This is a genomic window from Pantoea sp. S62, assembly GCF_016658625.1.
In the GTDB taxonomy this organism is placed as follows: Bacteria; Pseudomonadota; Gammaproteobacteria; order Enterobacterales; family Enterobacteriaceae; genus Pantoea; species Pantoea vagans.
The window spans coordinates 1-115,343 of the sequence record NZ_JACVVI010000009.1; the positions used below are offsets into that span (position 1 = coordinate 1).

Genomic DNA, 115,343 nt, shown 5'->3' on the forward strand with positions numbered 1-115,343 from the left:
CCGTTTGCGGGCGATAACCTGCTGGATAACAGCGAAAAAACCACGCCACAAACGCTGTCCGGCTCCACCGGCAATGTCGAAGCAGGGCAGATCGTTACCGTGACCCTGGGCGGCCAGAGCTACAGCGGCAGCGTAGCGGGCGACGGCAGCTGGAACATCACCGTGCCTGCCGATGCGCTGAGCGCGCTGGCCTCCGGCACCACCACCGTCACGGCAACGGTCACTAACCAGGCGGGAACCGCTGCCAGCGGCAGTCTGACTCTTACCGTAGAGGCACCGCTGACCCAGCCGGGGACGCCGGTCATCACCATCGACCAGTTTGCCGGGGATGATATCCTCAGCAATGCTGAGAAAAGCAGTGACCAGCTGCTGAGCGGCTCCACCACCAACGTTGAAGCCGGGCAGATTGTCACCATCACGCTGGGCGACCAGACCTATAGCGCGCTGGTGGATGCACAGGGCAACTGGAGCATCACGCTGTCGCCTGCACAGCTGAATGCGCTGGCCGCCGGGACGGTTGCCATTTCGGCGGTCGTCACCAGTCAGGCTGGCATTGAGGCCAGCGAAAACCGCGCCATCAGCGTCGATACGCCGGTGGTTACGGGCCCGCCAGCGGTCACCGTGGATGACTTTACCGGTGACAATCAGCTGAGTAACACGGAGAAAGCCACCGACCAGACGGTGACCGGCAGCACCAGTAACATCGAACCCGGGCAGCCGGTGACGGTGACGCTGGGCGGTCAGACTTACAGCGGCAGCGTGGACGCGCAGGGCAACTGGAGCGTCACATTGCCATCAGCAGCCCTGAGCGCACTGGCGGCAGGTGAAACCACCCTGACGGTTTCGGTCAGCAATGCTGCCGGTAACACCGTGACCGGCAGCCTGCCGATCAGCGTGGAAGCCCCAGTGACGCAGCCGGGCGAACCGACTGTGACCATCGGTCAGTTTGCCGGGGATGACATTCTCAGCAACGATGAAAAAGGGACGGCCCAGACACTCTCCGGCACGACCACCAATATCGAAGCGGGCCAGACGGTAACCGTCACCCTGGGGGGGCAGACTTATCTGGGCACCGTCGATGGCAGTGGAAACTGGAGTGTGATTATTCCGGCAGCCGCGCTGGGCAATCTGCCTGCGGGCTCGAATGCCATTGGCGTCACCGTCAGTAACGCCGTGGGCCTAACCACCAGCGAAACCCGCGATATTTCGGTGGATGCGCCGACAACAGAGCCAGGCGTACCGGCCCTGACCCTGAATGATTTCGCCGGTGATAACGATCTGAGCAACGATGAAAAGGCGGTTGATCAGCTCGTCAGCGGCACCACCAGTAATGTTGAAGCCGGACAGCTGGTGACGGTTACCCTGGGCGGCCAGACCTACAGCGCCAGCGTGCAGGCTGATGGCAGCTGGAGCGTCACCGTTCCGTCAGCTGCGCTCAACGCGCTGGCCGCCGGCACGACCACACTCACCGTTTCGGTCAGTAATGCGGCGGGCGATGTCGCAACTGCCGCGCAGCCAATCACCGTCGAAGCCCCTGCAACGCAGCCGGGTCAGGCCACCGTGACCATCGACGCCTTTGCCGGAGATGACATCCTCAGCAACAGCGAGAAAGCCAGCGACCAGTTGCTGAGCGGTACCACCACCAATATCCCCGAAGGGCAGCAGGTTACTGTTACGCTGAACGGAGAGACCTTCACCGCCACGGTCGGCGCAGATGGCAGCTGGAGCGTCACGATTCCGGCCAGCTCGCTGGCCGCGCTGACCGCCGGAAGTGCGACCCTGAACGCCACCGTTAACGATTCGCTCGGCACGCCAGTCAGCGAAACCCGCGACTTCCTCGTAGAGTCATCAGGCACCGCGCCAGGCACCCCGACATTAACCATCAATGCCTTTGCTGGCGATAACGTCCTGAGCAACGATGAGAAGCTGGACGCTCAGGCGGTCTCGGGCAGCACCACCAATGTCGAAGCCGGACAGATTGTCACGGTGACGCTGGGCGGCCAGAACTACAGCGGCACGGTCGGCGCCGATGGCAGCTGGAATATCGCGATTCCGGCCAACGATCTCCTTGCTCTGGCTTCGGGCGCTGCCTCGCTGGTCGTGACGGTCAGCAATGCGGCTGGCACGCCCGTCAGCGATACGCTGGCGATTACGGTAGAACCTCTGGTTACCGAGCCGGGCCAGCCGGTGATCACAATCAATCAGTTCGCGGGTGATGACGTCCTGAGTAACGACGAGAAAACCAGCGACCAGCTATTGAGCGGTACCACCACCAACGTTGAGGCGGGCCAGATTGTCACGGTCACGCTGGGTGATCAGACCTACAGCGCTACGGTTGGTGTGGATGGCAGCTGGAGCCTGAGCGTCCCTGCCAGCGCGCTGGCGGCACTGGCGGCGGGCAGTGCCACTATCGCGGCCACGGTCACCAGTCAGGCGGGGGGAACGGTAAGTGAAGATCGGGTGATCGCGGTGGAAGCGCCTGCGGAGCCGGGCACGCCGACAGTCACGATCGCCCTGTTTGCCGGTGATGATCTGGTGGATAATAGCGAGAAGGCCGTCGATCAGACGCTGTCCGGCAGCACCAGCAATGTGGAGGCGGGTCAGACGGTCACCATTACCCTGGGCGGTCAGAATTACAGTGCGCTGGTCAACCCGGACGGCAGCTGGAGCACGCAGATCCCATCTGCGGCGCTCAGTGCCCTGGCGGCAGGCACCACGGCCATCACGGTCAGCGTCACGTCGGTAGCCGGTGCCTTAGCCACCGACAGCCGTGACATCAACGTCGCGCCGGCAGCCGGTGAACCGGGTGTGATCACGATCAGTGAGCCTGTCAGCGTTGATGGTTTCCTTAACCTGCAGGAGCTGAACAGCGATCTGATCATCGGCGGCTCGGCGGTGGGCGTCAATCCGGGCCAGGCGGTGCAGCTTAACTTCAACGGCAACAATTACAGTGCGGTGGTGGGCAGCAACGGCTTCTGGAGCGTCACCGTTCCGGCTGGCGATCTCAGTGGCATCACCGACGGCGTGAAACTGATCTCGGTTACCGCAACTGACGCCAGTGGTGCGCTGCTGACCGACTCCGCTCAGCTGAATGTGGTCACCACCACGCTGCCACAGATCACGCTGGATGAGAGCGCGCTTACCGATGGCATTCTTAATCAGACAGAAACGGGCAGCGATCTGCTCATCGGTGGCAGCACCGGTAAAGCGGTGGCGGGCCAGTTGGTCGAAGTACAACTCAACGGCAAAACTTACAGCACCACGGTCAATGACGACGGCAGCTGGAACCTGACGCTGCCTGCCGCCGATCTCGCCTTACTGCCGCAGGGCGCTAACGGCCTGACCATTACCGCGATTGATGAGGCGGGCAACCGCGTGGACGAGACGCTTAACTTCAGCGTCGACACGCTGCCACCGAACCTGATTGTGGCGGAAGTCGCAGGTGGCGATGGCATTCTTAACAGCGCGGAAGTGGCAGCAGGCGTGCCGGTAAGCGGTTCAGGTGCGCTGCCGGGCGAGCTGGTAACGGTCTCGCTGAACAACGTCGTTTACAGCGCAACCGTGGATGGGCAGGGCAACTGGACGGTGGATCTGCCGCCAGCGGCGCTGCAGGCGCTGTCAGATGGCAGCAGCTATACGCTGGTGGTTACCCTGACCGACGCCAGCGGTAACATCGCGACCCAGTCGCAGACGCTGGCCGTCAGCACGCAGCCGCCGGTTGCCACCGTCACCGCACCGGGCGGGGATGGCGTTCTGACCAGCAATGAGCTCACGGAGCCGCTGGTGATCAGCGGAACCGGCACCGCGGGCGACAGTGTAGCGGTCGGGTTAAACGGTAAAACTTACGCTGCTATCGTGGACGAAAACGGTAACTGGAGTGCATCAGTTCCGATTGCCGATCTTGCCACGCTGAGCAACCAGACTTATCCGGTCACCGTGACCGTGACCGATCAGGCCGGTAACAGCAGCACGCAGGATACCAATCTGCGGGTTGCTACCGAAGCGCCTGCTCTGACTCTGAACCCTCTGGACGCTGACGGCGTAATCAACATCAGCGACGCGCAGCAGCCGCTGATTGTCAGCGGAACCGGCGACGAAGGTGACATCATTCGTGTCACGCTCAATAACCTGACCTACAGCGCTGTAGTGGTACAGGGTGGCAACTGGAGTGTAACCGTTCCGGCTGCTGACCTGGCGGGTGTGCCCAACGGTACTCAGCTGGTATCTGTCGTCGCGACGGACGCGGATGGAAATACCACTCCAGCCAGCAGTTCACTGATTTTCGCGACCACGTCGCCACTGCTGGAAGTCTCGACGCCGGGCAGTGATGGTTATATCAACATCGCTGAACACACGCAGGATCTCACCATCGACGGGCGCGGGGGGACGCAGGGCGACACGGTGGCAGTGAGTTTCAATGGCGAAACCTACTCCGCCACGGTTGACACCAATGGCACATGGAGCGTGACGGTGCCCGCCGCCATCATCAGTCAGTTGGGCGATGCACTCTACCCGGTTGACGTAGTAATCAGCGATGCTTACGGCAACAGCACGACCGTCGCCTCCAGTGTCACGGTGCTGGCGGCAACGTCACCGGCGCTGACCATTGATCCTGTGACCGGCGATAATCTGGTCGACAGTGCGGAACAGCTCACTGACATTCTGGTCACCGGTAACGTCACCGGCGTACCGGCAGGCCAGCCGGTATTACTGACCATTAACGGTCAGTCTTACGACGGCGTAGTGCAGGCGAACGGAAGCTGGAGTGTGACCCTGCCCGCCGGATCGCTGGGTGCCGCGGGCGAGAAAACCTTTACCGTGGCGATTACCGACGTGGCCGGAAATCCGGCGCTGCCTGCCCAGGGGCAGTTCACCGTGATCACGACCAACGTACCGTCGCTGTCGATTGCCCCGATCAGTGACGACAACGCACTCAACGTGCTGGATGCGCAGAGCGATCTGATCCTCAGCGGCGGTTCCGCAAACCTGCCAGCGAACAGCCCGATCAGCGTGACGCTGGTGCCCGGCGGCACCCTTTACAGCACTACAACCGATGAAAACGGTAGCTGGACTCTGACCGTGCCAGCCGCCGACCTGGCGAACCTGGCGCAGGGTAACACCACCGTTACCGTCACCTCAGGGGATGTACAGACCAGCCAGACGCTGCTGGTGGCAACGACGCCGCTGGCAGAACCCCAAATCAACACGCCTTTCACTGACGGCATTCTCAACACTGAGGAAGCAAGCACAGCGCAGACGCTGACCGGCTCCGTCCAGCCAGGCCAGGCCGTCAGCGTGACCCTGGGGGGCATCAGCTATCCGGCAACGGTAGCGGCAAATGGTGACTGGAGCGTCACGCTGCCGCCAGATGCGCTACAGGCCCTGGCGCAGGGCAGCAATCCCGTTACCGTGACGGTGAGCGATGTCGCGGGTAACAGCACCAGCATCAGTGAACCGCTGACGGTGGATACCGGGGTACCGGCGCTGACCGTTAATCCGATTGCCACCGATGGCATTATCAATGCGGCTGAAACAGCCAGCGATCTGACCGTCAGCGGCACCGTCGCCCCGGGCAGCAGCGTCAGCCTTGTGCTGAATGGTGAGACCTACAGCGCCACGGTCGCCGCGAATGGTAGCTGGACCGCCACCGTACCCGCTGCCGATCTGCAACAGCTGACTGATGGCCGTTACGATCTCAACGTGAGCGTTACCAGCGTCAGTGGCAACGTTGCCACCACGCCATTGCCGGTCACCGTGGATACCACCGCACCCGACTTCAGCATTAATGCGCCCGCTGGCGATGGCGTGCTGAACATTGCGGAGCAGGCTGCTGGTTTCAGCTTCAGCGGCGCAGGCAGTGAAGGTGACCGCGTCAGCGTGACGCTGAATGGCGTCACCTACACCGGCACGGTTGATGCGGACGGAAACTGGGGGCTGGCCGTACCGCCTGCTGCGCTTGCCGGTCTGACCAACGGCACCAGCTATCCGGTGGTGGTCACCGTCACCGACGCGGCTGGCAACAGCAGCAGCCAGAACAGTGCGCTGACGGTTGCCACCACGCCGCCTCCGCTGGTGGTTGCGCCGGTCAGCGGGGACAACGCGCTGAACACCGCTGAACTGGCGGAGCCGCTGGTCGTCAGCGGCAGCGGTCAGAACGGCGACATTGTCACGGTCCAGCTCAATGACCAACTCTATAGCACCACCGTCGGCGTGAATGGGCAGTGGACGCTGCAAATCGATGCTAATGATCTGGCGGCGCTGCCTCCGGGCACGAATCCGCTGACAGTTACCGAAATCAATGCTAACGGCAACCAGAGCAGCCAGGTGGTTGATCTGAATGTGGCAACCTCGCCGGACGTGCAGCCTGTGCTGACCGTCGATAGCAGCACCTTTGCCGGTGACGGTATCGTCATGGCCGCCGAACAGTTACAGCCGGTTACGGTGCGCGGCAGCAGCAGTAACGTCGAGGCGGGCCAGCAGGTCGTCATCACCCTGAACGGCACGGACTACAGCGGTGTGGTCGGGGCCAGCGGCAACTGGAGCATTACGCTGCCTGCGGGCGCACTGGCGGAACTGGGCGAGGGCAGCCAGACGCTGAACGTCAGCGTGATCAACGCCGTTGGCAATACCGCCACCAGCCCGCTTAACTTCACTGTGGACAACACGCTGCCATCGATCGCGCTGGCACCGATCGGCGACGACAACTACCTCAATGCCCAGGAGCTGGGCGGTGCCGTCGTGGTCAGCGGCAGCACCAGCGGCCTGCCTGAGGGCAGCATTATTACCGTGCTTGCCAACGGCACCACAGCCAGCACCAGCGTGGCGGCCGATGGAAGCTGGAGCCTGACCTTACCGGCTGGCACCTTTAACGGCGCAGCCGATGGCCCGCAGACGATTACCGCTACGGCCACCGACGGCAGCGGACAACAGCTTGCCACCAGCGACGCTACCCTGACGGTGGTGGCCAGTGCACTGCCGGTGGCCACCCCTGGCGTGGCCTTTGATGACGGTATTCTCAACGGCGACGAAGCCGTCAGCGGCGGCGTGATCACCGGTAACACCGGCGTACCTGGCGACGGCCAGACGGTTATCGTCACGCTGGGCGGCACTAACTACAGCGGCACGGTCGACGCAGCGGGTAACTGGCAGGTCGCGGTTCCGCCAGCGGCGCTCTCTGCGCTGCCACAGGGCACCACGCCTTACACCGTGGTGGTCAGTGATGTGGCAGGCAACAGCAGCCAGGCTGACGGCAGCCTGGTGGTGGATACCCTGCCACCGGTGCTGAACTTCATCACCCCCTCCGATGGCATTATCAATGCCGCTGAGAGTCAGCAGCCGCTGACGCTGACCGGCAGCAGTGAAGCCAATGCGCTGATTGTGGCCAGCTTCAACGGCATCAGCCTGAGCACCACCGCAGACGTCAACGGTAACTGGTCGCTGGATCTGCCCGCCACGGTTTATACCGGGCTGGGCAACGGCACCTATCCTCTGACCGTGACCGCCAGCGACGCAGCAGGCAATGCCACCACCACCAGCCGCGATCTGGCGCTGAAAGTGGAGGCGGGCACGCTGCCGACCCTGACGCTGGATGCCTTTGCCGGTAACAATGTGGTCGATGGTGCGGAACGCCTCACCGATCAACGTCTGACCGGCACCACCACCAACGTCGAAGCGGGCCAGCTGGTCACCGTCACCCTTGATGGCACGGTCTACAGCGCCGCCGTGCAGGCGAGCGGAGCATGGAGCCTGATCGTGCCAGCCGGTGCGCTGGCGGCAATTGCGGATGGCAGCGCCAGTTTCACCGTGGCGGTCAGCGACGTGGCGGGCAACACCACCACCACTAATCTCACCTTTGACGTTAATAGCAACGCGTCTGGCCTGGCGATGGATGCCATCAGTCAGGACAACTACCTGAATGCGCAGGAACTGGGTCAGCCGCTGATTGTTACCGGCACCTCAGCGAATGTGCCTGAAGGCAGTCTGGTCACGCTGCTGTTTAACAACATCAGCTACACCGCGCAGGTCTCGGCCAGTGGTCGCTGGAGCGTGATCGTTCCGGCTGAGTCACTGACGGCACTCGCCGACGGGCCTTACACCGTCACGGTCACCGCGACGGACAGCGGCGGGGCGACCCTCAGCAGCGAAGCCGCGCTCAGCGTGCTGGCGACGCTGCCAGCACCGCAGATCGTCTCTGCTTTTGGCGATGGTCTGCTTAACAGCAGCGAAATCACCACGCCACAAACCCTGAGCGGCACCACAGGTGTGACAGGTGACGGCCAGACGGTGAGCGTGGTTCTCAACGGCGTGACCTACAACGGCACGGTCGACAGCAATGGCAACTGGCAGGTCAGCGTGCCTGCCTCTGCGCTGGCCGATCTGCCGGAGGAGACGCTTAACTACACCGTTAACGTGCAGGATGCAGCGGGTAACACCGGCAGCAGCCAGGGCAGCGTCACGGTCGATCTGACGCCACCAACCCTGTCGCTTGATCCGGTTGCGGGCGATAACAGCGTCAATATCGCCGAAAGCACCGCGCCGATTGTGCTCAGCGGCAGCAGTAATGCCGAAGCCGGTCAGCAGGTCACCCTTACCCTTAACAACCAGATCTGGACCACCACCGTGACCCAGGATGGCGACTGGAGCCTGACGCTGCCTGCGGGTGCCCTGGCAGGGATTCCGGCCGGTGCATATACCCTGACCGTGACGGTCAGTGATGCGGCGGGCAATCCGGTTACTGAAACGCGTGAAATCACCGTTGCAACCGGTGCCCTGTCGGTCAGCATTAATACGCCGTTTGGCGATGGCTACCTTAGCCAGGCTGAAACGGCGGTCAGTCAGACGCTGAGCGGCAGCACCGGCGTCGCGGGCGAGGGCCAGACCGTCAGCGTGACGCTGGGCGATAATGACTACACTGCCGCAGTCGATGCGCAGGGCAACTGGACGCTGACCTTAACGCCAGCACAGGTGCAGGCACTGGCTGAGGGCGTGACGACCCTGGTGGTCAATGCCAGTGATGCCGCCGGTAACAGCGGTTCGCTGACCAGCGCCGTCACGGTCGATCTCACCCCGCCTGCGTTGAATATCAACCCCATCAGCGGCGACAACGTTATCAATTCTGTAGAGGTATTACAGGCGGTTGCTATCAGCGGAACAGCCTCAGTTGCGGATGCCGGACAAACGGTCACGGTCAGTTTCCAGAATACCGATTACACCACCCGGGTACTCTCTGATGGCACGTGGCAGGTGACCCTGCCTGCCGCTGTCGTGCAGGGGCTGGCGGATGGCAGCTATCCGGTCGATGTGACGATCAGAGATGCGGCGGGTAACCTGACCACGGCGACCCAGACGCTGACGCGTGATGCGGACAGCCTGAATCTGCCGACCCTGGCCATTGGGACAATCAGTGATGATAACTTCCTTAACCAGGCAGAGTCGCTGCAGGATCTGAGCATCGGAGGCACCAGCACCAATCTGGTGGAAGGCCAGCTGGTAACGGTAACGCTGAACGCCATTCAGTACAGCGGCACGGTGGCCGCAGATGGCAGTTGGACCGTGACCGTGCCGGCCGCCGATCTGGGCAATCTGCCGGATGGCGATCAGCTGCTGGTCGTCGTCTCAGCGGATACCTCTGGCAACCCGGCCAGTGCCAGCGCCAGTCTGGTCGTGCTGGCCAGCGCGCTGGTTCAGCCAACGCTGACCCTGAACGTGGTGGCAGGCGATGATGTGATCAATGCTACTGAGGCCGCTGCGGATGTCGCGGTCAGCGGTGGCAGCACCCTGCTGGCGGCAGGAACGCCGGTAACCGTGTCGTTTAACGGTACTGATTACAGCACCACGATTGATGCTGACGGCAACTGGACGGTGACGGTACCGTCTGCAGCCTTCATCAACGTTGCGCCGGGCAGCACGCAGACCTTTACCGTCACCGCCAGTGATGTCGCCGGTAACCCGGCGGTCGCCACGCAGGAGGTAAGCTTCAGTACCACACCGCCTGTGCTGACGGATATTACGGTCAATGCGGGTGACACGCTAAACCTGGCGGAGTCGCTGCAGGATCTCACTATCAACGGCACCACCACGGGCGCACTGCCGGTGACGGTGACGCTGAATAACGTCAGCTATACCACCACGGCGGATGCGGACGGGAACTGGACCCTCACCATTCCCACAGCCGATGTGCAGCAGCTGGCAGATGGCCCTAACGCCATCACCGTGTCGGTCACTGACGCGGCGGGCAATGTCACTACCGACACCACCACCATACTGGATGTGGCGTTTAATACCCTGCCAGCGCTGACTCTGAACACGCCGTTTGGCGACGCGCTGGTCAGTGCAGCAGATGCCGCCGCGCCATTAACGCTGAGTGGTGACAGCACTAATCTGCCGGAAGGCAGCGTAGTGAATATTACCGTCGGCACACAGACTTTCAGCACCACGACCGATGCCAGCGGCAACTGGACGCTGAACCTGGCAGCGGGCGCACTGACGGGCCTGGACGATGGACTGACACTGGTGGTGGTCACCGCCACGGATGCGGCAGGAAATCCGGCGCAGGTTACCGCAGGCGTTGAAATCCTGCAGGCCCCGCCGGTTTCCGCCAACTTTGCTGCAACACAGTTCGGCGATAACGTGATTAACATCAGTGAAGCGGGTTCCGTTCAGCTGGTCACAGGCACGTCTAATCCTGTTGCGGGCCAGACCCTCAGCGTCACAGTCGGCGATGACAACATCCCGCTGTCGGTGACGGTCGATGCCAGTGGCAACTGGACAGCCAGCCTGACGCCGGAGGTGATCGCCAGCCTGGGTGCCGGTGAACACACGCTGACCCTCACCACCACGGATCGGGCCGGTAACAGCATCACAGAGACGCAGACCTTTGTCTCAGCGATTACCCCGATTGCTGCGCCAACGCTGGATACGCCATTTACGGATGGCCGTCTTAACGCGGCGGAAGCGGCAACGGACGGTATCCTGACCGGTACGGTCAACAGTGCTGATCCGGCCTCGGTGGCGGTGACTATCAATGGCACCGTCTATGCCGCGACGCTCACTGCTGGCGGTGCAGGCTGGTCACTGACTCTGCCGCCTGCCGTATTGCAGTCACTGCCGGATGGCAACCTGCCGGTCAGCGTGACCGTCACCGACGTGAACGGCAACATCGGCACCACCAGTGGTTCGCTGCTGGTCGCTGTCAATACGCTGCCGGATGTCACGCTGATCCTGCCGTTTGGTGACGGTGCGCTGAACGCCACCGAAGCGGGAACAGAGCAAATCCTCAGTGGCACCACCGGCATTACCGGTGCAGGACAGACGGTATCGGTGCTGATCGCCGGCTTTAACGGCGACCAGCCGCTGGCCGCCACGGTGCAGAACGATGGCAGCTGGTCGCTGGCCCTGTCGCCAGCGCAGTTAGCCACCTTCACCAGCGGTACGCATACCATTACCGTGACCGCTACCGACATTGCGGGTAACAGTGACGTGACGGCCCTGAGTGTGGTAACCGAAGTGGCTGTGCCGGTGCCGGCCTTCACGCCTGGCGCGTTTGGCGGCGATAACGTCCTGAACATCAGTGAAGCCGCGGCAGGGGTCACCCTGACCGGCACCACCGGCAGCGTGGGGGATAATCAGGCGGTCAGCATTACTGTTGATCTCAATGGCAGCCTCTATTCCGGCACGGTGGATGGCAACGGTAACTGGACCGTTGACCTTCCTGGTAACGCGCTGAGTTCTCTGGGTAACGGGACGCAAATCCTGACGGTTAACGTCGTGGATGCGGCGGGTAACAGCGCATCGGCGCAGCTGCCGTTCACCACCGATCTCAGCGCGCCGCAGCCTGGGGTCAATCCGCAATTCCTCGGTGATTATGTGAATAGCAGCGATGTTGCCGCAGGGATTACGCTGAGCGGTACCACCGGTGAGGCGGGCGCAAATCAGGCGGTGCAGCTGACACTGGGCGGCAACACTTACAGCGCCACAGTGGATGCGAATGGTAACTGGACGGTGCCGCTGACCCAGGCGCAGCTTTCAGCGCTGCCGGATGCTACCTATCCGGTCACCGTGACGGCCACCGATGCGGCAGGCAACAGCACGACGATTAACAGCTCACTGGTACTCGACACCACGCCACCGGTACTGACCACTAACGCCTTTGCCGGCGACAATGCACTGAACTACGCCGAGAGCATTCAGCCGCAGATCCTTAGCGGCACGGCAACGGGCGCAGAGACGGGTGCCGTGGTCACGGTCTCGCTGAATGCCACGACCCTCGGCACCGCCGTGGTTGACGGTAACGGCAACTGGAGCGTGACGCTGACGCCAGAGCAGATGGCCACCTTTGGCGCATCCACAACCCTGGCGCTGGCAGTGACTGACCTGGCAGGTAACACAGCCAATGATGAGGTTGTGCTTGCGGTTAACCTGACGCCACCGCCAGGCCCGCTGGTGACGCTGGGCACGGTTTCGGGCGACAACATCATCAGCACCCAGGATGTCGCGGGTGGCGTCGTCCTGAGCGGCACCTCGGCTAACCTTGGTGCAGGCGGGGTGGTGACGGTGTTGATCAACGGTCAGACCTACGCCACCACGCTGGATGGGTCAGGCAACTGGTCAACGGCTGCGTTGCCGGTCAGCGCCTTTGGCAATGCGGACGGCAGCGTCGCCATCACGGTGAATGCCACCGACGGCACGACTCCTGTCACCGTCAGCGGTAACGTGCTGATTGATCTGACGCCACCGGCCCTGACGATCAATGCCTTTGCGGGTGACAACCAGGTCAATGGTAATGAAAGCGCTACCAGCCAGACCATCAGCGGCACCGCCGATGTCGGTGAAGCAGGCCGTACGGTGGTTGTGACCTTCAATAACCAGACGTACAGCGCAGTAGTGCAGAGTAACGGCAGCTGGTCCACCACCGTTCCTGCCAGCGCGATGCAGGCCCTGACCGATGGCAGTACGCCGGTGATCACCGCGCAGTTGTCAGATGTCGCCGGTAACGTGACAACTGCGACACAGCAGGTGACGGTGGATACCGCCGCGCCGCTGGTCCAGGTTGACGCGCTGGCGGGCGATAACGTGCTTAACGCCGCTGATCTGGCCGTCAGTCAGGTACTGACCGGCAGCGCGCAGGGCGCAGAAGGCCAGACCATCGGCCTCTACCTGGGCGATGCCGCGCCGATCGCTACCGCAACGGTGGGTGCAGATGGTCGCTGGAGCATTGATCTTGCACCGAATGTCCTGTCGGGTCTCACTGACGGCGCGCTGGTGTTTGGCGTGCGGGTCAATGACAGTGCAGGAAATCAGACCGACGCGACGCTGACGGTCAACAAAGTGGTTAACAGTGCGCTGACGCTGGTGGTTGATTCGGTATTCGGCGACGGCACGCTCAGTGCGCTGGATACCACGGTGGCGCAGACCATCTCCGGAACTGCGACGTCGGCTGGTGTCGGGGCCACGGTATCGGTGGTGCTGGGCGGCGCCACGCTCTCTGCTTCTGTGGGTCAGGATGGCAAATGGGCCATCGTGGTGCCACCTGCGGTGCTGGATCTGGTCACCGACGGCAATCTTGCGGTTAACGTTACCCTGACCGATGCGGCGGGCAACACCCGCACCGTGGGTGAAACCGTGACGGCGATTGTCGATGCGGTGCCGGTGGTGGGCGCCCTCACCGGACTGTTTGGCGGCGATAACCTGCTGAACATTGCGGAAGCGGCAGCCGGACAGCTGGTGGGTGGCGTAATCAGTAACGCGGCGGCAGGTTCCCAGGTGACGGTGACCTTCGGCAGTAAAACTTACAACACCACCGTACAGGCGGGCGGAGCATGGAGCGTTAGCCTGCCGGGCAGCGATCTCACCTCACTGCTGGATGGCAATCTGACGCTGGGCGTCAGCGTCCGGGATGCGGCGGGTAACGTCGCCTCGAATAGCGCGACGATCGGCATCTTTACCCAGACACCATCCATTTCCCTGACCTCTCTGTTTGGCGATGGCGTGCTGAATCTGGCTGATATCGCCACCGGCCAGGTGATCAGCGGGGTGGTGAACAACGTTGCGCAGGGCAGTGTGGTGACGCTTTCGGTGGGCAACAGCCAGCTGACCGCGACCGTGGGTGCGGGCGGTGCCTTCAGCGCTACGGTGACGCCGGATATTCTGGGCACCCTGGCGCAGGGCAACCTGACGGTGGGGGCGTCGGTAACGGATGCAGCGGGCAACACCGCCAGCACCAGCGCCGGTATCCGTGTCGATACGCTGCTGCCAACCATCACGGTAAATCCGCTTTTCGGTGACGGTCTGCTGAACGTGGCAGATGCGCTGGTTACACAGGTGATTGGCGGCGTCGTCGGCGGTGCAGAAGCGGGATCGCGTGTCGTCGTATCGGTGGGTTCTCAGCAGTTTGTAACGGCAACTGATGCCAGCGGCAACTTTAACGTCTCGCTGACGCCTGCGCTGCTGCAGGGCATTGCGGATGGCAATCTCACCGTCGGCGTCAGCGTCACTGACAGCGCCGGTAACACCAGCAGCACCACCGCCGGCGCGCTGGTGGGTATTCACAATCTGCCGAAGGTTACGCTCAATCCGTTGTTTGGTGACGGCGTGCTGAACCTGGCGGAATCGCTGGTGAGCCAGACTATCAGCGGCACGGTCTCCGGCGTGGCAGCGGGCAGCAGCGTCAGGCTGGCCATTGGCAACACAACGGCCACTGCGCTGGTCAACGCCGATGGCACGTTCTCCACCACCGTTTCGCCAGCCGTGCTCTCGACGCTGCTGAACGGTAACTTTACTGTCAGCGCGGCGGTCACTGACCTGGTCGGCAACGTCAGCAGCACCAGCGCAGGCGTGTCACTGGGACTGGTGCAGCCAACCCTGACGGTGAATACGGTATTCGGCGACGGGGTGCTGAGCGCAGCCGATCTGGCCTCGAACCAGACCCTGAGCGGGACCTCCAGCCTGTCAGCCGGCTCTACTGTCAGCGCCACGCTGAACGGCCTGACCTACACCACCAAAGTGGTAAGTGGCGGTAACTGGAGCATCAGCGTTCCGAAAGCGGATCTTGCCGCAATCACTGACGGCAGTAAAACCGTGACGGTGACCGGCACCGATGCCTACGGAAACGTGGCGAACAGCAGTGGAACACTGAGCGTTATCAGTCAGTCGACGCCTGTGGTCGCCATTACCTCACTGTTTGGTGACAATGCCCTCAGTGCAGCCGATGTCAAAACCGCGCAGACTATTTCAGGCACCGCCAGTAACGCCGAAGGATCGGTGGTACGCGTTACGCTGGGTGGCCAGACTTACAGCACCACGGTGAGCAGCAACGGCAACTGGAGTCTCTCTGTGCCAGCGGCTAACTTCGCTGCGATTGCGGATGGTCTGCAGACCGTGACGGCCAGCGTCATCAACGGCGCAGGCACCAACGGCGCCACCTCGGCGTCGCTGGGTGTGGTGAGTCACACTACGCCGACCGTCACTGTGAACAGTTTCTTTGGTGGCGATGGTTATCTCAATATTGCGGAAGCCAATACGGCTGAAACCATCAGAGGAACCAGCACCAACGCGGCGGGCGGCACCGTAACGGTTAACGTGGCAGGTAATGTCCTTACCACGCCCATTGGCGCGAATGGGGCATGGAGCATCAGCGTGCCGTCAGCGACGCTGAAAGGGATCGCAGATGGCAGCCATCCGCTGACCGTCACGGTGACGGATATTGGAGGTAATACCGCGACCAGCACCAGCAGCTTTACTGCGCTGTCCCATAATCAGCCGCTGGTCGGGGTTGATCCGGTGCTCAGCATCGTTGGTTCTCTGCTTACCGGCCTGGTCGTGCAGGGGGGATCGCTGAATGCATCTCAGGGATCGAAAGTCAGCGTGACGCTGCTGCTCTCCAACGGCAGCAACGGACCGACGCTGAATACCACCACCGATGCCCTGGGGCGTTACGCGGTTAACTTCTCACCGTCACTGCTGTCGGTGGGTGGCCTGCTACTGTCGCTGAACACGCTGGCAAAAGTCTCCATCACTGACGTGGCCGGTAACAGCTATACCACTACCAATACCCTGTTGCTGGGTTCGGTGCTGCCGGTAACGCTGGCGGCCACCGAGTCGGTGGCACTTTTCTCGGTGGCGGATGACAGCGCCACCGTCGCCAGTGCCAGCGTGGAAACGCAGCATAACAGCAGCACCAGCAGCGACGATAACAGCGCCCATGTAGCCGTGGCCTCGACGCTGATTACCGATGCGGATACGGTGACGCCGGTCAGCAGCAGTGAAACCGTGGTGGCCAGTGACACCGCTGTGGCGGCGGCACCGGCAGAGGAGGTGGGTTACACCATTGGCGGCGTCGTGATTACGCTGGCCGATGGCAGTACGGCAGAGGGCGCTTCGGTGACCGGCAGCAGCGGGGCGGATACCGTGACGGTCAGCGACCTTAACTTTACCCATATTGATGGCGGCGCAGGCACCGATACACTGGTGCTGAATGGTGAATATCTCAATCTGGATCTCACCGCGCTGGGCCTGAAAGTTGAACACATTGAAGTGCTCGATTTGGGTAAAACCGGCACCAACTCTGTGAAACTCGATCTCAATGAGGCACTTAATATTACGGACAAACAGAGTGATGATTTGCTGATCAAAGGCGCAGATGGCAGTCAGGTCACACTGGCGAACAGCAACGGCGGTATCTGGGAAGTGACCGGCGAGCGCACGGTGGAAGGCAGAGTCTTTGAGATCTACCACAACTCGGCGCTGAGCAGTGAGAACACCCTGGGTGATGTGCTGGTGCAGCAGAACCTGCAGGTCCACGTGGCGTAGTCACAGCAACGTCTGTCAGGTCGTTATGAGAAGCGGGTGCGGAAGCACCCGCTTTTTTTGTTTTAGTCACGTAATAATTTCACTTTCCAGATTATCGCCACTATTCATTAGCAGAATGAAAGATTAGGGTAAGCGCAGCAAACGGCGTGACGCCGTAAATCAGCATTCTGGCTCCATTTGTCGCTTTTATCAGCGTCTTCTTTCATCATCCCTGTTACCTGCGGGTAATCAGTTCCGACCAGCGGAAACGGGCAGCGTCAGCTGGCCCACTACCCATCGTCAGTCTTAACGTCCGGTTTATCCGGGCGTTTTGGTCTGCGTTTCTGTTCTGAACTGAGGTTACCTATGTCAACACGCGATACGCTTCGTTCCGTCCGGTTCGAATCCATTTTCCAGACGGCGGTGAGCGACTTTGCCGTCGCCGACAGCGCGCTGCCCGCCATTGCGCCAGTCGCAACGCAGAGTCTTAATATGCCCGTCACCCCTCTCTCTGCGGAGTCTCCGCATAGCAGTCCGCTCAACTACAGTGCCCTGGCGGTCAGCGCGGTTGAGAGTACGCCACCCGCTGCACTGCGCCCCTATGAACCGATTGCCAGAGATGGCGTCATTGCCGCCTGGGAGGCGCAAAAGCCGGTGCATCTGCGCGGCCGGGCTGAAGGCGAAGCGGGCTCAACGGTCACGCTGACGTTTAACGACCAGAGCTGGTACAGCACCGTTAACAAGTGGGGCTACTGGAACGCCTCCATGCCGGCTGATGCCCTGAAAGGCGTGCCGGATGGCAATCATAGCCTGGCGCTGACCATTACCGATAAAGCGGGCCACAGCACCACGACCGACGTCGATTTTGGTCTCTATGTTGATCGCACCATCAAACCGACCCTGACAGTAGACACGGTCAGTGGCGACAACGCGGTAAATATTGCTGAGAGCATTTACGGCGTTGAAATCAGCGGCAGCGCAACACACCTGCCGGCGGGGTCATTGCTGAAATTAACCCTGGGCACGCAGACCACCACTGCCCACATGGAAAGCGACGGCAAGTGGTATGGCACTTTCCAGGAAAGCGATATGCAGGCGCTGCAGGATGGCGTCTACAGCCTCAAAGTGACGGCGACCGATCCGAATGGAAAAACAGTAACCGACTATCACGACCTGACGCTGATTACCCACCTGAGCAGCCTGCCAAAAATTACCTTTGATAAGGTCACGTCGGACGACGTGATTAATCTGGCGGAAACCCAGCAGGATCTGCTGCTGAGCGGCACGCTCTCTAGCGTGATGCCGGGTCACCGGCTGGTGATCACCGGGGCCAACCAGAAAGATTATGCTGCCACAATAGGCGAGGATGGCCACTGGCAGGTGGTGATCCCGGCGGCGGATGTGCACGACTTTATTAATATTGGCGAGATCCGCGCCTGGTCGATCGACGGGGCCAATAACTACACGGATGCCACGCATGAGCTGAATATCCACACCGGCTTTATTCCGATTTACACCGAAATGGATCTGGGCGATGACATGACGCTTAACTATCAGGAGGCGCAGCACGATCTGAGCTTCTACGTTGAGGGCTGCAACACGCTGGAGATCAACGGCAAAACCTACCAGCCCGATGCGCAGGGCATGGTGACGCTCACCTCCGGCGAGCTGATGGCGCTGCCGGATGGCCCGGTCGCTGCCACCTTCTATCGCCACGATGAGTATGGCAATAGCGATACTCAGAACCGGGACGCCCTCTTTACCGTGGCCGTGCATCAGCGGCCAACTCTGACGCTGGACGCCGCCTTTGATGACAACAAAATTGATGCCGCCGATGTGAACAGCTGGCATCTGATCCAGGGCAGCTCCAGCCATCTGCAACCGGGCAGCCTGGTAGAATTAACGCTGGGCGATCAGCATTACAGCGCCAGCGTAAAAGCGGATGGTGGCTGGGCGCTGACCATTCTGGCCGGACAGCTGGCACCGCTGGATGATGGTGAGTACCAGATGACGGTCAGCGGCAAAGACAGCGCCGGTAATCTGGCTACGGCCAGCCAGACGGTGCAGGTGGCATCGCATACCGAAACGGCCAGCCTGATGGCGGATCAGACGGTGGATAACCTGCTGGAAACCGTCACGCTGACCCAGCAGGCGGAGACCGCGCACGTGGCGCACGCCTCCACGGCTTCTGCCGTACCGCAGGAGAGTCATCTCTTCTCCGATGTTTCTTACACCCTTGCCGATCATCTGTTGCAGCATCCTGCGGCACAGCCGATAGTCTGACGCCAACACATTAGTAAAATCACTGCCTTCCGGACAGGTCTGTTAAGGCTGTCTGGATTGGTATGAATTCCTTTGTTGGTTGTTTTTCGTCCATAAAGGAGAAATATTAAAGAATTCATCTGTTTTTAGCAGGAATAAGCGCGGGATATGATCTAATAATGTTAAAGGTCGTTTAGCGTCCCGCCTGCGAACCATAAATAAAATAACGCAATAAAACGGTCTGGCTCTGAGATACATCCCTTTTTGCTCGCTTTGTTCACCAGGAAAAACACCATGATGATAAGAACCCCTGCTGGTATGGATAATGAACAAAGCGCGATTAACTTTTTTGTTGTGCGCCCTGAGTGGCGTGGCAGTGCCCGCGGCCTTTGCCGCACCGTTACCGAAAGCCGAATTTAACTGGCGCGCCGCGCCAACCGAAGAACAGATTGCCAGCTTAACGCTGCGCGACGCCATTCTCCGGGCCTTTGCCCGCAATCCGAAAATCTCGGAAGCGGCGGCACAGATCCACGTCGGTGAGGGGGATCTGGATGCCGCCCGCAGCGCCTGGTATCCGCAGATCTCACTGCAGGGTGCCGCGGGACGCTCTCACCAGACCGACTCAGCCGGCAGTCTGAACAATAATGGCTCCGGCGGTATCACGCTCAGTCAGCTGCTTTACGACTTTGGCCGCACCGGCAGCGCCATTGATGAACAGCATGCCCTGTCAGAGGCTTATCGTTTCGGCCTGTTCGATTCGATGACGACCGTGGCGGAAGATACGCTGCAGGCCTACCTCGAAGTCAAACGCTACCAGGCACTGTCTGAAACGGCGCACACCAATATCGCCTCGCTGCAGCGGGTACGGGATATCGCAAAACTGCGTGCCGATGCCGGACTCAATTCCCAGTCAGATGTTTTGCAGGCGGAAACCCGCATCGCCGCGATGCAGGCCACGCTGGAGCAATATCGCGCCCAGCTGCGTTCTGCCACCGCGCAGCTGACCGTGCTGACCGGTGTCGTGCCCGCCACGCTGCCCGAACTGCCCCAGGCGTTGCTGAAACAGCAGATCACCCTCGACAAAATTGCCTATGAAAGCAGCGCCGCAGTACGCAGCGCGCAGTCTAAACAGGAAGCCGCCCGTGAGCGGGTGCGCCAGGCTCAGTCCGGGCACTGGCCGACCATCAAAGTGCAGGCAGGCCGGACCCGCTATGAAAACGATCGTTCGTCTTACTGGGATGATGAAGTGCAGCTGCAGGTGGAAGCGCCGCTTTATCAGGGCGGCATGGTGAATGCCAAAACTGAGTCAGCGGAGGGCGATCGCGAAGCGGCACAGGCTGCGGTGCAGCAGGCCAAACTTGCCATCAATCAGAACGCCTCGACTGCCTATGCCGACATGATCGGGGCACAGCAGCGGCAGGCCGCCGGAGAAGTGCAGCTGGCCAGCGCCGACCATACCCGTAATGTCTACGCCGATGAATATCGTCTGAGTAAGCGCAGCCTGAACGACCTGCTGAGCGTGGAACAGGATGTGTTTCAGGCCGACAGCTCACGTATCACCGCGCTTTACGATGGCTGGGACGCCACCGTGCGCTATGCCGCCGCGGTAGACAATCTGCTCGATATCATGGGTATCGATCGCCAGCAAAGCAGCGGCGATCTCCTTCCTTCGCTGCAATAGCGATAAGGCATAAATAATGAGTACTTCAACCCTGAATACCGATAACTGGATTGCCGCCATGCTGCGCGTCGCCGCGCGATTCGGTAAACCTGCCGATGGCAAAACCCTGCGTCAGCAGATGCGCTGGTTTGAACATCTGCCGGTGTCACAGCAGCTGGATCGGCTTTCCGGGCTGCTCGGACTGCATCTGACCATGGTACCGCAGAACAAACTGCGCTGGCGTCAGGAGATCACCCCGGTGGTGCTGGTGCTGGAAAATGCCAGCGTGGCGGTGCTGGAGAATATCGATTCTGACGGCAGCGCACGCTACTGGCTCAGTGAAGGCGGCGATGTGGTGCGCGAAAGCGCCTTATCGGAACTGCTGACGCGCGCTCAGGGCGATGTCGGCGTGATTGGCGTGGCGGCGCGTGGCCGGGATGCGCGTATCGACGAATTTGTTCAGCCCTATGAGCCGCACTGGTTCTGGAAAAACTTTCGTGGCATGGGTCGCCGTATTACCGAGATCTCGCTGGCCTCGGTGATCAGCAATGTGCTGGCGCTGGCCGGTATTCTCTTTTCGATGCAGGTCTACGATAGGGTGATTCCGGCGCAGTCGCAGTCCACGCTGTGGGTACTGTTTGTCGGGGTGCTGATCGCCGCAGCCATTGAGTATGTGATCCGGCTGATGCGAACTCAGGTGTCAGACTTAATGGGCAAACGCATCGACCTCAAAGTCTCCGCCATGCTGTTTGCCCGGGCGATGAGCATCCGTAATGAGGCGCGGCCAAAATCGACCGGCTCCTTTATTTCGCAGTTGCGTGAGATCGACCAGGTGCGTGAGTTGCTGACTTCAACCACGGTGGGTGCAGCAGCCGATCTGCCGTTTGTCATCCTGTTCCTGTTTATCATGTCGTTTGTGGGCGGCTGGCTGGTGCTGATCCCGCTGGCGGCAATCCCGCTGATCGTTATTCCCGGCCTGCTGGTGCAGATCCCGATGGCGCGGCTGGCCAAAGAGGGGCTGCGCGAGGGCGCGCTGCGCAATGCGGTGCTGGTGGAAACCATCGAAGGGATTGAGGATATCAAGGCGCTGCAGGCAGAACCCTATTTCCAGCGTCAGTGGGAACAGACCCACGAAGTCAGCGCTTCAATCAGCAATCAGCAGCGGTTATGGGGCGCACGCCTTACCGGCTGGGCATCGACCGTGCAGCAGCTCACTTATGCCGGAATGCTAGTGTTTGGTGTCTATCTGGTGCTCGATTCGCAAATCACCACCGGTACGCTGGTTGCCTGTAGCCTGCTCTCATCCCGCACCATCGCCCCATTAATGCAGCTGACCATGGTTTTCTCACGCTGGCAGCACGCCAAAATGGCGATGAAAGGGCTAGATGAGCTGCTGAAAAAGCCGCTCGATCAGCCTGAAGCCGCCACGCTGGCGCACTGTCCGACGCTTACCGGCCAGTACGATCTGCGCAATGTCCATTACAGCTATGACGAAGAGAATGAAAAAAATGTGCTCCACGTGCAGCAGCTGCAGATCAAGCCCGGCGAGAAGATTGCCATTCTGGGCAAAGTCGGGGCAGGGAAGTCGACGCTCCTGAAGATCCTGGCCGGTCAGGCGCAGGCCACTCAGGGCAAAGTCATTGTCGATGGCGTCGACATTGAGCGTATCGATCCTGTCGATTTACGCCGTCAGCTCGGCTGGCTGTCGCATGATTCCCGTCTCTTCTTTGGCACGCTGCGGCAGAACCTGATGCTGGGTAATCCCCACGCCAGCGAACAGGAGATGCTGCAGGCGCTGCGCATCAGCGGCGCGCTGTCGCTGGTCCAGCAGGATGCCGCCAGTCTGGATCGTATTATCAATGAAGGCGGACGCGGGCTGTCAGGCGGGCAGCGTCAGATGGTGATGCTGAGCCGGATGATCCTGCGGCAGCCGCAGGTGGTGCTGCTGGATGAGCCGACTGCGGCCATGGATGAACAGCTGGAGGAACATGTGATCCGTCAGCTACAGGGCTGGATCAGTGGCCGGACGCTGGTGCTGGTGACGCATCGCCCGGCGCTGCTGAAGATGGTTGATAGGATTGTGGTGATGGATAATGGCCGGATTGTGGCCGATGGTCCGCGTGACGAGATCCTGCGCCGTGCGACGACGCCAGCGACGCCAGGGAAAGGAGATGCTGCATGAGTCTGGTTATTGTTGATAAAGATCTTGCCCGTCATGAGCGCCGGACATCGGCAATTATCTGGCTCTGCACCGCCGCGCTGGCGATTTTTCTTATATGGGCGCACTTCGCCATTCTGGATGAGGTGACCGTCGGCACAGGTAAGGTAACACCTTCCAGCCGCGCGCAGGTGATTGACAGCCTGGACGGCGGCATCGTCAAACAGCTGAATGTGCATGAGGGCGATATTGTTGAGAAAGGGCAGGTGCTGGCGACGCTCGATCCGACGCGCTTCCAGTCCAACTTCGGCGAAGCGCAGGCCAAAGTGCGCACGCTGCGTGCCTCATCCGAAAGGCTTGAGGCCGAGTTGTCGGGCACGCCGCTGACGTTCAGCGCCGAAACCCTGAAGGAGCCGAACCTGGTCACGCGCGAACGGCAGCTCTACGAATCGCGTCGTCGTAATCTCACCGAAACCATCAGTAACCTGCAGCAGTCGCTGAAACTGGTACAGGATGAACTGAGGCTAACGGAACCGCTGGTGGCTAAGGGCGCGGCAGGACAGGTCGAGGTGATTCGTTTGCGCCGTCAGGTCAGCGATCTGCGCGGTAAAATTGATGAGGCGCGTAACGACTATCTGGTGCGTGCCCATGAAGAGCAGGTGAAAAACAATGCCGAACTGGATGCACAACTGCAGGTTGCTGCGGGCAAAGAGGATCAGCTGACGCGTGCTACGCTCTACTCACCGGTACGCGGCATCGTCAAAGATATTCAGGTCACCACGGTCGGTGGCGTACTGGAGCCAGGCGGTAAGCTGATGGAAATCGTGCCGCTGGAGGATCAGCTGCTGATTGAGACGCGCATCAATCCACGTGATATCGCCTATATCCGCCCCGGTCTGGCCGCCACCGTAAAAGTGACCGCCTATGACTCTTCTATCTATGGCGACCTGCCCGGCGAAGTTGAAACGGTGTCGCCCGATACCCTGCAGGATGAGGTAAAACGCGATCAATATTACTATCGTGTTTACGTTCGTACCCAGAAAGCGGAGCTGACCAACCGTGCCGGACGAAAATTCCCGATTGTGCCGGGTATGGTGGCCAACGTGGAGATTAAAACCGGTCAGAAATCGGTCATGGACTATCTGATTAAGCCGCTGAATAAAGTCAAAGAATCGCTACGCGAGCGCTGACAATCAGCAGCATCCCCACTATCCGCCTGCTTAATTACGGTGATAAATTAACATGGCGGATATTTCATCATTCCGTGTGCAAAGCGTGCGCAATTTAACACTCTGTGTGGAAATAAGACGTAGTTAATTTAACCCGCTTAAGAAAGTTTACGTGGATATAACGGAACGGCAAATTGCAGGCAAAAAAATGCCGGACGATTTGTCCGGCGGGAAATAATAAGTTGTACATCTCATTCGGGGAGAATGAAGGTAATAATGGAATAAATGATGATAGCGGGGTCTATTCTATTACCAGATCCCGCAAAAGTTTTATCATTCAGTGCTTCAGAAAGGTCTGATGCAACCTGTTGATAACAAAGAATACCAATTGAGATTGACGATTCGTGCGCTGATTTTTATCTATCCGTGCTGGTTATTAGTTCCCCGATATTTACATTAAGAAATAACTGTTTCGACTTATGAAACACTTTTGGAAATTTAGTAGCATTTTCCTGGTGGATTATTGCCCGTTATATAACAACAATGGCCTGCCGGCTGAATTTTTAATCATTCAGTTCGCAGTGGCAAATAATAAAGGCACATAACAGAGGGTAACAAAATGAAACGTCGCGTTCTCTCCCTGGTGATCCCTGCATTGCTGGTTGCAGCAGGATCAGCAAACGCAGCTGAAATCTATAACAAAGACGGCAACAAATTAGACCTCTTCGGTAAAGTTGACGGTCTGCACTACTTCTCTGATAACGACAGCTCTGACGGCGACCAATCCTACGTTCGCTTCGGCTTCAAAGGTGAAACCGAAATCAGCAATGAGCTGACCGGTTACGGCCAGTGGGAATATCAGGCCGCGCTGAACAACGCCGAGTCTCAGGGCACTGCTGACAGCTTCACCCGTGTCGGCTTTGCCGGCGTGAAATTTGGGGATGCAGGCTCGTTCGACTACGGTCGTAACTACGGCGTAGCCTACGACATCGGCGCATGGACCGACGTGCTGCCCGAGTTTGGTGGCGATACCTATGGCGCGGATAACTTCATGTATCAGCGCGGTAACGGCATGGCGACCTACCGCAACAATAACTTCTTTGGTCTGGTGGATGGCTGGAACTTTGCAGTCCAGTATCAGGGCAAGAATGGCAACAGCAGCGAATCACCTAATGGCCGCGACGTACTGGGCCAGAACGGCGACGGCTGGGGTCTGAGCACCACCTATGATCTGGGTCAGGGCTTCGGCATTGGCGCAGCAGCTTTCCAGTCTGACCGTACCAATGATCAGAACAGCGCAACGTCAGGTATTCTTGGCCGCGGCGATAAAGCGGAAGTGTACACAGGCGGTCTGAAATATGACGCGAACAATGTCTATCTGGCAGCGATGTACTCACGTGCTTACAATGCGACCCGCTTTGGTGACAGCAGTGACGCCTCTTCAGCTTACGGGTATGCGGATAAAGCGGATAACTGGGAACTGGTTGCACAGTATCAGTTTGACTTCGGCCTGCGTCCATCCCTGGCCTATGTCACCTCACGCGGCACCGATGTTCAGAACTGGGGCAAACAGAATCTGAAAAAATATATCGATGTTGGCGCGACGTACTACTTCAACAAAAACATGTCTACCTATGTTGATTACCAGATCAACCTGCTGGACGACAACGCCTTCACCGACGCAGCCGGTATCAATACCGACGACGTGGTGGCATTGGGTCTGGTTTACCAGTTCTAAATGTTCTGAGTTGTCAGGGAGCGCAGTTACCGCTGCGCTCCTGCATCACCTTCCGGGCTGAGCGCTTCAGCCTTTTGCCACTTTGTGGGTTCTGGTGCTGTTGTTACCGACGACACAACACTACCGAATCGTGCACCTTCAAATGCCACACCTGCCAGCGTAAAGGCTGAAAAGCTCAGCCAGTGATGCCATGCTGTTGGCCACTTCTGTGAATTTTTCATTCTGCACCTCTCAGAGATAAACACTGTTTCAACAGTGCAGAATTCATGCCAGCTTTACCGCTCTCACAGCCACAGAAGGCGCGCCCGTTTTGGTACACTTGCCGCGCGCGTCAGAGAGGCATTGCCCCAATCAGGTGCAGCCAGGCCTGTTAATGGCGCGGCCGGGAAGGCGTCATATGACGATGACGACGCTGTTCGACCACTTTATAACTTCCATAAACAAACAGACCCAGGGCAATAACGAGAATCGCATAAATCATCTGTAGCTCCTTACTTTGAATTAATGTTTATCGCCTGTCGGGAGGCGGGGTCAGGATAGATGACCGGTGAATGTTCTCGTGATTCAGAAAAATATTCAACGCTATTTAAGCTAATTTACCCGAAGTTTATGCTTTGTAGCAGAGCTGAATAAAGTGTTACAAGTGAGGGAAGATGCGTTCTCAGATTAATCTGCTGTTTATAGCGATGTTGGTACTGATGTTAGCAGCCTGTGATAAGCCAGCGGCAACAACCGCACTGGTACTGGAAGGAAAAACGATGGGGACCGTCTGGCGTGTGAGCCTGGCGGGTGTAGAGAGCGAACGTAAAGCGGAGCTGCAGCAGCGCATTCAGCAGCGGCTGGACGCGGATGATGCTGAACTCTCAACCTGGAAAGCCGATTCCGTGCTATCGCGCTTCAACCAGAGCCGGGAGCTGTCACCGCAGCCGGTGAGTGAAAATATGGCGGATATTGTCATCACCTCTTTGCGAATTGGCCGCCAAACCGGCGGGGCGATGGATATCACCGTCGGGCCACTGGTTAACCTGTGGGGTTTTGGGCCGACGAAACAGCCTGGTCATACGCCGGATGCGGCACAGATCGCTGCCGCCCGGGCGCAGACCGGGTTACAGCATCTGCGGGTGGTGCAGGGTGCAGACGGGCAGTGGCTGCAGAAAGATCTGCCTGACCTTTATGTGGATCTCTCAACGGTGGGCGAGGGCTTCGCTACCGATCATCTGGCGCGGCTGATGGAGCAGCTCGGCATCAACAACTATCTGGTGTCGGTCGGGGGTGCGGTGCTGAGTCGTGGTCTGAATGCGCAGCAGCAGCCGTGGCGTGTGGCGATTCAGAAACCGACGGATCGCGAAAATGCGGTTCAGGCGCGCGTTGATCTGCAGGGACACGGTATCAGCACCTCCGGCAGTTATCGCAACTATTATGAACTGGACGGCAAGCGCATTTCTCATGTGATCGATCCCGTTACCGGACGGCCCATTGAGCATAAACTGGTCTCCGCCACGGTGATCGCCACTACGGCACTGGAAGCCGACGGTTGGGATACCGGATTGATGGTACTCGGCACTGAAAAAGCCAAAGCACTGGCGATAAAAGAGCATCTGGCGGTCTATCTGATTAGTAAGCAGGGCGATAAATTTGCCAGCTGGATGTCGCCGCAGTTTGCTGCCTTCCTGATCCCCGACAAATCCGGAGAACCCTGATGTTAGATCTTTTTAGTGAAGAGCAACCCTGGCAGGAGCCGCTGGCTGAAGGAGCTGTGATCCTGCGGCGTCGCGCGCGCGAAGAGGCAGAAGCGCTTTATCAGCAGATAATGACGATTGCGGAACAGAACCCGTTTGCCCATCGCATTACGCCCGGCGGCCATCGCATGTCGGTGGCGATGACCAACTGCGGCGATTTTGGCTGGTCGGTGGATTCACGTGGCTACAATTATCAGCAGCAGGACAACCTCAACGGACGTCAATGGCCACCCATGCCACCGCTGTTTCGTACTCTGGCAAAGCAGGCGGCATCAGAGGCAGGATTTCCTGACTTTAATCCGGATGCCTGCCTGCTTAATCGCTATGAACCGGGCGCGAAGCTGACGCTGCATCAGGATAAAGATGAGAAAGATCTGCGCCAGCCTATCGTTTCGGTGTCGCTGGGCTTGCCGGCGGTTTTCCAGTTTGGCGGCTTCGAGCGCGGCGACACGACTCAGCGTGTGCTGCTGGAACATGGCGATATTGTGGTGTGGGGCGGGCCGTCGCGCCTGCGTTATCACGGCATCCTGCCGCTGAAGCCAGGCGTTCATCCGCTGGCCGGTCCCTGGCGTTATAACCTGACGTTTCGCCGCGCCTTTTGACCCGCCACGCCGGTTATGGCGTGGTGAGAATAACTATTGCTATCATTTGGCATCCCATTACACTGCAGGCTGTTTTTAGCTGATGGATTGCCTGCATGACGTTGTTAAGCGTTGTTTTTCGCCAGTTCCGCTGGCCTTTTCTCGGGGTGATTGCGCTGACGTTGTTAAGCGCCGTGCTGGGTATCGGCATGATCGCCTTCATTAATCGCGAAATGATTGTCGCCATTAACACCTCCTTTGCGGTATTGCCGCAGTTTCTGTTGCAGTTGGTGGTGCTGATGGCGGTGACGCTGGCCTCGCAGCTGGCGCTGACGATGCTTGGCCATCAGTTTGTCTGGCGACTGCGCGGCGAGTTTATTAAGCGTATCCTCGATTCCCGGGTTGAGCGCATCGAGCAACTCGGCAGTGCGCAGCTGCTGGCGGGACTGACCAGCGATGTGCGGGCGATTACGCTGGCCTTTGTACGCCTGCCGGAGCTGTTTCAGGGCGTCATCATTACGCTTGGCTCGGCAATTTATCTCGCCTGGCTGTCGCCCAAAATGCTGCTGGTGACCAGTCTCTGGCTGGGTGTCACGCTGGTGGGCGGCTGGATGCTGGTTTCACGCGTGTATCAGCACATGGCAAAGCTGCGGGAAATCGAAGATAACCTCTATCGCGATTACCAGACGGTGATTGAAGGGCGCAAAGAGCTGCAGCTTAACCGCTCCCGTGCACAGCAGGTCTATGACACCGTGTATCAGGAAGATGCCCGCGCCTGGCGTCATCATATTGTACGCGCGGATACTTACCATCTCAGTGCGGTTAACTGGTCAAATATCATGACGCTAGGCGCTATCGGCATGGTCTTTTTTATGGCTAACAGCCTGGGCTGGGCTAATACCGCCGTCGCCGCCACCTTTTCCCTGACGCTGCTTTTCTTACGCACGCCGCTGCTCTCGGCGGTGGGCGCGTTACCGACGTTGCTCAGTGCCCAGGTCGCTTTCCGTAAGCTCAACGCCTTTGACCTCGCGCCTTATCAGCCCGGGTTTCATGCCCCATCTGCCGTCTCTGACTGGCAGACACTGGAGCTGCGCGACGTCTCTTTTCACTATGGTGATAATGGCTTCCAGGTGGGACCAATTAACCTGACGCTGCGCCGGGGAGAACTGGTGTTCCTGATTGGCGGCAACGGTAGCGGGAAATCGACGCTGGCGATGCTGATGACCGGACTTTATCAGCCGCAGTCCGGCACGCTGCTGCTTGATGGTAAAGCGATCACGGCTGACGAGCTGGATGTGTGGCGCAGCCAGTTCTCGGCGGTCTTTACCGACCTGCATCTGTTTGACCGGTTAATCGGGCGGGAAGGGGTTGCGGCCAATCCGGCGCTGGTTCAGCAGTGGCTGGAGCGGCTGAAGATGCAGGACAAACTGAAGATTGAAGGCAACAAAGTGCTGAACCTGCGGCTATCTAAAGGGCAGAGTAAGCGACTGGCGCTGCTGCTGGCGGTGGCGGAAGAGCGCGATGTGCTGTTACTGGATGAGTGGGCGGCCGATCAGGATCCCCATTTTCGCCGCATCTTTTATCGCGAGCTGCTGCCGTGGTTGCAGCAGGCGGGTAAAACGGTGTTTGCCATCAGCCATGACGATCATTACTTCATTCATGCCGATCGGCTGCTGGAGATGCGCGAAGGCCAGTTAACGGAGCTGACCGGTAATGAGCGCGATCTCGCCACGCTCGACTCGGTAAAGCGCACCGACACCGGGCTTTGACGGCAGCTGGCAAAACTTAGCAGAAAAGCGCACTGGCGTGCTGCGCGTCAGACAGGCTACTTTAGCAATCAGCAGAAACGTCGGTTTCTGCCATCCTGAAACGTCTTCTTTCGTCTGTGTTTACCCCGGCTAAATACCCTTGTTTAGCCGGTTTTTTAAAGCTGATGCGTGATCAGGGTGATGACCTGATTCTCCTGCCACATAAAGTCCGCTTGCAGTAACGTCCCCCTCGCAAAGCGCTCGCCGACGTGCTGAGTCAGGCTCAGCGTGGCACTTTGCTGCGCGAAATCTACGGACACCAGTGCCGCATCCAGAAAGTCCATCGGCTGATGCAGTTGTGGCCATAGCGCTTTATATACGCTTTCTTTGAGCGAGAAGAGCAGGGTGGCGGCCGCACTGAAGGAGACGGGCAGCGTCCGCAACAGCTGCTGTTCCTGCTCGTTCATCAGCAGCGTTGCCGTTTCCTGTGCCGTGGTCTCTGACATCAACTGCTCGACATCAATGCCAACTGCGCAGGGCTGACGGGTAGCCGCCACGACGACGACACCACTACTGTGTGACAGTGACGCCTGAATGCCGGCAGGCCAGAGGGGAGATCGGTCAGGAGCGTTAGTCAGAATGAAATCATCAATGCCCAGTTCTGCCATTACTGACCGGGCAAGTAACCGGCTGGCAAGATATTCCGCACGTCTTTTATTGACCGCCTGCTGCAGTCGGGCGGGCAGTGGAATATCCCATTCGACAGCCAGCGCGTCATGGTATTTTTGTGGGTCAAAGTGACTCACCGCCAGCAAAGGATCGCTGTGGTTAAGATGACAGGAAAGGATAAAGCCGCCTGCAACAGGCGGCAGCGGCAGGTCGGGATAGCGCATGCGAAACCATCATCAGAACCCAAAAAGGCATTTAATCAGGCGCGATGGTTCAGGGCAAGCAGCCCGCCACAATCAGTCGTTGGGAGGAATGGCAAAACTTTTAAGAGAAACAACGAAATGGTGGTGACCCCTGCTGATGCGTGCACCCCGGTCGCACCAGTGGCTCGCCAGACGAAAGAAATCGTCGCTGCCAATGTCATACGCCAGTTCCACTTTGCTAATGCCTGAATGAAGTAACGCTTCTGCATCTTTCAGGCTTTTCGCTTTGATCGCCATAAAAATTATCCGTCAATTTCTGGGGAGTTCAGGGTAGTTATTTTCTGTGACATTTTTGTTTCAGTTTGATGAAAAAGCGCAGCGGGTGGCTACTTTTGTGAGGCGGATCAGGCTTTTTTGCAAGCTTTAACCTGATGATTACATGAGGAATGTTAACCCCGTTCGGGATTAATCTGAATATTCAGCTTGGGAAGCAGCGACAGAGAAAGGCCGCGTCAGACGCGGCCCTGTGGGTTACTTTTCGTCTGGCGGGGAAGGTTGCTTATCGCCGGACTCAGGTGCTTCGGTTGGATCGTCTTTTTCGATGAATGTCATGAACTCTCCTCTTGTTACCCACACGTTTTGAAGTATAGATCGGATTGCTGGACGTGCGAGGGAAGTTAAAGTCTGACGACAGAAACGAAAAAAGCAGCCTTTTGGGCTGCTTTTCAGGGAATTTGGTCGGCACGAGAGGATTTGAACCTCCGACCCCGGACACCCCATGACCTGTTAAGGCATGGAATAGTTAGCATACTCAATAAGATAGGTCATGATGCACATAGGAAATATTGCACATGGCTACAGTAAGACAGCTCCCTTCTGGTAAGTGGAATGCACAGGTTAGGATTAAGGGCTATCCCACTAAGACAGCTACACGTTTAACCAGAGAGGAAGTAGAGCAATGGGCTATTGAACAAGAGCGGGAGATAAAGAAAGAGGCCAACACTATTGAATCTCTCAAGGACATCTACCTTGAAGAAGTGATGACCAGAAATGGAAAGCAAAGGGGAGGCTATGAATCTGCTAAGTTCAAGCTGAACACTGTAGGGAGAATCCTTAATGGTAAGACGCTGGAATCCCTCACCAGTGAAGATGCTGTAGCTTACAGACAAGCACGCATTAAAGAGGTGAGCGGTTCAACTGTACGCCTTGAGATGCAACTCCTTTCCCGCTTCCTCAGATGGGCTAACAGTGAGAAGGGCGTAGCATGTAGCGATGTAGTGAAGCCTGTAAAGCTCCCCAATGCTGGTAAGCCCAGAAGCAAGATAGTAGAAGAGAATGAATACAGGATGATTCTGGAGCGTGCCAGTGAGAAGGCTAAAGCTATCATCATGCTTGCATGGGAAACCGCTATGCGCAGGAATGAGCTATTAGCTATAACTCCTTCAATGGTGGATTTTAAGAAGCGTGTTATCCATCTGTCAGATGAACAAACAAAGAATGGAGAGGGGCGTGATGTTCCTCTCTCTTCTAACGCTGTAACGCTCTTACAGGAATTATGTGAGGGAAGGGAGGCTAATAGCAAGCTGTTTACGCTCACTCCCTACGCTGTTACACAAGCTTTTAGAAGGGCAGCAAGGCTCAGCTATGTACATGGTGTGTGCTTCCATTCACTGAGGCATACAGCTATCACCAGATACGCTGAGAAGGGGCTTAATACAATACAGCTTCAATGTATCTCGGGGCATAAGAGCATTAGCATGTTAGCCAGATACAGCCACATTAAGGCTAGTAGTGTGGCTGATTTGATGGGATGAGTTTGATGGATTGTTATTGATAGATTAATATGGTGCGTCATCTAAACACAGGGGACGCGCCATGTTAACTCTAACTCCAATTCAAGAATCAGTTTTTGTGTTGTCAGCCTTAAAGAATACTTTTGAACCTGCTCTTAAAACTTTTAAGAGATATATCAATGATGATGATGTTAAGTTTTTACTTCAGAGTAAGATGCTAATTGACTTGTATTCTTTTCAGGAAGAATGGGCAAGGTTAAATGCTTTGTGTGCCACTCATCCAGAATTAGTGTTGACTCGACAAATTTGTGAGCCAGCTCTAACAAGGCTACATAAGTGGAGCGGGATAAGAGATTTCCGCAACAAGGTGCTGGCCCATGGTTTTAGAGAAGAGTTGAAGGTTAATGGTGGAGGTAAAATTAACGCTCCTGCTGACTTAAAAAAGTGGTATTTTGATGCGGATGTGCCAAATTCATATGCAGAAGTGTTGTTGCTTGCAGAGATGGCTTACTTCTGTATGGCAATATTTATTACAAGACATGGGGATAGCACTAAGGATATAGATTTTAACTATAAGGAAGAAGCGGAAACAAAAGGAATTCAAACTGCGCAGGAGTTTGACACGGCAATTTCAGATTTTATGAATCATATATCTTCCTTGGATAATTCAATTGCCAGTTCATGGAAGGGCTATACAACGTTAACCGAGATGGTAAATAAAAAGTAAATGGATGGCTGCCTCCCTTGTGATTTTTTATTAACGCTCGTTTCTTTATAAAGGGATGTTTCGTCAGATAGTTAAGTTGTTGGCCTGACAGAAACGCAAAATGGGAGTATGTGACCCAGGCAGTTAGATTATTAGTAAGGCTTGAGGGATGCTGGGCTTTCTTATTCTTAACTCAGTACATGGCTGGTTATGACATTGAAAGCTCGCTCCTTCTTGGATTGCTCAGCCTCTTTATGTGGTTTATGAGACAATATTAAAATATGTGAAGGCGGGGCAAGATTCCTAGCGTCTCTCTCTCATATCGTAGCGTATTCTAAATTATTTAACAGGAGCCATCCTAAGTTACTCTATTAGTCCCTAATACATAGCCATGCCTTTTATATTATCTCTTCTCCTGAAGCGTTACAGAGCGTCTGAGTGGCATGTATAGCTATTGGCTTAGGGCGGGAAGGTAATAGCGTGGAGAGTGAGCTAAATGCTATCATACTTATCCGGAGAGCATTAACGCCTTTGCTCGTTCCTCGCTATAGGCACGCTAATAGTTACGCTAGAGCTCTTTCTAAGATTATCAGTATGTTAGATGATGATAAGAAAAATAATTAAAATAATTTGCAGTATTTTCTTAAAAAAGATACTCAATTATCTTTATAGAGACATTATTTTTATGATGTCTGTGTGTCACAATTTCTGGAAAATTGACACAATATAAGGGAGAAGTAAATATTCTTACTCTTTACTAACTCCCTCAGAAAATGAATAACATCCTAACGCCCTCGCCGGGCAGGCTAAAAGAAACGCCTGAAGCTATCTCGCACTCTCGTGCTCGCTACGCTCCCAGCAACAGTCTTTGACCTTTGAAGCTCATGTGAAGCTAGCTCACTAGCTGAACTGAGTTTCCAGCGTAACGCCGTAGGCATTCTGTTGACCTTCCCCACATGGGCAGGCTACGAAGTAAATGCCCATGACAGCTAGTAGATTGGATGATTACAGATTCCCTTAATAACTACCTCGCTATTAGCCTTTAATAACTACCTCCGAAATAAATTACCCTTTCAAGGATAACAATAATGATGAAAATTGAATGGATTAAAGTAGATGGCATGATGGTTGCCATTGATAAAGCAACAGGTGAGATTCTGGATGAATCACTAACCACTCTTCCTGCTGATTATGATGTAAGCAAGGCTGTGGTTGATGTTCTGGAAGATATGTTTGGAGACTCTGTAATAACTACCTCGCTATTAGATAAATCCAAGACCGGGCCTAAGCCTAAGCAGGTTTCGAATCCTTATGCCTCTTACTTCTCTAACGTCCAGTACAGAGAAGACACGGGGAGTAGCAACATGATTGATGCGCTGGATGATTTGGTATATTCAGCAAGTACAGCCAGCACAGGTAATACCCGTATCCCTGTTAAACAGCTTGTGCATGTAATGCGTGCTGAAGAGCTTTCAACGAAAGGGGTGCAGGGAACGCTAGGTAAGCGGCGAATCATCAAAGGGGAGAAAGCCCCCGGTAAACGCTATTGCCAGCAAATTCTTGAAGCCGCTGAACACCTGATTAAACGCATTGATATGCATCAGGAGCGTGGCACTATTAACCTGAATGATTCCTCAGCCTTTCAGTCTGACGCTGACAGCGTAGCTTATGAGCGCTCTCAGGGAGTTGTTAATGCAATGCTTTGCCCTGTTGAATTTACAGAGGGAGACAGGCGAACTATCCGGGCTTTGGCAAGGGCCGGTAATATTGAGGCTATCAATGATTACCTCCAGCGTGTAACAGAACAATCAGGGCGTATGATGCAGCGCATCTTAGGCAAGCCACTGAGCAAAGATTCCAAACAGGCTTATGACCAACTGGACGCTGAGTTTCCTTATGAGCCATATGAAGATGATAATGGCTATGTGATGCGCAGAAAGAAATTAACTTCCCCTATTACTAAGCAACTCTCTTTAGCTAGATGGTTGTTTGAAGTTGAAAGGCAGACGGAATAAATAAAAGTATTGAAAACTCTCCCGCTATGGATGGCGTTGCTTATCCTCTCATTTGCATTGAAAGCCATTATCTTAATTCTCTATTTATAATAATAACAATATAGGAATGTATATGTACGAAGAAATCCGTAAGAACAAAACAGCCATCTTTGATGAGAAGGTGAAGCCAGTATTTGAAGAGCTAATTCAGTATGGCTATGGCTATACAGCATTAGCTAATGCATTAAACACTCGTGGAGTGTTAAGCCGCTGGGGCACTCTGTGGACTATTGATTCTGTGAAGAAGGCGTTGAAGCGTTTAGAAATGAAAACTCTCTAAGTATTACGCCTATAAAAATAATTATAAAGAGACATTGCATGGCTAAATATTCTAAAGCAGCCCGTGAAGCGTTTAACGCTGAACGTGCAAGACACGCAGCATACTGGACAGAGCATTTAGAAGATTCTTTCCGTAACGCATTTACATGGACAGAGCATATTCTTAATCAGAAATATCGCCGCTCTCCTTCCCCTGCAAACATTAAAAAACCATAACAGGAAATATACAATGACTTATGAATTATTCCCATCCTCTCCCGCTCCTTCTGAACACCCAGCTACAGACGCTCAGGGATACGATATTGAGGGCATTATGCATCAGTTGATGCAAGAGACAGGCTGTAGTGTTGAGGAGGCTGGGGTTGCTGTAATGCGCCAGATTGAGGCTAAGAAAAAGGCTACCACTCTCCCGGATGTTCCTTATTCGAAGCTAAAGACTGAGGCTGAGCGTTCAGCGTATATGAAAACCCTACGTGAAAGCACGATGGCCCAATCAATGGATAAGCGCACTCGTGAGATGTACGAATCAGAGCAAGCTGTAGCTGAAGCGCAGGAAGCATTTAAGCAACGCATGAAGCAACGCTCTGTAGCTCAAGGCCCGATGCGCAGCACTCAGGCTGCTATTGATTTCTTCCGTAACCAGAAATGATTAAAGGGGGCGCATGAATAAGAATTTTAATCTGGCTTCACGCCAAAGGAGATACAACAGCTCTCATTCTGACAGTAAGCAGAAGCGGGCAGACAGCTTACAGCCCCCTCCTTATTTCTCTACGCAGAACGGATTCTGTAAGTTTTCATACAGAGGCGTAGTAGTGGAGAGAGCACAGGGAGCCTACCAGATAGGGCGCAGGATAGTTATCTCTGGCTTTCCTGTTGCCTCAGTTGAAGGGATATGGACTGACCCCGCTATGTTAAAGCTGGCTATTGATTTAGGGCTTGAGCATGCTTGTCCTGAAAGGCACATTGCAGCGATGGAACAATACCGTAACTGGAAATGTCCCTCTTGTGGGTCTGTCTCTCTGGCAGATTCAAAGGATATTTACACTAAATGGAAGTATTCAGTCGATAGCTGGGGGAAGGAGGTGAGGGTTGATACAGGAATCAAACTACTAACATGTAACTATTGCTCTGAGGAAGTCGATTCTTCTGACATCCCCTATGTTTCATCCGATGTGTTCCTCTGAGACAGCTATTTTTCTGAGATAAATTTAAGTGGCTTTACACCCCCCTACGCATTTCCTCCCTAACATCCTCATGCAGCCCCAATACTTCCACGCTTTCTCCTCATCAAGCGGGCAGTCATGCCTTGCCTATTAGATGCCCCCTTGCCGGGGCTTCTGCTTTCCCCTCTGAATCCCCCTGTATTCATCCCCCCAATACATCACAATTTTTGCTAGAAATTTACGAGGTGCAGTTCGTATAGTAGCAACCCCCCAGTAGCCCCCCTTATAACCCCCAAGCCTTTCCTCTCCTGAAAAATAGCCAGCTTCCTTTCTTCCCCTCATACAGAGAATTTCTTTCCTGCCTGTTGTTGATATGTGTCTTAGATAGACAGGGGTAGGGACATAACAATCAATCAGTTATCCCGATGCGTTCACAATGCGTCATGTGTATTGCGTAATAGCGTGCATGGAATGCGTCAAAGAGAGAGGCACGTAGCGCAGCCTGGGAGCAGCGAAGCGAAAGCAACGTCAGTTGCTGGAGCGTAGGAATAGAGCACAGCGATATTCCGTACTGTCATGGGAAGGAAATGGTCTAAGAAGAAGGGGAGAGTGTACACAAAGGGGGATTGCACATGTGCAGAAAAGCCCATAAAGTAAAAGGGCTAACCTTTCGATTAACCCTTTGACCTATTAGAGTAATTTGGTCGGCACGAGAGGATTTGAACCTCCGACCCCGGACACCCCATGACCGTGCGCTACCAGGCTGCGCTACGTGCCGAACACTGGAAGATAAGTCTACTGGTTATCGTCATGAATGCAAGATACCCGCAAACTATTTGCCTGATAATTAATCAGTTAGCGATAAACCGCTTCTCCTCGGTGAGTACCTGCAACAGCAATGCCAGCTCTGGCTTGTGATCTTTAAGCGCGTTGCCCTGCGCATCATAAGCGCGATAGCTGCCATTGTTGTTGAGCACCAGCGTCACCTGCGGCGTGGTAATGACCAGTTTATTCTCTTCGCTGCTGGCGACCCAGTCATGGCGACGACGCGCTGCAAACAGATCTTCACCCTGCGAGTAATTCACCGGATTGGTCCGCACATGCAGCAGGCGCTGCATCAGCGTCGCCATCACATCCTGATGATCCGAAAGGCGATCAACCGTCTGCGCGGGGGTGTCAGGCCAGTGAATCACTAACGGCACCTGCAACGTCTGGCGGTTTCCGGCACTGTCAGGATTGCCATCCAGCGCCAGACCACGCTGCGCGGTGATCACCACGACGGTGTTCTTCAGCAAATCACGTGCCTGCAGGCTGCTGAGCACCGCGTGAATCTGTTCATCAACAGCCGGAGCCTGACGCAGATAGCTGCGCTGACGCGCTTTGGCACTGTCGCCGGTCACATCAGGGCCGTTCAGGGCGATCCATGAGAACCAGGGCGCCTGTGAATCTTTCTGTTTCTCCAGCCAGTTCTGCCATTGCCCCACGGTGCTGGCGTTGGGCTGACTGCTGGTGGCAGGCAGTGAATAATCGGTCAGCAACGCCTGGCGGTAGAGCGGCGGATTAAAGCCTTCTGAGGAGAACAGGCCAAACTGATAACCCTGGGTACTCAATGCACCCAGCAGGGCAGACGGCGTCCGGGAGGCCAGAATGCCGTTCATGTAGCTGGAGGAGATACCGTAGAACAGGCCGAATAAGCCTTTCTCCGGCGTATCACCCGCGCTGTAGTGCTGCGTGAAACGCACGTTCTCGCTGGCAAACTGATTGAGTTGCGGCAGCGCTTTGGCCAGCGTGGCGTTGTTCAGACCATCGACGGTCAGCACCAGCAGGTTATTGCGTGTCCCGGCGTCACGGAAAGTAATGTCGCTCAGCGGATACTCTACCGCCAGCGCTTCCGGATCCCCCTGCTGAACCAGACGGCGCTGATACTCCTGCGCATCCAGCAAGCCGTGACGTTCCAGGAAGCGGCGGGCGGTCATCGGATAGGAGAGCGGCAGATTGGCTCGCTGCATGGTAATCGGGCGATAGAAGTTGGCATCGGCCCAGATATACATCAGGTGGCTGGCAAAGAAGGCGCTGATAAACAGAGCTGCGACAGGTTTACCAAATGAACGGCGATTGAGGCTGCGCAGCTTCTGCCAGCTCCAGGTCGCAAACAGCATCTCGACCAGGAAAATCAGCGGCACGCTGATAAACATCAGCTGCCAGTCACGCGCCATCTCGCTCTGATCGGGGTTAATGACCAGTTCCCACACCACCGGATTCAGGTGCAGGTGGAAACGGCTGAAGACCGCACTGTCGACCATCACCAGCGTCAGCCCGGACGTCGCAATCACCGCAGATAACACCCGCATCAGCCGTTGCGACATCACCACAAAGGTCAGCGGGAAAATAATCAGCAGATAAGCGGCAAACACGACAAAACTGAAGTGGCCAACCCAGCTGGTATAGGCGTAGATACGCCCCGCCAGCGAAGAAGGCCAGTCGGCGACCAACAGGTAGCGACTGCCTAAAATCAGCGCGAATAAGATATTAAACAGAGCAAACCAGTGCCCCCAACTGATCATCTGGGAGACTTTTTCGCGGTAGCGCTGCCGGTTGGTTACCATATTATGAAGTCAAATCAGCCAATTAATGAGCGTTGTCGTCGCGCACAGATGCCTGAAGGGCATCGGCGAAAGAGCGTGCCAGTGAACGACGTTGCGCCGGAGCGACATCGCTGTTAATTAAGTTGGTCACCATATTTCCCAGTACCATCAGGGAGAGGTCGGTGGGGGCTTTATCCTTGTGCAGGATTTGGGCCATTTCCGCGAGGAGTTGTTCCACGCGTTCGTCACTGTAGCGTGATGATTGTGCCATATCGTCGTCTAAGCTCATTTCAAAAGGCAATATATTACCGGAACAGCGCACTTTTTACCGCAATTTTATCGAAAGTACCGCGTTCGCTTTCAGCATGGAGTTGAAAGCCGATGCTGGCGGTGTTTGAATACGCGCCTGTGCTAAAAGGAGAGTCTACCATGAGTCTGGATATCGACCAGATTGCCCTGCATCAGTTAATCAAACGCGATGAAAACCAGCTTGAACTGGCGCTGCGCGATTCGCTGCTGCCTGCCACCAACACGGTCAACGCGATGGTGGAAGAGTTACACCGGGTTTACAGCGCAAAAAGCAAAGCCTATGGCCTGTTCAACGCTGAGAGTGAACTGGCAGAAGCGCTGCGTAATTGTCGTAAGGGCAACGATGATTTTCTCGCTTTTAGCCGTGCCGCGACCGGTCGTCTGCGCGACGAGCTGGCAAAATACCCGTTTGCGGAAGGCGGCGTGGTGCTGTTTATTCACTATCGCTATCTGGCGGTGGAGTACCTGCTGATTGCGGTGCTGAACAGCCAGTCCAGCATGCGCGTCAATGAGCAGCTGGATATCAGCAGCACGCATTATCTCGATATCAATCATGCGGACATCGTAGCGCGTATCGACTTGACCGAATGGGAAACCAACCCGGAATCGACCCGTTACCTGACCTTCCTGCGCGGCCGCGTTGGTCGTAAGGTCGCTGACTTCTTTATGGACTTCCTCGGAGCCGAAGTGGGATTAGACACTAAGGCGCAGAACCGCGGTCTGTTGCAGGCGGTCGATGACTACTGCAACGAATCGGAACTGGACAAGCAGGAGCGGCAGAACTATCGCCAGCAGGTTTACAGCTACTGCAACGAGCAGCTGCAGGCGGGCGAAGAGATTGCGCTGGAAGATCTGTCGAGCGAACTGCCACCGCTGGGCGAAAAAACCTTCCAGGCCTTTACCCAGGAGCAGGGTTACGAGCTGGAAGAGAGCTTCCCTGCGGATCGCAGCACGTTGCGTCAGCTGACAAAGTTTGCCGGAAGCGGCGGGGGACTGACCCTGAACTTTGATGCGATGTTGCTGGGTGAACGCATTTTCTGGGATCCGGCCACGGACACTCTGACGATTAAGGGCACACCGCCTAATCTGCGCGATCAGCTCCAGCGCCGTACCAGCAGCAAATAAAAAAGCCGGGCTTAGCCCGGCTCTGTTGCCTGATACGTCGATTGTCCTGGTGTATCAGCGACAAAATAAAAGGGCCGGTTTCTCAACCGGCCCTTCTGTTTTTCAACGTAATTCGCGATTAAGCGCGAACGAAGTCGATGTGGAACAGTTTTGGCTTGAACGGGTGACGCTGAACAGCCTGAACTTTCACTTTAGTTTCTTTGCCGTCAACTGACAGGGTCAGAACTTCGTCGTAGAAACCTGGCTTAGCCTGCAGGTTCATTACTGAGTCGTGATCCAGATCGATGGCAACAGCCGCTTCAGAACCACCGTAGATGATGGCCGGGAAACGGTTTGCTGTACGCAGGCGGCGGCTCGCACCCTTACCCTGCTCTTTACGTTCTACTGCATTGATAGTGAGCATTAATATATCTCTTTATTTAATCCTGCTACAGGCGACCCAGTAACAGGCAGGTTATTCAATCTCGCTGATGCACATGCAAAAGCGGGCGGCAGTATAGCCGTTATGCCAGGTGGTAGCAAACGATATACCTGCCAGCAGGGATTACCGCAGCTCATTGGCGCGGCGATAACGACCCTGATAATCAAACATTTTCTCGCGGATTTGCCAGAACTGGCCTTTGGCGCGCGCCACGACAAAGTCGGGATGTCGCAGCAGGGGCTGCAACGCCAGCACGTCAGCGGCGGTCTGCCAGCCCAGCGGTACGCCGGGCGCGCGCTGATGCGGGCGCATAAAGAGCTGTTCAAACGCCTTACGCTGGGCGGGTGTCTGCAGGCGAAACCGTTCGCTGACGCTGGTGCCTTCCTCATCATGATAAGTTGCCTTCAGCCATTCACCTTTGGCGTCGCGGCCCTGTTCCAGCGTCATACCGCCACAGCGCAGCACCAGCGCATCCTTCAGTTTCAGGGCAGCTTTAAGCATATCGTCCGGGTCGACCAGAATTTTGTCGCACTGATGGCAGCGCCGGGCGGCAATATCATTCTCTGCGCCACAGTCAGGGCAGCTTTTAAAGCGGAAGCGGAAATCACACTGTTCGCGCTCACCCTCATCATCTTCCAGCACGCCCTGACAGCGTCGGCCAAAATGCTCAATCACCATGCCATCGGCGGTCGCCTTGCCCCAGAAGGTGTTGGCGAAACCGCAGGCGGGACAGAAAACCTGCACCGGCTGGTTGTCGCTGGCCCCTTTAGGCGCGCCGACTTCGGGCGTAAAGAGATCGTGCGGATTACCGGCGTAATCCAGGATCAGACAGTCGGTTTTACCGGGCGAGAGTCGCAGCCCGCGCCCGACAATCTGCTGGTAGAGGCTCACCGACTCGGTCGGGCGCAGGATCGCAATCAGATCCACGTGCGGGGCATCAAACCCGGTGGTCAGCACCGCCACGTTCACCAGGAATTTCAGCTGCTGCGCTTTAAACGCCAGAATCAGGGCATCACGCTCGCGGGCGGGGGTGTCGGCAGAGACCAGCGCGCTGTTTTCAGGCAGCAGCTGCAGAATTTCCCGCGCATGCTCTACCGTTGAGGCGAAAATCATCACCCCCAGCCGATCTTCAGCGAACTCCACAATCTGCCGGATGATATGGGGCGTTACGCGCTGCTGCTGTTTCAGCTCGCGATTCAGATCGGCTTCGCTGAACAGGCCGTTAGACTGTGCCGTCAGGCGGCTGAAATCATACTGCACCACCGGCATATCCAGCCGCTCAGGCGGCACCAGGAACTGGTGCTTGATCATATAGCGTAGCGGCAGCTCATAAATGCAGTCGCGGAACAGCGACTTTTCGTCGCCACGTACCATGCCGTGATAGTGGAACTGATAAATCCAGCCTTTACCCAGCCGGAACGGCGTGGCGGTCAGGCCGAGTAAACGGAGCTGAGGATTGTGCTGACGCAGATGGTTGAAGATCTGCTGATACTGGCTCTCTTTGTCATCGCCGATGCGGTGGCACTCATCGACGATCACCAGCGAGAAGGCGCTGTCGAACAGGTCGAGGTTACGCGCCACCGACTGTACGCTGCCAAACACCACTTTGCGCTGGCTCTCTTTGCGCTGCAGGCCGGCGGCAAAAATATCGGCCTCCAGTCCGTAAGCCTGATATTTGCTGTGGTTCTGTGCCACCAGCTCTTTGACGTGCGCCAGCACCAGCACCCGGCCACGCGCCAGCCGTGCCAGCTCGGCAATCACCAGACTCTTTCCGGCACCGGTTGGCAGCACAATAACGGCGGGCTCCTGATGGCGACGGAAATGCGCCACGGTGGCATTCACCGCATCCTGTTGATAGGGGCGTAAGGTAAAAGACATGTTGCTCACTTTTATAAAACTGGTGGTAATTATGCCATGAAAGGGCGGTAAACGCGCTGTCAGGCTGGCGCGGATCACGTTATACTTCCCGCACATTTTCAACGGTTAACCAGGCCGTTTCAGATTCCCTCCGCAGTAACAGGCAAAACGAATTCATGCGACTCGACAAATTCATCTCTCAGCAACTGGAAATCAGCCGCGCTATCGCTCATCGCGAGATCCGTGGCCAGCGTGTCACCGTCAACGGTGAAGTGGTGCGCGACACCGCGTTTAAACTGCTGCCCGACCACGAGGTCGCCTACGACGGCAACGTGCTGCAGATGCTCACCGGCCCACGCTACTTTATGCTGAACAAACCGCAGGGCTACGTCTGCTCAACCGACGATCCCGATCATCCGACTATCCTCTATTTCATCGAAGAGCCAATGTCATTCAAACTGCACGCGGCAGGGCGTCTTGATATTGACACCACCGGGCTGGTGCTGCTGACAGATGATGGCCAGTGGTCACACCGCATTACCTCGCCACGTCATCACTGCGAGAAAACCTATCGCGTCACCCTGGAATCGCCGATCGGTGACGATACGGCCGCGCAGTTTACCGCGGGCGTGCAGCTCCACAATGAGAAGGACCTGACGAAACCGGCACAGCTGGAGGTGATTACCCCCACAGACGTGCGGCTGACCCTGAGCGAAGGCCGCTATCACCAGGTGAAACGGATGTTTGCCGCCGTCGGTAACCGGGTCATTGAGCTGCATCGCGAACGTATCGGTGACATTGCGCTGGACGACGATCTGGAACCGGGCGAATACCGGGCGCTGACAGAAGACGAGATCGCCAGTATCGGTTTGCCAAAAGAGCTGCAGGCAAAATAACCGGGCGGGCCAGGCGGCCCGTACCTGATTCATTTGTGCAGGAGAGGGTGTGCGTAAGGAAAAGAATTCGCCAACAGGACTGGTTGTCATCCTTGGTCTGTTAGCCATGCTGATGCCATTGTCGATCGACATGTATCTGCCTGCGATGCCGCAGATTGCGCGTGAGTTTGGCGTGTCAGCCGGTAGCGTGCAGATGTCGCTTAACCTTTACATCCTTGGCTTCGCGATTGGCCAGCTTATTTATGGGCCACTGGCAGACAGCTATGGGCGTAAGCCGGTGATTGCACTCGGCACCCTGATCTTCGCCTGTGCCGCCGCGGCCTGTGCGTTGTCGCAAAGCATCGACCAGCTGATTCTGATGCGTTTCCTGCACGGGCTGTCGGCTGCCGCAGCCAGTGTGGTGATCAATGCCCTGATGCGTGACAGTTACTCGAAAGAGGACTTCTCGCGCATGATGTCCTTTGTGATGCTGATTACCACCATTGCGCCGCTGCTGGCCCCGATTATCGGGGGCTGGCTGCTGGTGCTCTGGAGCTGGCATGCCATCTTCTGGGCGCTTGCGGGCGCGGCACTGGTGACGACGGTGCTGGTCACCACGCAGATCCGCGAAACCCTGAAGCCGGAGCAGCGACAGCGGTTTCACCTGCGCACCACGCTGGGCAATTTCGTGACCCTGTTCCGCCACAAGCGGGCGTTCAGCTATATGCTGGCGAGCGGCTTCTCCTTTGCCGGGCTGTTTACCTTTCTCAATGCTGGCCCCTTTGTTTACATCGAGCTGAATCACGTCTCACCGCAAAACTTTGGCTACTACTTTGGCCTTAACGTGGTGTTTCTGTTTCTGCTGACGCTGATTAACAGCCGCGCCGTGCGCCGCTTTGGCCCGGTGGCAATGTTCCGGCTGGGCCTGCTGATTCAGTTCTGCATGGGGATCTGGCTGCTGATTGTCAGCGCTTTCAGCCTCGGTTTCCTGCCGCTGGTGATGGGGATCGCGCTGTTTATCGGCTGCGTGTCGATGGTCTCATCGAATGCGATGGCGGTGATCCTGGATGAGTTCCCGCACATGGCGGGCACGGCCTCGTCCCTGGCGGGCACGCTGCGTTTTGGCGTCGGCGCGTTTGTCGGTGCGTTGCTGTCGCTGGTGAGTTTTAACAGCGCCTGGCCGATGGTCGGCACTATCGCACTCTGCGCAACAATCTCTCTGTTGCTCTTTTTCTACGCTTCACGTTCCCGCACTGCGCCCCGTTAATCGGGCGCAGGGGTTTCCCAGCCGTTGTCCGCAGTGATGCACATCTCGCCGGTTTTGTTTCTTACTTGTGAAAACTTTTAGCTAAAAAAGTAACCACAATGCGTCTAAAATGATTGTTAACGGCGTGTGAACGCGGTACATATAGGCTGAAGTGCGATGTAAGTCGCAAAAAATGCGCTTCTGCAATCCGCATGGACGGGCCAGTCATCCCTGTCCTGACTCTACGGGGATCAACCCGTTTTCAGCCGGGCAGGTCGATGTTGCGACATAAACTCATTGGGGAGAGTAACCTATGCTGCAACTTTCAATTGTGCATCGTCTGCCACAGCGTTTTCGCTGGGCCAGCGATCACCACAGTGCCATTGAATCCGATGACACAATGGTGGATGAGCAGGAGTTCGTGGCGTTGCGTCTGATCAGCCATGACGGCATTCCGGCGTGGGAGATCCTGCAGCAGCTGAAAGAGGTGCTGGCGGATATTCAGGTCGATTGCAAAGTGGCCGAGTGCGAAGGGCAGCCCTGCCTGTTTATTCAGCGTCGCGACGAAAGCGCCACTAACTGCTGCCTGAAAAATCAGGGCGTGGCGATTGCGGAAACTTTTATCGCAGGTTGAGTTGCGCCGACTGCAGCAGCTCGCGGGTATATACAGTCGTCGGTGACGCAAACAACGTTTTACACTCTCCCTGTTCCACTACCTCCCCCTGACGCAGCACAATAAGCTGGTGGCACAGGGCGTGAACCACATCCAGGTCGTGACTGATAAACAGATAGCTGAGCTGACGCTGCTGCTGTAAGCGGCGTAACAGCGTCAGAATCTGCTTCTGCACCGTGCGATCCAGCGATGAGGTGGGTTCATCCAGAATCAGCAACTCCGGCTCCAGAATCAGTGCCCGCGCGATAGCAATACGCTGTCGCTGACCGCCAGAGAATTCGGCCGGATAACGATGCCGGCTTTCCGCTTCCAGTCCCACTTCTTCCATCACCGCAATCACCCGCTGCGCCTGCTGGGCACTGTTCAGTTCGGGCTGATGCACCGCCAGACCTTCAGCAATAATCTGCTGCACCGTCATACGCGGATTGAGCGAGGAATTGGGATCCTGAAATACCACCTGAATGCGCTGACGCATCGGCAGAAGTTGCCGGCGCGACAGCTGATGCAGCGGCTGGCCGTCAAACCAGACGTCGCCACGTGAGGAAATCAGCCGCAACAGCGCCAGGCCGGTGGTGCTTTTACCCGACCCGGACTCGCCCACCAGACCCAGACTTTCGCCCCGCCGCAGGCTGAAACTCAGCCCGGAAAGCACCTGCTTTTCGCCGGTCTGCCGCCGGAACAGTCCGCGCCGCTGCGCAAAACTGACCTTAAGCTGTTCGACCCGAAGAATGACCGGCGCGTCTGCGGGTAGCGGCAGCGCTTTTCCTTCCGGCTCCGCAGCCAGCAGCTGCTGGCTGTAAGGATGTTGCGGCTGGTTCAGCAGAATCTGGCTGCGATTCTGTTCCACGATATGACCCTGACGCATCACGCTGACGTTATCCGCCAGCTGACGCACGATATTCAGGTTATGGGTGATAAACAGCATGCCCATATTCAGCTCCCGCTGCAGTTCACGCAGCAGCGCCAGAATCTGCGCTTGTACCGTCACATCCAGTGCAGTGGTCGGCTCATCGGCAATCAGCAACTGAGGCTCGGTCAGCAGCGCCATGGCGATCATCACCCGCTGGCGTTCGCCGCCGGAAAGCTGGTGGGGGAAATCGTTGAGCCGGGTAGCAGGCTGACGGATACCGACCCGATCAAGCACGCTGAGAATCTCACCACGTGCAGCCGGACGACGCAGCCCGCGATGCAGCGACAGCACTTCATACAGCTGCTTCTCCACGGTGTGCAGCGGATTCAGCGATACCATCGGCTCCTGAAAAATCATTGCGATCTGGTTGCCGCGAATCGCGCGCAGTCGTTGCTCGCGGGCGCGCAGCAGATCTTCACCGTTAAACAGAATCTCTCCACGGGGATAAACCACCGCCGCCTCATGCAGCAGTCGCATTACCGACAGCGCCGTGACGCTTTTGCCGGAACCCGACTCACCCACCAGCGCCAGCGTTTCGCCCGCGTCAATGCACAGTGAAACGTCATTCACGACCTGGCGAAGCTGCTCGCCCTGACGAAAGGCGACCGAGAGATGATTGATGGCAAGCAGTGGCGTTGTCATTCAGGCTCCTTTGCCCGGATCAAAGGCGTCGCGCACCGCTTCGCCGATAAAAATCAGCAGTGACAGCAGGATCGCCAGGGTGAAAAAGCCCGCCAGGCCCAGCCAGGGCGCCTGCAGGTTATTTTTGCCCTGCAGCAGTAGCTCGCCCAGCGAGGGCGAGCCCAGCGGCAGACCGAAACCGAGAAAGTCGAGGGAGGTGAGCGTGGTGATCGATCCGCACAAAATAAAGGGCAGAAAAGTCAGGGTAGCCACCATCGCGTTAGGCAGCATGTGACGCAGCATAATCCGGCCATCGCTGACGCCCAGCGCCTGTGCTGCGCGGATGTAATCAAAGTTTCGGGTTCGCAGAAACTCGGCCCGGACCACGCTCACCAGGCTCATCCAGCCAAACGCGACGGTGACCAGCAGCAGCCACCAGAAACCGGGCTGAATGACGCTGGAGAGGAGGATCAGCAGAAACAGCGCAGGCATGCCGGACCAGACCTCAATCATCCGCTGCCCAATCAGATCAATTCTGCCGCCGAAATAACCCTGCACCGCGCCAATCACAATTCCTATGATGCTGGAGATAAGTGTCAGCAGCACGCCGAACAGCAGGGAGATGCGCGTGCCATAGAGCAGCCGTGCCAGTACGTCGCCACCGTTGGCGTCCGTGCCGAGCCAGTTCTGCGCAGAGGGCGGAGAGGGGAACGGCACCTGAGTAGCAAAATTGATGGTGCTGTCGCTGAAGCGAATCGGAGCCCATAAAGCCCAGCCGTTCTGCGCAATGCGCTGCCGCAGCCAGGGATCCTGATAATCCGCCGCTGTCGCCAGTACGCCGCCATAGTCGGTTTCGCTGTAATCAAACAGCAGCGGCACCGTCCAGCGCTGTTGATAATGCACCAGCAGCGGCTTGTCATTGGCGATCAGTTCGGCACACAGCGACAGCAGGAAAATGACCAGAAAGATCCACAGTGACCAGTAGCCGCGCCGGTTATGGCGAAAGCGCTGCCAGCGCTGTTGATTCAGCGGAGAGAGCGTCATGAGCGGCTCCCGAAATCGATGCGCGGATCGACCAGCGTATAGGTCAGATCGCTAAGGATATTCATCAGCAAACCGATCAGCGTAAAAATATAGAGCGTGCCAAACATCACCGGATAATCACGTTGCAGCGTCGCATCATAGCCGAGCAGGCCGAGTCCGTTGAGCGAGAACATCACTTCGATCAGCACCGAACTGGTAAAAAACATGCTGATAAACGTGGCGGGAAAGCTGGCGATGACCAGCAGCATCGCATTGCGAAATACATGGTGATAGAGAATACGGCGTTCCGGCACGCCTTTGGCGCGCGCGGTCACCACATAGAGCTTACGGATCTCATCCAGAAAGGCGTTTTTCGTCAGCATCGTCAGTGTGGCAAAGCCGCCAATCACCGTTGCCAGTACCGGCAGGGCGATATGCCAGAAGTAATCCAGCACTTTGCCATACCAGGGCAGGGTGTCGTGCTGCGCAGACGTAAGCCCGCGCAGCGGGAACCAGTCGAGATAGCTGCCACCGGCGAACAGTACGATCAGCATGATGCCGAACAGAAAAGCCGGAATGGAGTAGCCAATGATAATAAACGCGCTGCTCCAGACATCAAAGGCGCTGCCGTTGCGCACCGCTTTGCGGATCCCGAGCGGGATCGAAACCAGATAGATGATCAGCGTGCTCCATAATCCCAGACTGATGGAGACCGGCAGGCTCTCCTTAATCAGCCCGATCACCGAGGCGCTGCGAAACAGGCTGTCGCCAAAATCAAAACGCAGGTAGTTCCACAGCATCTCGCCGTAGCGCTGCCACAGCGGTTTATCGAAGCCGTAACGCTTTTTAATTTCCGCAATTACTTCGGGATCCAGCCCGCGCGCCCCACGGTACTGATTATCTGCGGGATTAAGATGACTGACGCTGGCGCGTGAACTGGCGTTCTCCGCGCCGCTGCCGGGCAGGCCAGTGGTCTGACCAAACTCAATATTCGCCAGCGCCTGATCGACCGGTCCGCCGGGCGCGATTTGCACGATAAAGAAGTTAAGCGTGATGATCGCCCATAAGGTCGGGATAATCAGCAGCAATCTGCGCAGAAAGTATGCGGCCAACGGTCATCTCCTTAGCGTTTGCTGGCCGGCAGGCGTCCGGCTTTATTTGTGTCGTACCACCAGTTTTCCAGCCCGGTGCTGTAGGCAGGTTTGCGGGCAGGGTGTGAAAACTTATCCCAGTACGCCAGCCGTTGTTCAGCGTTGTACCACATCGGGATCATATACGCATTCCACAGCAGTACCCGATCCAGCGCCTGTGCCAGCGGCCGCAGCGCGGCAGGGTCGCCCTGATGCGCGATAATCTGTTTCACAAAGTGATCAACGATTGGGTCTTTGACCCGCGCGGTATTCCACGACGAGGTGATGTAGTCGGACTGCCAGAGGATCTGCAGACTGGAGGTCGGAATCGGCATCGCCCCATAAACGGTGGCAATCATGTCATAGTCGCCTTCACGCCAGCGCCGCAGGTACTGCGAGCTGTCGATCTGCCGCAGGTTCAGCGTAATGCCGAGCCGCGCAAGGTTGTGCTGCAACGGTAACGCCCATTCAGTACTGGTGCCACCGCGCAGCAGCAGTTCGACCGTAAATGGCTGACCGGTTTTATCGTTAATCAGTCGGCGATTTTTAATCTGCCAGCCCGCCTGTTTCAGCAGGTCAAACGCGCTTAACAGACTGGCGCGGTCATAGCCGCTGCCATCGGTTTTGTGCGGCAGATAAGGCTGGCTGAACAGCGCAGGTGGCAGCTGCGCGCGCCAGGGTTCAAGCAGCGCCAGCTGCTGTGCATCCGGCACGCCGTGGGCCGCATACTCTGTATTCTGGAAGTAGCTGCTGGCACGCTGCCAGGCACCGTAATAGAGCGCTTTATTCATCCACTCGAAATCGAACATCAGTGACAACGCCTGGCGCACGCGGCGATCGTGGAATAGCGGTTTTTCATTGTTGAATGCCAGCCAGCGGGTATCGATAGCGGCGTCATTGGGCGCGGTTTCTTTAACAATGCTGCCATTGTCGAAATTGCGGCCGCGATACTGGGTCGCCCATTTCTTCGCCGATGTCTCTTCATGCCAGTCGTACGCACCCGCTTTAAAGGCTTCGAACGCCACATTGTCATCCAGATAGTAGTCATAGCGCATGCGATCAAAATTAAAGCGTCCACGATTCACTGGCAGATCGGCGGCCCAGTAATCTTTTACCCGGCTGAACTCAATAAACTGGCCCAGCTTCCAGCGCGTAATGCGATAAGGCCCACTGGAAAGCGGTGGTGCGCTTAACGGCTCGTTAAACTTCTTATCGCGCCAGAACGACTCGGGGATAACCGGTAGCGTCAGTAACCCAAGCAGCAGATCTTTATCCGGTTTCTGTGCCCCGATGCGGACAGTGTGATCGTCCAGCGCTCTGACGGTCACGCCACGGTAGGCGACGCGGAACTGAGGCACGCCCTCGGTCATGAACTTCTGAAAGGTGAACGCTACGTCGCGGGCGGTGACTGGTGTGCCGTCATGGAACCGGGCGCGGGGATTCAGGCGTATTTCAATCCAGGTAAAATCGCTGGCGTAGCGGGCTGATTCAGCAATCAGCGGATAATAGCTGCCCGGTTCATCGTCTGAGCTGGTGTACAGGCCGTCATAAAGCGTGCCGGTATTGATGCCCGGATTGCCGCGTGATGCGTAGCGGTTGAAATTGTCGTAAGTGCCCACTACCGCCAGGGTAATACTGCCGCCTTTTGGCGCGCGGGGGTCAACGTAATCGTAATGGCTGAAGCCGGGCGGATATTTCGCTTCGCCGGCCTGTGTGAAGGCGAACGTTTGCAGGACTGATGCAGCCAGCAGCGGGGCGCTGAAGAGGCCGCACAGCAGCAGAAATCCCAGGCGAAATAGCATGTTCTCTCCCGTTAAATGTCCGGCGCGATTCGGGCCAGAGAGTCTCAGGCGTTATGACGCCGGAAATAGTCTATCAGCGTTTCCGGTCGCAGCGGACGGCTGAAGATGTAACCCTGCAGATGAGTCACGCCACGATGGATCAGCCAGGCGGCCTGTTCGCCGGTTTCTACCCCTTCCGCCACACTTTTCAGATTCAGTTTCTTCGCCAGCTGCAGCACGGTGTCCAGCACCGGCGAGGTCAGGGTTTCTGTGCCGATGCTCTGGACAAAACCACGATCGATTTTCAGGTAATCAAACGCATAACGTTCCAGATAGATCAGCGCACTGTGTCCGGTGCCAAAATCATCAATGGCAATATTGATATGCTGCTGATGCAGCCAGTCAAACAGTTCTCCGACGTTTTCATCGCGCACCATGGCGCGCTCGGTAATCTCAAACACGTAATTAAAGTGAGCTGCAGGCATGGTATCAAGCCAGCGCAGCACATCCTGCCGGAAACAGCTGTCAGCCAGATGCAGCGGAGAGATGTTGAGGCTGAGGCAGGCATGACGGGGAATGGTATGACACAACTGGTGTGCATCACGGGAAACCAGCTGAAACAGATGCCGGGTCAGCGGAATAATCAGATTCTGCGACTCGGCATACTGAATAAACACATCGGGCGGGATCGGGCCTTCGGTCGGATGGGTCCAGCGCAGTAACGCTTCCATGCCATAAGGCTGACCATCATGGGAGGTGACCAGCGGCTGATATTCAACGTGAAACTCGCCGCGCTTCATGCCCCGGATCAGCTCTTTACCCGGACGCTGATAAACAGATAACAGCAGCCAGCAGCCGCCGGAAACCAGCAGTGACAGCAGCAGGCTGCACAGCAGGATATTCTGATAATCACTGAACGCCAGAACCGAACCGAACAACACAAACTTCAGCGGATAGCCTGTCAGCGCCTGCTGATACAGCGGCGGCGGCAGACTTTTATTTTTCATCACGCCAGGCTGCCAGCTGGTTAAGGCACTCTTTTGCGCCATCAGCGCCATACCGGTAATTTCCGGATGCCCGGAGACCTGCAGCTGGTAGGGAGCCAGACTAATATTCAGCGTCGCGAAGACACCTGACTGCGGACTGCCAGGATTTTTAATCCACAATCCCAGCGCCGGTTTATTTGGCTGAAGCGGCGTGCCTGACATCAGCTGCAGATCGATGTCACGTGAGATATCACTATCAGGTGCGATCACATTAAGCGGCAGGCTAAAACTGCCGGTGGCCGAGGAGCAAAAGGCATTGCCGTCGTTAACCAGCAGGATGGCGCGGAGATTACCGGCAAACGCGGCGCGCGAGGTCAGTTCACGATTAATGGTATGACAGGCAGTGTGGGTGAACGGAAGCAGGGGACTGAGGGTGCTGTTGAGCAGGCTGGAAAGCGTTTGCTGTAATGCTGTGAGGCTGTTCTCCAGCAGTTGCTGATGCTGTCGTTCGCGCTTCTGCCAGGTCTGGTGAAATGACAGGGCGGCAAACAGCAGAAAGAATACGCCACCGGCCATCGCACTACTCCATGCGATTCGGCGAGGATAGGTGGCATGGCGCCTTAGCGCCCCCGACAGTGGCATGAGGAACTTCCCCTGATCAAATTATTATTATGTATTGCACACGACTGCTTCGGTTTAAGCGACCGAGAATATAACGAGAGTGTCCGGAATGTCTCGTTATTAATCTGAAATACAATGCTTTTATCTGATAAAACGACTGCCGCTAAGAATAAGGCACGAAAAAAAACGCTGCGTAAGCAGCGTTTCATGTTCTCTGGCTGAGAGAAGATCGAAGGTGATAATCAGGTCGGGTTGCGACTTAATACACGGCGTCCTTCACGGTAACGCTTTTTCCAGTAGTCATCATTGAGACTGGAGATCATGACGCCACTGCTGGTGGAGGCATGAACGAAATTGTCGTTACCCAGATAAATACCCACATGACGACCAGTCGAACCGGCACGGAACATCACCAGATCGCCAGGACGCAGTTTACTGCGGGTAATCTCTTTACCGGTGTCCTGCTGCTCAGAGGTCGAGCGCGGTAATTCTAAGCCAAACTGATCGCGGAAAGTGCGTTGTACAAAGGCGGAACAATCGATCCCGCGTTTGGTATCGCCACCGAGGCGATAGCGCACACCTTTCCAGACGGCGTATTGTTCCATGATGCGCGACTTAACGTCGACGTTACGCACCATTTCTTCAAACTCATCCTGAGACGCCTGAAGTAAAAAACCATTGTGGTTGTTAACTTCATGATTCTCGTTATTCGCGTTTTGACTGCTATGGGTACTGCTACAAGCTGAGAGGAGTGTGGCCAGCGCCAGTGCGGGCACGATCCGCAAGATATATCTCAGTATTGGTTGAGACTTGACCATTATTCGGGTTTTCCTTCGATTTCCTTACGACAAAATTGTCGCCAGCCAGATGACAAAACAGGGAGATTAATAAGCGAAACAGCCTAAGACAAATCCTTAATTACTAAAATGTGTTAATGGACACATTTTAACGGTAAAAAATCCGAATTTTCTGCCGCTGTAGCCTCACTGCGACTGAGGTTAACTGATTACAGACGCCGTGGCGAGTGCTTTTAATCAATTTCATATAGGTTTTTTTGATGTGAAATCAAACCGTAACACACTGACTACTTTAGCAACAATTGTGGTGAAATGATGATGAGAACAGGCAGTGAAAGGGGCGTCAATTCAGGGCATAGCCTCTGTTTTTGGAGTTTTCTTAATTGACAGAGGGTGTTGGTGGCTATTTAACCTGTCAGCAGGGTCATAACCTTTTCTTTTCGTGAATTTAATTAGCAGGCTAATAGTGGTGGGCTGTTTTTTATAAGCGCGGACGGTTAAGACCAGGGCGATTAAATCGTCCGCGCTTAACATTTACGTCACGGGCTTATATTTACCCGGTAATTTGCGATAAAACCAGTTAACCAGCACGTCACTGGCCGGCGTTAATAGCCACCAGCTCAGCCCCACTAATATCACTGACATTGAACCGACGGCAATATCGGTAAACCAGTGTGCACCCGCCATGACGCGCGGCAGTGAAAATATCACCACAATAGCGGTGGCAATTAAAAAACGGCTAAAACCAAAATAACGCCAGATAAAGCAGGCGAAAATAATCAGCATCATACCGTGGTCGCCTGGGAAGCTGTCTTTCGAGGCATCTTTAGCGGGGATACCGGTCAGTTCGCTGACGCGATGCACATTCTCGAAGAACAGCGTCGGACTGGAGTGTTTCACCGGCAACAGGTGGCCCAGCTGGTTAAGCACCACGGCGGTGAGCAGCATAGTGATGCCGATAGCCAGCATCCGCCGCCGCGCCTGTGGCGTTTCACGTCGCCAGATCGACAGATAAAGCAGGCCCATGGCCAGCAATGACACCGCATCAAAACCACGAAAATTGGTGATGGCGACGATCAGTGCGAACAGCGGATGGCTCACCATCTGATTGTTGAAGCCATAGAATATAGTTTTATCAATGCCGAACCAGAAACCATGTTCTGGCGGCAGATACCACGAAAGAAAGAGCACTACGCCCAGTGCATTAAGCAGCAGGATAGTAATAAGGCGGGTTGCGCGCATAATCAGAACTCATTTAAAAAAATAACCGCCGACAATACCTGTCTTAGCGTAAACGGCACTTCAACAACGCCGATTGTAGCCGATTCCAGTCAGCCTGCTGAGAATGGATGATCTCAATGCGGCTATCGGGTGGCGGTGTGGCGAGGGTTTCACTCTGCAACTCTTTTGCCTGGCAGTTAATACGCATTGTGCCTTCTGGCGTGCGCATCACACCTTTAACACGATCGACCGCTGCCTGCCGTACCCACTCCAGCAGTGCGCCGCTGTCGAACAGCGTATCAGCATCAAACAGCCAGCCGCATGCGCTGTAACCCTGGCCGTGATTCAGCGCCCGACGCCAGCGTGCTTCGCCATCCAGACGTAACGCCGTCAGACCGCTAGTGGGATTTGCCGGATGATGATGATGCGGCAGAGGGATATCGCGTGGCTGATACGGCATATCCAGCAGGGAAAGGGGGACCTGACCAAATTCTGTCTGTATTAATGGACGCGGAGGCTGCATCTGCTGCTGCCAGTCAGCCAGGCGCTGACGGTCCGCTTCATCCCAGCAATCACGCTTATTGGCGATGACAATATCGGCAGCCGCGAGCTGATCGCGGAAATTTTCATTCGCAACGATGCGAGGATCGGCCAGCTGACGCGCATCCAGCAGTGTCAGGGTGGCATTCAATTGCAACCACGCCTGATAAACCGGCGCACTTAACATTTCTAACACCTGACGGGGATGGCCCAAGCCGGTGGGCTCAATCAGCAGCCGATCGGGCTTACTCTTTAGCAGCATATTCAGCCCGACCTGCATCGGCAGGCCATTCACGCAACACAGGCAGCCGCCGGGGATTTCTTTCAGCGTGGCGCCGCGATCGGCCAGCAGGGTGCCGTCGATCCCGATCTCACCAAATTCGTTGACCAGCACTGCCCACTTTTCCCCGGCGGGCCTGGCGGCCAGCAGATGGCAGAGCAGCGTGGTTTTGCCGCTACCCAGAAAGCCGGTGATCAGGTTAACGCGTGTCATAAGCCAACTCCTGCCAGAGAATAGCGTGATAATGTAATACTATAACATTATCACGATAGGCAGAAGGCTACCGGTCAGTCTGCTCGACCCATGTAGCGGCGTTCAGCGATATGGATACGGATGCGATCACCATTGCTGAGGTATTCCGGCACCTGGATAGAGAGACCCGTGCTCATGCCGGCTGGTTTGGTGCGGGCACTGGCTGAAGCACCTTTAATGCCGGGAGAGGTATCCACGATTTCCATGTCTACGGTTTGTGGCAGTTCCAGTGCCAGCACCTGACCTTCCATCGTCAGTACGTGAATGCCAGGGATGCCGCCTTCAGGGATAAACAGCAGCTCTTCTTCAATCTGCTCCTGTTTAAAGGAGTAGGGGGTGTAATCCTCATCATCCATAAAAATGTATTCGTCACCATCTATATAAGAGAAGGTCACGCTGCGGCGGCTGAGCGAAATTGCATCAATAATCTCGTCGCCCTTGAAGCGTTCTTCGACTTTTAAACCGGTGCGGACATCGGTAAAGCGCATTTTATACAGGGTGGCGGCACCGCGTGCGCTGGGGCTCTGGACATCAATGTCCTTAACCAGCAGCAGTTTACCGTTGTGCGTGACGGCCATCCCTTTTTTGATTTCATTGGCTTTTGGCATTGCTGTTCTCGCTATCTTGAGAGTGAAGTGCGCGCAACGTTACTCGCGCCGGTGAAAACTGGCAATATCGTGGATGCGAAATTTTATGTCAGGCCGCGGCTTTCATGGTAATTAGCGCGGTGGACTGCTATTGTCGCCGCGACTTTCTCTGCCGGAGCACAGCATGCAATGCCGTAGCCAATGCGGTGCCTGTTGCACGGCACCTTCGATCTCCTCGCCGATTCCTGGCATGCCTGACGGCAAGCCCGCCAACACGCCCTGTATTCAGCTTGATGACACACTTCGCTGCAAACTGTTTGGCTCACCACTGCGTCCAGCTGTCTGCGCAGGTCTGCAACCCACACACAGCATGTGCGGCGATTCCCGTCATCAGGCGATGACATATCTGCTGCAACTCGAAGCGGATACCGCGCCCTGAGGCGCTGACGCTGCTGAAATTTCTGGTCCGGCAATCTCTGGTTTACAGCAACCGCGTCAGCCTGTTCACTTTTTATTCCCCTTAACCGCCCTGAAATGTGCGTAACATCAAAAATCTGTTACGCCATTTGCGCATTTTCTTGCCTCCGGAAAGTTGCTGTACCACAATCCCTGAAACGTTTCAGCGGTGACTGCGCCACCTGTTTTCAACAGCATGGCGTAAAAAAATCCCCACTGGCTGAAACGATTCAATCTCAGCAAGCGAGGAGAATTATGTTCCAGCTCGAATTGCAGGCCATCCATACCGGAGCCAGCGCCCAGAACAAAGAAGAGGCCATTCGTCAGGTCGCTGCCGCGTTAACCGCTGCAGGTAATGTGACGGAAGGCTACGTCAACGGCATGCTGGCGCGCGAACAGCAGACCTCAACCTTCCTCGGCAACGGCATCGCCATCCCTCATGGCACCACCGATACCCGCGATCTGGTGCTAAAAACCGGTGTTCAGGTGTTCCAGTTCCCGCAGGGCATTGCCTGGGGCGACGATCAGACCGCCTATGTCGCTATCGGGATTGCTGCTAAGTCAGATGAACATCTGGCGCTGCTGCGTCAGCTGACGCATGTTCTGAGCGATGACTCTATCGCCGAACAGCTTAAAACCGCCTCTGCTGAAGATCTTCGTGCGTTGCTGATGGGCGAGAAACAAGCCGCCGAGTTCAGCTTCGACACTTCATTAATTACGCTGAACGTCGCTGCCAGCGATCTGATCACCCTGCAGGCAATGAACGCCGGTCGGCTGCAGTCCGCGGGCGTGGTGGATGCCAGCTACGTCGCAGACGTGGTTTCAACGACGCCGCTGAATCTGGGGCAGGGCATCTGGCTCAGCGACAGCAGCCTCGGCAACCTGCGCAGCGGCGTGGCTATCAGTCGCGCTGAACATGCCTTCGACCATAAGGGCGAACAGGCTGCACTGTTAATCAGCGTGTCGGCGACCGATGAGCGTCCGCTGGAAGTGCTGGGTTACCTCAGCGCATTACTGCAGCAGGGCAAAGCCGATCGTCTGCTGAAAGCTGATGCGGCAGGCGTTTACGCGCTACTGACCAGCGAAGTCGATGAGCAGGCTGAGGTGCTGACCGCCGAATACACCATCCGTAACGAACATGGCCTGCATGCCCGTCCGGGCACCGCGCTGGTCAGCGTGATCAAGCAGTTCAACAGCGACATCACCGTGACAAACCTCGACGGCAGCGGTAAACCTGCCAATGGCCGCAGCCTGATGAAAGTGGTTGCGCTGGGCGTGAAGAAAGGCCATCGCCTGCGCTTCACTGCCAGCGGTGACGATGCACAGCAGGCGCTGAACGCGATTGAAGAAGCGATCACCAGCGGTCTGGGCGAGGGGGCATCATGAGCAGACGCGTCGCCACCATTACGCTGAATCCGGCGTATGACCTGGTGGGCTATACCCCTGAAATTGAACGTGGCGAAGTGAACCTGGTGAAAACTACCGGGCTGCATGCTGCGGGCAAGGGCATCAACGTCGCCAAAGTTCTGAAAGACCTGGGTATCGATGTCACCGTAGGTGGCTTCCTGGGTAAAGAGAATCAGGACGGGTTCCAGCAGCTGTTCAGCGAGCTGGGCATTGCTAACCGTTTCCAGGTGGTGCCAGGCCGTACCCGTATCAACGTTAAACTCACTGAACAGACCGGCGACGTTACCGATCTGAATTTCTCCGGTTTTCAGGTGACGGGTCAGGACTGGGATCGTTTTACCTCCGACTCGCTGACCTGGCTGGGCCAGTTCGATATGGTCTGCGTCAGCGGCAGCCTGCCGGAAGGTGTCGATCACGATGCCTTTACCCGCTGGATGACCGAACTGCGCACCCACTGCCCTTGCATCATCTTTGACAGCAGCCGCGAAGCACTGGTGGCAGGCCTGAAAGCGGCACCGTGGCTGGTTAAACCGAACCGCCGTGAGCTGGAAATCTGGGCCGGTCGCAAACTGCCAACCCTGCAGGATGTGATTGGTGCTGCGCACGAACTGCGCGAGCAGGGTATCGCCCATGTGGTGATTTCACTGGGCGCAGAAGGCGCGCTATGGGTCAACGCCTCGGGTGAATGGATTGCTAAACCGCCGGTGTGTGAAGTCGTCAGCACCGTGGGTGCAGGTGATTCCATGGTTGGCGGCCTGATTTATGGCCTGCTGATGCGCGAATCCAGCGAACACACGCTGCGTCTTGCGACTGCCGTGGCGGCAATGGCCGTCAGCCAGAGCAATGTCGGCGTTTCCGATCGTACTCAGTTGGCCGCAATGATGGCGCGCGTCGACTTACAACCCGTTAACTGACAGCAGGAGAGCGATAATGAAAACGCTGCTGATTAAAGACCCTGTACTGGGACTGGCTTCCGCTTATATGGCGCAACAACGTCTGGCTGCGGCCGCACCTGCTGCGGGCCTGACTCTGACTGATAACCCTGCCGACGCTGAACTGGCGATCGTGCTGGGCAAAAACGTGCCGGACGATGCGGCGCTGAACGGTAAAGCGGTCTGGCTGGGCGATATCCAGCTGGCAGTTCGCGAGCCGGAAACTTTCCTGAACCGGGCGAAAGCCGAAGCCAAAACCTGGCAGTCAACCGCTGCGGTGGCCACATCGGCTGGCGCTGCTGCTGCGGCACCGGCTCAGACTGGCGCGCCGAAACGCGTGGTTGCCGTTACCGCCTGTCCGACCGGCGTGGCGCACACCTTTATGGCTGCCGAGGCGATTCAGGCCGAAGCGACCCGCCGCGGCTGGTGGGTGAAAGTTGAAACCCGCGGTTCCGTGGGGGCCGGTAATGCAATTACCCCGGAAGAAGTGGCTGCTGCCGATCTGGTGATCGTCGCTGCTGATATCGAAGTCGATCTGGCGAAATTTGCCGGTAAGCCGATGTACCGCACCTCAACCGGTCTGGCGCTGAAGAAAACTGCGCAGGAACTGGATAAAGCGGTAGCAGAAGCGAAGCCGTATAAAGCGGCGGCTGCCGGACAGAGCAATACCAGCGAAGAAGAGAAGAAAGGCGGCGCGGGGGCTTATCGTCACCTGCTGACCGGTGTTTCTTACATGCTGCCGATGGTGGTCGCGGGTGGTCTGAGCATCGCCCTGTCGTTCGCTTTTGGTATCACAGCCTTTAAAGAGCAGGGCACACTGGCTGCGGCACTGATGCAAATCGGTGGAGGCAGCGCCTTTGCCCTGATGGTACCGGTGCTGGCGGGCTTTATCGCCTTCTCTATTGCTGACCGCCCGGGTCTGACGCCAGGTCTGATTGGCGGTATGATCGCAACCAGCATCAACGCAGGCTTCTTAGGCGGTATCATCGCAGGCTTTATTGCCGGTTATGCAGCGAAGCTGATCAGCGGCAAGGTGAAACTGCCGCAGAGTATGGAAGCGCTGAAACCGATACTGATTATTCCGCTCTTTGCCAGCCTGATCACCGGTCTGCTGATGATCTACGTGGTGGGTAAACCGGTTGCAGGCATCATGAATGGCCTGACGCACTGGCTGGCCAACATGGGTACGGCGAATGCGGTCCTGCTGGGTGCGATTCTGGGCGGCATGATGTGTACCGATATGGGTGGTCCGGTGAACAAAGTGGCTTACGCATTTGGCGTTGGCCTACTGAGTTCGCAGACGTATGCACCGATGGCCGCCATCATGGCCGCCGGTATGGTGCCACCGCTGGCGATGGGTCTGGCTACGCTGGTTGCCCGTCGTAAATTCAACAAAGGTCAGCAGGAAGGCGGTAAAGCGGCACTGGTTCTGGGTCTCTGCTTTATCTCTGAAGGTGCGATTCCGTTCGCTGCCCGTGACCCGATGCGCGTTCTGCCTTGCTGTATCGTCGGCGGCGCGGTTACAGGCGCGATCTCCATGGCGATTGGCGCGAAACTGATGGCACCGCACGGTGGACTGTTTGTCCTGCTGATCCCTGGCGCAATCACCCCGGTTGTCGGCTATCTGATGGCGATTATCATCGGCACCGCGATTGCCGGTCTGAGCTATGCAGTTCTGAAACGTCCGGAAGAGCAGCTGGCGAAAGCCTGATGTGCAGAAGTGCCTAATCTGCTGAAGTAAAAATAACAGGGAGCCGGATGGCTCCCTGTTATTCCAGTTGACAAAGTCGGGCCCGGTGGCGGTGAGACCGAGCTGGCACTGGGAACACGGTCAGATCGGAAAGACGCAAAAGCCGCCATCCATGGCACGCCCGGCCCGCGCGATTACGCACCTCATCCCTGAGGTGCGCCCGTAAACGGGCCAACGCGTTGCGTTGTTCAAAAACGCTCCCGGCGTTTTTATCCGGGCGGCGGGACGCTTTCCTCCTCTGACCCTGTTCCCTGCGCATTGAGCTAATACGTTGCTGCCAGGTTCAACCGGCTTTCGGTTCGTGAGCGGTCTGAGGGAGCCATCTGGCTCCCTTTTTCTATCCCTGCTGCTCGGCTTTCAGCCAGGCAATCTCATCTTTCCAGATATCGGGATTGATGGTCTCCAGAATCAACGGGATACCATCAAACCGGGGATCTTTCATCAGCCAGCTAAACGCCGTTTTGCCGATATTCCCTTCACCCAGACTGTGATGGCGGTCAACGCGACTGTCAAAGGCGCTTTTGGCATCGTTCAGGTGCATGCCGCGCAGATAGTTAAAGCCGACAATGCGCTCAAACTCAGCAAAGGTCGCTTCGCAGTCCGCTTCGGTGCGCAGGTCATAACCGCCAGCAAATGCATGGCAGGTATCAATGCAGACGCCGACGCGCGACTTATCTTCGACATGCTCAATAATGGTGGCGAGATGCTCGAAGCGGAAACCCAGGTTACTGCCCTGACCGGCGGTATTTTCAATTACGGCCGTCACGTTCTGCGTCTGATCGAGCGCGATGTTAATCGACTCTGCAATCCGCTTCAGGCACGCTTCTTCGTCAATCTGATGCAGATGGCTGCCGGGATGGAAATTGAGCAGCGTCAAGCCGAGCTGATCACAACGTTGCAGTTCATCAATAAAAGCCGCGCGGGATTTCTCCAGCGCCTCTTCAACCGGATGACCGAGGTTAATCAGAAAACTGTCGTGCGGCAGGATTTGCTGCGGACTGAATTTGTACGTCTCGCAGGCGGCGCGAAAAGCATCAATCACCTCGGTGGAGAGCGGGGCGGCCTTCCACTGACGCTGATTTTTAGTAAAGAGGGCGAAGGCGGTGGCTTCTATTTCATGGGCGCGGATCACGGCCTGATCTACGCCACCTGCCGCACTCACGTGTGCGCCAATATATTTCATGCCTTACTCCTGGGGGCTATGCACGGGTGAAGCGGCATGATACCCGATGCCGCTAGCCCATGAAATGTTGCACCAGCAGATTGATGGTGCCGCCGCCCGCGATTAACCAGCCAAATACCAGTGCGCCCAGCAGCAACGGTTTAACGCCAGCCTCACGCAGCGCGCCAAAACGGGTGGTTAAGCCCAGCGCGGCCATCGCCATTGCCAGCAGCAGACCCGCCAGTGCATTCAGCGTGGCCACCAACGCCGCAGGCAACAGTTGCAGCGAGTTAAACAGCGCGACCGCGATAAACAGCAGGGCGAACCAGGGAAAGGTCACCGGCTGACGCGCCTGGCTCGCGTTGCGTTTGCCGCGGATTACCGCACTCAGGCAGAGCAGGAACGGCGCCAGCATCATTACCCGCAGCATTTTGGCAATCACGGCGCTGTTCTCAGCCTCCGGGCTGATACTGTGCCCGGCGGCCACGACCTGCGCCACTTCATGAATGGTTGAGCCAGTGAATACCCCAAACTGTGCGGCACTCAGCCCCGGAAACAGGTGATGCGCCAGCGGCCACAGCAGCGGATAGATAAAGATGGCCAGCGTGCCGAACAGCACCACAGTCGCGATAGCCACCGCAACTTTCGATGGCGCGGCTTTCACCACCGGCTCGGTCGCCAGTACGGCCGCCGCACCGCAGATACTGCTGCCTGCACCAATCAGCCAGACGGTATCGCGATCCAGCTTCAGCAGCCGGATGCCCAGCAGGCAGGTCACTAAGAAGGTGCTGCTCAGCGTCAGCGCATCAATCAGGATGCCGCTGAAACCGACGTCAGCGATCTGCTGTAAAGTAATGCGAAAGCCAAACAGGATGATCCCCAGCCGCAGCAGCTTCTGCTTAGCCAGCACCACGCCGCTGTCGCAGCGCGACGCCAGCGGCATATAAATGCGATTACCGACCAGGATGCCCAGCATAATCGCCAGGGTCAGTGAACCCAGCCCTGCTGCTGCAATTGCCGGTTGCTGCGCCAGCCAGCTGGCAGCCCCGGCAATCGCGGCAGTCAGCAGCAGACCAGGGAACCAGAGCGCAACGGGATGATGCGTTTTAGGGATGCTCAGTTCGGTCATGGTGTCACTCCTCGTGGTTGAGTCATGATCATGAGGGCGACTGGCTTAAAAGTGAAATTGATAATATATTTATAATTGACCAGAATAAACGATAAGGCAGCAATCATGATAGTTTCGCGTCTGCGCCGCTGGGCGACGCTGATCAAAAAAGATATGTTCGTGCTGTGGTTCGCCTTTCGCGATCCGCGCACGCCCTGGTGGAACAAGCTGGGCATGCTGGGGCTGGTTGCTTATGGGGTCAGCCCGATCGATCTCATCCCGGATGTGATCCCGTTTGTCGGTCTGCTGGATGACGCGGTGATTATTCCCACAGGCGTCATGATCCTGTTGCGTCTGCTGCCGCGAGAGGTGCGCATCACCAGCAGCGAGCGGGCGCAGTCCCAGCGTTCGCGCGGCAAAAAGATGGCAGGCTGGCTGGTAGTCATCGGGCTGATCTGGCTGGCGTTAATCATTTACCTTGTCAGGCACTCACTGAGTTAAGAGGCGACGATGCACATTACGCTGCGACAAATCGAAGTGTTCACCGAAGTGCTGAAGAGCGGCTCCACCACTCAGGCGTCGCAACTGCTGGCACTGTCGCAGTCGGCGGTCAGCGCGGCGCTGGCCGATCTGGAGAGTCAGCTCGGGGTACAGCTGTTTGACCGGGTCGGCAAACGGCTGGTACTGAATGAGCATGGGCGACTGCTCTATCCGCGTGCGGTCGGGCTGCTGGAGCAGGCGGGCGAAATTGAGCAGCTATTCAAAGAGGATAACGGCGCGATCCGCATCTTTGCCAGCAGCACCATTGGTAACTATCTGCTGCCGGGCATGATGGCGGCCTATCGTCGCGATTTTCCCGGTCTGCCGCTGGAGCTGAGCGTCGGCAACAGTCAGGATGTGATTCAGGCGGTTTCCGATTTTCGCGTGGATGTCGGCCTGATTGAAGGGCCGTGCCATATGACCGAACTGGTCAGCGAACCCTGGCTGGAAGATGAGCTGGTGGTGTTTGCCGCGCCCGATGCCGCCATTCTGCAACAGCCGGTAACGCTGAAAACCCTGGCAGAAGCGCCGTGGATCCTGCGTGAACGCGGATCCGGCACCCGGGAAATCGTCGACTATCTGCTGCTGTCTCACCTGCCAAGTTTTCAACTGGGTATGGAGCTGGGCAACTCCGAAGCGATCAAGCATGCCGTGCGGCACGGCATGGGCATCAGCTGTCTTTCGCGCCGGGTGATTGCCGATTTGCTGGAGGCGGGGACGCTGGCAGAACTGACGATTCCGTTGCCGCGTCTGACCCGGACGCTCTATCGCATCCATCATCGGCAGAAGCATATTTCAAAGGCACTGACGCGCTTTTTGTCCTATTGTCGTGAGTGATTGCTAATAATTCGGGCGCGATCATGAACTTAACTTATAACAGCATGGCATCAGCTATACAGAGGCGGTCTGGCTGCTACAATCGCGCCTCATTTTTACCCAGCGTAGCGTTAACACATGCATAATGACTCAAAAACAACACAACAACCTGCATTACGACGTGCGTTAAAAGCCCGTCATCTGACGATGATCGCCATCGGCGGCTCCATCGGTACCGGCCTGTTTGTCGCCTCCGGCGCTACCATTGCTCAGGCTGGCCCCGGCGGGGCACTGCTCTCCTACATGCTGATCGGCCTGATGGTCTACTTCCTGATGACCAGTCTCGGTGAGCTGGCAGCCTTCATGCCCGTATCCGGTTCTTTCGCCACCTACGGCGCAAAATATGTCGAAGAGGGCTTTGGTTTCGCACTCGGCTGGAACTACTGGTACAACTGGGCGGTGACCATCGCGGTTGACCTGGTGGCGTCCCAGCTGGTGATGACCTACTGGTTCCCCGACACGCCGGGCTGGATCTGGAGCGCGCTGTTCCTGGGACTGATATTCCTGCTTAACTACATCTCAGTAAAAGGTTTTGGCGAGGCGGAGTACTGGTTCTCGCTGATTAAAGTGGCCACCGTCATTATCTTTATCATCGTGGGCGTGCTGATGATCACCGGCATCATGCGCGGTGCGGAGCATGCGGGCTGGCAGAACTGGCAGGTGGGCGATGCGCCATTTGCGGGCGGCTTTGCGGCGATGATTGGCGTGGCGATGATTGTGGGATTCTCCTTCCAGGGCACCGAGCTGATCGGTATCGCGGCGGGCGAATCTGAAGACCCGGCAAAAAATATTCCGCGTGCCGTGCGGCAGATTTTCTGGCGTATCCTGCTGTTCTATGTGTTCGCCATCCTGATTATCAGCCTGATTCTGCCGTATACCGATCCGCAATTACTGCACAACGACATTGACGATATCAGCGTCAGCCCATTCACTCTGGTGTTCCGCAACGCGGGTCTGCTCTCTGCGGCAGCGGTGATGAATGCGGTGATCCTGACGGCGGTGCTGTCTGCCGGCAACTCCGGTATGTATGCCTCAACGCGCATGCTGTACAACCTGGCCTCTGAAGGTAAAGCGCCGCGTATTTTCGCGAAGCTCTCAAAGGGCGGCGTGCCGCGCAATGCCTTATGGGCGACCACCGTCGTGGCCGGGCTGTGCTTCCTGACCTCAAAATTTGGCAATCAGGAAGTTTATCTGTGGCTGCTGAACACCTCAGGCATGACCGGTTTTATCGCCTGGCTGGGTATTGCCATCAGCCACTATCGCTTCCGTCGCGGTTATGTCGCCCAGGGACGTGACCTGAACGATCTGCCATACCGTTCCGGCTTCTTCCCGCTGGGACCGATTTTTGCCTTCGTGCTCTGCCTGATCATCACGCTGGGTCAGAACTATCAGGCCTTCCTCAACGACAGCATCGACTGGTACGGCGTAGCGGCCACCTATATCGGTCTTCCGCTGTTCCTGATTATCTGGTTTGGTTACAAGCTGACGCGCGGGAGCCGTTTCGTGAAGTACAGCGAGATGGATTTCCCGGTTCATAAAGATTAGCTCTGTGCGCTTGCGCTGTTGAGTCAGATGCCTGACACAGCGCGTTGAGGCTGCTCCCGGCCTTAAAGCGATGGGAGCATACGTCTGAAGCAAAGCATAGCGGGCCAGGGATGGCCCGCGCTGAGCATGCCAGGGATGGCGTTTATGCGTCTTTGCGAAAGACGTATGCTCCCTGAGCAAGTGCCCCATCTGCAACCTCAACGCGCTGTGTCTGCCGGTATCCTGCCCATAACAACACCGTTTTTTACCCTTTTTTCACGTCTCGCTTACCTTCACGAATTGATAATTATTATCACCTGCACTATTGTGGCTGCGTTTTCTGACGTGATAGCCACACAGGGTTCAAACATGACTACCGAAACTTCGCTGCTGGCGGGGGAAGAGACGCTTCACCACACCATGCAAAATTACCATCAGGTGCTGCGCCGCCGCCTGATCTGGATTGGCGTATTACTGGTGGCCATTGTCGCCTCGCTGATCCTCGACTTCACGCTGGGTCCGGCCGGACTCTCACTTGATACGCTGTGGAATACGCTGCTTAGCCCTGACAGCGTGGATGCCGGCACCCGCGTTATCGTCTGGGACATTCGTTTACCCTATGCGCTGATGGCGCTGGTGGTAGGGCTGTCACTGGGCCTGGCTGGTGCAGAAATGCAGACCATCCTAAACAACCCGCTGGCCAGCCCGTTTACACTCGGTGTCTCCTCGGCGGCGGCGTTTGGTGCTGCACTGGCGATCATCCTCGGTGTGGGTATCCCCGGCATTCCTGATCAGTGGTTAATCTCTGCCAACGCCTTTGTCTTTGCGCTGTTTGCCGCGCTGATGCTGGATGCCGTGACCCGCTGGACGCAGGTTTCATCGGCGGGCGTAGTCCTGTTCGGTATTGCGCTGGTCTTTACCTTTAATGCGCTGGTCTCAATGATGCAGTTCATCGCCAGCGAAGACACCCTGCAGGGTCTGGTGTTCTGGACCATGGGCAGCCTGGCGCGTGCTTCCTGGGAGAAGCTGGGCGTATTGACCGTCGCGCTGGCCATTCTGGTGCCGTTCTCAATGATGAGCAGCTGGAAGCTGACGGCGCTGCGTCTGGGTGAAGATCGTGCGGTGAGCTTTGGTATCGATGTACGTCGTCTGCGCCTTACCACCCTGCTGCGCATCAGCATTCTCTCGGCGCTGGCGGTGGCGTTTGTTGGCCCGATAGGCTTCATCGGTCTGGTGGCACCGCATATTGCCCGCATGATGTTTGGTGAAGATCACCGCTTCTATCTGCCCGCCAGTGCGCTGGTTGGTGCGCTGGTGCTGTCGCTGGCGTCGGTCGCCTCGAAAAACCTGCTCCCCGGTGTGATCATCCCGGTCGGCATTGTCACCTCACTGATTGGCGTGCCGTTCTTCCTGAGTATTATTCTGCGTCATCGGGGGACAGTGTGATGGAACAGGGTCTGACGTTACGCGGCTTCAGTGCCGGTTATCCCAAACATAAAGTCATTGAAAATCTCAACGTGGCACCGCTGCCGCGCGGGGAAATTACCGTATTGCTCGGACCGAATGGCTGCGGTAAATCGACACTGCTGCGTGCGCTGGCCGGACTGAATAAAGGTCAGGGTGAGATGTGGCTCAACGGTAAAGATCTGATGACCCAGCCGTTTGCCCGCCGCGCGAAGAACGTGGTCTATCTGCCGCAGTCATTGCCTGCGGGCGTGCATCTGCATGTGCTGGAGTCGATCATTGTGGCGCAGCGTGCCTCCGGTGGACTGCACAGCGCCAGCAGCGAAGCGGAAATCATGCATCTGCTGGAACAGCTGGGGATTGCGCATCTCGCGATGCGTTACCTCGATCAGCTCTCCGGCGGTCAGAAGCAACTGGTCGGACTGGCACAGTCACTGATCCGTCGCCCTAAGCTGCTGCTGCTGGATGAACCGCTGAGCGCGCTGGACCTCAATTACCAGTTCCACGTGATGGATCTGGTCCGCCGCGAAACAGCCCAGCGCAACATCGTGACGGTGGTGGTGGTGCATGACATCAACATCGCGCTGCGTCATGCGCAACACGCGCTGATGCTGAAGCAGGGCGCGCTGGTAGCGGAAGGGCAACCGGATAAGGTGATCACGCCTGCTACGCTGGCGAAGGTGTATGGCGTGAATGGCCGTATCGAACATTGCTCGCGCGGCATTCCGCAGGTGATGATCGACGGGCTGACCGGACCGGCACTGGTCTGAGAATCGGGCTGGCCTTGAGCCAGCGTTTGCGGCAGTACAGTATGCAGAAAAATTCAGGGCCGCAATTGCGGCCCTGATTATTCACGCCAGCAGATGCTGTGCATGGAAGCGCAGATGATCTTCCACGAAGCTGGCGATAAAGAAGTAGCTATGGTCATAACCCGGCTGAATACGCAGCGTCAGCGGGAAACCGACTTCTCTGGCGATCTCCTCTAACCGCTCCGGCTGCAGCTGATCGGCCAGGAACTGATCGCTGTCGCCCTGATCGATCAGGACTGGCAGACGATGCGACACCTCCGCCATCAGCTGGCAGCTGTCATATTCCCGCCACGCTGCCTGGTCATCGCCCAGATAGGCCTGAAACGCTTTCTGGCCCCACGGCACCTGCATCGGGTTCACAATCGGCGCAAAGGCAGACGCCGAGGCAAAGCGGTTACCCAGACGCAGCGCCAGCATCAGCGCGCCGTGTCCGCCCATGGAGTGACCCATAATCGACTGACGTTCACTGACCTTGAAGTTGTCGGCAATCAGGGCGGGCAGCTCGCTGCTCAGATAGTCAAACATGCGGAAATGCGTGGCCCAGGGTTGCTGAGTGGCATTGAGATAAAATCCCGCGCCCTGACCCAGATCGTAGCCCTCATCGTTGGCAACGCCTTCGCCGCGCGGGCTGGTATCCGGCATAATCAGCACCAGACCCAGTTCCGCCGCCACGCGCTGCGCGCCCGCTTTGGTGGTGAAGTTCTCATCGTTGCAGGTCAGCCCGGCCAGAAACCAGACCACCGGCGGCGGCGCATCACCGTGCGGCTCAGGCAGATAGATGCTGAAGGTCATCGGGCAGTTCAGCACGGCCGACTGATGACGCCAGCGCTGCTGCCAGCCGCCAAAAATACGGTGTTCTTCCAGTAGCTCCAGAGTGGATGCCATAACGCCTCCTGATTATTTGTTAAAGTGCACGACCGAGCGAATCGATTTTCCTTCGTGCATCAAATCAAAGGCGTCGTTGATCTCTTCGAGCGGCATGGTGTGGGTGATGAAGTCGTTCAGGGCAAACTTACCATCAAGGTAATCCTGCACAATGCCAGGCAGCTGTGAACGGCCTTTCACGCCACCAAAGGCGGAACCGCGCCAGACGCGACCGGTTACCAGCTGGAACGGACGGGTAGAGATCTCTTCACCGGCACCGGCGACGCCGATAATCACAGACTCGCCCCAGCCTTTGTGGCAGCACTCCAGCGCAGAGCGCATTACGTTGACGTTACCGATGCATTCAAACGAGAAGTCCACGCCGCCGTCGGTCAGCTCGACAATCACATCCTGAATCGGCTTATCGTAATCTTTCGGGTTAATCAGATCGGTGGCACCCAGTTTGCGCGCCAGATCGAATTTGCTGGTGTTGAGGTCGATTGCGATGATGCGTCCGGCTTTCGCCATTTTGGCGCCGATGACCGCAGAAAGACCAATGCCGCCGAGACCGAAGATTGCCACGGTGTCGCCTTCTTTCACTTTGGCGGTGTTCATTACCGCGCCCATGCCGGTGGTGACGCCACAGCCCAGCAGGCAAACTTCTTCCAGCGGCGCTTCTTTACTGATTTTCGCCAGTGAGATCTCCGGGATGACGGTGTATTCAGAGAAAGTCGAGGTGCCCATATAGTGGAAAATCGGTTTACCATCTTTGAAGAAGCGGGTGGTGCCGTCCGGCATCAGACCTTTACCCTGGGTGGTTCGGATCGCCTGACAGAGGTTAGTTTTGCCCGACAGACAATATTTACATTTGCCACACTCTGGCGTGTAAAGCGGAATGACATGGTCACCCACTTCTACGCTGGTCACGCCTTCGCCCACGGCTTCCACGATGCCGCCGCCTTCATGGCCGAGAATCGCCGGGAAAACGCCTTCCGGGTCAGTGCCGGAGAGGGTATAGGCGTCAGTATGACAGACACCGGTCGCGACAATGCGTACCAGCACTTCGCCTTTTTGCGGTGGCATCAAATCCACTTCTTCGATTTTCAGCGGTTCGCCAGCGGCCCAGGCAACAGCGGCACGGGTTTTGATCATGTTCATGCAATCCCTCTTCCAGTCAGATTGTGACGCGCGATGGCGTCGTGTGGTTATGGTTTAAACATAGCGTGGAACGCTTATTCCGCCGCCTGTAATGGGTGAATCAGCTCATCGTTAAGCGGACGATCGTCAAACTGTTCAATAATCAGGTATTTCAGCGCTTCGACATTGGGGGTAAAGGCGTCGCGTCGCCACATCAGCCAGGTGGCGGTATCGCGATAAGCGGCGGGTAAGGTATGTGCCTGTACCCGCGATCGGTCTGCCATCTGCTTCAGCACCGAGGCCGGGATCATCGCAACGCCTGCGCCGCCCGCCACACAGGCCAGCATGGCGTGATAGGACTGAATCTCCATCACGTTGTCGGGCGCGGTCTGGCTGTCGCGATACCAGCTCTCCAGCTTCACCCGGTAAGAGCAGCTGTTGCGGAAGGCAAACAGGGTGTCGTCCTGCACATCGCGCGCCGTGGTAATAGGCGCATGATCCAGCCCGGTGATCAGCACCATCTCCTCGCGAAACGCGATGCAGCCATTCAGATCGTCATGGGAAACCGGCCCATCCACCAGCGCGGCAGCCAGCGTACCTTCGCGGACCCGGTCAATAATTTCGCCCGAGGTGCCGGTAATCAGCGACAGCGCCACTTTAGGGAAGCGCTGGTGATAGGCGGCGAGCAGACCAGGCAGGCGGGTCGCTGCGGTACTCTCCATAGAGCCCAGCGCAAAGTTGCCTGCCGGTTCGCCGGTGCGCGTCATACTCATCGCTTCTTCGCTTAATGCCAGAATACGCTGCGCATAATTCAGGAAATTATGGCCCATCGGTGACAGGCGAATGCGCTGCTTCTCACGAATAAAGAGATCCACACCTAATTCTTCTTCCAGCTGGCGCAGCCGCGTGGTGAGATTAGAGGGAACGCGATGCAGCTGTTCGGCTGCGCGCGCCAGGGAACCCGTTTCGGCGACGGAACAGAACATACGCAGCTGAACTAAATCCATATCTTCTCTTCCCGTAAACAAGTTGGTTAATATTATTCACTTTCCGTGAGTTTAATCATCCTGCATGCTGTTAGCAAGTCAGAAGAGATCTCAGGGCAGAACAACAGGAGTTCAGCAATGGCGTTACGCGTCGCGCTCAGCGCGTTTTTAACTTTATTTGTAGCGATGGGCATTGGGCGATTCGCTTTTACGCCGCAGGTGCCGCTGATGATTCAGGCGCACCAGCTGACGCTCACGAGTGCCAGCCTGGTCGCTGCGCTCAACTATCTTGGCTATCTGTGTGGCTCGTTTGATGCCATGCGCGCGCACCGGCGGGTAGAGCTGCGTTTGCAGGCGGGCGTGTGGGGCGCAGTGATCCTGACGCTGCTCTCTGCACTGGCAACCGGTCCATGGCTGCACGGTGCGATACGCTTTCTGATTGGCTGGGCCAGTGGCTGGGCGATGGTGCTGGTGGCGGCCTGGAGTAACGAACAGTTGCATCGGCATGGCCGGGCAGGGCTGTCGGCGGCCGTCTTTGCCGGGCCGGGCTGCGGCATTTTTGTCAGCGGTCTGCTGGGGGTGGCGCTGCACACATGGCAGGTCTCCGCCGGTCTGGCCTGGGCCGCTTACGGTGCGCTGGCACTGCTGCTGATTGCGCTGATTACGCGTAACCTGCCGCGTCGGGGCGAACTGCATCGCCCGGATCAGGCACCGGAGCCGCTGGTGCTGGATCGCAACCTGAAACGTCTGGTGCTGAGTTACAGTCTGGCGGGCTTTGGTTATATCCTGCCCGCCACCTTTTTGTCGCAGATGGCCGCTACGCGTTTTCCTGACGGTATCTTCGCGCAGTTTGTCTGGCCGATATTTGGCGGCGCGGCGATGATCGGCATCGTGCTGGGGATCCTGACGCGGCGCTGGGGGCACAGTCACGTCCGTCTGGCGATAGTACTCTGGGCGCAGGCACTGGGCGTTTTTGCTGCGGCACTGCTGCCAGGCTTTAGTGGTCTGCTGGCCGGTGCGCTGCTGGTAGGCGGCGGCTTCCTCAGCGTGGTGCAGCTCTCGCTGCTCTGCGCCCGTGAACTGGCGCCCAACCATCTGCGATACATGGCTGGCCTGCTGACCACCGGCTACGCGGTGGGTCAGCTGGTCGGTCCGCTGCTCTCTTTTCTCTCTACTGCCCTGTTACACCGGCTGGAGCCTGCCCTGTGGGTGGCCGGGGCCAGCCTTGTCTGGGCGGGCCTGCTGGTCTGGCGAAGAAGTGAGTGAAAAGCTTTCATCACCAATCTGATTGATTGCTGGATTCCCCGCAAAGAAAGTTTCACAATACGCGCCTGATTACAGGGCCCGCAGGCAAAAGCTTGCGGGCGCAACACCAGCCGGAGAAGAGTAAATGAGCACCCTAAGTCAGGAAGCTGCCCTGGTTCACGAAGCGCTGCTGGCGCGTGGATTGGAAACGCCGTTACGTGCACCGACGCGCGACATAGATAAAGAGACGCGTAAAAGCCTGATTGCCGGGCACATGACGGAAATCATGCAGCTGCTGAATCTGGATCTTGAAGATGACAGCCTGATGGAAACGCCGCATCGCATCGCCAAAATGTATGTGGATGAGGTTTTTTCCGGTCTCGATTACGCCAACTTCCCGAAAATCACCGTCATTGAGAATAAAATGAAGGTTGATGAGATGGTGACCGTGCGTGATATCACCCTGACCAGCACCTGTGAACACCACTTTGTGATCATCGATGGCAAAGCTACGGTCGCCTATATTCCCAAGGAAAAGGTGATTGGCCTGTCGAAAATCAACCGCATCGTGCAGTTCTTCGCCCAGCGCCCGCAGGTGCAGGAGCGTCTGACTCAGCAGGTGCTGGTTGCACTGCAGACGCTGCTGGGCACCAACAACGTTGCGGTCTCGATTGATGCAGTGCACTACTGTGTGAAAGCGCGTGGCGTAAAAGATGCCACCAGCGCCACTACCACGACCTCTCTGGGCGGCCTGTTCAAGTCCAGTCAGAATACCCGCCAGGAATTTTTGCGCGCGGTACGCCATAGTTGAGTTAACGGCGGGCACATGATGTTGCCCGCGTCGTCAATGCAGGGTGCCGCATGCAACAACGCTATCACGCGCTGGATTTCATTCGTGGATGTGCCATTCTCGGCATCCTGCTGCTCAATATTGTCGGCTTCGGCCTGCCTTCTGCTGCTTACCTGAATCCGGCCTGGCAGGGCAGCGTCAGCCTCTCCGATGTCTGGGCCTGGGCACTCTCTGACGTCTTTGCTCAGCTCAAATTCCTCACCCTGTTTGCACTGCTGTTTGGCGCAGGTCTGCAAATGCAGCTGCCGCGCGGCAGTCGCTGGCTGACAGCCCGGCTTTCCATTCTGGTACTCATCGGTTTTCTGCATGGTGTCTTTCTCTGGGAGGGCGACATCCTGCTGGACTACGGCATCATCGGGCTGGTGGTCTGGCGGGTGCTGCGTGATGTGCCTTCAACCCGCAGCCTGATGAATACCGGCATTCTGCTCTATCTGGTGGGCTGCGGCGTGCTGCTGGTGTTTGGGTCGATCTCCGATCCCGAACCGACGCGATCCTGGCTGCCGGGCGCAGCCGAGCTGCAATATGAGCAGTACTGGAAACTCGCTGGCGGCTGGGAAGCGATACAGAACCGGCTGGACCATCTCTCGTCAGGGCTGATGGCGCTGGCGGCGCAGTATGGCTGGCAGCTGGCGGGCTTAATGATGATTGGTGGCGCACTGCTGCGCAGCGGCTGGCTGACAGGGGAGTTTCCTCTCCGCCACTATCGTCAGGCGGCGGCCCTGCTGCTGACAATGGGCTTCTCCATTGCGGTGGCCGGTGTGGCAGCGCAATGGCTGTTACATTGGGAATTCCGCTGGACGGCTTTTTACCTGCAGGCTCCGCGCGATCTCGCCAGCCCGCTGATTAGCCTGGGCTATGCCGCGCTCTGCCTGGCGTACTGGCCGCTGATCTCGCGCTGGCGCATCAGCCACGCCATCCAGTGCGTGGGCCGTATGGCGCTGACCAACTATCTGCTGCAAACGCTTATCTGCACCACGCTGTTCTATCGCTTTGGCTTCTATATGCACTTCACCCGGCTGGAACTGGTGATGATTGTGCCTGCGGTGTGGCTCATCAATATCCTGTTTTCACTCATCTGGTTACATTTCTTCGCCCAGGGTCCGCTGGAATGGCTGTGGCGGCGACTTACGCTGCTCTCAGCCGGCAAATCACGCATTACCGACAACGCCAGATAATGACCGCCATCACAAAGGTTACAGAATTGTATGTAACCGTTTTCATTGATGTGACGCAATTCACGCTGTACGCCTCCTGCCCCTGACAGAATAGCGCCGGTGTTCAACCCGGCGTGATGCCCTATTTTTCCTTTCTGGAACTGCTGCATGATAACTATTCGTGATGTTGCCCGTCAGGCTGGCGTGTCAGTGGCGACCGTGTCGCGCGTTCTCAATCAGAGCAACGCCGTGACCTCTGACACCCGCGACGCCGTGTTGCAGGCGGTTGAGGCGCTGGGCTATCGCCCCAACGCCAACGCCCAGGCGCTGGCGACGCAGGTCAGCGATACGATCGGGGTCGTGGTGATGGATGTCTCAGATCCCTTCTTTGGGGCGCTGGTTAAAGCAGTGGATACCGTGGCGCAGCGCGTGCACAAGCATGTGTTAATCAGCAACTCCTGGCATCAGGAAGAGAAAGAGCGTCATGCTATCGAGGTGCTGATCCGGCAGCGCTGCAGCGCCCTGGTGGTTCACGCGAAAACGCTGCCGGACGCGGAGCTGGCGGACTTTATGCAGCACGTGCCTGGCATGGTGGTGATTAACCGCATCGTCCCAGGATTCGAACACCGCAGCGTCAGTCTGGATAACGTCACCGGGGCGCTGATGGCCTCAAGAACCCTGCTGCAACAAGGGCATAGCCGCATTGGCTATCTCTGCTCCAGCCATCCCATCGAGGATGTCGCGCAGCGCCGTGAAGGGTGGATGCAGGCGATGGCAGAGCAGGGCATCCGGCCGCAGGAGAGCTGGATTGCCAGCGCAGAGCCAGACATGCAGGGGGGCGAAGCGGCGATGGTGGAATTGCTGGGGCGTAACCTCAATCTGACTGCGGTGTTTGCCTATAACGACGGCATGGCGGCTGGCGCCCTCACTGCGCTGAAAGACAACGGCATCCAGGTGCCACAGCATTTTTCTGTCATTGGCTTTGATGACATCCCCATCTCCCGTTACACCGATCCGCAGTTAACCACTGTGCGCTATCCCATTGTATCTATGGCAAAAATTGCCACTGAGCTGGCACTGCAGGGCGCAGCCGGACTGCTTGATGACACCGCAACCCACATCTTTATGCCAACCCTGGTGCGGCGTCATTCGGTGGCGCAGCGGCAAAATGTGGAGTCCGTCACTAATTCAGGCGATTCAGGCATGTAACCGTTTTCAATCTGTGATTGTATTCACAGTTAATTAACATTGCCCTCACTATGATGGCAGCGTCTTACCGGACTGAAACATTATGTAACGCCAGTGTAACGGCATCAGTTGTGGTCTCAGTAGCCGGTTAAAGGGTTTATACCCTCTTCATGGAAGCGTTCTGGCACAGGGAAGTCAGGTTTTAGACGGCGTTTAACGGCTTAACATCTTCATTATGTTAGCCAGCGCGCTGATCTGTTTTACCGATTGCGCTCACGCACGTTTAGCGTTAGCGCTAAAAAGACCCTGCATAATAAAACCGGAGATACCATGAATAAGAAGGTTTTCACGCTTACAGCACTGGTTGCCAGCATGATGTTTGGTGCAACCGCTCACGCAGCTGACACCCGTATCGGCGTGACCATTTACAAATATGATGACAACTTCATGTCAATGGTGCGCAAAGACATCGAGAAAGAAGCGAAAGCGATCGGTGGCGTACAGCTGCTGATGAATGACTCGCAGAACGACCAGTCCAAACAGAACGATCAGGTTGACGTGCTGATGGCAAAAGGCGTGAAAGCGCTGGCGATTAACCTGGTTGACCCGGCTGCCGCTGCCGTCATCGTAGACAAAGCGCGTGCCAACGAAGTGCCGGTTGTCTTCTTCAACAAAGAACCCAACGCCAAAGTGCTGGCCGGTTATGACAAAGCTTACTATGTCGGTACCGATTCCAAAGAGTCTGGCATCATTCAGGGTCAGCTGATCGAGAAGCACTGGAAAGCAACCCCAGCCTGGGATCTGAACAAAGATGGTACCATTCAGTTCGTCCTGCTAAAAGGCGAGCCGGGCCATCCGGATGCTGAAGCCCGTACTAAATATGTCATCGACACGCTGAACAAAGATGGTCTGAAGACACAGCAGTTAGCGATGGATACGGCGATGTGGGACACCGCACAGGCCAAAGATAAGATGGATGCGTGGCTGTCAGGCCCGAACGCGAAGAAAATTGAAGTCGTGATTGCCAACAACGATGCGATGGCGATGGGTGCCGTTGAAGCGCTGAAAGCGCACAACATGACCTCCATTCCGGTCTTCGGTGTCGATGCCCTGCCAGAAGCGCTGGCGCTGGTGAAATCCGGTGCGCTGGCCGGTACCGTGCTGAACGATGCGGAAAACCAGGCGAAAGCGACGCTGGATATTGCCAACAACCTGGCGAACGGCAAAGCGGCAACCGACGGAACGAACTTCAAGATGGTCGATAAGATCGTCCGCGTTCCTTACGTGCCGGTTGATAAAGAAAATCTGTCTCAGTTCTCGAAATAAGATTGATTACGGGCGCGACCGCTGTCGCGCCTTTTTTATGTCACCACCGTTTTTTAGCCAGGTAAAATATGGCCAGTGATAACACGACCGCGCAGCGAGAATATTTGCTGGAAATGACGAATGTTTCAAAATCATTTCCCGGCGTTAAAGCGTTAGATAATGTGAATTTAAAAGTGCGGCCTCACTCTGTTCATGCATTAATGGGCGAGAACGGTGCCGGGAAATCCACCTTATTAAAATGCCTGTTTGGTATTTATAAAAAAGATACCGGCAGTATCCTGTTTCAGGGTAAAGAGATCGACTATAAAAGCTCCAAAGAGGCGCTGGAAAATGGCGTGTCGATGGTGCATCAGGAATTAAACCTGGTTCTGCAGCGTACCGTGATGGACAACATGTGGCTGGGGCGTTATCCGCGAAAAGGCTTCTTTGTCGATCAGGATAAAATGTACCAGGACACCAAAGCGATTTTTGACGAGCTGGATATCGATATCGATCCGCGCGACAAAGTGGCTAATCTGTCTGTGTCGCAGATGCAGATGATAGAAATTGCCAAAGCGTTTTCCTACGACGCGAAAATTGTGATTATGGATGAGCCGACTTCTTCGTTAACCGAGAAAGAGGTAAATCACCTGTTCACGATTATTCGTAAGCTGAAAGATCGCGGCTGCGGTATTGTTTATATTTCGCACAAGATGGAAGAGATTTTCCAGCTGTGTGATGAGATCACAATTCTGCGTGATGGTCAGTGGATTACCTCTCAGCCGCTGGAAGGGCTGGATATGGATAAGATCATTGCCATGATGGTCGGCCGTTCACTGAACCAGCGTTTCCCTGACCGTACCAACGTGCCAGGCGAGACGATTCTTGAGGTGCGTAATCTGACGTCACTGCGTCAGCCATCGATTCGCGACATCTCATTTGATTTACGTAAAGGGGAGATACTCGGCATTGCCGGGCTGGTGGGCGCTAAACGTACCGATATCGTCGAAACGCTGTTTGGCATTCGCGAGAAATCGGGCGGCACCATTAAACTGCATGGCAAACCGATTAATAATCACAGCGCCAATGAAGCGATTAACCACGGTTTTGCGCTGGTGACTGAAGAGCGGCGTTCAACTGGTATTTATGCTTACCTGGATATTGGTTTTAACTCGCTTATTTCCAATATTAAAAAATATAAAAACAGTATGGGACTGCTGGATAATAAACGCATGAAGAGTGATACCCAATGGGTTATCGATTCAATGCGCGTAAAAACGCCAGGTCATCATACACAAATTGGTTCGCTTTCGGGCGGTAACCAGCAAAAAGTGATTATTGGCCGCTGGTTATTGACCCAGCCTGAAATCCTGATGCTTGATGAACCAACTCGCGGTATTGATGTTGGTGCGAAGTTCGAAATTTACCAGCTGATTGCTGAACTGGCGAAAAGAGAAAAGGGCATCATTATTATCTCCTCCGAAATGCCGGAGCTGTTAGGCATTACCGATCGTATTCTGGTGATGAGTAATGGTCTGGTAGCAGGCATAGTTGATACCAAAACGACCACGCAGAACGAAATATTGCGTTTAGCGTCATTACACCTTTAATGAAGCAAGGGCTGTTAACATGAAAGCGACTACAAAAAAGAATGCGCTAACCTGGTTAAAAGAGGGCGGCATTTATGTCGTTCTGCTGGTATTGCTGGCTATTATTATTTTCCAGGACCCGACATTTTTAAGTTTAATGAACCTGAGTAATATTCTGACCCAATCTTCGGTGCGCATTATTATTGCACTGGGTGTGGCGGGTCTGATTGTGACCCAGGGTACTGACCTGTCAGCCGGACGTCAGGTCGGCTTAGCGGCGGTCGTTGCCGCAACGCTGTTGCAGGCGATGGATAACGCGAACAAAGTCTTCCCGACGCTGGATACGGTGCCGATTCCACTGGTTATCCTGACCGTGTGCATCATCGGCGGTGTGATTGGTCTGGTCAACGGTGTGATTATTGCTTACCTGAAAGTAACGCCATTTATCACCACGCTGGGCACCATGATTATCGTTTACGGTATCAACTCACTCTATTACGACTTTGTGGGTGCCTCGCCGATTGCCGGTTTTGATGCAGGGTTCTCGAAATTTACTCAGGGCTTCTTACGCTTTGGTGATTTTAAACTCTCATTCATCACGTTCTATGCCGTGATTGCCATTATTTTCGTCTGGATTCTGTGGAACAAAACTCGCTTCGGTAAAAACATTTTTGCTATTGGCGGTAACCCGGAAGCGGCGAAAGTGTCAGGCGTGAACGTGCCTTTGAACCTGATCATGATTTATGCCCTGTCAGGTGTGTTCTACGCCTTTGGCGGGATGCTTGAAGCCGGTCGTATCGGTTCTGCCACCAACAACCTCGGCTTTATGTATGAGCTGGATGCCATTGCGGCCTGTGTGGTCGGCGGCGTCTCCTTCGCCGGTGGTGTGGGTAGCGTGGCAGGCGTAGTGACCGGTGTACTGATCTTCACCGTTATCAACTACGGTCTGACCTATATCGGCGTCAACCCATACTGGCAGTACATCATTAAGGGCGGCATCATCATCTTCGCCGTGGCGCTGGATTCACTGAAATATTCACGTAAGAAGTAAGACTGATTCAACGCTAAAAAAGCGACCTTCGGGTCGCTTTTTTTATGGGGGTGAGTGCTGGGAGCGTTGATTTGAGACGGAGTATGCGAAGGGAACAGGGTCAGATCGGAAAGACGCAAAAGCCGCCATCCATGGCACGCTCGGCCCGCGCCGTCCCTGGCGCGGGACGCTTTCCTCTTCTGACCGTGTTCCCTGCGCTTCAGGCTTTTTTATTGCTGTTAGATTCGCCTAAGCCTCAGGGAATTCAAACAGACGACTCACCCACTTAAAACGATGGGAGCGTACGCCTGCAGCAAAGCATAGCGGGCCATGGACAAAAACGCCGGGAGCGTTTTTGAACAACGCAAAGCGTTGGCACGTTTACGGGCGCATCTCAGGGATGAGGTGCGTAATCGCCCGCGCTGAGCCTGCCAGGGATGGCGTCTTTTGCGTCTTTGCGAAAGGCGTATGCTCCCTGAGTCTTGTACCTTGCTGCCAGACTGCAGCTCAGCGCATATAACAGAGTTTCATTAAACCGCTGAACGTCAGCTATTTCCGCAGCTTCTGTTCCAGCTCCAGCAGCTGCTCCGGCGTCACCGCCGGGTAACTCTGTGCATCCTCAGGAACATCGTGTACGGCGGGAATCGGCACCAGCGGGCCTAAGAAACGGGGTTCACGCTTGAGCAGGAAGAGATCCGCCAGTGCGCCCAGCCGGGCACCCACTTCACGGAAGCGCACGCTCAGCATGTTTTTCGGTGAAGGCACCGCATAACACTGCGCCTGAATACCCAGCTGCAGGGCGATAAACAGCGCGCGCTCACAGTGGAAGCGTTGCGTGATAATAATGAAGTCGTTGGTATCAAACACTTTGCGGGTGCGCACAATCGAATCCAGCGTCCGGAACCCGGCATAATCGAGCACGATATCAGCTGGATCAACACCAGCTTTGATAAGATCGCGGCGCATCGTCATCGGCTCGTTATAGCTTTGCAGCGCGTTATCACCGCTGAGCAGCAGATAATTCACCTTGCCGCTGTTATAGGCATTCAGCGCACCCTGCATACGATAGAGGTAATACTGATTAATGACGCCGGTACGATAATATTTAGCTGTACCCAGTACCACGCCCACCTGACGATGCGGCAATGAGGCAACATTTTCGTAGATAAAAGGCGCAGTTTTCCAGCTGATCCAGCGATCAAGGCCGAGCGCCGTTGCCACCATCAGTAAGATGATGAAAAGCAGACCAATGAGAACGCGTTTCAGCATGCGCCTGGAGACTCGATGTCAGAATGTTGAGATGGGACAAGGCTACTTGAGCAGCCGCAGCGAAGCAAGTTACTGCCGGCTGGCTGTACTCTTTTTGAACACTGCCGGATCAAGGGCGATCCGGCAGCGGGAAGATTAAATCGAGGTACGACGATAGTGACGATACTGCGGCAGCCAGAAGTTGTTGGCGATAGCCTGTGACAACACATCTTCTGAGGTCACCACGGCGACACCGGCCAGCTGAGCAGCTTTACCCACTTCCATCGCAATGATTTTCGACACGCCCTGAATATCTTTAATCTCAGGCAGCACCGGGCCTTCGCCTTCGTTCACCAGCGGAGAGCAGTCGGCGAGCGCGCGGCTGGCGGTCATCAGCATCGTATCGGTAACACGGCTGGCACCTGCGGCAATCACACCCAGACCAATGCCCGGGAAGATGTAGGAGTTATTGCACTGCGCAATCGGGTAAGTTTTACCATTCCAGCTCACCGGCGAGAACGGGCTGCCGGTTGCGACCAGCGCAGCACCGTCAGTCCAGGCGATAATATCGGCTGGCGTCGCTTCCACGCGTGATGTCGGGTTCGACAGTGGCATCACGATAGGGCGCTTACAGTGCTTGTGCATCTCACGGATGATCTCTTCGGTGAACAGGCCCGGCTGGCCGGAAACACCAATCAGAATATCGGGCTGCGCATTACGCACCACATCCAGCAGCGAGATTGCATCATTGGTCACATCCCAGTGCTGCAGGCTTTCGCTCTTCTGCACCAGCTTGCTCTGGAAATCGAGCAGGTTAGGCAGCTTGTCCGTCAGCAGACCAAAGCGATCCACCATCATCACCCGGCCACGGGCTTCCGCGTCGCTCAGGCCTTCTGATTTCATCTGCGCGATGATCTGTTCAGCGATACCACAACCCGCAGAACCGGCACCCAGGAACACCACTTTCTGTTCGCACAGGCGGCTACCGGCTGCGCGGCTGGCGGCAATCAGCGTGCCGACAGTAACGGCGGCGGTGCCCTGAATATCATCGTTAAAGCAGCAGACTTCATCGCGATAGCGGTTCAGCAGCGGCATGGCGTTCTTCTGGGCGAAATCTTCAAACTGCAAAAGCACTTTCGGCCAGCGGCGCTTAACGGCCTGAATAAATTCGTTCACGAACTCGTCGTACTCTTCGCCGGTAATGCGCGGATGACGCCAGCCCATATAGAGCGGATCGTTCAGCAGTTGCTGGTTATTGGTGCCGACATCCAGCACCACCGGCAGGGTGTAAGCCGGGCTGATGCCGCCACAGGCGGTATAGAGTGACAGCTTACCAATCGGGATACCCATCCCACCGATGCCCTGATCGCCCAGGCCCAGGATGCGCTCGCCATCGGTCACCACAATCACCTTCACATTCTGCTTGGTGGCGTTTTGCAGCATATCTTCGATGCGGTCGCGGTTTGGGTAGGAGATGAATACGCCACGCGCACGACGGTAGATTTCAGAGAAGTGTTCGCAGGCTGCGCCGACGGTGGGGGTATAGATGATGGGCATCATCTCTTCGAGATGGTTATCCAGCAGGCGATAGAACAGCGTTTCGTTGGTGTCCTGGATGTTACGCAGGTAGACATGCTTATCGTTATTGTTTTTGAAGTCCTGGAACTGACGCCAGGCACGCTGCGCCTGCTCTTCAATTGATTCCACCGCTTCTGGCAGCAGACCGTTGAGGTTGAATTCGTTACGTTCTTCGATGCTAAAGGCGCTGCCTTTGTTCAGCAGGGGAAATTCCAGCAAAATCGGGCCAGCATAAGGAATGTACAGCGGGCGTTTACTTTCGTAGTCGAGTTCCATGCGGTAATGCTCCGGTTGCAGTGTTGTCTGGCGTCACGCCGGAAAGGTAGCGCCAGTTTTCTCACCCGTTATAGCTCAGACTGCAGGTCCGGCAGCGGCAGAGTAACCGCTGCAGAAACAGTCACGACCGTGCTGCTATCCTGCAACCTGAATTATTCAGAGTAATTTGTAATGACGTGAATTCTGGCGCCAGATCCTATGAAATTTCCCACAGAAGTACAGCGTTTGTTAATAAAAGCTCACAAAACTGTGGCCTCTCTGACAGCGGGTTATGCTTTGTTCAGCGTCACCTGCAGCAGCTCACCGCAACCAAATGTCTCAAGCGTCGCCTGCGTGGCGGCGAACTGGCTTAACGTGGCATTTTCTACTTCGGCTAAAACTGCTTTTTTTATCTGACGAACATCGCCGCCCTGCATGTTCAGCATGACCAGTGCTGCCTGAAGCGGTGGGAAGCTCGGGTTAAACGCGGCATTTTCCGCATAACGACCAGCCACAATCTTGTCATCCGTGGTGAGCAGCGCAACACCCGCATGGGACTGGCTGTAGGGCGCGTGGCTGGCATTAGCGGCGGCAACCGCAGCCTGCACCAGCTCATCACCTTCGGCCACATAGCCGTGATCCACCTCGTCCATCAGGAAGGTCGTGATGTCGAGATCGCGCGGGCCAAAGGCATCCGGCAGATAATCGGCCAGGGTGCTGATTGCACGCTGCGGCAGGCTGATGCGAATGCTGGTGCCGCTGTTCAGTTCATTCATAAACTGACGGCAGTGACCGCACGGCGTGTAGTTCACGGTGATGGTCTCAAGCTGGCGCTCACCGCGCAGCCATGCATGAGTAATGGCGCTCTGCTCAGCGTGAACCGTCTGCTGCATCGGCGTGCCGACAAATTCCATGTTAGCCCCGAAGTACCAGTTGCCGCTCACGCCACGGGCAATCGCCCCGACGTTGAAATGGGAGACGGTGGCAACGGCGCAGGACGCCGCCAGCGGCAGCAGCGTCAGCGCCAGCGTATCGGCATCCATCTGCGTCTGCTGCTGCAGTGCGGCGACCTGGTCGGCGCTGAGCACCGCGTGAAAATTGGGATCGTCCAGCAGGGGAGCGAGTGCAGTTTGCAGCGTTGACGGCAGTGCCTCAAAAGCAGAGAGGAAACGGGAATGCATGTGAGCCTCATTAAATTCAGCAGGGTGATGTGCCAGTCACCGGTTTATATGTGATCCACATCGCTCTGACAATGTAACCTGTGTTGCATGTTTCAACTTTGCGAGATCTCTCGCAAACTTTCAGCCAAACCAGTGCATCAGCAGCGGAAAAATAAAGGGTGCCAGCAGGGAGGTGATGATGCCGCAGATCACCAGCGCCAGTGAGCTGAAGGCTCCTTCCTGATAGTCAAGTTCCGCGGCACGTGCCGTGCCCAGCGCATGCGACGCATTGCCAATTGCCAGTCCGCGCGCCGCTTTCGATTTCACGCCCAGCAGATTCAGCACCGTGTGTCCGAATACCGCACCCAGTACACCCGCAATCAGCACGCAGATGGCGCTGATGGCGGGGATGCCGTGCAGCGAGCCGGAGACGGCCATCGCGATGGGCGTGGTCACGGATTTAGGCACGATGGTGGCGGCAATTTCAGGCGTGGCACCCATCCACAGGGCAATGGCGGTGCCTGAGATCATGGCGGTCAGGCTGCCGATAAAGCAGACGCCAATAATCGATTTCCAGCGGGCGCGGATCTGATGCATCTGCTCATACAGCGGCAGTGCCAGCGCCACCACCGCCGGTTGCAGCAGCTGATTAAGAATCTGGCTACCGGCGAAATAGCGCGAGTAAGGAAGCTGCAACAGCAGCAGTATCGGGGTAATGATCGCCATCGCGACCAGCAGCGGATTAAGCAGCGAGATTTTCAGCCGTATCGCCAGCTTGCGCGCCAGAAAAAAGGCCGCCAGCGTCAGTGGCAGTGACCACCACATGTCACTCATCGGCTGACTCTCCGGCCGGACGGCGGCTGTGAAGCTGGTGGGCGCTGACGCCGACAATAGAGAGCACCAGGAAAGTACTGACCACACAGGAGACAACAATCGGGCCAAACTGTGCGGAGAGGATATCGGTGTAGCTCATCACCCCGACGCTGATTGGCACAAACAGCAGCGCCATATAGCGAATCAGCAGATGACAGCCCGGTTTTACCCAACTGACCGGCAGGATTTGCGACGCCAGCAGGGCGAACAGAATGAGCATTCCCAGGATGCTGCCAGGCAGCTTAATGGGCAGCAGCGAAGCGATGCCGAGACCAGCGTATAAGCAGAGATAAATGATGATAAAGGCGCGAAGATATTGTCCGCAGACAGACAGCACGGTGAGCATGGCAGGCTCCTGTTTTCACTGAGCTTCATCATACGCATTAACCGCTTAGCGTGCTAGCGATCACATTTATGCCGCGGAGTAGCAGCAACGGGCAAAGCGTTTCAGCAGAAGGAAGCGGGGCAGTAGCGGTGAGAATGCGAAGCGGGGAAGATAACCCTTCGCGCCAGTGATACGGCGCGAAGGGTTCAGAACGGCACTGCGCTTAACCTTTTGAGCGTCGGCAGGCGATTACTTAACCGGCATACCCGGTACAGCACCGCTGTCGACGGAGAGTACGAACAGATCTTTGCCGCCCGGACCCGCTGACAGCACCATGCCTTCAGAGATACCAAAGCGCATTTTACGCGGCGCCAGGTTAGCCACGATAATGGTCATTTTACCGACCAGCACGGCGGGATCAGGATAGGCGGCACGAATACCTGAGAAGATCTGACGCTTCTCGCCGCCCAGGTCAAGTTGCAGACGCAGCAGCTTGTCCGAACCTTCCACCAGTTCCGCCTGCTCAATTAGCGCGACGCGCATATCGACTTTGGCGAAATCATCAATGGTGATGGTTTCACCGATCGGCGCATCGGCTAGCGGGCCCGTGGCGGCCGGTGCACTGGCGGCAGCGGCATCCTCTTTCGAAGCCTCAATCAGTCCTTCGACTTTCGCCATATCAATGCGGCTGTAGAGCGCTTTGAACGGCGCAACCTGATGATCCAGCAGCGGCTGCGCAATTGCATCCCAGCTCAGTTCACAGTTGAGGAAGCCTTCTGCACGGGCGCTCAGTGATGGCAGTACCGGCTTCAGCCAGGTCATCAGAATGCGGAACAGGTTAATACCCATTGAGCAGATAGCCTGCAGATCGGCATCGCGGCCTTCCTGCTTCGCCACCACCCACGGAGCCTGTTCATCGACATAACGGTTCGCCAGGTCAGCCAGCGCCATGATTTCACGGATAGCACGGCTGTATTCGCGTGCTGCCCACGCGTCACCAATCTTCTCTGACGCATCAACGAAGGTCTGGTAGAGCGCCGGATCGGCCAGCTCTGCTGCCAGTTTGCCGTCAAAGCGTTTGGTGATAAAGCCCGCGTTACGTGACGCCAGGTTAACCACTTTGTTAACGATGTCAGCATTCACGCGCTGGACGAAATCTTCCAGATTCAGGTCAATATCGTCGATACGTGAAGAGAGTTTCGCCGCGTAGTAGTAACGCAGGCTGTCGGCATCCAGATGCTGCAGCCAGGTGCTGGCCTTAATAAAGGTGCCGCGCGACTTCGACATCTTGGCACCGTTGACGGTGACATAGCCGTGTACAAACAGGTTGTTTGGCTTGCGGAAGTTGCTGCCTTCCAGCATCGCTGGCCAGAACAGGCTGTGGAAGTAGACGATATCTTTACCAATGAAGTGATACAGCTCGGTCGTCGAGTCTTTACGCCAGAATTCGTCGAAGTCGATGTCGCCGCGCTTGTCGCACAGGTTTTTGAACGAGCCCATGTAACCGATAGGCGCATCCAGCCAGACGTAGAAATATTTGCCTGGCGCGTCCGGAATTTCAAAGCCGAAATAGGGCGCATCGCGGGAGATATCCCACTGCTGCAGGCCCGATTCAAACCACTCCTGCATCTTGTTCGCCACCTGATCCTGCAGCGCACCGGAGCGGGTCCAGGCCTGCAGCATGGCGCTGAAAGACGGCAGATCAAAGAAGAAGTGCTCGGAGTCGCGCAGGACTGGCGTCGCACCGGATACCACTGATTTCGGATCGATCAGCTCGGTCGGGCTGTAGGTCGCGCTGCAGACTTCACAGTTGTCGCCATACTGGTCAGGCGATTTACATTTCGGGCAGGTGCCTTTCACAAAACGGTCCGGCAGGAACATCCCTTTTTCCGGATCGTAAAGCTGCGAGATGGTGCGGTTCTTAATAAAACCGTTCTCTTTCAGACGGCCGTAAATCAGTGCAGACAGCTCACGGTTTTCGTCGCCGTGAGTCGAATGATAGTTGTCATAGCTGACGTTGAAACCGGCAAAGTCGGCTTCATGCTCGCTTTTCATCTCTGCAATCATCTGCTCCGGTGCAATGCCTAGCTGCTGAGCTTTCAGCATGATCGGCGTGCCATGCGCATCATCGGCGCAGATGAAGTAAACCTGATTGCCACGCATTCGCTGATAACGCACCCAAATGTCTGCCTGGATATGCTCGAGCATGTGGCCGAGATGGATTGATCCGTTCGCGTAAGGCAGTGCGCACGTTACCAGAATTTTTTTAGCGACTTGAGTCATAGTTTGCGTAGCTTTCTGTTGATTGAAAAAACGGGCTTAGATGGTAACTGAAGGCTTCTCCTGCGTAAACACAAGGGATTCACCCCTGCCAGTCGCCGCAGATCCACGAGCATCTGATATCATTGACAATACATCGCTGAAACACAGCGTAAGCACAGCAGAAATAAGGAGCAGGGGATGACAGTACAATCCCGGGAACCGCATACGCCAGAGGGCCTGCGCGCCATCGTGGCCGGCGTATTGAGAAGCTTTGAGCATCCGACCCTTAAGCAGAATCTCACCGCCCTGAAGGCGTTGCATCATGTGGCGCTGCTGGATGGAACGCTGCATGTGGAACTGCTGATGCCGTTTGCCTGGGCCAGCGGGTTCAACGACCTTAAAGAGCAGGTCAGCGCCGACCTGCTGCGTCAGACCGGCGCCAGTGCCATCGACTGGCGGCTAAGCCACGATATTGCCACCCTGAAGCGGGTGAAAAACCAGCCGGGTGTGAACGGCGTTAAAAACATTATTGCAGTCAGCTCCGGCAAAGGCGGCGTCGGTAAATCCAGCACCGCCGTGAACATGGCGCTGGCGCTGGCAGCCGAAGGCGCACGGGTCGGGATTCTGGACGCCGATATCTATGGCCCGTCAGTGCCGAACATGCTCGGCACCCAGGATCAACGCCCGACCTCGCCGGATGGCACTCATATGGCACCGATCATGGCACACGGGCTAGCCACAAACTCCATCGGCTATCTGGTGACAGACGACAATGCGATGGTGTGGCGCGGGCCGATGGCCAGCAAAGCACTGATGCAGCTGCTCAACGAAACGCTCTGGCCGGAGCTGGATTATCTGGTGCTGGATATGCCGCCCGGCACCGGCGACATTCAGCTGACGCTGGCGCAGAACGTGCCGGTCACCGGCGCGCTGGTAGTGACCACGCCGCAGGACATCGCCCTGATTGATGCCCGCAAAGGGCTGGTGATGTTTGAAAAGGTCAATGTGCCGGTGCTGGGCGTGGTGGAAAATATGAGCCTGCATATCTGCAGTCAGTGTGGCTTCCACGAGCCCATCTTTGGCACCGGTGGCGCGCAGAAACTGGTGGAGGATTATCAGACGCAGCTGCTGGCCCAGCTGCCGCTGCACATCGATTTGCGTGAAGATCTTGATGAAGGTGAACCGACGGTAATTCGCCGTCCCGACAGCGAATTTACCGCGCTCTATCGCCAGCTGGCCGGACGCGTTGCGGCTCAGCTTTACTGGCAGGGCGACGTGATCCCCGGCGACATCGCCTTCCGCGCGCTTTAAGCCCGACCCGACCCGCTGGCATAGTGTGAGGCCAGCGGGTAGTGCATCAACACGTAGCCGCCGTGCTCGCCTTCGCCCTGTGAAATCATCTTCCAGCCATGTTGCAGATAAAAGGCCTGCGCCGCTTTGTTCTTCTGCAGGCATTTCAGCGCGCCGGTTGAGGTAAAGCGAGCTTCAACGGCTTCAAGTAAAGCGCTGCCCACGCCCCGTCCCTGCCAGTCGGGATCGACATAAAGGCTGTGCAGGAAGTTGTCGTTTTCCAGCAGCCCCGCAAATCCGACGCGCTGTCCCTCAGCTTCCGCGACCAGAACGGTTTCCCCCAGAATGACCCCATCAAAATCTTCCAGCTGCCACTCGCTGCCGTCGAGCCAGCGCCAGTTGTGTCGCCGCGCCGCCAGAAACAGCGTACGCAGGAAAGGACGATCGGCTTCCGTAAACGGACGAATCTCCACAGGTCAGCTCCCTTATCATCTTGTCTTACAAAACTAGCAGTGATTCGCGAAGACGGGCGAAAAGATAAAGCGGGTTAAATGTCACGAAAATCGCTGTACACTGCCAGCCGGGCCAGAGAGCATCAGGCTCTCAGCGTTTGATAGCTTTCGTTTATCAGATTGATAACGACCGCGTATTAGATGTTGGCCCGAAAATTATGTAACCTGCATCACATATTTTAACGGAGGCCACAGATGTCTATTATCAATACCAAAATCAAGCCGTTCAAAAACGCAGCATTCAAAAACGGCGAATTCATCGACGTAACCGAGAAAGACGTTGAAGGTAAATGGAGTGTGTTCTTCTTCTATCCAGCTGACTTCACCTTCGTCTGCCCGACCGAACTGGGCGACGTGGCTGACCACTACGAAGAATTCCAGAAACTGGGCGTAGATATCTACTCCGTTTCTACCGACACCCACTTTACCCACAAAGCCTGGCACGGTTCTTCAGACACCATCGCGAAAATTCAGTACGCGATGATCGGTGACCCGACTGGCGCGCTGACCCGTAACTTCGAAATCATGCGTGAAGACGAAGGTCTGGCTGACCGTGGTACGTTCATCGTTGACCCGCAAGGCGTTATCCAGGCTATCGAAATCACTGCTGAAGGCATTGGCCGTGACGCCTCTGACCTGCTGCGCAAAGTGAAAGCGGCTCAGTACGTGGCTTCTCACCCAGGTGAAGTGTGCCCGGCTAAATGGAAAGAAGGTGATGCAACACTGGCTCCGTCCCTGGACCTGGTTGGCAAAATCTAATTCCGCTTCGCCCTTTCGATCATTCTCCAATCGGGTGCTGCGGCACCCGATTTTTTGACCAGGATATCACTATGCTCGACACAAATTTGAAGACGCAGCTCAAGGCCTACCTTGAGAAATTAACCAAACCTGTTGAGTTGATCGCCACCCTGGATGAGGGTGCAAAATCAACCGAGATCCGTGAACTGTTGGTTGATATCGCCGGCCTGTCTGACAAAGTCAGCTTCCGCGAAGAGAACGATCGTCAGGTGCGTAAGCCTTCGTTTCTGATCACTAACCCAGGTTCGAATAGCGGCCCGCGTTTTGCCGGTTCTCCACTGGGTCACGAATTTACCTCACTGGTGCTGGCACTGTTACAGACCGGTGGGCATCCGTCGAAAGAAGCACAGAGCCTGCTGGATCAGATCGCGGCGCTGGACAGTGACTTCCATTTCGAAACTTATTATTCACTCTCCTGCCATAACTGCCCTGACGTGGTTCAGGCGCTGAACCTGATGGCGGTGATTAACCCGCGCATCAGCCATACCGCTATCGACGGTGGCCTGTTCCAGAATGAGATTCAGGAACGCAACGTGATGGGCGTGCCAGCGGTTTACCTCAACGGTAAAGAGTTTGGTCAGGGCCGCATGAGCCTGGCCGAAATCGTCAGCAAAGTAGACACCAACGCCGATAAACGCGCAGCGGAAGAGCTGAACAAGCGTGACGCCTACGAAGTCCTGATTATCGGCAGCGGCCCGGCGGGCGCAGCGGCAGCGGTCTACTCAGCACGTAAAGGTATCCGTACCGGTCTGCTGGGCGAGCGTTTTGGCGGCCAGGTGCTGGACACGGTGGATATCGAAAACTACATCTCCATGCCGAAAACCGAAGGGGCAAAGCTGGCAGGTGCACTGCGCGCACACGTTGATGATTACAACGTGGACGTCATCGAAAGCCAGAGCGCCATCAGACTGATTCCGGCGGCGAAAGAGGGCGGACTGCACGCCATCGAAACCGCCTCCGGCGCAGTACTGAAATCACGCAGCATCATCCTGGCGACCGGCGCACGCTGGCGCAACATGGGTGTGCCGGGTGAAGAAGAGTACCGCACCAAAGGCGTGACCTACTGCCCGCACTGCGATGGCCCACTGTTCAAAGGCAAGCGCACGGCGGTAATCGGCGGCGGTAACTCCGGTGTTGAAGCGGCCATTGACCTGGCGGGTATCGTTGAACACGTTACGCTGCTGGAGTTTGCCGGTGAGATGCGTGCCGACCAGGTGCTGCAGGATAAACTGCGCAGTCTGAAGAACGTTGATGTGATCCTGAACGCGCAGACCACTGAAGTGAAAGGCGACGGCACCAAAGTGACCGGCCTGCACTATATTGACCGTACGACGCAGACCACCCACGAGCTGCCGCTCTCCGGTATCTTCGTTCAGATTGGACTGCTGCCGAACACCCCATGGCTGGAAGGCGCGGTTGAGCGCAACAAAATGGGTGAGATCATCATCGACGGTAAATGCGAAACCAGCCTGAAAGGCGTATTCGCAGCGGGTGACTGCACCACCGTGCCGTACAAGCAGATCATCATCGCCAGCGGCGAAGGTGCCAAAGCCTCACTGAGCGCGTTTGATTATCTGATCCGCACTAAGTCTGCTGAATAACGTTTCGTCAGCCAGACAACAGCCCTTCAGCATCCATGCTGAAGGGCTTTTTTATTAATAGCCCGCCAGCGTCATCAGCATCATCCATACTGGCGTCGTCACCGCCGCAAATACCGTAGAAAAGAGCATACTCGCCGCCGCCGGGCCAGGAATGACATTGAACTTCTGCGACATCAGATAGACGTTAACTCCGACCGCCATCGAGCCCAGCAATACCACCACTTTACTCTCCAGCGGCGGCAAGCCGGTCAGCCAGGCAATCGCCCATACCGTCATCGGCTGCAGTATCAGCTTCAGCAGGCAGATGGTATAGCTCTCTTTAAGTCCGTCCCGCACCCGATAGTGCGCCAGGCTCATGCCCAGCGTGACCAGCGACAGGGGCGCGGCCAGTGAAGCCAGCATCTTTAACGGTTCCGCGGCGAGCATCGGCAAAGGACGTTGCAGAAAACTCCAGGCGGTCCCGCTGAGAATGCCGATGATCAGCGGATTCTTCAGCACGCCAGTCAGGGTGTGCCACACGCCTTGCAGCGAGAAGCTGCCCTGTTTCGCCCATTCGACCGAAACGGTGAGTAAGGTCCAGAGGATCAGGCTGTTAAACACCAGCACCAGCGCCACCGGGGGCAGGGCTTCTGGCCCGAGCAGCACCGTAGCTACCGGGATCCCCAGCATCACGTTATTGGAAAAGATGCCACCCAGCGCAAAGACCGAAGCCGCCACGCCATCCAGATTAAACAGCCTTGTTGCCAGCACTCTTCCCACGATAAATACCAGCAGGCAACTGCCGAAGAAGGCCAGGAGCAGGCGCGCATCCACCGGCGGACTTTGCGAGAAGGTGCTCATCACCCGAAACAGCATGCAGGGCAGCGCGACGTTAAACACAAAGCGGTTCATCCCTTCACTGATGCTGGCGGGCCATTTTCCGAGGCGCGTCAGGCAGTATCCCAGCAAAATCAGGATAAACAGCGGAGCTGACAGATAAATTTGATGGCTAAGGCTTTCAAACAGCAGTGGCATAGGGAGAGTCTGGTCAGACGATGATTAGTTACCAGACTAACAAATTGCTAACTAACTGTTAACTATAACGGTGTCCGGATTGAGCGCAGCAGGGACGCTAGCCTAACCAGCGGCGTGCCTGCTGGTCACTGATATCGCGATAATAGACGCGATGAATGATTTCGCCGCAGCCCGCACAGTGCGCGGAAATATAGGTGGAAAGATAAGATCTGCCATTTGGCGCGATAGCACCCCGACGTTCAATAATAATATCCTGCCATCGATGGCGGTGAGGAATAAGCGCTGATAATCGCATCATACATCCTGAATAGTATGAAGTTCCGCTCCAGAAGTTTATTAACTCACTGAAATAAAATGTTTTTTACGATGATGCTGCTGGCAGGTTAATTATTATAGGGTCACCAGAATCCCTGCGGGAAATATTATCCGTCAGGGTAATAAACAGGGCTACCTATAAAGAGGTATCCCGATAACCCGCAGCATTAAGCCTTTTTTTGTACTGCTGAGAGTTGATCGGGATCATGTGAATTGTTCCAGTTCCGATTATTTTCCAGGCTTGCTTTAACGGTACGCCTTGCCTATGCTGCAAGCCGTAATACGACTCGGGGTGCCCTTCTTTGTGAAGGCTGAGAAATACCCGTAATACCTGATCTGGATAATGCCAGCGTAGGGAAGTCTGATGCCTGACCGCATTCGCCTTCTTGTTCGCCGGTTGGGAGCTACGATGACACATCAATCTCAACACCTTTCTGCTGCGCACTTCGCGCCCGTTTTGCACACTTTCCGCCGTCAGTCACCGCTGGTGCACTGCATGACCAATGACGTGGTCCAGAACTTCACTGCCAACGTCCTGCTGGCACTCAACGCCTCACCAGCAATGGTGATCGATGCTGACGAAGCGGCACAGTTCAGCCGCTTTGCCGATGCGTTGCTGATTAACGTCGGCACCTTAACCCGTGAGCGTCAGCAGACGATGCAGGCTGCCGTCACCGCCGCCAGTGAGGCGGGAACCCCCTGGACACTCGATCCGGTCGCCGTCGGCGCGCTGACGCTGCGCAGTGACTTCTGTCAGCAGCTGCTCAGCCAGCAACCGGCGGTGATCCGCGGTAATGCGTCAGAGATTCTGGCGCTGGCGCAGCAGGCCAGTGGCGGGCGCGGTGTTGATACGCTGCATCAGGCGGATGCAGCACTCGATGCGGCACAGCAACTCGCTGAGACCTGGCATTCGCTGGTCATTGTCACCGGCGAAGTGGACTATGCCACCGACGGTCAGCGAATCCTCGCCATCAGCGGCGGAAGCCCGTTAATGACGCGCGTGGTCGGAACCGGCTGCGCGCTCTCTGCCGTAGTGGCGGGATTCAGTGCTCTGCCGGGCGATCGGCTGATGAATGTGGCGGCCGCCTGTCAGGTCATGGCCCTGGCGGGGGAAAAGGCAGCGGCGCAGGCAGCCGGGCCGGGCAGCTTTGCCACAGCATTTATTGATGCACTCTGGACGCTGGAGGTGGAGCATGAAGCGCATTAATGCTCTGACGATTGCCGGTACCGATCCCAGCGGTGGCGCAGGCATTCAGGCCGATCTGAAAACTTTCTCTGCCCTGGGCGCCTACGGCACCAGTGTGATTACCGCACTGGTGGCGCAGAACACGCAGGGCGTGCAGTCGGTTTATCGCATTGAACCGAACTTTGTTGCCGCCCAGCTCGATTCGGTACTGGATGACGTGCGTATCGACAGCGCAAAAATCGGCATGCTTTCTGAAACGGCCATTGTGGAACAGGTTGCGGCCCGGCTGAGGCGTGCTGAGATCCCGTTTGTGGTGCTGGATACGGTGATGGTCGCGAAAAGTGGCGATGCGCTGCTCCCGCCAGACGCCGTGGCCAGCGTACGTGAGCAGTTATTACCGCAGGTGTCGCTCATCACGCCAAATCTGCCGGAAGCGGCGGCATTGCTGGATTGCGCTATCGCCACCGATGAGGCGGAGATGCGCGAGCAGGGACGGGCCTTGCTGGCACTTGGCTGTCAGGCGGTGCTGATGAAGGGTGGTCATCTGGCGGCGGCGGAGAGTCCGGACTGGCTGATTACTCACTCAGCAGAACAGCGATTCAGCATGCCACGCGTGCATACCCGTCATACCCATGGCACCGGTTGCACGCTGTCGGCCGCCTTAGCCGCGTTACGTCCGCGCCATGCTGACTGGGCAGAGACGATTGAGGAAGCCAAAAACTGGTTGCAGCAGGCGCTGTTAAAGGCGGATTCGCTGGAGGTCGGAAAGGGGATTGGACCGGTGCACCATTTTCACCAATGGTGGTAAAGGCGAAGGCCCGCATCGACCTGGTATTCAGGCAGTGCGGGCAGTTTCAGTTTCAGGGGGCTTCAAACCAGGCGCTGTTGCGCTCGGCAATCGGGGTGATTGAGAAAATCATCTCCTGCAGGTGACGGCGCATCGCTGCTTCGGCGGCATCGGCATCATGGCGCTTCAGCGCGGCAAAAATCTCTTCATGCTGCTCAATCAGCCTCTCCGGTGGTGAGACTTCACTCAGCGTCAGAAACCGCACCCGGTCCATGGCCGCTTTTATGTTTTCCACCGTCTCCCAGGCAAGCTTGCAGTCAATGCTTTCAGCGATCAGGCGATGAAACTCATCATCCAGAGTGAGGAAAGCCTGGCTGTCATGCCGTCCGGCGGCCATGCGCTGCAACTGCAGATTGTGTTCCAGCGCCATCAGAGCAGGATCGTCAATCTCCAACGCTGCCCGCCGCACTACCGACACTTCCACCGCCTCACGGATAAAACGGCCATCCGCGACACGCTTAGCGGAGATTTTGCGCACGAAGGTGCCGCGCTGCGGCAATACCTGTACCAGTCCGGCTTCAGCCAGCTTAATGAACGCTTCACGCACCGGCTGGCGCGAAACGTTGAAGCGTGCGGAGACCTCTTTTTCAGAGAGCAGCGAACCTGGCTGAATTGCGCAGGTGACAATATCTTTGCGCAGATAACGGTAAATCTGCTGATTTACCGGTTCGCTGGTAGTAATGGTATAGGCGATCGACATGCAGCAATATCCATATTACGGCTGGCACAGGCCAGCACGATGGGAAAGTGTCAGTCTAATCAGGGTACTGCGCCTGCGCCAGTGCTTTGTGACCGCAGCATTAGCTGCGGTTCAGGTACTGATGCACTGTAGCTCGTGCGCCCTGGGTGGTGAGTTGCTGATACCAGGCCGTCAGCCGGGCGACCACGTCGCCATTCTGCGCCAGATCCTCGCCGAAGACTTCGCGGATGGCGAGTAATGCCCGTACGCGAGCCTCACCCTCTTCGCTGGCGGCAACGCACTCTGCAAGCTGCGCTTTCATCGGATCACGGATCTCAATCGGCTGACCCTGTTCATCAACGCCACCGACATAGCGCATCCAGCCCGCTATGCCCAGCAGCAGCAAATCGCAGTCACTGCCGCGCTGCAGGTGCCAGCGCAGGCTGTCGAGCATACGCTGTGGCAGTTTCTGGGTACCGTCAGTGGCAATCTGTCCGGTGCGATGTTTAATCGCTCGGTTTTCATAACGGGCGATCAGCGAGTCGGCATAGGCATTGAGATCCACGCCTTGGGTGCGCAGTGTGGGTGCCTGCTCATCGATCATCAGGGAGCGTGCGGCGGCACGGAAATGGGGATCGGCCATGCAGTCGCTGATGTACTCATAACCTGCCAGGAAGCCGAGGTAAGCCAGGAAAGAGTGGCTGCCATTCAGCATGCGCAGTTTCATCTCTTCGTAGGGCAGGACATCACTGACCAGTTCTGCGCCCGCCTTTTCCCACGCCGGACGACCATTGACGAAGTTATCTTCAATAACCCACTGGAAGAAGGGTTCCGCTTCAACCGCAACCGGGTCGCTGGAACCCAGGCGCGCGCTCAGGGCCGCAAACGCCGCATCGGTCATCGCCGGAACGATGCGATCCACCATGGTTGAGGGGAAGGTCATGTGCTGCTGAATGTACTCTGCCAGTTCCGGATCCTGCTGCCGGGCCAGTTGCACAATCACATTACGGGTGACGTGACCATTTTCCGGCATGTTGTCACAGGACATCACGCTGAAGGCAGGTAACCCCAGGTCACGGCGGCGGCGGATCGCGGCCAGAATAAGACCCGGTAGCGAGCGCGGCGCATCCGGATGCTGCAGATCATGGACGATATCGGGATGATCGGGATTTAAATTGCCACTGGCGGGCTGATGGCAGTAGCCTTTTTCAGTGACGGTCATGGAGACAATCGCCACTTCAGGCTGACTCATGGCGTTAATCACCGCCTCAATACCGTCACTTTTACCGTGCAGCGCCTGTGTGATGACACCAATCACCCGGGTATGCAGGGAATCATCGGCCACCTCTGTCAGGGTATAGAGCAGATGCTGCTCACGCAGGGCGTGAATCAGCGCGCCGCTGTTGAGGTTCACTTCGCAGTATCCCCAGTCGCTGCCCTGTTCAGCCAGCTTATCGCTGCAGAGTGCCTGATGGGCGCGATGAAACGCACCAAAACCGATATGCACCATGCGGGTTTTTAACTGGCTGCGGTCGTAAGCGGGGCGCCGGACCTCAGCGGGCAGGCGATCAATCTGTAACATAGTCCGTCCTTATGGCAAACGGGGCGCAAAGCGCCCCAAAATCATCATTCTGTTAGCGGAACAACACTCAGACCGAAACCGGTTTATCCTCAGGTTTTGGACTGCGAATCACAAACAGCACCAGGAAAGCCCCCAGCGCGGCGACACAACCCGCCAGGATAAAGGCGCTATCGAACTTACCGGTGTGCTGAACAATAAAGCCGGTGACGATCGGCCCGATGATGCCGGAGAGGCTCCCCACCAGATGGATAAAACCGCTGATGCTGCCAATACGGCTCTTGTGCACCACATCCTGAATAATCGCCCAGTAGATCGCGCCGGTGATGTAGAGAAAGAAAATGGACACCGACATCATCATCACGGCGGGAACCACCTCTTTTATCGTACCCGCCAGTGCCACACAAATTGCGGCTGCCAGCAGTGAGACCACCAGCACAATTTTGCGGGACAACAACAGTTTGCCGGTGATATTAAAGATTCTGTCAGAGATCCAGCCACCCAGCGCCAGGCCAACGAAACCGACGATCCACGGGATCATGGTGGTGATGCTCATCGATTTGATATCCAGGCCGTGCGCCTGCACCAGATAGGCCGGGAACCAGCTCAGGAAGAAGAACAGGATGTAGTTGTAGCAGAAGAAGGCAAACGCCGTGACCAGGATAATCGGCTGGCGCAGGTAGTAACCAAACGGATGCGGCGTTTCAGACAGGTCGACCTCGTCATTCGGGCTGGTGGCTTTCAGGCGATCGATCAGCAGACGCTCTTTTTCGGTGACCAGTTTGCTTTTCGCCGGATTATCAGCGGCAAAGAAGAGCCAGAACGCCATCCATACCAGACCGATACAGCAGACGATCACAAAGGCCGGACGCCAGCCGTAGGCCAGGGCCAGATAGCCGATGATCGGACCGGCTACCGCGCCGCCCAGCGGTGATCCGGCACTCAGTAAGCCCATCGCCGTGGCGGCCTGCTTCTTCGGGAACCAGCCATTAATCGCCTTGTTAGCCGAAGAGCAGATCGGGCCTTCAGCCATGCCGAACAGCACTCGCAGGATCAGCAGCGACCAGAAGCCGGTAGCCAGCGCCGTCATACCGCAGAAAATGGACCAGGCACCCACGGCCACGGCCAGCACGATTTTGGGGCCATAGCGGTCAGTGGCGAGGCCACCGACAAAGTTAAACAGAGCGTAGCCGAAGAAGAAGCTGCCGAAGATCATGCCGAACTGCTCAGCATTAATCGCCAGATCTTTTTCAACCAGCGGCACGGTCAGAGACAGGGCAACACGATCGAGGTAATTGATCATGTAAACCAGGAACAGCAGCAAAACGAGGGTCCAGCGCAGATTCTTGAACATACAAACTCCGTGATCTGTTTTATCTTTTTAATTATGCCGGCGGGTACACACCGGCAGAGGACACCTGGTGTTCAGCGGGCATTAACCCATCTGAAGGATCACTTTGCAGCAGGTGCGCGGATCTTTTTCGAACAGGGTCATCGCGCGTTCAATCTCCTGCAGCGGGAAGTAGTGGGTGACCAGCTTCTCTGGCTGGATTAACCCCTTTTCCATCCATTCAATTACCTGCGGGAAGCGGTTGCTGTTAAGACGTGAGGTAAACAGCGACAGCTCTTTGCTGGTCAGGCTTTGCTGGGTAATGGCGCACGGTTCGCCGGAGAAGCCCAGCAGACCGATGCGCGCGGCCGGTGAGGCGAGGGCGGCGGCTTCTGCCAAAATGGAGGGATGGCAGGCCGCGTCGATAATCAGCGTGGGCTGCACGCCCTCAAGCTGAGCCGCTAACGGGATTTCGCTATTATCAAACAGCTGATCGGCACCGCTCTGCTCAGCCAGCGCCAGACGTTCCGGCAGGCGATCTACCACCATCACCTTTTTCACCTGATAGACGCCCTTCAGCACCTGAATGGCGGTGAGCCCCATCGGGCCGGCGCCATAAATCAGCGCCACATCATCCGGCTGCGGCTTGAGAAACGCCGTGATGTTGGCTGCGATAGTGAAAGGCTCGATCAGGCTGGCGAGCTTATCGGGAATCGCGTCCGGCAGGTGCCAGGCATTTTTAGCCGGGGCCAGCGCATACTCGCTGAAGCCGCCGTCGCGGTGCACACCAATCACCTGCAGGGTGGTACAGACATTGGGACGGCCTACCGAGCAGGGATAGCAGTGACCGCAGCTTACCACCGGATCGACCGCGACGCGCTGGCCCAGTCGTGCCGCGTCGACACCGTCACCCACCGCATCGATCACGCCAAAAAATTCATGACCAATCACTCGCGGATATTTCGCGAACGGGTTATGACCGTGCCAGATATGCACGTCAGAGCCACAGATGCTGGCATAGGCCACTTTAACCCGGACTTCGCCCGCCGCGGGTTGTGGCAGTGGACGTTCAGCTAACACCAGTTCACCCGGCTGTTCAATCACTACGCTTTTCATGGGGTTCTCCTTACCAGTTCCACAGGGTGCCATCTTCAAGACGGGCGACCGGCAGATAGGCAGGTTCATAGGGATATTTCGCCGCCAGTTTCTCGTTGAAATCAATGCCGAGGCCCGGCTTGTCGCCTGGATGCATGTAGCCCTGGTCAAAGGTCCAGTTAGCATCAAACAGTTCCATCATCTGTTCGGAAAAGCCCATGTACTCCTGCACGCCGAAGTTCGGTACCCAGAGGTCAAAGTGCAGCGCAGCCGCCATGCAGACAGGGGAGAGATCCGAAGGACCGTGCGAGCCGGTACGCACCTGATAGAGTGACGCAAAATCAGCGATACGACGCATCCCGGTAATGCCGCCCGCGTGGGTGATAGTGGTGCGGATGTAGTCGATCAGCTGCTCTTCAATCAGCTGCTTACAATCCCAGATGCTGTTGAACACTTCGCCTACCGCAATCGGCGTGACGGTGTGCTGGCGAATCAGACGGAAGCATTCCTGATTCTCAGCAGGCGTCGGATCTTCCATCCAGAACAGACGATAATCTTCCACGCTTTTGCCGAAACGTGCCGCTTCAATCGGCGTCAGGCGATGGTGCATGTCATGCAGCAGATGCTCATCGAAACCAAACTTGTCGCGGATCGCCTCAAACAACGTTGGCGTAAAATCGAGGTATTTCTCGGTTGACCAGAGCTGCTCTTCCGGCCAGTTACCTTTGGTCGCAGGTTCGTAGGCCAGGCCTTTACCTTTTGCCATGCCGTAGGTGGTTTTCATGCCCGGCACGCCGCACTGCGCACGAATCGCTTTGAAGCCCAACTCTTTGTGCTTCGCGTAGTCATCCATCACTTCGTCAATGGAGTGGCCGGTGGTGTGGCAATAGACCATCACGCCGGTGCGTGAAGCGCCGCCCAGCAGCTGGTAGAGCGGCATGTTGGCGGCTTTACCTTTGATATCCCACAGCGCCATATCGACAGCCGAGATCGCAGACATAGTAACCGGGCCACGACGCCAGTAAGCGCCTTTATAGAAGTATTGCCAGATGTCTTCGATCTGATGCGCATCGCGGCCAATCAGCTGCGGGCAGACGTGATCTTTCAGGTAGGAGGCGACCGGCAGTTCTCGGCCATTCAGCGTGGCATCACCCACGCCGGTCAGCCCCTGATCGGTGGTGATCTTCACGGTAACAAAGTTTCTGCCTGCGCAGGTTACGAATACTTCCGCCTTAACAATTTTCATCCTGGTTGCCTTTCAGTCAGCGTTCAATGATGAAAAAGTACGCTGTTTAATACTACCATACAAGTTAGTCTGGCAGAGTTGTGAAGCCAGTCACAGACTGTTTCCTGGGGCGAAAGGGGGTAATGAACTGGCGTATTATTTGGCGACAAAAAGGGCGACGTGGTAGTAAAACGACGGGCGGCCAGCGTGAAAAAGGGGCTTTCGCCCTCTTAAGGTTATTGACAGCGTCTGCCCCTGCTGGCTGTAAGACCCAGCCGACGAAGGGAACACAGTCAGATCGGAAAGTCGCAAAAGCCGCCATCCCTGGCATGCTCGGCCCGCGCCGTCCCTGACGCGGGACGCTTTCCTCCTCTGCCCGTGTTCCCTACGCTTTAAGCTAATGCGTTGCTGCTAAATTCGTTCAGCTGTGAGTTTGTCAGAAATCTGAAGGGGCTTTCGCCCTCTGACCCATACTCAGGATAGGAGTTCACACTGCGGCGGCAGGCGACAGCTCAGCGCGCCCGCCATCACCTCAATCACGAATTCACGCCCGGAGAGCGGTTCACCATCCAGGTTAAAGGTCATCTCGTGTGGAGAGCGAATCGTCAGCGACTCCAGCTGCGTGGTGACGATGCCGGGGTTGTCATCGTCGCCGGTCAACGAGTGCAGCAGCGTCGGCAGCAGCTCCTGCGCGGTGACAATACTGACGTCAAGCCGGCCATCGTTGATCAGCGCACCAGGGCATAAGCGCTGACCGCCGCCCGCCTGACGCCCGTTACCAATACCGATAACCAGTGCATCACCCTGCCAGGCGAAATCGGGACCGCTGATCTCGCAGGTATCAGGTTTCAGCGTATCCATGCGCATCAGGCCGTGAATAAAGTAGGAGACACCGCCCAGCGCCGATTTCAGCTTTTCCGGTGTTTCTGTGGTGATGCGGGTGCCAAATCCGCCCGTCGCCATATTGATGAAGTAGTGGCTCTGGTTCACTCTGGCCAGATCGATGGCATGCGCTTTGCCCTGAATCGCCAGTCGCAATGCCGGTTCCATCTCTTCCGGAATACCGACGCTGGTGGCAAAGTCGTTGGCAGTGCCCAGCGGCAGGATGCCCAGCACCGGGCGATGATCGGCATCTGATGCCGCCAGCGCAGTGGCAACCTCATTAATGGTGCCATCGCCGCCACCGGCTACGACGGTCTCCGCCTGCAGCACAAACGCCTCTCTGACGTACCTGTCGCCATCGCCTTTTTCAAACGTGACACGCACCGCAATGTCGAAGCCTTCTTCACGCAGGGTGGTAATGGCTTCGCGCAGATCATCATTACCCGCGCCTTTCCCATTCAGGATGAGCAGCGTAAGCGGTTTATTGTCCATTTTGCGTTCCTTGAAGATCTACAGAGTAAGAAGGGAATGTATAGCACAGCTGCCAGCAGTAAATTATTGGCGAAAGAGAGAAAAAAGAAAACCCGCACGGGGGAGCCGGGCGGGTAAATGAGGTGGTTCCTGGTAAATCTGCCGTTTGTTGTTACTCGTTAGCAGCAGGCGGGACTATAAAGCAGCGCTGCGCAGGGGTCTGTGATCCTGTTCTGATTTCCTCAAATTGTTTCCGTTAGTAAACGATTATGAGGATCACGGGTATCTTCGCCGTGATCAAAATTGCGCAACAGCAGCGCAAAACGCAGATCGACCTCTTCCGGCACACGCAGCCAGACGCGATGGCCATCGCCGGGTGCAACCTCAGTGGGTTCGCCACGCGCATTCTGCAGGGCATCCAGCTGGCCATTCAGGTTGCCTTCGGGCGTCATGATCTCCACGCTATCGTGCAGCATAAACTTGTTCTTCACAGCCACTTCCGCCCATTCGCCCCGACGCTCGCCGGTAAATTCACCGACAAACTGCTGGCGATCCGAGACCGAAAAACCCTGCTGATAATTCTGGTAGCTGTCGTGAGTATGACGGCGCAGGAAGCCTTCGGTATAACCACGATGCGCCAGGCCTTCCAGCGTTAACAGCAGTGAGGGGTCAAACGGCTTACCGGCCGCGGCATCGTCAATCGCCCGGCGATAAACCTGAGCGGTGCGGGCGCAGTAGTAATAGGACTTGGTGCGTCCTTCAATTTTCAGCGAATGCACGCCCATCTCGCTGAGCCGCTCCACGTGTGCCACTGCGCGCAGATCCCGCGAGTTCATGATGTAGGTGCCGTGTTCATCTTCGAACGCGCTCATCACCTCACCCGGCTTCATCTTCTCTTCCAGCAGAAATACCTTGTCGGTGGGCTGACCGATACCCAGCGTGGGCGTCACATCCTGTACCGGGATGGGCTCATGAATACCGACGATATTCCCCACTTCATCCTGCTGGCCTTCCGCCACTTTATACTCCCAGCGGCAGGCGTTGGTGCAGGTGCCCTGATTCGGATCGCGTTTGTTCATATAGCCCGACAGCAGACAGCGACCGGAATAGGCCATACAGAGCGCACCATGAACAAACACTTCCAGCTCCATCTCCGGCACCTGCTGGCGGATCTCAGCGATCTCCTCCAGTGACAGCTCGCGTGACAGAATCACCCGGCTCAGCCCCATCTGCTGCCAGAATTTTACCGTGGCCCAGTTGACCGCATTGGCCTGTACTGACAGGTGAATCGGCATCGTCGGGAAAGCCTCACGCACCAGCATAATCAGGCCGGGATCGGACATGATCAGTGCGTCAGGCTGCATCGCCACCACCGGCGTTAAGTCACGAATAAAGGTTTTCAGCTTGGCGTTGTGCGGCGCAATGTTTACCACCACGTAGAATTTTTTGCCCAGCGCATGCGCTTCGTTGATGCCCAGCGCGAGGTTCTCGTGGGTAAATTCGTTGTTGCGCACCCGCAGGCTGTAGCGTGGCTGGCCAGCATAGACAGCATCGGCGCCATAAGCAAAGGCATAACGCATGTTTTTCAGCGTGCCGGCGGGGGAAAGCAGTTCGGGTTTCATGATGTTCTCACTGATGTCAGGTCAGTATGCCGCCTTAAGCGGCAGGTGCAGGGCCGTTAAGAGCCTATCCCATTCGGCTATTTTATTTGTCAGTCTGAACCTGGGCAGTGCTCACAATCCTCACGTACTACGTGTACGCTCCGGTTGTTCCGCGCTGTCCGTGTCCAGACTGCCTGCAACAATTACGCCTACTAGGATAAGCTCTAAGCCCTGCAAAAGGTGCGGAATTGTAGGCAGTGAGAAAAGGGAAGTAAATTGATCGGGATCAAACTAGATCAAATGACAGGCGTCGGCTTCCCAGCGATAGCCCATGCCGTAGACCGCACGGATAAAGGGTTGCTCGCTGTCAAGATTCTCCAGCTTGCGCCGCAGATTCTTGATATGGCTGTCGATGGTGCGATCCGTGACCACGCGATAGTCATCATAGAGATGATTGAGCAGCTGTTCGCGTGAAAAAACCTTGCCCGGTTCCAGCGACAGGGTTTTCAGCAGCCTGAACTCCGCCGGAGTAAGATCCAGCGGCTTTTCGCGCCAGCTGGCGAAGAAGCGGCTCTCATCAACCCGCAGTAACGAGGCGCTTTGCGGCTCTTCCGCTGAACGTTTGACCCGGCGAAGAATCGTTTTCACCCGCGCCACCACTTCACGCGGGCTGAAGGGTTTGCAGATGTAGTCATCCGCGCCCAGCTCCAGCCCCAGCAGCCGATCAATCTCTTCGGTGCGGGCGGTGACCATAATAATCGGCAGTTCGGAATGACGACGGATTTCGCGGCACAGCGTTAAGCCATCAGTGCCCGGCAGCATCAAATCCAGCAGCATCAGGTCGGGTGGCGTCTGGCGCACATACTCCAGCACCGCATTGCCGTCGGCGATGTGATGGGTACGGTAGTTCGAGGCGTGCAGATAATCGATCATCAGCTGCGCCAGTTTCGGCTCATCTTCGACCACCAGAATCAGCGGGTCGTGGTTTTCCTGGCTCATAAGCGTCTACACAGGGGGAACATAGCGCAAGTGTAGCGCGATTTTCAATCCACCTAAATCAGAGTGCGCCGCATGAATGTCGCCGCCGTGCGCATCTGCGATATTTTTACAGATGGCCAGGCCCAGGCCCGAACCGCCGCTTGCGCGATTGCGCGAGCCTTCGGTGCGGAAAAAGCGCTCAAAAATCTGCACCTGATGTTCTCTGTCTACGCCCGGTGCGCTGTCATCAAACTCAATGTGCCAGTGGGGGGCTTCATACTTCAGCGTCACTTCAACCCGTCCACCGCTGTCGGTGTAGCGCAGGCTGTTCTCAAGGAGGTTGGTGAACAGCTGCATCAGGCGGTCGGGATCGCCGAAGAAAGGCGCGTTGTCGGGCAGATTCAGCTTCAGCGTCAGGCCGTGCGCGCGATAACGTTCGGCAAAGCTGCCAGCGGTCACTTCCAGCAGCTGCACCAGATCGGTCGCCTGCTTGCGGTAGGCAAGGGCACCCACGTCCGACAGCGACAGCTGATGCAGGTCTTCTACCAGCTTGGTCAGCACCACGACTTCACTCTGCAGTGAGGCGATTGCGTCTGGCGTCAGTTTGCGTACGCCATCCTGCATCGCTTCCAATTCACCGCGGAGGATCGCCAGCGGCGTGCGCAGCTCATGGGAGATATCGGCCATAAAGGCGCGGCGCATGCTTTCGTTTTTCTCCAGCGAGCTGGCCAGCAGGTTAAAGTCACCGGCCAGCTGGCCCAGCTCATCCCGGCTGCTGACCTCAACGCGGGTGGCAAAATTGCCGGCCGCCAGATGATGCGTGCCATCGACCAGCCGCTTAACCGGCGCCAGCAGGCCCCGCGCCATCAGCCAGGTCGCCAGCGCCGCCAGCAGCGTTGACAGCCCCACGATAATCCAGCTGGTGCGCCGCTGCTGTTGATCAAAGTTAATATCGGTACTGCGCGTCAGCCGTTCTGGCGGCGAGCCGATCACCCAGCCAACCACCTTACCGGTACTGGTCGTGATATTGCGTCTTGTACCTTCCGGGGGCACCGGCCCCGGCGGTCCGACCATCACTTTATATTGCTGATCGAGGACCCAGAACTGGGTGCGCCAGCCGTGTGGCGGCAGCTGACTGCTGCTGTCAGGATTCTGCTCCAGCGAACGCAGCATGGTGAAGATCAGCCGATCGTTGTGGCGCAGAAAATCCCAGTTACCGTGTTGCTCATACTGATCGGCCAGCGCATCGCTGAGCAGATTTAATCGCTGCTCGTTGCCGCGCTTGATGTAGTCGACAAAGCCATGTTCGAAACTGAGGCGAACGCCCCAGTGCATGGTGATCAGCACCAGCATGCAGGTGGCGAAAATCGCCATAAACAGTTTGGCCCCGATGCCCAGGCGCAGGTTAACTCTCATTTTTTTCTCCGGCGTCGCAGATCAACGTTGGTACTTACCTGTGGCGGGACGCGCCAGAACACCAGCGCGGGCAGGATGATAATCAGCGACATGCAAAGGTAGGTATAAATAAACATCTGGTGCTCCGCTACGCTGTTTGCTGCGCTCTCCTGGGCAAACGCGCCCAGCAGCAGCCCGGCCACGGTGACGCCAATACTCATCGACAGCTGCATAATCATCGACAGCAGACTGTTGCCGCTGGAGGCCAGCTCATCCGGCAACTCCTTCAGCGTCAGGGTATTCATCGAAGAGAAGCGAATGGCGTTGACCATGCCCTGCAGAAACAGCACCAGCGGCAGCAGCCAGACCCAGCCCATGAGCGCCACCACTGGGAACAGCAGGACCACCAGCGCCAGCGCTATGGTCGATATCACCAGCACATTACGGTAGCCATAGAGATTGACGATGCGCACCACAATGCGCTTCATTCCCATATTGCCCAGCACCATCGGAATCATCATCAGACCGGCGTGAAACGGGCTGTAGCCCATGCCGAGCTGCAGAAAGATTGGCGTCATAAAGGGCAGCATGCCGCTGCCGATGCGGCCGGTAAAACTGCCGAGCAGGCCAATAGAGTAAACGCGATTATCAAACAGCTTCAGGCTGAACAGGGCGTTATCATTGCCGCGCGCATGCATCAGGTAAAACAGCAGAGATAACATGCCAGTGAGGATCATGGCACCCAGCAGCAATGGCGAACCGCCGCTGCTGCGCTGACCATCCAGCGCCAGTGTCAGAGTAGCCATCCCGGCAGCCAGCAGGATGAAACCACCGAAATCAAAGCGGCGCGTCTGCATGCGGTAGTTGGGCATCAGTATCAGGGTGGCGATAGCGCCTGCAATGCCAACCGGGATATTAATCAGAAAGATCCAGTGCCAGCTGGCGTACTCCACCAGCACACCGCCCAGCGCCGGACCCAGCAACGGACCAATCTGGCCGGGGAGGGTCACAAAGGTCATGGCCGACATGTACTGTTCGCGCGGCACGATCTTCATTACCGTCAGACGACCCACCGGCACCATCATGGCTCCGCCAATCCCCTGAACCACGCGCGACAGCACCAGCTGATCCAGCGTGCCGGAGATGGCGCACAGCAGCGAACCCAGGCTGAACAGCACAATCGCGCAGAAGAAGATGTTGCGCACGCCAAAGCGATCCGCCAGCCAGCCGCTGACCGGCAGCATCACGGCCACCGTCAGCACGTAATAGACGATCACCGAGTGCATGTGCAGCGGGCTGACGCCCAGGTCGTGTGCCATCGACGGGATCGCGGTATTGACGATGGTGGTATCCAGCGTCTGCATAAAGAAACCGATGGCAACAATCCACAGTTGCCAGCGGACGTTAGTGCTTTGCGTAGTCATCAATTCCCCCGGTCAAGGCGTCACATCCGCCGTCCGTTGCAGCCAGACCCATTACGGCTGCTGTGCGGCGGCCAGCGGGCGTTTTCTGCGCCGCAGCTTATCCATCATTAAATAGACAACCGGCGTGGTGTAGAGCGTCAGCAACTGACTCATCACCAGGCCGCCCGCTATGGTAATCCCCAGCGGCTGGCGCAGTTCAGCACCGTCGCCGCTGCTCAGCACCAGCGGCAGCGCGCCAAACAGCGCTGCCAGCGTGGTCATCATAATCGGCCGGAAGCGCAACAGGCAGGCCTGGAATATCGCCTCCCGCGCGTTGAGCTGGCCGTTGCGTTCGGCCTCCAGTGCAAAGTCGACCATCATGATGGCGTTCTTTTTCACGATACCGATCAGCAGCAGAATCCCGATTAGCGCGATCAGGCTGAAGGGCGTATCAAACAGTTCCAGCGCCAGCAGCGCCCCCACACCCGCCGAGGGCAGGGTTGAGAGAATGGTCAGCGGATGCACATAGCTCTCATAGAGGATGCCCAGCACGATATAGACCGCCGCTATCGCCGCCAGCATCAGCCAGAGCTGGCTGCTCTGCGACTGCTGAAACACCTGCGCGGTTCCGGCAAAGCTGCCACGCACGCTGGATGGTACGCCGATCGCCGTCATGGTGCGTTCAATCGCCTCCGACGCCTGTGACAGCGACACACCCTCTGGCAGGTTAAAGGAGATGGTCGATGCCGCCGACAGCCCTTCGTGGTTCACCGACAGCGGCGCATTCGCTGGCTGCCAGTGGGCGAACCACGACAGCGGTATCGCTTTGCCTTCGCTGTTAATTACGAACATCTGCGACAGGGCGCTGATATCCTGGGTGTAGCGTGGATCGACCTCCATCACCACTTTGTACTGGTTAAGCGGCTGATAGATGGTAGAGATCTGACGCTGACCAAAGGCGTTATTCAGCAGGGCATTAGCCTGAGAGACGTCGATACCGAGCCGCGCCATGCTTTCGCGGTCATAGGTCAGCGCCATCTCGCTGCCTTTATCCTGCTGATCGGAGTTCACGTCCGCCAGCTGCGGCAGGGCAGAAAATGCCTCACGGATTTTCGGCTCCCACGTTCGCAGGGCGGCGAGATCGTCTGACAGCAGTGAATACTGATAACCAGCATTCGACTCCCGGCCACCGACCCGCAGATCCTGCACCGCATTCAGGTAGAGGCTGGCACCCGGCTCTTTTGCCAGCTTTGTGCGCAACCGCGCGATGATCTCCACGGCACTCTCTTTGCGCTCTGACAGCGGTTTCAGGGAGATAAACATTGAGCCGCTGTTGGTACGCATGCCACCGGTAAAGCCCACTACGCTGTCAACAGCGGGATCGGCGCCGACAATCTCCATAAAATCCTGCAGCTTACTGCGCATTGCCTGAAACGAAATGCTCTGGTCAGCAGAGATAAAGCCGGAGAGCCGCCCGGTATCCTGTTCCGGCATAAAAGTTTTCGGAATATGAACAAACAGCCAGCCGGTCAGGAAGATGGTGGCGAAAAACAGCAGCATGACCCAGCGAGCATGGTTCAGCACCACGTTAAGCGAACGACCATACCCCTGCTGTATCGCCATCAGCAGCCGACCCGCGCCGCGCCGGCGGGGCTGGCTGCGTGGCCCGTGCGGCTTCAGCAGATACGCGCACATCATTGGTGTCAGGGTGATGGAGATAAACAGCGAGATAACAATCGACACCGACAGCGTAATGGCAAACTCAGAGAAGAAACGGCCAATCAGCCCGCCGATCATCAGCAGCGGCAGGAACACGGCAACCAGCGACAGGCTCATCGACAGCACGGTAAAGCCGACTTCCCGTACCCCTTTCAGCGCGGCGGCCAGCGGTTTCATGCCCGCTTCGACATGCCGGGCAATGTTCTCCAGCACCACGATCGCATCATCCACCACAAAGCCGGTGGCGATGGTCAGCGCCATCAGCGAGAGGTTATTCAGGCTGAAGCCGCACAGGTACATCGCGGCAAAGGTGCCGATCAGCGAAACCGGCACGGCGACGGCGGGGATCAGCGTGGCACGACCGGAGCGCAGGAACACAAACACCACCAGAATCACCAGCGCCACGGCGATTAACAGAGACTGCTCCACTTCATGCAGCGAGGCGCGAATGGTAGGCGAGCGATCCTGAGCAATCTGCAGATCGATGGCGGCGGGGATCACCTCATGCAGCAGTGGCATTTCGGCGCGGATGCGGTCCACCGTATCAATGACGTTGGCTTCAGGCGTTTTGCGGATCAGCAGCAGCACCGCCGGTTTACCGCGCGACATCCCGGCGTTACGCACGTCCTGCACTGAATCCTCGACGGTCGCCACATCTGACAGCTTCACCGCTGCGCCATTATTGTAGTGCACCACCAGCGGCTGATACTCACGGGCAGTCTGCAGCGCATCATTGGTACGCAACTGCCAGCGCTGCTGCGCGTCGTCCAGTGCGCCTTGCGGCCGACGCTGGTTGGCGTTCGAGATCGCGGTGCGCACCGCATCCAGCGACACGCCCTGATTAAACAGCGCCTGCGGATTGAGCGCCACACGCACCGCAGGCAACGAACTGCCGCCCACGGTGACGTCGCCCACGCCCTCGATCTGTGACAGTTTTTGTGCCAACTGGGTCGAGGCGTAATCATAGAGCTGACCGGGATTGTAGGTATCCGAGGTCAGCGTCATGATCATAATCGGCGCATCGGAAGGGTTCACTTTGCGATAAGTGGGACGCGACGGCATGCCGGTGGGCAGCAGGCTTTGCGCCGCGTTGATCGCGGCCTGCACATCGCGCGCCGCGCCGTTAATGTCGCGATCAAAATCGAACACCAGAATGATGCGGGTGCTGCCCAGCGAACTGGTTGAGGTCATTTCACTGACGCCCGCGATGCGTCCCAGCGAGCGCTCCAGCGGCGTGGCCACCGACGACGCCATAATCTCCGGTGAGGCACCTGGCAGCGACGCCGAGATAACGATCACCGGGAAATCGACCTGCGGCAGCGGCGCCACTGGCAGCAGCCGGAAACCCAGCATGCCCGCCAGGGCGATGGCCAGCGTCAGAAGGGTCGTCGCGACGGGCCGGTTGATGAACAGGGCAAAGAACTTCACTCTGCGGCCTCCGTGCGGCCAAAGCGGCGACGGGTGGCGTGCGCCAGCCGATCAAACAGCAGGTAGATCACCGGTGTGGTGAACAGCGTCAGCACCTGACTCAGAATCAGTCCGCCGACCATGGCAATGCCCAGCGGATGACGCAGTTCGGCCCCGACGCCGGTGCTGAGCATCAGTGGCAACGCGCCGAGCAGGGCCGCCAGCGTGGTCATCAGAATCGGGCGGAAGCGCAGCAGGCAGGCCTGATAGATCGCATCATAAGGCTTCATACCCTGTTCACGCTCCGCCGCCAACGCAAAGTCGATCATCATGATAGCGTTCTTTTTCACGATGCCGATGAGCAGGATGATGCCGATAATCGCCACGATATCCAGCTCATTGCCGCTGAGCATGAGCGCCAGCAGCGCGCCGACGCCCGCGGTGGGCAGCGTCGAGAGAATGGTGATCGGGTGAATAAAGCTCTCATAAAGCACGCCCAGCACGATGTACATCGCCACAATGGCCGCCACAATCAGCCAGACCGTGCTGCTGAGCGCCGCCTCAAAGGCCAGCGTGCTGCCCTGGAACTGGGTCATCAGCTCGGCAGGCATGCCAAGCTCCGCTTCCGCCTGGGAAACGGCTTTTACCGCATCTTCCAGCGAATAGCCGTCAGCCACATTGAACGAGAAGGTCGCCGAGGGGAACTGGTCGAGATGGTTAATGCTAAGCGGCGTGTGGCGCTGCTCGATGCGGGCAATCGCACTCAGCGGCACGCTGCCGCCGTCGCTGCTGTTCAGGCGAATCGCATCCAGACTCGCCAGCCCGGGCGTGGCGTTATTATCCTGCTCCAGCACCACACGATACTGATTCGCCTGGGTATAGATGGTGGAGATCAGCCGCTGCCCAAAGGCGTTATACAGCGCGTTATCGACGTCCGCCATGCTGATGCCGAGGCGGCTGGCACTGTCGCGGTCCACGTTGACATAGGCTTCCAGCCCCTGATCCTGCCAGTCACTGCTGACATCGCGCAGCTGTGGCAGGGTGCTGAGCCGGGTCAGCAGGGCCGGAACCCAGGTGCTGAGCGACGACAGTGAACCCGATTGCAGTGTGAACTGATACGGTGTGCGGCTCGCCTGGGTATCAATGGTGAGATCCTGCACCGCCTGCAGCCACAGCTGCACGCCTGGCACCGCACTGACCTGCTGTTGCAGGCGCTGCTGTATAGCAGGAATCCGGTCGTCGCGCTGATCCAGCGGCTTGAGGTTGATCTGCAGCCGCGCGCTGTTCAGCGAAGCATTGGTGCCATCCACGCCGACAAACGAGGTCATGCTCTCAACCGCCGGATCTTTCATAATGATGGAGGCAACATCGCGGGTGCGCTGCGCCATACTGGCGTAGGAGACCGACTGCGGGGCCTGCAGCGTACCCTGAATAATGCTGTTGTCCTGCTGCGGGAAAAAGCCTTTCGGGATCACCATCCACAGCAGCAGCGTCAGGACCAGCGTGCCCAGCGCCACCGACAGCGTCAGCCAGGGGTGATTCAGCACCCGGCTCAGGCCACGACCGTAGGTGGCGACGATACGATCAAACATCGCTTCACTGGCCCGCGAAAAGCGGTTCTGTTTGCGCAGCGACTCTGCGCTCAGCATCCTGGCGCACATCATCGGCGTCAGGGTCAGTGACACCACCGCTGAAATCAGAATCGCTACCGCCAGCGTGACGGCAAATTCCCGGAACAGGCGGCCAATCACGTCGCCCATAAACAGCAGCGGGATCAGCACCGCAATCAGCGAGAAGGTCAGGGAGATGATGGTGAAGCCAATTTCTCCGGCCCCTTTCAGCGCGGCGGTCAGCGGCTTTTCCCCTTTCTCGATATAGCGTGAGATGTTCTCAATCACCACGATGGCATCATCGACCACGAAGCCGGTGGCGATGGTCAGCGCCATCAGCGTCAGGTTATTGATGGAAAAGCCGAGGAAGTACATCGCCGCAAAGGTGCCAATCAGCGAAAGCGGGACCGCCACCGCCGGGATCAGCGTGGCGGGCACGTTGCGCAGAAACAGATAGATGATCATCACGACCAGCGCCATCGCCAGCATCAGCTCAAACTGCGTGTCGTTCACTGAAGCGCGAATATTGGTGGTGCGGTCGGTGAGCAGTTTAACGTCTACCGACTTTGGCAGGGCGGCGGTCAGGGCGGGCAGCATGGCACGGATATTATCCGCCGTGGCGATGATATTGGCGCCAGGCTGACGCTGAACGTTGAGCACAATCGCCGCATCGCGGTTGGCCCAGGCTCCGAGCCAGCTGTTTTCGGCTCCCTGTTCGATGGTCGCGACATCACCCAGACGTACCGGCGCACCATTTTTATAGCTGATGATCAACTGGCGATAATCTTCCGCCGATTTCATCTGGTCATTGGCTGACAGGGTGACGGAGCGGGTCGGGCCATCCAGGCTGCCTTTGGCAGAATTGACGTTGGCATTGCTGATGGCAGTCCGCACCGTTTCGCTGGTCAGACCCAGCGCCGCCAGCGCCTGCGCATTCATCTTCACCCGCACCGCCGGACGCTGGCCACCCGAAAGCGTCACCAGCCCGACGCCGCTGACCTGAGAGATTTTCTGTGCGACACGCGTTTCCACCATGTCCTGCACCTGCGTCAGCGGCATGCTGCGCGTGGTAACGGCCAGCGTCATGATCGGTGGATCGGCAGGATTCACTTTGCTGTAGACCGGCGGATTAGGCAGGTCGTTGGGCAGCAGGTTGGTCGCTGAGTTGATGGCCGCCTGCACCTCCTGCTCGGCCACATCCAGCGGCAGCGTCAGCTGGAACTGCAGCGTTACGACCGAGGCACCGCCGGAGCTTTGCGACGCCATCTGTTTCAGCCCAGACATCTGACCAAACTGGCGCTCAAGCGGGGCGGTGATAGAGGAGGTGACCACATCCGGGCTGGCACCCGGATAGAGCGTGACGACCTGGATGGTCGGATAGTCGACTTCGGGCAGCGCCGAGACTGGCAGGAAGCGGTAGCCCAGTATCCCGGCCAGCAAAATCGCAATCATCAACAGCGTGGTGGCGACCGGGCGCAGAATAAACTGGCGTGACGGCCCGCCACTATGATCGGGAGGCATGACCTGCATTACTCACGCTCTCCTTTTGACGGCAGGGTCGCGCGGGTAGCGCGCGGAGCATTGCTCTGCGGCGCGACCACCTCAACTTTCGCGCCTTCGGTCAGGCGATCCAGCCCGTCTGTCACCACGCGTTCACCCGCCTCCAGACCGGCGCTGATCACGACTTTTTCACTATCCTGCAGGCCGGCCATCACACTTTTCTTGCTGACCTTGTTGTCACTGTTCACCACCCAGACAAAGTGGCCCTCATTGCCCATCTGTAATGCGGCAGGCGGAATGACCACTGCATCCTGCAGGGTGTTGACCTTCAGTCGCACATTGACGAACTGGTTAGGGAACAGCGTGTCGTCCTGATTATCAAAACGCGCTTTGATTTTGATGGTGCCGGTAGTGACATCAATCTGGTTGTCGAGGCTCAGCAGTTTGCCGCTGGCGATCAGATTCTGATTACTGCGATCCCAGGCCTCCACCAGCAACGGCTGGCCGCTTTTCTGCGCCTGCAGAATCGAACTGATGCTGTTTTCTGCCAGGGTAAAAACCACATCAATCGGGTGCGTCTGGGTGATCACCACGATACCGGTGGTGTCGCCGCTGGTGACATAGTTGCCAACATCCACCTGTTTCAGCCCGACCCGGCCAGTAATCGGCGCGGTGATCCGGCTGTAGGTCAGATTAAGCTGTGCACTGGCAACGCCGCCCTCATCTGCTTTCAGGGTGCCGAGCGTTTCACTCACCAGTGAGCGCTGAGTGTCCAGCTCCTGTTGCGACACCAGCGAGGTTTTTGCCAGCTTCTCGAAGCGTGCCAGGTCGCGACGGGCATTCGCCAGCGTCGCCTGATCTTTCGCCAGCTGGCCCTGAGCCTGGGTTAACGCCACCTGATAAGGCCGCGGGTCGACTTCTGCCAGCAGATCGCCTGCGTTAACCTGCTGGCCTTCGGTGAAGTGGATCGCCAGCAGGTCGCCATTGACCCGACTGCGCACCGTGGCCGTGTTAGCAGCGGTCACCGTTCCTAGTCCGCTGAGGAATTGCGGCACGCTCTGGCGGGTGGCGGTTGCCGCCTGAACCGGTGCGAGGGGACGACGCGCGCCATCACCCCCGCCTTTGCCGCCACGTGGCGCTGGCGAATCCGTCTGGCTGCTGCTCTGCGGCTGGGCATTGCGCTGCCAGGCATAGTAGCCGCCAGCGGCCACGGCGATCAGGGCCAGCACGATCAGGGTTTTCTTCATAACAGGATGTCGGGTGCTCATGATTGTTGATGCTC

General features: G+C 56.8%; 85 protein-coding genes, 1 tRNA gene and 1 riboswitch. Of the genes, 41 read left to right on the forward strand and 45 right to left on the reverse strand.

What is annotated here, in order from left to right:
• The 6 genes from IBT54_RS13995 to ompC all read left to right on the forward strand — a co-directional run.
• Positions 1-16,806, forward strand: a 16,806-nt coding sequence (locus tag IBT54_RS13995; protein ID WP_201252317.1) for an Ig-like domain-containing protein, incomplete at its 5' end; no start/stop codon positions are given.
• A gap of 345 nt (positions 16,807-17,151) precedes the next feature.
• On the forward strand, positions 17,152-19,068 hold the full coding sequence (locus tag IBT54_RS14000; RefSeq protein ID WP_095706862.1) for an Ig-like domain-containing protein: 1,917 nt from the start codon (positions 17,152-17,154) through the stop codon (positions 19,066-19,068).
• 304 nt (positions 19,069-19,372) lie between these two features.
• Positions 19,373-20,728, forward strand: a complete 1,356-nt coding sequence (locus tag IBT54_RS14005; protein ID WP_013358552.1) for a TolC family outer membrane protein — start codon at positions 19,373-19,375, stop codon at positions 20,726-20,728.
• 16 nt (positions 20,729-20,744) lie between these two features.
• Entirely contained in the window at positions 20,745-22,889 is a 2,145-nt protein-coding gene (locus IBT54_RS14010; protein ID WP_095706863.1) for a type I secretion system permease/ATPase, read from the forward strand.
• A complete protein-coding gene (locus tag IBT54_RS14015) occupies positions 22,886-24,055 on the forward strand; it encodes an HlyD family efflux transporter periplasmic adaptor subunit (RefSeq protein WP_013358550.1) in 1,170 nt (389 codons plus the stop codon). Before IBT54_RS14010 ends, IBT54_RS14015 begins: the two co-directional genes overlap by 4 nt.
• Before the next feature lie 598 nt (positions 24,056-24,653).
• A complete protein-coding gene (gene ompC, locus IBT54_RS14020; RefSeq protein WP_033783713.1) occupies positions 24,654-25,772 on the forward strand; it encodes a porin OmpC in 1,119 nt (372 codons plus the stop codon).
• Between the two features lie 26 nt (positions 25,773-25,798).
• Here the strand turns inward: ompC and IBT54_RS14025 are convergent, their stop codons facing one another.
• Together IBT54_RS14025 and IBT54_RS14030 are read right to left on the reverse strand one after the other, a co-directional pair.
• Positions 25,799-25,993: a hypothetical protein gene (locus IBT54_RS14025; protein ID WP_013358548.1), complete on the reverse strand. Its 195-nt coding sequence runs from the start codon at positions 25,991-25,993 to the stop codon at positions 25,799-25,801.
• 149 nt (positions 25,994-26,142) lie between these two features.
• Complete coding sequence (locus tag IBT54_RS14030; protein ID WP_013358547.1) at positions 26,143-26,253, reverse strand: hypothetical protein; 111 nt, start codon at positions 26,251-26,253, stop codon at positions 26,143-26,145.
• A gap of 172 nt (positions 26,254-26,425) precedes the next feature.
• On the opposite strand from IBT54_RS14030, the gene apbE reads away from it, so the two are divergent.
• The 3 genes from apbE (at position 26,426) to IBT54_RS14045 (ending at position 29,861) form a co-directional block, all read left to right on the forward strand.
• Positions 26,426-27,472: an FAD:protein FMN transferase ApbE gene (apbE, locus tag IBT54_RS14035; protein WP_033783712.1), complete on the forward strand. Its 1,047-nt coding sequence runs from the start codon at positions 26,426-26,428 to the stop codon at positions 27,470-27,472.
• Positions 27,472-28,113: a DNA oxidative demethylase AlkB gene (alkB, locus tag IBT54_RS14040; protein WP_033783711.1), complete on the forward strand. Its 642-nt coding sequence runs from the start codon at positions 27,472-27,474 to the stop codon at positions 28,111-28,113. Before apbE ends, alkB begins: the two co-directional genes overlap by 1 nt.
• Before the next feature lie 95 nt (positions 28,114-28,208).
• The gene (locus IBT54_RS14045; protein ID WP_013358544.1) at positions 28,209-29,861 is read left to right on the forward strand and encodes a multidrug ABC transporter permease/ATP-binding protein; all 1,653 of its coding nucleotides are present in this window, start codon (positions 28,209-28,211) and stop codon (positions 29,859-29,861) included.
• A 155-nt stretch (positions 29,862-30,016) separates the two neighbouring features.
• Here the strand turns inward: IBT54_RS14045 and IBT54_RS14050 are convergent, their stop codons facing one another.
• Both IBT54_RS14050 and IBT54_RS14055 read right to left on the reverse strand, forming a co-directional pair.
• Entirely contained in the window at positions 30,017-30,733 is a 717-nt protein-coding gene (locus IBT54_RS14050; RefSeq protein WP_201252318.1) for a 4'-phosphopantetheinyl transferase, read from the reverse strand.
• 72 nt (positions 30,734-30,805) lie between these two features.
• The gene (locus tag IBT54_RS14055; RefSeq protein WP_003854174.1) at positions 30,806-31,009 is read right to left on the reverse strand and encodes a hypothetical protein; all 204 of its coding nucleotides are present in this window, start codon (positions 31,007-31,009) and stop codon (positions 30,806-30,808) included.
• 554 nt (positions 31,010-31,563) lie between these two features.
• On the opposite strand from IBT54_RS14055, the gene IBT54_RS14060 reads away from it, so the two are divergent.
• The 7 genes from IBT54_RS14060 to IBT54_RS14090 all read left to right on the forward strand — a co-directional run bounded on the left by IBT54_RS14060 (position 31,564) and on the right by IBT54_RS14090 (position 36,728).
• Complete coding sequence (locus IBT54_RS14060; protein ID WP_201252319.1) at positions 31,564-32,526, forward strand: site-specific integrase; 963 nt, start codon at positions 31,564-31,566, stop codon at positions 32,524-32,526.
• A 61-nt stretch (positions 32,527-32,587) separates the two neighbouring features.
• The gene (locus tag IBT54_RS14065; protein ID WP_201252320.1) at positions 32,588-33,232 is read left to right on the forward strand and encodes a hypothetical protein; all 645 of its coding nucleotides are present in this window, start codon (positions 32,588-32,590) and stop codon (positions 33,230-33,232) included.
• Between the two features lie 1,067 nt (positions 33,233-34,299).
• Entirely contained in the window at positions 34,300-35,226 is a 927-nt protein-coding gene (locus IBT54_RS14070; protein WP_201252321.1) for a hypothetical protein, read from the forward strand.
• 112 nt (positions 35,227-35,338) lie between these two features.
• On the forward strand, positions 35,339-35,545 hold the full coding sequence (locus tag IBT54_RS14075) for a recombinase family protein (RefSeq protein WP_201252322.1): 207 nt from the start codon (positions 35,339-35,341) through the stop codon (positions 35,543-35,545).
• Between the two features lie 38 nt (positions 35,546-35,583).
• Positions 35,584-35,760, forward strand: coding sequence for a hypothetical protein (locus tag IBT54_RS14080; protein WP_181162196.1), 177 nt, complete (start codon positions 35,584-35,586; stop codon positions 35,758-35,760).
• A gap of 13 nt (positions 35,761-35,773) precedes the next feature.
• The gene (locus tag IBT54_RS14085) at positions 35,774-36,193 is read left to right on the forward strand and encodes a hypothetical protein (RefSeq protein ID WP_201252323.1); all 420 of its coding nucleotides are present in this window, start codon (positions 35,774-35,776) and stop codon (positions 36,191-36,193) included.
• Positions 36,194-36,206: 13 nt separating this feature from the next.
• Entirely contained in the window at positions 36,207-36,728 is a 522-nt protein-coding gene (locus tag IBT54_RS14090) for a hypothetical protein (RefSeq protein ID WP_201252324.1), read from the forward strand.
• A gap of 680 nt (positions 36,729-37,408) precedes the next feature.
• On the opposite strand, the gene IBT54_RS14095 is transcribed toward IBT54_RS14090, so the two are convergent.
• The 3 genes from IBT54_RS14095 to IBT54_RS14105 form a co-directional block, all read right to left on the reverse strand.
• Positions 37,409-37,485 (reverse strand) — tRNA-Pro (locus IBT54_RS14095).
• A gap of 73 nt (positions 37,486-37,558) precedes the next feature.
• Positions 37,559-39,313, reverse strand: a complete 1,755-nt coding sequence (gene yejM / locus IBT54_RS14100; protein WP_033783708.1) for an LPS biosynthesis-modulating metalloenzyme YejM — start codon at positions 39,311-39,313, stop codon at positions 37,559-37,561.
• Positions 39,314-39,335: 22 nt separating this feature from the next.
• Positions 39,336-39,563 (reverse strand): YejL family protein, encoded by a 228-nt coding sequence (locus IBT54_RS14105; protein ID WP_010248348.1) that lies wholly within the window; start codon positions 39,561-39,563, stop codon positions 39,336-39,338.
• Positions 39,564-39,721: 158 nt separating this feature from the next.
• Here IBT54_RS14105 and yejK point away from each other — a divergent pair, with 158 nt between their 5' ends.
• The gene (yejK, locus tag IBT54_RS14110; protein WP_013358541.1) at positions 39,722-40,726 is read left to right on the forward strand and encodes a nucleoid-associated protein YejK; all 1,005 of its coding nucleotides are present in this window, start codon (positions 39,722-39,724) and stop codon (positions 40,724-40,726) included.
• A 118-nt stretch (positions 40,727-40,844) separates the two neighbouring features.
• On the opposite strand, the gene rplY is transcribed toward yejK, so the two are convergent.
• Both rplY and IBT54_RS14120 read right to left on the reverse strand, forming a co-directional pair.
• Positions 40,845-41,129: a 50S ribosomal protein L25 gene (gene rplY, locus IBT54_RS14115; protein ID WP_013358540.1), complete on the reverse strand. Its 285-nt coding sequence runs from the start codon at positions 41,127-41,129 to the stop codon at positions 40,845-40,847.
• Between the two features lie 141 nt (positions 41,130-41,270).
• Positions 41,271-43,025, reverse strand: a complete 1,755-nt coding sequence (locus IBT54_RS14120) for a DEAD/DEAH box helicase (protein ID WP_147789448.1) — start codon at positions 43,023-43,025, stop codon at positions 41,271-41,273.
• A gap of 155 nt (positions 43,026-43,180) precedes the next feature.
• Between IBT54_RS14120 and rsuA the strand changes: the two genes are divergently transcribed.
• The 3 genes from rsuA to IBT54_RS14135 all read left to right on the forward strand — a co-directional run bounded on the left by rsuA (position 43,181) and on the right by IBT54_RS14135 (position 45,759).
• Positions 43,181-43,900, forward strand: a complete 720-nt coding sequence (gene rsuA / locus IBT54_RS14125; RefSeq protein WP_033733312.1) for a 16S rRNA pseudouridine(516) synthase RsuA — start codon at positions 43,181-43,183, stop codon at positions 43,898-43,900.
• 49 nt (positions 43,901-43,949) lie between these two features.
• On the forward strand, positions 43,950-45,146 hold the full coding sequence (locus tag IBT54_RS14130) for a Bcr/CflA family multidrug efflux MFS transporter (RefSeq protein ID WP_013358537.1): 1,197 nt from the start codon (positions 43,950-43,952) through the stop codon (positions 45,144-45,146).
• Between the two features lie 292 nt (positions 45,147-45,438).
• Positions 45,439-45,759 (forward strand): hypothetical protein, encoded by a 321-nt coding sequence (locus tag IBT54_RS14135; RefSeq protein ID WP_095706869.1) that lies wholly within the window; start codon positions 45,439-45,441, stop codon positions 45,757-45,759.
• On the opposite strand, the gene yejF is transcribed toward IBT54_RS14135, so the two are convergent.
• From yejF to yeiP, 9 genes are all read right to left on the reverse strand, one after another.
• On the reverse strand, positions 45,746-47,350 hold the full coding sequence (gene yejF, locus IBT54_RS14140; protein ID WP_201252325.1) for a microcin C ABC transporter ATP-binding protein YejF: 1,605 nt from the start codon (positions 47,348-47,350) through the stop codon (positions 45,746-45,748). The genes IBT54_RS14135 and yejF overlap by 14 nt on opposite strands.
• Entirely contained in the window at positions 47,351-48,373 is a 1,023-nt protein-coding gene (locus tag IBT54_RS14145) for an ABC transporter permease (RefSeq protein WP_013358534.1), read from the reverse strand.
• Positions 48,370-49,464: a microcin C ABC transporter permease YejB gene (locus tag IBT54_RS14150; RefSeq protein ID WP_013358533.1), complete on the reverse strand. Its 1,095-nt coding sequence runs from the start codon at positions 49,462-49,464 to the stop codon at positions 48,370-48,372. Before IBT54_RS14150 ends, IBT54_RS14145 begins: the two co-directional genes overlap by 4 nt.
• An 11-nt stretch (positions 49,465-49,475) precedes the next feature.
• On the reverse strand, positions 49,476-51,284 hold the full coding sequence (locus IBT54_RS14155; RefSeq protein WP_201252326.1) for an extracellular solute-binding protein: 1,809 nt from the start codon (positions 51,282-51,284) through the stop codon (positions 49,476-49,478).
• A 44-nt stretch (positions 51,285-51,328) separates the two neighbouring features.
• Positions 51,329-52,891: a cyclic di-GMP phosphodiesterase gene (locus tag IBT54_RS14160; protein WP_201252327.1), complete on the reverse strand. Its 1,563-nt coding sequence runs from the start codon at positions 52,889-52,891 to the stop codon at positions 51,329-51,331.
• Positions 52,892-53,112: 221 nt separating this feature from the next.
• Positions 53,113-53,688 carry a bifunctional murein DD-endopeptidase/murein LD-carboxypeptidase gene (mepS, locus tag IBT54_RS14165; RefSeq protein WP_013358530.1) on the reverse strand — a complete coding sequence of 192 codons (576 nt, stop codon included), beginning with the start codon at positions 53,686-53,688 and terminating at the stop codon, positions 53,113-53,115.
• Positions 53,689-54,201: 513 nt separating this feature from the next.
• Positions 54,202-54,909, reverse strand: coding sequence for a phosphatase PAP2 family protein (locus tag IBT54_RS14170; protein ID WP_013358529.1), 708 nt, complete (start codon positions 54,907-54,909; stop codon positions 54,202-54,204).
• Between the two features lie 43 nt (positions 54,910-54,952).
• Positions 54,953-55,921, reverse strand: a complete 969-nt coding sequence (locus tag IBT54_RS14175; protein WP_095706872.1) for a GTP-binding protein — start codon at positions 55,919-55,921, stop codon at positions 54,953-54,955.
• A 74-nt stretch (positions 55,922-55,995) separates the two neighbouring features.
• Complete coding sequence (gene yeiP / locus IBT54_RS14180; RefSeq protein WP_003854146.1) at positions 55,996-56,568, reverse strand: elongation factor P-like protein YeiP; 573 nt, start codon at positions 56,566-56,568, stop codon at positions 55,996-55,998.
• Between the two features lie 163 nt (positions 56,569-56,731).
• Between yeiP and IBT54_RS14185 the strand changes: the two genes are divergently transcribed.
• The 4 genes from IBT54_RS14185 (at position 56,732) to fruA (ending at position 61,053) form a co-directional block, all read left to right on the forward strand.
• Positions 56,732-56,986 (forward strand): YkgJ family cysteine cluster protein, encoded by a 255-nt coding sequence (locus IBT54_RS14185; RefSeq protein WP_147789442.1) that lies wholly within the window; start codon positions 56,732-56,734, stop codon positions 56,984-56,986.
• Positions 56,987-57,258: 272 nt separating this feature from the next.
• Positions 57,259-58,389 carry a fused PTS fructose transporter subunit IIA/HPr protein gene (fruB, locus tag IBT54_RS14190; protein WP_201252328.1) on the forward strand — a complete coding sequence of 377 codons (1,131 nt, stop codon included), beginning with the start codon at positions 57,259-57,261 and terminating at the stop codon, positions 58,387-58,389.
• Positions 58,386-59,324 carry a 1-phosphofructokinase gene (fruK, locus tag IBT54_RS14195; protein ID WP_013358523.1) on the forward strand — a complete coding sequence of 313 codons (939 nt, stop codon included), beginning with the start codon at positions 58,386-58,388 and terminating at the stop codon, positions 59,322-59,324. Before fruB ends, fruK begins: the two co-directional genes overlap by 4 nt.
• Before the next feature lie 16 nt (positions 59,325-59,340).
• Positions 59,341-61,053 carry a PTS fructose transporter subunit IIBC gene (gene fruA, locus IBT54_RS14200; protein WP_095706875.1) on the forward strand — a complete coding sequence of 571 codons (1,713 nt, stop codon included), beginning with the start codon at positions 59,341-59,343 and terminating at the stop codon, positions 61,051-61,053.
• Positions 61,054-61,429: 376 nt separating this feature from the next.
• On the opposite strand, the gene nfo is transcribed toward fruA, so the two are convergent.
• The gene (gene nfo, locus IBT54_RS14205; protein ID WP_201252329.1) at positions 61,430-62,275 is read right to left on the reverse strand and encodes a deoxyribonuclease IV; all 846 of its coding nucleotides are present in this window, start codon (positions 62,273-62,275) and stop codon (positions 61,430-61,432) included.
• Between the two features lie 52 nt (positions 62,276-62,327).
• Positions 62,328-63,383, reverse strand: coding sequence for a YeiH family putative sulfate export transporter (locus IBT54_RS14210; RefSeq protein ID WP_201252330.1), 1,056 nt, complete (start codon positions 63,381-63,383; stop codon positions 62,328-62,330).
• A gap of 105 nt (positions 63,384-63,488) precedes the next feature.
• On the opposite strand from IBT54_RS14210, the gene IBT54_RS14215 reads away from it, so the two are divergent.
• The 5 genes from IBT54_RS14215 (at position 63,489) to IBT54_RS14235 (ending at position 68,536) form a co-directional block, all read left to right on the forward strand.
• Positions 63,489-63,863, forward strand: a complete 375-nt coding sequence (locus IBT54_RS14215; RefSeq protein WP_107319948.1) for a YkvA family protein — start codon at positions 63,489-63,491, stop codon at positions 63,861-63,863.
• A gap of 9 nt (positions 63,864-63,872) precedes the next feature.
• On the forward strand, positions 63,873-64,739 hold the full coding sequence (gene yieE / locus IBT54_RS14220; RefSeq protein WP_201252331.1) for a DNA-binding transcriptional regulator YeiE: 867 nt from the start codon (positions 63,873-63,875) through the stop codon (positions 64,737-64,739).
• Between the two features lie 117 nt (positions 64,740-64,856).
• Positions 64,857-66,323, forward strand: a complete 1,467-nt coding sequence (locus tag IBT54_RS14225; protein ID WP_013358517.1) for an amino acid permease — start codon at positions 64,857-64,859, stop codon at positions 66,321-66,323.
• Positions 66,324-66,671: 348 nt separating this feature from the next.
• Positions 66,672-67,748: an iron ABC transporter permease gene (locus IBT54_RS14230; RefSeq protein ID WP_003854131.1), complete on the forward strand. Its 1,077-nt coding sequence runs from the start codon at positions 66,672-66,674 to the stop codon at positions 67,746-67,748.
• On the forward strand, positions 67,748-68,536 hold the full coding sequence (locus IBT54_RS14235; protein WP_201252332.1) for an ABC transporter ATP-binding protein: 789 nt from the start codon (positions 67,748-67,750) through the stop codon (positions 68,534-68,536). Before IBT54_RS14230 ends, IBT54_RS14235 begins: the two co-directional genes overlap by 1 nt.
• A gap of 81 nt (positions 68,537-68,617) precedes the next feature.
• On the opposite strand, the gene fghA is transcribed toward IBT54_RS14235, so the two are convergent.
• From fghA to IBT54_RS14250, 3 genes are all read right to left on the reverse strand, one after another.
• Positions 68,618-69,460, reverse strand: a complete 843-nt coding sequence (gene fghA, locus IBT54_RS14240; RefSeq protein WP_013358515.1) for an S-formylglutathione hydrolase — start codon at positions 69,458-69,460, stop codon at positions 68,618-68,620.
• Positions 69,461-69,472: 12 nt separating this feature from the next.
• Positions 69,473-70,597, reverse strand: coding sequence for an S-(hydroxymethyl)glutathione dehydrogenase/class III alcohol dehydrogenase (locus tag IBT54_RS14245; protein WP_010248270.1), 1,125 nt, complete (start codon positions 70,595-70,597; stop codon positions 69,473-69,475).
• Between the two features lie 74 nt (positions 70,598-70,671).
• Complete coding sequence (locus IBT54_RS14250; RefSeq protein WP_013358513.1) at positions 70,672-71,583, reverse strand: LysR family transcriptional regulator; 912 nt, start codon at positions 71,581-71,583, stop codon at positions 70,672-70,674.
• Positions 71,584-71,700: 117 nt separating this feature from the next.
• Between IBT54_RS14250 and IBT54_RS14255 the strand changes: the two genes are divergently transcribed.
• From IBT54_RS14255 to mglC, 7 genes are all read left to right on the forward strand, one after another.
• Positions 71,701-72,828, forward strand: a complete 1,128-nt coding sequence (locus tag IBT54_RS14255) for a YbfB/YjiJ family MFS transporter (RefSeq protein WP_033783690.1) — start codon at positions 71,701-71,703, stop codon at positions 72,826-72,828.
• 124 nt (positions 72,829-72,952) lie between these two features.
• Positions 72,953-73,618: a GTP cyclohydrolase I FolE gene (folE, locus tag IBT54_RS14260; protein WP_013358511.1), complete on the forward strand. Its 666-nt coding sequence runs from the start codon at positions 72,953-72,955 to the stop codon at positions 73,616-73,618.
• Positions 73,619-73,668: 50 nt separating this feature from the next.
• Positions 73,669-74,832, forward strand: a complete 1,164-nt coding sequence (yeiB, locus tag IBT54_RS14265; RefSeq protein WP_201252333.1) for a DUF418 domain-containing protein YeiB — start codon at positions 73,669-73,671, stop codon at positions 74,830-74,832.
• A 147-nt stretch (positions 74,833-74,979) separates the two neighbouring features.
• Positions 74,980-76,020 (forward strand): HTH-type transcriptional regulator GalS, encoded by a 1,041-nt coding sequence (galS, locus tag IBT54_RS14270; protein WP_013358509.1) that lies wholly within the window; start codon positions 74,980-74,982, stop codon positions 76,018-76,020.
• Between the two features lie 309 nt (positions 76,021-76,329).
• The gene (gene mglB / locus IBT54_RS14275; RefSeq protein ID WP_013358508.1) at positions 76,330-77,325 is read left to right on the forward strand and encodes a galactose/glucose ABC transporter substrate-binding protein MglB; all 996 of its coding nucleotides are present in this window, start codon (positions 76,330-76,332) and stop codon (positions 77,323-77,325) included.
• A 68-nt stretch (positions 77,326-77,393) separates the two neighbouring features.
• On the forward strand, positions 77,394-78,914 hold the full coding sequence (gene mglA / locus IBT54_RS14280; RefSeq protein WP_013358507.1) for a galactose/methyl galactoside ABC transporter ATP-binding protein MglA: 1,521 nt from the start codon (positions 77,394-77,396) through the stop codon (positions 78,912-78,914).
• A gap of 19 nt (positions 78,915-78,933) precedes the next feature.
• Entirely contained in the window at positions 78,934-79,944 is a 1,011-nt protein-coding gene (mglC, locus tag IBT54_RS14285; RefSeq protein ID WP_013358506.1) for a galactose/methyl galactoside ABC transporter permease MglC, read from the forward strand.
• Between the two features lie 528 nt (positions 79,945-80,472).
• Here mglC and sanA read toward each other — a convergent pair.
• The 6 genes from sanA to metG all read right to left on the reverse strand — a co-directional run bounded on the left by sanA (position 80,473) and on the right by metG (position 87,645).
• A complete protein-coding gene (sanA, locus tag IBT54_RS14290; protein ID WP_013358504.1) occupies positions 80,473-81,192 on the reverse strand; it encodes an outer membrane permeability protein SanA in 720 nt (239 codons plus the stop codon).
• A gap of 135 nt (positions 81,193-81,327) precedes the next feature.
• Positions 81,328-83,025: an NAD-dependent malic enzyme gene (locus tag IBT54_RS14295; RefSeq protein ID WP_013358503.1), complete on the reverse strand. Its 1,698-nt coding sequence runs from the start codon at positions 83,023-83,025 to the stop codon at positions 81,328-81,330.
• A 269-nt stretch (positions 83,026-83,294) separates the two neighbouring features.
• Entirely contained in the window at positions 83,295-84,185 is an 891-nt protein-coding gene (gene cdd / locus IBT54_RS14300; RefSeq protein ID WP_147789785.1) for a cytidine deaminase, read from the reverse strand.
• Between the two features lie 120 nt (positions 84,186-84,305).
• A complete protein-coding gene (locus tag IBT54_RS14305; RefSeq protein ID WP_201252334.1) occupies positions 84,306-84,998 on the reverse strand; it encodes a CidB/LrgB family autolysis modulator in 693 nt (230 codons plus the stop codon).
• Entirely contained in the window at positions 84,991-85,383 is a 393-nt protein-coding gene (locus tag IBT54_RS14310) for a CidA/LrgA family protein (protein ID WP_201252335.1), read from the reverse strand. Before IBT54_RS14310 ends, IBT54_RS14305 begins: the two co-directional genes overlap by 8 nt.
• Positions 85,384-85,611: 228 nt before the next feature.
• Positions 85,612-87,645, reverse strand: a complete 2,034-nt coding sequence (gene metG, locus IBT54_RS14315) for a methionine--tRNA ligase (protein WP_201252336.1) — start codon at positions 87,643-87,645, stop codon at positions 85,612-85,614.
• Between the two features lie 177 nt (positions 87,646-87,822).
• On the opposite strand from metG, the gene apbC reads away from it, so the two are divergent.
• Positions 87,823-88,935: an iron-sulfur cluster carrier protein ApbC gene (gene apbC / locus IBT54_RS14320; protein WP_201252337.1), complete on the forward strand. Its 1,113-nt coding sequence runs from the start codon at positions 87,823-87,825 to the stop codon at positions 88,933-88,935.
• Here the strand turns inward: apbC and IBT54_RS14325 are convergent.
• Positions 88,932-89,387: a GNAT family N-acetyltransferase gene (locus IBT54_RS14325; RefSeq protein ID WP_013358497.1), complete on the reverse strand. Its 456-nt coding sequence runs from the start codon at positions 89,385-89,387 to the stop codon at positions 88,932-88,934. The genes apbC and IBT54_RS14325 overlap by 4 nt on opposite strands.
• Positions 89,388-89,621: 234 nt before the next feature.
• On the opposite strand from IBT54_RS14325, the gene ahpC reads away from it, so the two are divergent.
• Both ahpC and ahpF read left to right on the forward strand, forming a co-directional pair.
• Positions 89,622-90,185, forward strand: coding sequence for an alkyl hydroperoxide reductase subunit C (gene ahpC / locus IBT54_RS14330; RefSeq protein ID WP_110330644.1), 564 nt, complete (start codon positions 89,622-89,624; stop codon positions 90,183-90,185).
• Between the two features lie 71 nt (positions 90,186-90,256).
• Positions 90,257-91,825: an alkyl hydroperoxide reductase subunit F gene (ahpF, locus tag IBT54_RS14335; RefSeq protein WP_201252338.1), complete on the forward strand. Its 1,569-nt coding sequence runs from the start codon at positions 90,257-90,259 to the stop codon at positions 91,823-91,825.
• 54 nt (positions 91,826-91,879) lie between these two features.
• Here the strand turns inward: ahpF and IBT54_RS14340 are convergent, their stop codons facing one another.
• A complete protein-coding gene (locus tag IBT54_RS14340) occupies positions 91,880-92,839 on the reverse strand; it encodes an AEC family transporter (protein WP_201252339.1) in 960 nt (319 codons plus the stop codon).
• A 97-nt stretch (positions 92,840-92,936) separates the two neighbouring features.
• Positions 92,937-93,134, reverse strand: a complete 198-nt coding sequence (locus IBT54_RS14345; RefSeq protein WP_013358493.1) for a hypothetical protein — start codon at positions 93,132-93,134, stop codon at positions 92,937-92,939.
• Positions 93,135-93,432: 298 nt separating this feature from the next.
• A riboswitch (TPP riboswitch) is annotated at positions 93,433-93,529 on the forward strand.
• A gap of 34 nt (positions 93,530-93,563) precedes the next feature.
• On the opposite strand from IBT54_RS14345, the gene thiM reads away from it, so the two are divergent.
• Together thiM and thiD are read left to right on the forward strand one after the other, a co-directional pair.
• Positions 93,564-94,361: a hydroxyethylthiazole kinase gene (gene thiM / locus IBT54_RS14350; RefSeq protein WP_201252340.1), complete on the forward strand. Its 798-nt coding sequence runs from the start codon at positions 93,564-93,566 to the stop codon at positions 94,359-94,361.
• On the forward strand, positions 94,348-95,148 hold the full coding sequence (gene thiD / locus IBT54_RS14355; RefSeq protein ID WP_201252341.1) for a bifunctional hydroxymethylpyrimidine kinase/phosphomethylpyrimidine kinase: 801 nt from the start codon (positions 94,348-94,350) through the stop codon (positions 95,146-95,148). Before thiM ends, thiD begins: the two co-directional genes overlap by 14 nt.
• A 52-nt stretch (positions 95,149-95,200) precedes the next feature.
• Here thiD and IBT54_RS14360 read toward each other — a convergent pair whose 3' ends face one another.
• From IBT54_RS14360 to IBT54_RS14420, 13 genes are all read right to left on the reverse strand, one after another.
• Entirely contained in the window at positions 95,201-95,887 is a 687-nt protein-coding gene (locus IBT54_RS14360; protein WP_095706891.1) for a GntR family transcriptional regulator, read from the reverse strand.
• Between the two features lie 100 nt (positions 95,888-95,987).
• Positions 95,988-97,448 carry a mannitol dehydrogenase family protein gene (locus IBT54_RS14365; protein WP_201252342.1) on the reverse strand — a complete coding sequence of 487 codons (1,461 nt, stop codon included), beginning with the start codon at positions 97,446-97,448 and terminating at the stop codon, positions 95,988-95,990.
• Positions 97,449-97,515: 67 nt separating this feature from the next.
• Positions 97,516-98,799 carry an MFS transporter gene (locus IBT54_RS14370; protein ID WP_033733262.1) on the reverse strand — a complete coding sequence of 428 codons (1,284 nt, stop codon included), beginning with the start codon at positions 98,797-98,799 and terminating at the stop codon, positions 97,516-97,518.
• Between the two features lie 81 nt (positions 98,800-98,880).
• A complete protein-coding gene (locus IBT54_RS14375; protein WP_201252343.1) occupies positions 98,881-99,891 on the reverse strand; it encodes a Zn-dependent oxidoreductase in 1,011 nt (336 codons plus the stop codon).
• Between the two features lie 10 nt (positions 99,892-99,901).
• Positions 99,902-101,116, reverse strand: coding sequence for a D-mannonate dehydratase ManD (gene manD / locus IBT54_RS14380; RefSeq protein WP_095706894.1), 1,215 nt, complete (start codon positions 101,114-101,116; stop codon positions 99,902-99,904).
• Between the two features lie 453 nt (positions 101,117-101,569).
• A complete protein-coding gene (yegS, locus tag IBT54_RS14385; RefSeq protein WP_201252344.1) occupies positions 101,570-102,469 on the reverse strand; it encodes a lipid kinase YegS in 900 nt (299 codons plus the stop codon).
• 221 nt (positions 102,470-102,690) lie between these two features.
• Entirely contained in the window at positions 102,691-104,073 is a 1,383-nt protein-coding gene (gene yegQ / locus IBT54_RS14390) for a tRNA 5-hydroxyuridine modification protein YegQ (RefSeq protein ID WP_201252390.1), read from the reverse strand.
• Between the two features lie 267 nt (positions 104,074-104,340).
• Positions 104,341-105,048, reverse strand: a complete 708-nt coding sequence (gene baeR / locus IBT54_RS14395; protein ID WP_013358483.1) for a two-component system response regulator BaeR — start codon at positions 105,046-105,048, stop codon at positions 104,341-104,343.
• Positions 105,049-105,054: 6 nt separating this feature from the next.
• Entirely contained in the window at positions 105,055-106,443 is a 1,389-nt protein-coding gene (gene baeS / locus IBT54_RS14400) for a two-component system sensor histidine kinase BaeS (protein ID WP_033783671.1), read from the reverse strand.
• The gene (locus IBT54_RS14405) at positions 106,440-107,846 is read right to left on the reverse strand and encodes an MFS transporter (protein ID WP_201252345.1); all 1,407 of its coding nucleotides are present in this window, start codon (positions 107,844-107,846) and stop codon (positions 106,440-106,442) included. The genes baeS and IBT54_RS14405 overlap by 4 nt, the downstream gene beginning before the upstream one ends.
• 51 nt (positions 107,847-107,897) lie before the next feature.
• Positions 107,898-110,972 (reverse strand): multidrug efflux RND transporter permease subunit MdtC, encoded by a 3,075-nt coding sequence (gene mdtC, locus IBT54_RS14410; RefSeq protein WP_201252346.1) that lies wholly within the window; start codon positions 110,970-110,972, stop codon positions 107,898-107,900.
• Positions 110,969-114,091 (reverse strand): MdtB/MuxB family multidrug efflux RND transporter permease subunit, encoded by a 3,123-nt coding sequence (locus IBT54_RS14415; RefSeq protein WP_013358479.1) that lies wholly within the window; start codon positions 114,089-114,091, stop codon positions 110,969-110,971. The genes mdtC and IBT54_RS14415 overlap by 4 nt, the downstream gene beginning before the upstream one ends.
• Positions 114,091-115,329, reverse strand: a complete 1,239-nt coding sequence (locus tag IBT54_RS14420) for an MdtA/MuxA family multidrug efflux RND transporter periplasmic adaptor subunit (RefSeq protein ID WP_095706901.1) — start codon at positions 115,327-115,329, stop codon at positions 114,091-114,093. Before IBT54_RS14420 ends, IBT54_RS14415 begins: the two co-directional genes overlap by 1 nt.
• Between the last annotated feature and the right edge of the window lie 14 nt (positions 115,330-115,343).

Bases quoted from the DNA above. Each gene is read 5' to 3' on its own strand.
- IBT54_RS14000 (WP_095706862.1), top strand. From the start codon at position 17,152: ATGTCAACACGCGATACGCTTCGTTCCGTCCGGTTCGAATCCATTTTC.
- IBT54_RS14005 (WP_013358552.1), top strand. From the start codon at position 19,373: ATGAACAAAGCGCGATTAACTTTTTTGTTGTGCGCCCTGAGTGGCGTG.
- IBT54_RS14010 (WP_095706863.1), top strand. From the start codon at position 20,745: ATGAGTACTTCAACCCTGAATACCGATAACTGGATTGCCGCCATGCTG.
- IBT54_RS14015 (WP_013358550.1), top strand. From the start codon at position 22,886: ATGAGTCTGGTTATTGTTGATAAAGATCTTGCCCGTCATGAGCGCCGG.
- ompC (WP_033783713.1), top strand. From the start codon at position 24,654: ATGAAACGTCGCGTTCTCTCCCTGGTGATCCCTGCATTGCTGGTTGCA.
- IBT54_RS14025 (WP_013358548.1), bottom strand. From the start codon at position 25,993: ATGAAAAATTCACAGAAGTGGCCAACAGCATGGCATCACTGGCTGAGC.
- IBT54_RS14030 (WP_013358547.1), bottom strand. From the start codon at position 26,253: ATGATTTATGCGATTCTCGTTATTGCCCTGGGTCTGTTTGTTTATGGA.
- apbE (WP_033783712.1), top strand. From the start codon at position 26,426: ATGCGTTCTCAGATTAATCTGCTGTTTATAGCGATGTTGGTACTGATG.
- alkB (WP_033783711.1), top strand. From the start codon at position 27,472: ATGTTAGATCTTTTTAGTGAAGAGCAACCCTGGCAGGAGCCGCTGGCT.
- IBT54_RS14045 (WP_013358544.1), top strand. From the start codon at position 28,209: ATGACGTTGTTAAGCGTTGTTTTTCGCCAGTTCCGCTGGCCTTTTCTC.
- IBT54_RS14050 (WP_201252318.1), bottom strand. From the start codon at position 30,733: ATGCGCTATCCCGACCTGCCGCTGCCGCCTGTTGCAGGCGGCTTTATC.
- IBT54_RS14055 (WP_003854174.1), bottom strand. From the start codon at position 31,009: ATGGCGATCAAAGCGAAAAGCCTGAAAGATGCAGAAGCGTTACTTCAT.
- IBT54_RS14060 (WP_201252319.1), top strand. From the start codon at position 31,564: ATGGCTACAGTAAGACAGCTCCCTTCTGGTAAGTGGAATGCACAGGTT.
- IBT54_RS14065 (WP_201252320.1), top strand. From the start codon at position 32,588: ATGTTAACTCTAACTCCAATTCAAGAATCAGTTTTTGTGTTGTCAGCC.
- IBT54_RS14070 (WP_201252321.1), top strand. From the start codon at position 34,300: ATGATGAAAATTGAATGGATTAAAGTAGATGGCATGATGGTTGCCATT.
- IBT54_RS14075 (WP_201252322.1), top strand. From the start codon at position 35,339: ATGTACGAAGAAATCCGTAAGAACAAAACAGCCATCTTTGATGAGAAG.
- IBT54_RS14080 (WP_181162196.1), top strand. From the start codon at position 35,584: ATGGCTAAATATTCTAAAGCAGCCCGTGAAGCGTTTAACGCTGAACGT.
- IBT54_RS14085 (WP_201252323.1), top strand. From the start codon at position 35,774: ATGACTTATGAATTATTCCCATCCTCTCCCGCTCCTTCTGAACACCCA.
- IBT54_RS14090 (WP_201252324.1), top strand. From the start codon at position 36,207: ATGAATAAGAATTTTAATCTGGCTTCACGCCAAAGGAGATACAACAGC.
- yejM (WP_033783708.1), bottom strand. From the start codon at position 39,313: ATGGTAACCAACCGGCAGCGCTACCGCGAAAAAGTCTCCCAGATGATC.
- IBT54_RS14105 (WP_010248348.1), bottom strand. From the start codon at position 39,563: ATGGCACAATCATCACGCTACAGTGACGAACGCGTGGAACAACTCCTC.
- yejK (WP_013358541.1), top strand. From the start codon at position 39,722: ATGAGTCTGGATATCGACCAGATTGCCCTGCATCAGTTAATCAAACGC.
- rplY (WP_013358540.1), bottom strand. From the start codon at position 41,129: ATGCTCACTATCAATGCAGTAGAACGTAAAGAGCAGGGTAAGGGTGCG.
- IBT54_RS14120 (WP_147789448.1), bottom strand. From the start codon at position 43,025: ATGTCTTTTACCTTACGCCCCTATCAACAGGATGCGGTGAATGCCACC.
- rsuA (WP_033733312.1), top strand. From the start codon at position 43,181: ATGCGACTCGACAAATTCATCTCTCAGCAACTGGAAATCAGCCGCGCT.
- IBT54_RS14135 (WP_095706869.1), top strand. From the start codon at position 45,439: ATGCTGCAACTTTCAATTGTGCATCGTCTGCCACAGCGTTTTCGCTGG.
- yejF (WP_201252325.1), bottom strand. From the start codon at position 47,350: ATGACAACGCCACTGCTTGCCATCAATCATCTCTCGGTCGCCTTTCGT.
- IBT54_RS14145 (WP_013358534.1), bottom strand. From the start codon at position 48,373: ATGACGCTCTCTCCGCTGAATCAACAGCGCTGGCAGCGCTTTCGCCAT.
- IBT54_RS14155 (WP_201252326.1), bottom strand. From the start codon at position 51,284: ATGCTATTTCGCCTGGGATTTCTGCTGCTGTGCGGCCTCTTCAGCGCC.
- IBT54_RS14160 (WP_201252327.1), bottom strand. From the start codon at position 52,891: ATGCCACTGTCGGGGGCGCTAAGGCGCCATGCCACCTATCCTCGCCGA.
- mepS (WP_013358530.1), bottom strand. From the start codon at position 53,688: ATGGTCAAGTCTCAACCAATACTGAGATATATCTTGCGGATCGTGCCC.
- IBT54_RS14170 (WP_013358529.1), bottom strand. From the start codon at position 54,909: ATGCGCGCAACCCGCCTTATTACTATCCTGCTGCTTAATGCACTGGGC.
- IBT54_RS14175 (WP_095706872.1), bottom strand. From the start codon at position 55,921: ATGACACGCGTTAACCTGATCACCGGCTTTCTGGGTAGCGGCAAAACC.
- yeiP (WP_003854146.1), bottom strand. From the start codon at position 56,568: ATGCCAAAAGCCAATGAAATCAAAAAAGGGATGGCCGTCACGCACAAC.
- IBT54_RS14185 (WP_147789442.1), top strand. From the start codon at position 56,732: ATGCAATGCCGTAGCCAATGCGGTGCCTGTTGCACGGCACCTTCGATC.
- fruB (WP_201252328.1), top strand. From the start codon at position 57,259: ATGTTCCAGCTCGAATTGCAGGCCATCCATACCGGAGCCAGCGCCCAG.
- fruK (WP_013358523.1), top strand. From the start codon at position 58,386: ATGAGCAGACGCGTCGCCACCATTACGCTGAATCCGGCGTATGACCTG.
- fruA (WP_095706875.1), top strand. From the start codon at position 59,341: ATGAAAACGCTGCTGATTAAAGACCCTGTACTGGGACTGGCTTCCGCT.
- nfo (WP_201252329.1), bottom strand. From the start codon at position 62,275: ATGAAATATATTGGCGCACACGTGAGTGCGGCAGGTGGCGTAGATCAG.
- IBT54_RS14210 (WP_201252330.1), bottom strand. From the start codon at position 63,383: ATGACCGAACTGAGCATCCCTAAAACGCATCATCCCGTTGCGCTCTGG.
- IBT54_RS14215 (WP_107319948.1), top strand. From the start codon at position 63,489: ATGATAGTTTCGCGTCTGCGCCGCTGGGCGACGCTGATCAAAAAAGAT.
- yieE (WP_201252331.1), top strand. From the start codon at position 63,873: ATGCACATTACGCTGCGACAAATCGAAGTGTTCACCGAAGTGCTGAAG.
- IBT54_RS14225 (WP_013358517.1), top strand. From the start codon at position 64,857: ATGCATAATGACTCAAAAACAACACAACAACCTGCATTACGACGTGCG.
- IBT54_RS14230 (WP_003854131.1), top strand. From the start codon at position 66,672: ATGACTACCGAAACTTCGCTGCTGGCGGGGGAAGAGACGCTTCACCAC.
- IBT54_RS14235 (WP_201252332.1), top strand. From the start codon at position 67,748: ATGGAACAGGGTCTGACGTTACGCGGCTTCAGTGCCGGTTATCCCAAA.
- fghA (WP_013358515.1), bottom strand. From the start codon at position 69,460: ATGGCATCCACTCTGGAGCTACTGGAAGAACACCGTATTTTTGGCGGC.
- IBT54_RS14245 (WP_010248270.1), bottom strand. From the start codon at position 70,597: ATGAACATGATCAAAACCCGTGCCGCTGTTGCCTGGGCCGCTGGCGAA.
- IBT54_RS14250 (WP_013358513.1), bottom strand. From the start codon at position 71,583: ATGGATTTAGTTCAGCTGCGTATGTTCTGTTCCGTCGCCGAAACGGGT.
- IBT54_RS14255 (WP_033783690.1), top strand. From the start codon at position 71,701: ATGGCGTTACGCGTCGCGCTCAGCGCGTTTTTAACTTTATTTGTAGCG.
- folE (WP_013358511.1), top strand. From the start codon at position 72,953: ATGAGCACCCTAAGTCAGGAAGCTGCCCTGGTTCACGAAGCGCTGCTG.
- yeiB (WP_201252333.1), top strand. From the start codon at position 73,669: ATGCAACAACGCTATCACGCGCTGGATTTCATTCGTGGATGTGCCATT.
- galS (WP_013358509.1), top strand. From the start codon at position 74,980: ATGATAACTATTCGTGATGTTGCCCGTCAGGCTGGCGTGTCAGTGGCG.
- mglB (WP_013358508.1), top strand. From the start codon at position 76,330: ATGAATAAGAAGGTTTTCACGCTTACAGCACTGGTTGCCAGCATGATG.
- mglA (WP_013358507.1), top strand. From the start codon at position 77,394: ATGGCCAGTGATAACACGACCGCGCAGCGAGAATATTTGCTGGAAATG.
- mglC (WP_013358506.1), top strand. From the start codon at position 78,934: ATGAAAGCGACTACAAAAAAGAATGCGCTAACCTGGTTAAAAGAGGGC.
- sanA (WP_013358504.1), bottom strand. From the start codon at position 81,192: ATGCTGAAACGCGTTCTCATTGGTCTGCTTTTCATCATCTTACTGATG.
- IBT54_RS14295 (WP_013358503.1), bottom strand. From the start codon at position 83,025: ATGGAACTCGACTACGAAAGTAAACGCCCGCTGTACATTCCTTATGCT.
- cdd (WP_147789785.1), bottom strand. From the start codon at position 84,185: ATGCATTCCCGTTTCCTCTCTGCTTTTGAGGCACTGCCGTCAACGCTG.
- IBT54_RS14305 (WP_201252334.1), bottom strand. From the start codon at position 84,998: ATGAGTGACATGTGGTGGTCACTGCCACTGACGCTGGCGGCCTTTTTT.
- IBT54_RS14310 (WP_201252335.1), bottom strand. From the start codon at position 85,383: ATGCTCACCGTGCTGTCTGTCTGCGGACAATATCTTCGCGCCTTTATC.
- metG (WP_201252336.1), bottom strand. From the start codon at position 87,645: ATGACTCAAGTCGCTAAAAAAATTCTGGTAACGTGCGCACTGCCTTAC.
- apbC (WP_201252337.1), top strand. From the start codon at position 87,823: ATGACAGTACAATCCCGGGAACCGCATACGCCAGAGGGCCTGCGCGCC.
- ahpC (WP_110330644.1), top strand. From the start codon at position 89,622: ATGTCTATTATCAATACCAAAATCAAGCCGTTCAAAAACGCAGCATTC.
- ahpF (WP_201252338.1), top strand. From the start codon at position 90,257: ATGCTCGACACAAATTTGAAGACGCAGCTCAAGGCCTACCTTGAGAAA.
- IBT54_RS14340 (WP_201252339.1), bottom strand. From the start codon at position 92,839: ATGCCACTGCTGTTTGAAAGCCTTAGCCATCAAATTTATCTGTCAGCT.
- IBT54_RS14345 (WP_013358493.1), bottom strand. From the start codon at position 93,134: ATGCGATTATCAGCGCTTATTCCTCACCGCCATCGATGGCAGGATATT.
- thiM (WP_201252340.1), top strand. From the start codon at position 93,564: ATGACACATCAATCTCAACACCTTTCTGCTGCGCACTTCGCGCCCGTT.
- thiD (WP_201252341.1), top strand. From the start codon at position 94,348: ATGAAGCGCATTAATGCTCTGACGATTGCCGGTACCGATCCCAGCGGT.
- IBT54_RS14360 (WP_095706891.1), bottom strand. From the start codon at position 95,887: ATGTCGATCGCCTATACCATTACTACCAGCGAACCGGTAAATCAGCAG.
- IBT54_RS14365 (WP_201252342.1), bottom strand. From the start codon at position 97,448: ATGTTACAGATTGATCGCCTGCCCGCTGAGGTCCGGCGCCCCGCTTAC.
- IBT54_RS14370 (WP_033733262.1), bottom strand. From the start codon at position 98,799: ATGTTCAAGAATCTGCGCTGGACCCTCGTTTTGCTGCTGTTCCTGGTT.
- IBT54_RS14375 (WP_201252343.1), bottom strand. From the start codon at position 99,891: ATGAAAAGCGTAGTGATTGAACAGCCGGGTGAACTGGTGTTAGCTGAA.
- manD (WP_095706894.1), bottom strand. From the start codon at position 101,116: ATGAAAATTGTTAAGGCGGAAGTATTCGTAACCTGCGCAGGCAGAAAC.
- yegS (WP_201252344.1), bottom strand. From the start codon at position 102,469: ATGGACAATAAACCGCTTACGCTGCTCATCCTGAATGGGAAAGGCGCG.
- baeR (WP_013358483.1), bottom strand. From the start codon at position 105,048: ATGAGCCAGGAAAACCACGACCCGCTGATTCTGGTGGTCGAAGATGAG.
- baeS (WP_033783671.1), bottom strand. From the start codon at position 106,443: ATGAGAGTTAACCTGCGCCTGGGCATCGGGGCCAAACTGTTTATGGCG.
- IBT54_RS14405 (WP_201252345.1), bottom strand. From the start codon at position 107,846: ATGACTACGCAAAGCACTAACGTCCGCTGGCAACTGTGGATTGTTGCC.
- IBT54_RS14415 (WP_013358479.1), bottom strand. From the start codon at position 114,091: ATGCAGGTCATGCCTCCCGATCATAGTGGCGGGCCGTCACGCCAGTTT.
- IBT54_RS14420 (WP_095706901.1), bottom strand. From the start codon at position 115,329: ATGAGCACCCGACATCCTGTTATGAAGAAAACCCTGATCGTGCTGGCC.